85 protein-coding genes, 1 tRNA gene and 1 pseudogene are annotated in these 95418 nt (G+C 65.6%); 33 read left to right on the top strand and 54 right to left on the bottom strand.

Going from position 1 to position 95418, the window contains the following annotated elements:
- The first annotated feature begins 311 nt into the window (after positions 1–311).
- On the top strand, positions 312–1688 hold the full coding sequence (locus tag AC1DJ5_RS09650; protein ID WP_441454827.1) for a transposase: 1377 nt from the start codon (positions 312–314) through the stop codon (positions 1686–1688).
- A gap of 122 nt (positions 1689–1810) precedes the next feature.
- Here the strand turns inward: AC1DJ5_RS09650 and AC1DJ5_RS09645 are convergent, their stop codons facing one another.
- Positions 1811–2485: an ArsR/SmtB family transcription factor gene (locus AC1DJ5_RS09645; protein ID WP_441454826.1), complete on the bottom strand. Its 675-nt coding sequence runs from the start codon at positions 2483–2485 to the stop codon at positions 1811–1813.
- Positions 2486–2613: 128 nt separating this feature from the next.
- Here AC1DJ5_RS09645 and AC1DJ5_RS09640 point away from each other — a divergent pair, with 128 nt between their 5' ends.
- From AC1DJ5_RS09640 to AC1DJ5_RS09630, 3 genes are all read left to right on the top strand, one after another.
- Positions 2614–2943: an NIPSNAP family protein gene (locus tag AC1DJ5_RS09640; RefSeq protein WP_441454825.1), complete on the top strand. Its 330-nt coding sequence runs from the start codon at positions 2614–2616 to the stop codon at positions 2941–2943.
- Positions 2940–3320, top strand: coding sequence for an antibiotic biosynthesis monooxygenase family protein (locus AC1DJ5_RS09635; protein ID WP_441454824.1), 381 nt, complete (start codon positions 2940–2942; stop codon positions 3318–3320). Before AC1DJ5_RS09640 ends, AC1DJ5_RS09635 begins: the two co-directional genes overlap by 4 nt.
- 115 nt (positions 3321–3435) lie before the next feature.
- Entirely contained in the window at positions 3436–3870 is a 435-nt protein-coding gene (locus AC1DJ5_RS09630; RefSeq protein ID WP_477020439.1) for a hypothetical protein, read from the top strand.
- A 98-nt stretch (positions 3871–3968) separates the two neighbouring features.
- On the opposite strand, the gene AC1DJ5_RS09625 is transcribed toward AC1DJ5_RS09630, so the two are convergent.
- Together AC1DJ5_RS09625 and AC1DJ5_RS09620 are read right to left on the bottom strand one after the other, a co-directional pair.
- Complete coding sequence (locus AC1DJ5_RS09625) at positions 3969–4391, bottom strand: hypothetical protein (protein WP_441454822.1); 423 nt, start codon at positions 4389–4391, stop codon at positions 3969–3971.
- Positions 4392–4422: 31 nt separating this feature from the next.
- Complete coding sequence (locus tag AC1DJ5_RS09620; RefSeq protein WP_441454821.1) at positions 4423–6015, bottom strand: Fic family protein; 1593 nt, start codon at positions 6013–6015, stop codon at positions 4423–4425.
- Between the two features lie 543 nt (positions 6016–6558).
- On the opposite strand from AC1DJ5_RS09620, the gene AC1DJ5_RS09615 reads away from it, so the two are divergent.
- The 4 genes from AC1DJ5_RS09615 (at position 6559) to AC1DJ5_RS09600 (ending at position 11095) form a co-directional block, all read left to right on the top strand.
- Complete coding sequence (locus tag AC1DJ5_RS09615) at positions 6559–9120, top strand: M1 family metallopeptidase (RefSeq protein ID WP_441454820.1); 2562 nt, start codon at positions 6559–6561, stop codon at positions 9118–9120.
- A 352-nt stretch (positions 9121–9472) separates the two neighbouring features.
- A complete protein-coding gene (locus AC1DJ5_RS09610; RefSeq protein WP_441454819.1) occupies positions 9473–10456 on the top strand; it encodes a proline iminopeptidase-family hydrolase in 984 nt (327 codons plus the stop codon).
- Between the two features lie 172 nt (positions 10457–10628).
- Positions 10629–10892: a hypothetical protein gene (locus AC1DJ5_RS09605; RefSeq protein WP_477020438.1), complete on the top strand. Its 264-nt coding sequence runs from the start codon at positions 10629–10631 to the stop codon at positions 10890–10892.
- A complete protein-coding gene (locus AC1DJ5_RS09600) occupies positions 10889–11095 on the top strand; it encodes a hypothetical protein (RefSeq protein WP_441454817.1) in 207 nt (68 codons plus the stop codon). Before AC1DJ5_RS09605 ends, AC1DJ5_RS09600 begins: the two co-directional genes overlap by 4 nt.
- 117 nt (positions 11096–11212) lie before the next feature.
- On the opposite strand, the gene AC1DJ5_RS09595 is transcribed toward AC1DJ5_RS09600, so the two are convergent.
- Together AC1DJ5_RS09595 and AC1DJ5_RS09590 are read right to left on the bottom strand one after the other, a co-directional pair.
- The gene (locus AC1DJ5_RS09595; RefSeq protein ID WP_477020437.1) at positions 11213–12745 is read right to left on the bottom strand and encodes a nitrilase-related carbon-nitrogen hydrolase; all 1533 of its coding nucleotides are present in this window, start codon (positions 12743–12745) and stop codon (positions 11213–11215) included.
- Positions 12746–12910: 165 nt separating this feature from the next.
- Positions 12911–13474, bottom strand: coding sequence for an SOS response-associated peptidase family protein (locus AC1DJ5_RS09590; protein ID WP_441454815.1), 564 nt, complete (start codon positions 13472–13474; stop codon positions 12911–12913).
- A 443-nt stretch (positions 13475–13917) separates the two neighbouring features.
- Here AC1DJ5_RS09590 and AC1DJ5_RS09585 point away from each other — a divergent pair, with 443 nt between their 5' ends.
- The 5 genes from AC1DJ5_RS09585 to AC1DJ5_RS09565 all read left to right on the top strand — a co-directional run bounded on the left by AC1DJ5_RS09585 (position 13918) and on the right by AC1DJ5_RS09565 (position 18744).
- On the top strand, positions 13918–14352 hold the full coding sequence (locus tag AC1DJ5_RS09585) for an excalibur calcium-binding domain-containing protein (RefSeq protein ID WP_441454814.1): 435 nt from the start codon (positions 13918–13920) through the stop codon (positions 14350–14352).
- A 548-nt stretch (positions 14353–14900) separates the two neighbouring features.
- Positions 14901–15116: a DUF4287 domain-containing protein gene (locus tag AC1DJ5_RS09580; RefSeq protein ID WP_441454813.1), complete on the top strand. Its 216-nt coding sequence runs from the start codon at positions 14901–14903 to the stop codon at positions 15114–15116.
- Between the two features lie 670 nt (positions 15117–15786).
- Complete coding sequence (locus AC1DJ5_RS09575) at positions 15787–16680, top strand: SDR family oxidoreductase (protein ID WP_441454812.1); 894 nt, start codon at positions 15787–15789, stop codon at positions 16678–16680.
- Positions 16681–16827: 147 nt separating this feature from the next.
- Positions 16828–17067: a hypothetical protein gene (locus AC1DJ5_RS09570; RefSeq protein ID WP_441454811.1), complete on the top strand. Its 240-nt coding sequence runs from the start codon at positions 16828–16830 to the stop codon at positions 17065–17067.
- A gap of 78 nt (positions 17068–17145) precedes the next feature.
- Positions 17146–18744: a hemerythrin domain-containing protein gene (locus AC1DJ5_RS09565; RefSeq protein ID WP_441454810.1), complete on the top strand. Its 1599-nt coding sequence runs from the start codon at positions 17146–17148 to the stop codon at positions 18742–18744.
- Between the two features lie 75 nt (positions 18745–18819).
- On the opposite strand, the gene AC1DJ5_RS09560 is transcribed toward AC1DJ5_RS09565, so the two are convergent.
- Positions 18820–20739 (bottom strand): hybrid sensor histidine kinase/response regulator, encoded by a 1920-nt coding sequence (locus tag AC1DJ5_RS09560; RefSeq protein ID WP_441454809.1) that lies wholly within the window; start codon positions 20737–20739, stop codon positions 18820–18822.
- A 490-nt stretch (positions 20740–21229) separates the two neighbouring features.
- Positions 21230–21886 (bottom strand): DUF6766 family protein, encoded by a 657-nt coding sequence (locus AC1DJ5_RS09555; RefSeq protein WP_441454808.1) that lies wholly within the window; start codon positions 21884–21886, stop codon positions 21230–21232.
- Positions 21887–22205: 319 nt separating this feature from the next.
- Between AC1DJ5_RS09555 and AC1DJ5_RS09550 the strand changes: the two genes are divergently transcribed.
- Both AC1DJ5_RS09550 and AC1DJ5_RS09545 read left to right on the top strand, forming a co-directional pair.
- Positions 22206–22787, top strand: a complete 582-nt coding sequence (locus AC1DJ5_RS09550) for a DUF4142 domain-containing protein (RefSeq protein WP_441454807.1) — start codon at positions 22206–22208, stop codon at positions 22785–22787.
- An 8-nt stretch (positions 22788–22795) separates the two neighbouring features.
- Complete coding sequence (locus AC1DJ5_RS09545) at positions 22796–23254, top strand: hypothetical protein (protein ID WP_441454806.1); 459 nt, start codon at positions 22796–22798, stop codon at positions 23252–23254.
- A gap of 347 nt (positions 23255–23601) precedes the next feature.
- On the opposite strand, the gene AC1DJ5_RS09540 is transcribed toward AC1DJ5_RS09545, so the two are convergent.
- From AC1DJ5_RS09540 to AC1DJ5_RS09510, 7 genes are all read right to left on the bottom strand, one after another.
- Positions 23602–23865 carry a DksA/TraR family C4-type zinc finger protein gene (locus AC1DJ5_RS09540; protein ID WP_441454805.1) on the bottom strand — a complete coding sequence of 88 codons (264 nt, stop codon included), beginning with the start codon at positions 23863–23865 and terminating at the stop codon, positions 23602–23604.
- Between the two features lie 226 nt (positions 23866–24091).
- A complete protein-coding gene (locus AC1DJ5_RS09535) occupies positions 24092–25072 on the bottom strand; it encodes an ATP-dependent DNA ligase (RefSeq protein ID WP_441454804.1) in 981 nt (326 codons plus the stop codon).
- Complete coding sequence (locus AC1DJ5_RS09530; protein ID WP_441454803.1) at positions 25069–25632, bottom strand: DNA-3-methyladenine glycosylase; 564 nt, start codon at positions 25630–25632, stop codon at positions 25069–25071. Before AC1DJ5_RS09530 ends, AC1DJ5_RS09535 begins: the two co-directional genes overlap by 4 nt.
- Positions 25633–25816: 184 nt before the next feature.
- On the bottom strand, positions 25817–26461 hold the full coding sequence (locus tag AC1DJ5_RS09525) for a hypothetical protein (protein WP_441454802.1): 645 nt from the start codon (positions 26459–26461) through the stop codon (positions 25817–25819).
- Between the two features lie 38 nt (positions 26462–26499).
- On the bottom strand, positions 26500–26838 hold the full coding sequence (locus AC1DJ5_RS09520; protein ID WP_441454801.1) for a hypothetical protein: 339 nt from the start codon (positions 26836–26838) through the stop codon (positions 26500–26502).
- Positions 26839–26989: 151 nt separating this feature from the next.
- Positions 26990–27289 (bottom strand): HAD family hydrolase, encoded by a 300-nt coding sequence (locus AC1DJ5_RS09515; protein WP_441454800.1) that lies wholly within the window; start codon positions 27287–27289, stop codon positions 26990–26992.
- Positions 27290–27392: 103 nt separating this feature from the next.
- Positions 27393–28715, bottom strand: a complete 1323-nt coding sequence (locus tag AC1DJ5_RS09510; protein WP_441454799.1) for a tyrosine-type recombinase/integrase — start codon at positions 28713–28715, stop codon at positions 27393–27395.
- An 89-nt stretch (positions 28716–28804) separates the two neighbouring features.
- Between AC1DJ5_RS09510 and AC1DJ5_RS09505 the strand changes: the two genes are divergently transcribed.
- The 3 genes from AC1DJ5_RS09505 (at position 28805) to AC1DJ5_RS09495 (ending at position 29998) form a co-directional block, all read left to right on the top strand.
- A tRNA-Ser gene (locus AC1DJ5_RS09505) sits at positions 28805–28940 on the top strand.
- 89 nt (positions 28941–29029) lie between these two features.
- The gene (locus AC1DJ5_RS09500) at positions 29030–29365 is read left to right on the top strand and encodes a hypothetical protein (RefSeq protein WP_441454798.1); all 336 of its coding nucleotides are present in this window, start codon (positions 29030–29032) and stop codon (positions 29363–29365) included.
- 72 nt (positions 29366–29437) lie between these two features.
- On the top strand, positions 29438–29998 hold the full coding sequence (locus AC1DJ5_RS09495) for a hypothetical protein (RefSeq protein ID WP_441454797.1): 561 nt from the start codon (positions 29438–29440) through the stop codon (positions 29996–29998).
- 6 nt (positions 29999–30004) lie between these two features.
- On the opposite strand, the gene tgt is transcribed toward AC1DJ5_RS09495, so the two are convergent.
- From tgt to queA, 3 genes are all read right to left on the bottom strand, one after another.
- Entirely contained in the window at positions 30005–31120 is a 1116-nt protein-coding gene (gene tgt, locus AC1DJ5_RS09490; RefSeq protein ID WP_477020443.1) for a tRNA guanosine(34) transglycosylase Tgt, read from the bottom strand.
- 148 nt (positions 31121–31268) lie between these two features.
- On the bottom strand, positions 31269–31736 hold the full coding sequence (locus AC1DJ5_RS09485; protein ID WP_441454796.1) for a nucleotidyltransferase domain-containing protein: 468 nt from the start codon (positions 31734–31736) through the stop codon (positions 31269–31271).
- Positions 31733–32839, bottom strand: a complete 1107-nt coding sequence (gene queA / locus AC1DJ5_RS09480; protein WP_477020436.1) for a tRNA preQ1(34) S-adenosylmethionine ribosyltransferase-isomerase QueA — start codon at positions 32837–32839, stop codon at positions 31733–31735. Before queA ends, AC1DJ5_RS09485 begins: the two co-directional genes overlap by 4 nt.
- Before the next feature lie 117 nt (positions 32840–32956).
- On the opposite strand from queA, the gene AC1DJ5_RS09475 reads away from it, so the two are divergent.
- Positions 32957–33415: a MaoC family dehydratase gene (locus AC1DJ5_RS09475; protein ID WP_441454794.1), complete on the top strand. Its 459-nt coding sequence runs from the start codon at positions 32957–32959 to the stop codon at positions 33413–33415.
- On the opposite strand, the gene AC1DJ5_RS09470 is transcribed toward AC1DJ5_RS09475, so the two are convergent.
- Positions 33412–34233 (bottom strand): hypothetical protein, encoded by an 822-nt coding sequence (locus AC1DJ5_RS09470; protein ID WP_477020435.1) that lies wholly within the window; start codon positions 34231–34233, stop codon positions 33412–33414. The genes AC1DJ5_RS09475 and AC1DJ5_RS09470 overlap by 4 nt on opposite strands.
- A gap of 205 nt (positions 34234–34438) precedes the next feature.
- On the opposite strand from AC1DJ5_RS09470, the gene AC1DJ5_RS09465 reads away from it, so the two are divergent.
- Both AC1DJ5_RS09465 and AC1DJ5_RS09460 read left to right on the top strand, forming a co-directional pair.
- Positions 34439–36112 carry a lysine--tRNA ligase gene (locus AC1DJ5_RS09465; protein ID WP_477020434.1) on the top strand — a complete coding sequence of 558 codons (1674 nt, stop codon included), beginning with the start codon at positions 34439–34441 and terminating at the stop codon, positions 36110–36112.
- A gap of 193 nt (positions 36113–36305) precedes the next feature.
- Positions 36306–36779 (top strand): SH3 domain-containing protein, encoded by a 474-nt coding sequence (locus AC1DJ5_RS09460; protein WP_441454791.1) that lies wholly within the window; start codon positions 36306–36308, stop codon positions 36777–36779.
- Between the two features lie 163 nt (positions 36780–36942).
- Here the strand turns inward: AC1DJ5_RS09460 and AC1DJ5_RS09455 are convergent, their stop codons facing one another.
- From AC1DJ5_RS09455 to AC1DJ5_RS09430, 6 genes are all read right to left on the bottom strand, one after another.
- Entirely contained in the window at positions 36943–37578 is a 636-nt protein-coding gene (locus tag AC1DJ5_RS09455; protein WP_477020433.1) for a S24 family peptidase, read from the bottom strand.
- A 58-nt stretch (positions 37579–37636) separates the two neighbouring features.
- On the bottom strand, positions 37637–38071 hold the full coding sequence (locus AC1DJ5_RS09450) for a hypothetical protein (protein ID WP_477020432.1): 435 nt from the start codon (positions 38069–38071) through the stop codon (positions 37637–37639).
- Positions 38072–38162: 91 nt separating this feature from the next.
- A complete protein-coding gene (locus tag AC1DJ5_RS09445) occupies positions 38163–38510 on the bottom strand; it encodes a hypothetical protein (RefSeq protein ID WP_477020431.1) in 348 nt (115 codons plus the stop codon).
- A 117-nt stretch (positions 38511–38627) separates the two neighbouring features.
- On the bottom strand, positions 38628–39035 hold the full coding sequence (locus AC1DJ5_RS09440; RefSeq protein WP_477020430.1) for a PaaI family thioesterase: 408 nt from the start codon (positions 39033–39035) through the stop codon (positions 38628–38630).
- Complete coding sequence (locus AC1DJ5_RS09435; RefSeq protein ID WP_477020429.1) at positions 39032–39514, bottom strand: PaaI family thioesterase; 483 nt, start codon at positions 39512–39514, stop codon at positions 39032–39034. Before AC1DJ5_RS09435 ends, AC1DJ5_RS09440 begins: the two co-directional genes overlap by 4 nt.
- Positions 39515–39676: 162 nt before the next feature.
- Complete coding sequence (locus tag AC1DJ5_RS09430; protein WP_477020428.1) at positions 39677–41284, bottom strand: response regulator; 1608 nt, start codon at positions 41282–41284, stop codon at positions 39677–39679.
- A gap of 207 nt (positions 41285–41491) precedes the next feature.
- Between AC1DJ5_RS09430 and queC the strand changes: the two genes are divergently transcribed.
- From queC to AC1DJ5_RS09415, 3 genes are all read left to right on the top strand, one after another.
- Entirely contained in the window at positions 41492–42211 is a 720-nt protein-coding gene (gene queC / locus AC1DJ5_RS09425; protein WP_441454784.1) for a 7-cyano-7-deazaguanine synthase QueC, read from the top strand.
- Positions 42208–42843 carry a 7-carboxy-7-deazaguanine synthase gene (gene queE / locus AC1DJ5_RS09420; RefSeq protein ID WP_477020427.1) on the top strand — a complete coding sequence of 212 codons (636 nt, stop codon included), beginning with the start codon at positions 42208–42210 and terminating at the stop codon, positions 42841–42843. The genes queC and queE overlap by 4 nt, the downstream gene beginning before the upstream one ends.
- 487 nt (positions 42844–43330) lie before the next feature.
- Entirely contained in the window at positions 43331–44596 is a 1266-nt protein-coding gene (locus tag AC1DJ5_RS09415) for a hypothetical protein (RefSeq protein WP_477020426.1), read from the top strand.
- A 362-nt stretch (positions 44597–44958) separates the two neighbouring features.
- On the opposite strand, the gene AC1DJ5_RS09410 is transcribed toward AC1DJ5_RS09415, so the two are convergent.
- The 16 genes from AC1DJ5_RS09410 to AC1DJ5_RS09335 form a co-directional block, all read right to left on the bottom strand.
- Positions 44959–46227: a beta-ketoacyl-[acyl-carrier-protein] synthase family protein gene (locus tag AC1DJ5_RS09410; protein ID WP_477020425.1), complete on the bottom strand. Its 1269-nt coding sequence runs from the start codon at positions 46225–46227 to the stop codon at positions 44959–44961.
- Positions 46228–46231: 4 nt separating this feature from the next.
- Positions 46232–46483, bottom strand: a complete 252-nt coding sequence (locus AC1DJ5_RS09405) for an acyl carrier protein (RefSeq protein ID WP_441454781.1) — start codon at positions 46481–46483, stop codon at positions 46232–46234.
- An 85-nt stretch (positions 46484–46568) separates the two neighbouring features.
- Positions 46569–47243: an ABC transporter ATP-binding protein gene (locus AC1DJ5_RS09400; protein ID WP_477020424.1), complete on the bottom strand. Its 675-nt coding sequence runs from the start codon at positions 47241–47243 to the stop codon at positions 46569–46571.
- 2 nt (positions 47244–47245) lie between these two features.
- The gene (locus AC1DJ5_RS09395) at positions 47246–48577 is read right to left on the bottom strand and encodes a TolC family protein (RefSeq protein ID WP_477020423.1); all 1332 of its coding nucleotides are present in this window, start codon (positions 48575–48577) and stop codon (positions 47246–47248) included.
- The gene (locus AC1DJ5_RS09390; protein ID WP_477020422.1) at positions 48574–49329 is read right to left on the bottom strand and encodes an efflux RND transporter periplasmic adaptor subunit; all 756 of its coding nucleotides are present in this window, start codon (positions 49327–49329) and stop codon (positions 48574–48576) included. The genes AC1DJ5_RS09395 and AC1DJ5_RS09390 overlap by 4 nt, the downstream gene beginning before the upstream one ends.
- A 131-nt stretch (positions 49330–49460) precedes the next feature.
- Complete coding sequence (locus AC1DJ5_RS09385) at positions 49461–50567, bottom strand: ABC transporter permease (protein ID WP_477020421.1); 1107 nt, start codon at positions 50565–50567, stop codon at positions 49461–49463.
- 29 nt (positions 50568–50596) lie between these two features.
- Positions 50597–51010, bottom strand: coding sequence for a DMT family transporter (locus AC1DJ5_RS09380; RefSeq protein ID WP_441454776.1), 414 nt, complete (start codon positions 51008–51010; stop codon positions 50597–50599).
- On the bottom strand, positions 51007–52104 hold the full coding sequence (locus tag AC1DJ5_RS09375; protein WP_477020420.1) for a peptidogalycan biosysnthesis protein: 1098 nt from the start codon (positions 52102–52104) through the stop codon (positions 51007–51009). The genes AC1DJ5_RS09380 and AC1DJ5_RS09375 overlap by 4 nt, the downstream gene beginning before the upstream one ends.
- 7 nt (positions 52105–52111) lie before the next feature.
- Complete coding sequence (locus tag AC1DJ5_RS09370; RefSeq protein WP_477020419.1) at positions 52112–53857, bottom strand: alpha/beta fold hydrolase; 1746 nt, start codon at positions 53855–53857, stop codon at positions 52112–52114.
- Between the two features lie 14 nt (positions 53858–53871).
- Positions 53872–54246 (bottom strand): DMT family transporter, encoded by a 375-nt coding sequence (locus AC1DJ5_RS09365; RefSeq protein ID WP_441454773.1) that lies wholly within the window; start codon positions 54244–54246, stop codon positions 53872–53874.
- Complete coding sequence (locus AC1DJ5_RS09360) at positions 54243–55175, bottom strand: arginase family protein (protein WP_477020418.1); 933 nt, start codon at positions 55173–55175, stop codon at positions 54243–54245. The genes AC1DJ5_RS09365 and AC1DJ5_RS09360 overlap by 4 nt, the downstream gene beginning before the upstream one ends.
- Before the next feature lie 2 nt (positions 55176–55177).
- Positions 55178–56560, bottom strand: a complete 1383-nt coding sequence (locus AC1DJ5_RS09355) for an aspartate aminotransferase family protein (RefSeq protein ID WP_477020417.1) — start codon at positions 56558–56560, stop codon at positions 55178–55180.
- A 14-nt stretch (positions 56561–56574) separates the two neighbouring features.
- Positions 56575–57228 (bottom strand): MtnX-like HAD-IB family phosphatase, encoded by a 654-nt coding sequence (locus tag AC1DJ5_RS09350; protein WP_441454770.1) that lies wholly within the window; start codon positions 57226–57228, stop codon positions 56575–56577.
- 450 nt (positions 57229–57678) lie between these two features.
- Entirely contained in the window at positions 57679–58731 is a 1053-nt protein-coding gene (locus AC1DJ5_RS09345; protein ID WP_441454769.1) for a sensor histidine kinase, read from the bottom strand.
- A gap of 155 nt (positions 58732–58886) precedes the next feature.
- Positions 58887–60224, bottom strand: coding sequence for a sigma-54-dependent transcriptional regulator (locus AC1DJ5_RS09340; protein ID WP_441454768.1), 1338 nt, complete (start codon positions 60222–60224; stop codon positions 58887–58889).
- Positions 60224–62002: a sensor histidine kinase gene (locus AC1DJ5_RS09335; RefSeq protein ID WP_441454767.1), complete on the bottom strand. Its 1779-nt coding sequence runs from the start codon at positions 62000–62002 to the stop codon at positions 60224–60226. The genes AC1DJ5_RS09340 and AC1DJ5_RS09335 overlap by 1 nt, the downstream gene beginning before the upstream one ends.
- 287 nt (positions 62003–62289) lie before the next feature.
- On the opposite strand from AC1DJ5_RS09335, the gene AC1DJ5_RS09330 reads away from it, so the two are divergent.
- The 3 genes from AC1DJ5_RS09330 to AC1DJ5_RS09320 are packed head-to-tail and all read left to right on the top strand — an operon-like array spanning position 62290 to position 68126.
- Positions 62290–63645, top strand: coding sequence for a dicarboxylate/amino acid:cation symporter (locus AC1DJ5_RS09330; RefSeq protein ID WP_441454766.1), 1356 nt, complete (start codon positions 62290–62292; stop codon positions 63643–63645).
- Between the two features lie 54 nt (positions 63646–63699).
- Complete coding sequence (locus tag AC1DJ5_RS09325) at positions 63700–66774, top strand: TonB-dependent receptor plug domain-containing protein (RefSeq protein WP_477020416.1); 3075 nt, start codon at positions 63700–63702, stop codon at positions 66772–66774.
- Positions 66775–66788: 14 nt separating this feature from the next.
- The gene (locus AC1DJ5_RS09320; RefSeq protein ID WP_477020415.1) at positions 66789–68126 is read left to right on the top strand and encodes a hypothetical protein; all 1338 of its coding nucleotides are present in this window, start codon (positions 66789–66791) and stop codon (positions 68124–68126) included.
- Between the two features lie 66 nt (positions 68127–68192).
- Here AC1DJ5_RS09320 and AC1DJ5_RS09315 read toward each other — a convergent pair.
- The 8 genes and pseudogenes from AC1DJ5_RS09315 to AC1DJ5_RS09280 all read right to left on the bottom strand — a co-directional run.
- A pseudogene (locus AC1DJ5_RS09315) lies at positions 68193–68381 on the bottom strand (aldehyde dehydrogenase family protein); the annotation flags it as partial.
- Positions 68382–68873: 492 nt separating this feature from the next.
- Positions 68874–69275 (bottom strand): hypothetical protein, encoded by a 402-nt coding sequence (locus AC1DJ5_RS09310; protein ID WP_441454763.1) that lies wholly within the window; start codon positions 69273–69275, stop codon positions 68874–68876.
- Between the two features lie 329 nt (positions 69276–69604).
- Entirely contained in the window at positions 69605–70375 is a 771-nt protein-coding gene (locus tag AC1DJ5_RS09305) for a PIG-L deacetylase family protein (RefSeq protein ID WP_441456347.1), read from the bottom strand.
- Positions 70375–71514: a glycosyltransferase gene (locus AC1DJ5_RS09300; RefSeq protein WP_477020414.1), complete on the bottom strand. Its 1140-nt coding sequence runs from the start codon at positions 71512–71514 to the stop codon at positions 70375–70377. Before AC1DJ5_RS09300 ends, AC1DJ5_RS09305 begins: the two co-directional genes overlap by 1 nt.
- Positions 71515–71701: 187 nt before the next feature.
- Positions 71702–72715, bottom strand: coding sequence for a lysylphosphatidylglycerol synthase domain-containing protein (locus tag AC1DJ5_RS09295; protein ID WP_477020413.1), 1014 nt, complete (start codon positions 72713–72715; stop codon positions 71702–71704).
- A gap of 351 nt (positions 72716–73066) precedes the next feature.
- Positions 73067–76876, bottom strand: a complete 3810-nt coding sequence (locus AC1DJ5_RS09290) for a LamG-like jellyroll fold domain-containing protein (protein WP_477020412.1) — start codon at positions 76874–76876, stop codon at positions 73067–73069.
- A gap of 127 nt (positions 76877–77003) precedes the next feature.
- Positions 77004–78665, bottom strand: a complete 1662-nt coding sequence (locus AC1DJ5_RS09285) for an ATP-binding protein (RefSeq protein WP_477020411.1) — start codon at positions 78663–78665, stop codon at positions 77004–77006.
- A 173-nt stretch (positions 78666–78838) separates the two neighbouring features.
- Positions 78839–79681, bottom strand: a complete 843-nt coding sequence (locus AC1DJ5_RS09280) for a BLUF domain-containing protein (RefSeq protein ID WP_477020410.1) — start codon at positions 79679–79681, stop codon at positions 78839–78841.
- A 261-nt stretch (positions 79682–79942) separates the two neighbouring features.
- Between AC1DJ5_RS09280 and AC1DJ5_RS09275 the strand changes: the two genes are divergently transcribed.
- Together AC1DJ5_RS09275 and AC1DJ5_RS09270 are read left to right on the top strand one after the other, a co-directional pair.
- A complete protein-coding gene (locus tag AC1DJ5_RS09275) occupies positions 79943–81022 on the top strand; it encodes a protein-glutamate methylesterase/protein-glutamine glutaminase (RefSeq protein WP_477020409.1) in 1080 nt (359 codons plus the stop codon).
- On the top strand, positions 81019–81858 hold the full coding sequence (locus AC1DJ5_RS09270) for a CheR family methyltransferase (RefSeq protein WP_477020408.1): 840 nt from the start codon (positions 81019–81021) through the stop codon (positions 81856–81858). The genes AC1DJ5_RS09275 and AC1DJ5_RS09270 overlap by 4 nt, the downstream gene beginning before the upstream one ends.
- Before the next feature lie 24 nt (positions 81859–81882).
- On the opposite strand, the gene AC1DJ5_RS09265 is transcribed toward AC1DJ5_RS09270, so the two are convergent.
- From AC1DJ5_RS09265 to AC1DJ5_RS09255, 3 genes are all read right to left on the bottom strand, one after another.
- Complete coding sequence (locus AC1DJ5_RS09265) at positions 81883–83478, bottom strand: methyl-accepting chemotaxis protein (RefSeq protein WP_477020407.1); 1596 nt, start codon at positions 83476–83478, stop codon at positions 81883–81885.
- Positions 83479–83545: 67 nt separating this feature from the next.
- Positions 83546–84031, bottom strand: a complete 486-nt coding sequence (locus AC1DJ5_RS09260; protein WP_477020406.1) for a chemotaxis protein CheW — start codon at positions 84029–84031, stop codon at positions 83546–83548.
- On the bottom strand, positions 84028–86871 hold the full coding sequence (locus tag AC1DJ5_RS09255) for a chemotaxis protein CheW (RefSeq protein WP_477020405.1): 2844 nt from the start codon (positions 86869–86871) through the stop codon (positions 84028–84030). The genes AC1DJ5_RS09260 and AC1DJ5_RS09255 overlap by 4 nt, the downstream gene beginning before the upstream one ends.
- A gap of 342 nt (positions 86872–87213) precedes the next feature.
- On the opposite strand from AC1DJ5_RS09255, the gene AC1DJ5_RS09250 reads away from it, so the two are divergent.
- The 3 genes from AC1DJ5_RS09250 (at position 87214) to AC1DJ5_RS09240 (ending at position 89117) form a co-directional block, all read left to right on the top strand.
- Positions 87214–87600: a response regulator gene (locus tag AC1DJ5_RS09250; protein WP_441456336.1), complete on the top strand. Its 387-nt coding sequence runs from the start codon at positions 87214–87216 to the stop codon at positions 87598–87600.
- 2 nt (positions 87601–87602) lie between these two features.
- The gene (locus AC1DJ5_RS09245) at positions 87603–87983 is read left to right on the top strand and encodes a hypothetical protein (RefSeq protein WP_477020404.1); all 381 of its coding nucleotides are present in this window, start codon (positions 87603–87605) and stop codon (positions 87981–87983) included.
- 465 nt (positions 87984–88448) lie between these two features.
- Entirely contained in the window at positions 88449–89117 is a 669-nt protein-coding gene (locus AC1DJ5_RS09240) for a hypothetical protein (RefSeq protein WP_477020403.1), read from the top strand.
- A gap of 36 nt (positions 89118–89153) precedes the next feature.
- Here AC1DJ5_RS09240 and AC1DJ5_RS09235 read toward each other — a convergent pair whose 3' ends face one another.
- Positions 89154–90374: a tyrosine-type recombinase/integrase gene (locus tag AC1DJ5_RS09235; protein WP_477020402.1), complete on the bottom strand. Its 1221-nt coding sequence runs from the start codon at positions 90372–90374 to the stop codon at positions 89154–89156.
- A 235-nt stretch (positions 90375–90609) separates the two neighbouring features.
- Positions 90610–93018 carry a DUF5906 domain-containing protein gene (locus AC1DJ5_RS09230; protein ID WP_477020401.1) on the bottom strand — a complete coding sequence of 803 codons (2409 nt, stop codon included), beginning with the start codon at positions 93016–93018 and terminating at the stop codon, positions 90610–90612.
- Between the two features lie 489 nt (positions 93019–93507).
- Between AC1DJ5_RS09230 and AC1DJ5_RS09225 the strand changes: the two genes are divergently transcribed.
- Positions 93508–94053, top strand: a complete 546-nt coding sequence (locus AC1DJ5_RS09225; RefSeq protein WP_477020400.1) for a recombinase family protein — start codon at positions 93508–93510, stop codon at positions 94051–94053.
- Positions 94054–94502: 449 nt separating this feature from the next.
- Here AC1DJ5_RS09225 and AC1DJ5_RS09220 read toward each other — a convergent pair whose 3' ends face one another.
- Positions 94503–94949 (bottom strand): hypothetical protein, encoded by a 447-nt coding sequence (locus tag AC1DJ5_RS09220; protein ID WP_477020399.1) that lies wholly within the window; start codon positions 94947–94949, stop codon positions 94503–94505.
- Positions 94950–95418 lie beyond the last annotated feature (469 nt).

Genomic DNA, 95418 nt, shown 5'->3' with positions numbered 1-95418 from the left:
GGACGTGTCTGGAAGCCCAGCCAAGGGTGCGTATGCGTCGATGCCGCCAAAATGATCGCACGAAGCCGTCAGGGTGCCGACGAGAGCGAGCAAGACATATGATCTTCTCATGGCTTGGACTCTATCAGTCAGACGGCAGCTTCCCACCCTTAGCTGACGTCGAAGGCGACCGCTTTCCTGCCTGGCGGCCAACGTCCGCTTTCGGCGCCGAAGCCCAGGGCCGAAATCGACCGATACTGTTGAAAAAGTCGCCAATTGCCAAGGTCGTCCCAGGCTGATTCACTCTGGTCGTTGAGGCTGGAGGCAGCGCGATGATGGGCGAGCGGAGGGTCGATCAGGCGGCCCTGTTCTACACTTTCTCGCTGGAAGACCACGTCCCGGCGAGCCACCTGCTGAGGTCGATCGACCGGTTTGTGCAGTTGGAGGGTCTGCGAGCGCATCTGGCTCCGTTCTACAGCGCCATGGGGCGTCCTTCGATTGACCCCGAACTGCTGATCCGGATGCTGCTGGTCGGTTATTGCTTCGGCATCCGGTCGGAGCGCCGGCTGTGCGAGGAGGTCCATCTGAACCTGGCCTATCGCTGGTTCTGCCGGCTGGGTCTGGAAGGCGCCGTGCCGGACCACTCGACCTTCTCCAAGAACCGTCACGGCCGCTTCAGGGAGAGCGACCTGCTGCGCCAGTTGTTCGACACGGTCCTGCGCCGGTGTATGTCGGAAGGCCTGGTCGGCGGCGAAGGCTTCGCCGTGGACGCCAGCCTGATCAAGGCCGAGGCGAACCGGGAGCGCAGCGTGCCTGGCGATCCTGGTCTGCCGCCCGAGGCATCGAGCCGAGCCATCGACGAGTACCTAGCGGTCCTGGATGATGCGGCGTTTGGTGCGGCCACGCCGGTGACGCCCAAGTTCATCTCGCCGGCAGATCCGGCCGCGCGCTGGACCGCCGCCAACAAGGGACCGGCCTTCTTCGCCTATGCCACCAACTACCTGATCGACCTGAAGCACGCCGTCATCGTTGATGTCGAGGCGTCCACCGCCGTGCGGCCGGCCGAGCTGACCGCGGCCCGCACCATGATCGAGCGGGTTCAGGATAGGCATGATCTCCACCCCGATCGCCTTGCCGCCGACACCGCCTATGGCTCGGCCGAGATGCTGGAATGGCTGGTCAACGACCAAGGGATCGCACCCCACATCCCGATCATCGACAAGTCTGCCCGGACGGACGGGACCTTCTCCCGAGCCAACTTCACCTATGATCCCGCCGCCGACCTTTATCGCTGTCCGGGCGGCAAGGAACTGAAGCAATATCGGCGAGCCTTCCGCGCCGATCACCCCGATACCCCGCCGGATGACACCTATCGGTATCGCGCCTCCGAGATCGATTGCGACGCCTGCGCGCTGAAGCCCAATTGCTGCCCCAACGGGCCGGCTCGGAAGGTAACCCGTTCCATCCACGAAAACGCCCGGGACGTCGCCCGCGACATCGCCAAAACCGACGCCTACGTCACCTCTCGACGCGAGCGGAAAAAGGTCGAGATGCTGTTCGCCCACCTCAAGCGCATCCTCAGGCTCGACCGACTGCGCCTTCGCGGTCCCTGCGGCGCCCGAGACGAGTTCCTCCTCGCCGCCACCGCCCAGAACCTGCGCAAAATGGCCCGCCTGATCCCCTTACAGACCGCACCGGCGCCCGCCTGAAGGCCTGAAGCGTCGCGAACCGCGTCACAGCCTGACCACGCCGCTCTTCAAACCTATCAGCCGGGCGACTTTTTCAACGGTATCGACCCAGTGCGGACCTTCAGGGGACGATAGTGGTTGGCTCAGAGACCGTAAGCGGCGTTGAATGATCTCGCTCCCGTATCACTAAACGTCACCACGCGCCCTTGCCCGCGTCGTGCCCAGCGTTGATCAAGGGCATGGCTGAGCATCGCCGCGCCCAGCGCGCCCCCTAGGTGATGGCGACGCTCGCTCCAGTCCAAGCAGGTTCGGCACAGCGGGCGCCTACCGCGTTCGAGGGCGAGAACGTCTATGCCGATTGCGGTCAAACCATCGCGGCCGGTCGCGGTCAGCACAGGTGGGTCCGCATGTTCGAGCCATCCTGTTTTGATGAGGGTCTGGAGCAGCAATACGCCCTGTTGCCCGGCCAAGTGGTCGTAACATACGCGCGCGGTTCGCATAGCCGCGTCTCTCGGTCCGGTTCGGACGCGAACGGCCCCAGTTCTCTGGGCCAGCCCCATCAACGCTTCCAACACATGCGCCACATCGTGGTCAGCGAGCCGATAGTATCGGTGCCGACTTTGCTTCTCCACGACCAGAAGCTTGGCGATGCGGAGTTTGGATAGATGGCCACTGGCTGTCGGCAGAGCGACCCCCGCCGCTTCAGCGAGTTCCGTCACCGTCAGAGCGCGCCCGTCCATCAGGGCCGTCAGCATGTTCGCGCGTGCAGGATCCCCAACAAGCGCCGCCACTTGGGCGATGAGAGGTCCATCCTTCATATTCGCCACCTCGCAGGGATTGAGCGTTCAAAATAGCATGCCCGCAACGAGCATGCTTCGGTCGCGACCAAAGCGTTGGCCCTGCATCTCAAGATAGGTTCATGGGGAGCGTACGGAGGCGCTAACCCATGATCACCTGCTTCATTCGTTATGAAATCAACCCGTTCAAAATCGACGCCTTCGAGACCTATGCGCGCAATTGGGGCCAAGCGATTCCACGCTGTGGAGCTGATCTTGTGGGCTATTTCGGGCCGCACGAGGGCTCGTCCACCACGGCCTACGGTGTGTACAATATCGAGAGCCTTGCCGCCTACGAGGCTTACCGCGCGCGGTTGCGCGATGACCCCCTGGGTCAGGAGAACTACGCCTTCGCAAAGCAGGAACGGTTTATCCAAAAGGAAGACCGCTTGTTCCTGCGCCTGGCCTCAGGGCCGCATGCACCACTGGTTGCACCATGATCGCGGTCATTTTTGAGGTCTGGCCTGCGGAAGGCCGGATGCAGCAATATCTCGACCTGGCTACGGCCTTACGGGATGAACTCGAAACCATTGATGGCTTCATTTCCGTAGAACGGTTTCGCAGCCTCAATGAGCCCGACAAGCTGCTTTCGTTGTCCTTCTTTCGGGACGAGACGGCTGTCAGGACGTGGCGTGAGCGTCCTCGCCACCGCGCAGCTCAAGCCAATGGACGTGCTGGGGTGTTCCGTGATTACCGACTGCGGATCGCCAGCGTCTTGCGCGACTATGGCATCCATGACCGCATGGAAGCGCCTGCTGATAGTCAAGCCGCTCATCAGCGGCTGACGCCAAAACGTCCGCTAGCCACCCCCAGCTGAAGTTGTGGGCGTCCGCTTTCGCGCCGTCTGGCCTAGGTCCGGTTTTGGGCCAGATGCCTATGTCGCAGATCGAACCGTTGCGGTCTCTTGAGCTCACTGCCACCCTGACATGATCATGCTGATCAAGGTCCAAACCAGAAAGTCTCTATTTTTCGTAGTGCTCACCGCAGCTTGCATGGTGGTCGGCCTATCACTCGCCATAGTGTTCCCACGCGAGAACGCCAGAGTACTCATGACCTTGACGCTGCTGATTTCTGCGCCGCTAACGTTGGCTGCTAGAAAAGCCCAACGTGAAGCTACTGTCGATTTTTCTTCCGTGCCCGCAGAGGAACGGAAGGCCTTCCTCGTCCAAAATTCGCTTTGGCTACTCACCTTTCTAGCTGGTCTTGGAGCAGTAGGGTGGTGCGCCGTTGTTGGCCCGCCGTTTGGTTCGCGTGCGGCCTTCGGCTTTGCTGCATTGGTGGTTGGCGCCGTGGGTTGGGGCATGATGTGGAAAACGTCGATTGAACACGGTGCGAGACTTATCGCGACGCGCAGCGATGTCCGCTAGCCACCCCTAACGGAATTTAGGAGCGTCCGCTTGCTGGCCCGTGGAGGGAGCCGTGGACGCCGCCAAAACACAAACTTGGCGCGCGCTGTCCACGTCGATCAGATTGTTTCTGCCTGTTGGGCAGGGTCCGGATCAGGCTCATCGAGGTCGCGCCCGGCTAGTCGACGGCGGACCGTCTTCATCAGATCGGTGTTCAGGCGCGGTCTATCCCAGGCGCCGGTAGCTGTCCGTACGCCCGCCAGTTCTTCAGGGAAGCTCAGATAGGTGAAAACCCGATCAACGACCTCGATCATCAGGGCCTTCATCTCGTCGTCGGAGATACGGCTGACATCCGTCCAGGGAATTTCTCCATAGGGCGTCATGACCGTCACGTCGGTGTAGTCTCCGGCTGCCGAGCGCGGGAAGGTCCCGGCGTGCAGGGTCTCAAGGCCTGTGTTGCGGACGCAGGTTTCCACGATCGCCAGCGCGAGACGCTCCGTGTCGCGCCGCTCCTTCGCAGTCGTTTCATCGGTCAACAGCATGCCTTTCCTGTCAGATCTCATGTGATCCGCCTCATGTCCCCGAGCGGAAGGCTGGAGGACGTCCCTCCGTTCGTCCGGTCGGTCGGTCGGCGGCGGGCGCATCCCGCCCCACCATATCCCCCAGGAATTCGGCGAACGGGACGATGTTCTGGTTGGCGCTCGCTTCTTCCAAAGCGGCCATATAGCGGTCGCGTTCCTGGACAGGGATCACCGTCCATGGATATCCGCCGGCCGCCAGCATCAGATTCATCAGAAAGCGGCCGGTGCGGCCGTTTCCATCGATATAGGGATGGACATAGACGAAGATGAAATGGCCCAGGACCACGCGGACTGCCGGGTCAGGTTCGGCCGCCAGCAGTTCGAAAAGGACCGGCATGACGTCCCGGACTGCGTCGGCGTTCATCGGCGTATGGCGGGATCGGCGGATGAAGACCGGATCGCTGCGGTAGCCTGCGAGACTGGCGGCGCCGACAAGACCGGCAGTGACGCTGGGGGTGAAAAGCTCCCGATACCAGGTTCCGTGATCGTGATCGGCGACGTCGCCTGGATTGTCGCCCTTGAGCACCCGCTCCAGGCTCGTCTTGACGGCCTGGAAGGCCTGCCAGTAGCCCCGGGCGGCCAAGGCGTCCCTATGCACCCGGTCCGCCGCATCGATGTCGGGGTTCCACTCGCCTGAACGGACGCGCTGGATCAGGGCGGCGCTGACCCGGTAGCCTTCGATCGACAGCGAATGATAGGCGTCGGTCTCGTAGAGATCGTCCACATGGTCGAGATAGGCTGCGATCCGAGCTGTATCGACCGGGCCGGGCGAGATCGGGAAGGCCGCCGGAATGTCGCGACGCATCGTCTCCCACATCATCCTGATGCGCTGGACGTGGGGGGAGGTTTCGCGGCGAGGTCCGACGGGCTCCAGTCGGGCTTCGAACGGATCATGCTCGCGAACGTCGTAGCCGGCGGCCTTCATGGCCGAGAGGATGTCGTCGGCCTCGCGGGTGCGGCCGATGTTGCGAAACGCCCCCGCGAGCCGGCCGGCCACAGCCGATCTTCCCCCCTCAAGCAGACGTTCCAGCACGCCGGAGGCGTCGCGCTGCATGGACAGGACGGTCCGGAGTTCGGTGGGGCTGTTTACGAAGGCCGAAGGGGCGGCCGCCACCAGGGCCGCCTCGGCGCGATAGACGCGCAGACCGTTCAGCACGTCCTGATCACGGCCCTCGGCAGGTGCGACCCGCAGGTCGTAGATCGAGGTGTCATGCAGGAAACTGGTGGGATGTCCGCGGCCCTGGGGGCTGCGCACCAGGAGTTGCCGCGGCACCGTCCACTGGCCGGCGTGCAGCAGGAGGGACTGTTCGGGCGATAACGACCAGGCCTCGCCGAACCGTTCCGTCAGATAGTCCCGCACGAAATCCCAGTAGGAGGCGTACCAGGCGGTGCTTTCTCCGACGCTCGCGTCGGGCCGGGTTGCGATATACCAGCCCTTGATGACCGGCTGCAGGAAGCCGCTGCGGACGAGCAGGGCGCGGTCTTTTTCCCTTAGAGCGTCCGAACGGATGGCCTGGCGACCGGCTTTCTGAAACCCGTGGAGCGCCTCAAGGGCATTGGCCAGCTTTTCCTGAGGGGTGGCCATGGCGTTTGGAGAATCCTGTCGGAGAGCGATTTGTACCGATAAATCGTGCGGAGATAATTTCGCTTTTAATGACGTATCATATTTCGCTTATTCAACGAGTAAAAATTCGCTTTTAATGCGCGCGATATTTCGCGTTTAGCCGGAGTTGGCATTTCTGCCGTAGGCCGCGGGCCCCTCTGCCCATCACGGGACATTGGGGGCGAGCCTGCAAGGAGACGTCGTCGGCGTGTATCCAACTGTGCCTGCGGGCGCATGTCGAATAACCCCGTTCCGTCCGTTGGGGCAGTATGTCGCCATCGGCTACCTGCCTGATATGCAGGATGGAGGAGGGAGGGCGACAGACGATAAACGACATGCGAGCCGTCGGTGCTGACCTCTTAACCAATTTGACATACCGCCGATACCGGCGCGATGTGTCCGACTTGCGGGGGGAATGCGATGATCCGGCGTGGTTGGCTTCCATTTACGTGCGCCGCGGCCCTGGCCATGGGTTCGGCTGGCGCGGCGTCAGCCGCTCCTGCGCCGGCAGGGGCGATGGAGATCGTGGGCGCTCGCGAACGGGAGGTTCTTCCTGCGAACGCCCGCCCCGAACGCTACGCCATCGAACTGTCGCCGAACCTCGACACCCTGACCTTTACCGCAAAGGCCCGGCTTGCGTTCCAGGTGCTTCAGGCGACCGACAGGATCACGGTCAACGCCGTCGACCTGACCTTCATCAAGGCCGGCCTGGTCGATGGCGGGGCCGTCGCCCGGATCGAAACGGACCCCGCGCTGGAGCGCGTCAGCTTCGTGTTCGATCGCCCGCTGGCGCCGGGAGATCATGTCATTGAGGTAGCCTACGGCGGCAAGATCAACGAAAGCGCCACTGGCCTGTTCGTCAGCCGCTACCAGATGGACGGCGTGGCCAAGACCATGCTCATGAGCCAGTTCGAAGCCGGCTATGCGCGGCAGTTCGCTCCGATCTGGGACGAACCAGGTCTGAAGGCGGTCTTCGAACTGGCCCTGGTCGTGCCGGACGATCTGGACGCCGTGTCCAATATGCCCGTGGCGTCCGTGGCCCCGGGCGACGCGGGAATGAAGCGCGTGACGTTCCAGCCCAGTCCGAAGATGTCGTCCTATCTGATGTTCGTCGGGGTCGGCGAGATGGATCGCATTACGACGACCGTCGCGGGGGTCGAGATCGGGTCGGTGACCCGACGCGGCGTCGGCGAACAGGGGCGATACGCGCTGGGCGCGCTGGGCCAGATCCTGCCCTTCTACAACGATTATTTCGGCACGGCCTTTCCGCTGCCGAAGCTGGATCAGATCGCCGCCCCCGGTGCGGGCACATTTGGCGCAATGGAGAACTGGGGCGCCATCCTCTATTTTGAACGCGTCATGCTCGTCGATCCCGCGCTGACCACCGAGGCCGACAAGCAGTATGTCTATGTCGTCGTCGCCCACGAGGTCTCGCACCAGTGGTTCGGCAATCTGGTGACCATGGACTGGTGGGACGACCTCTGGCTGAACGAGGGCTTTGCCTCCTGGATGAAGAACAAGGCGACCGACGCCTTCAATCCGGACTGGAACATCTGGCTGCAGACCCAGTCGACGGTTGATCAGGCCATGGCGCTCGACTCCCTGACCGGCACCCATCCCATCGTCCAGCGCCTGTCGACGATCCGCGAGGTCGACAGCGCCTTTGACCAGATCACCTACCAGAAGGGCCAGGCCGTCATCCGGATGCTGGAGGCCTATCTAGGTGAAGCGGCCTTCCGGGACGGCATCCGCGCCTATATGGCCGAAAGCGCCTATGGCAACACCGTCACCGAAGACCTGTGGCGTTCACTGGAGGCCCATTCCGACACGCCTGTGACCGCCGTCGCCCGCGACTTCACCACCCAGGCGGGCGTCCCGTTGATCACGGTGGGCTCGATCCGCTGCGACGCGGGTACATCGGTGGTCGCCCTGACCCAGTCCCGGTTCGGGGCTGATGAATCCTCCAGAGCGCCCCAGACCTGGCGCGTGCCCGTCATGATCCAGACCGTCGGTTCCGACGTTGTCGCCCGGGCGGTGATCGAGAACGGCCATGCCGAGGTGCGGGTCCCGGGATGCGGCCCCGTGAAGGTCAACGCCGGAAGCACCGGCTACTTCCGCACGGCCTATCCCGCCGAGGCGATGGCGAGGCTTGAGGCGGCGTTCGGCGAACTTTCCGGGCTCGACCAGATCGGCTTGCTCAATGACGCCTGGGCCCTGGGCGCGGCCGGCTATTCACCCGCCTCGAACTATCTGGCGCTGGCGGCGTCGCTGGAAAACACCGCCGACCCCATGATCTGGAACGAGACGGCCGGCACCTTGGCCACCTTGGCCGACCTCTATGACGGTCAAGCCGGAGAGGCCGCGTTCGACGCCTTTGCACGCGACCGACTGTCGCCCTTGCTGGCTCAGATTAGCTGGGAGGTTCAGCCGGGCGAGCCGGCCAATGCGGCCATATTGCGCGAACGCCTCATTGGCGTCTTGTCCATGCTCGACGATCCTGCGGTCATCGCCGAGGCAAGACGCCGCTACGCGGCGGCCGACGCCGACCCGTCCGCTCTCCCTGCGGGCTTGCGAAACGTGGTGATCCGCGTGGTCGGAGCCCATGCTGACGCCGCGACATTCGATGATCTGTTGCAGCGGTCGCAAACGGCCGCCAGTCCGTTGGAGCGGAGCCTCTATCAGACCGCCCTGACCAGGGCCCTGGATCCGGCGCTGGGCCAGCGCGCCATCGATCTGGCCTTCAACAGCCAGACTCCCGCTCAGGACGCTTTTCTGATGGTGGCGAACCTCATTTGGCGCCACTCCGACCTGCTCTGGGACAAGACCATGGCCGACGCGACCAGGTTCCAGGAAATCACGCCGGAAGGCTTCCAGGTCGCGCTGCTGTCCAACATGGCCGCCGAGTCGCGCCGGCCGGGCCAGATCGATCTATTGCGGGCCTATGTAACCGCCAACTATCCCGGCGCGCCGCTCGGCGAGGTTGAACAGGCCGCTTCCAAGGCGGCGTTAGATCATCGGATCCAACACGATCAACTGCCGGAAGTGACGTCCTGGCTGAACAGCGACAAGAGCGTCGGTCGGCCCTAAGCGACAGCGGCCGGCCTAGCGTCATTTCACCCTCGGCTGAGGCGGCGCCGACCAGCCAGGATTCCAGGGGCGCATGGGCCTCCAGTCCCCCAGCCCGACCTTCTAAACGTCCGCTTCCGGCCGTTGAGGTCGATGTCTGCTTTACGGCGCCAGGCAGGGGGCCGTACTGGACCGAGGCCGTGTAAAAATGGCCTTGGCGGGGGCAGGTCGTAGGTCGCAGTGAGGCGCTGAGTTTGATCATCCGCGCTGATTGAGCCAACCTTGCTAAGGTGCAGGGGGCTCACTGATGGACGACGTAAAGACGCGGCGTGTCCTCAGGCGAACCGTCGCACCGACTTCGGGGAGACACGACATGACGCACCTGAGCCGTCGCACGCTCCTGGGGTTCGCGGGAGCGTTGGCTGTGGCGCCGCCGACTTTAGCGCGATCAGCGGCCTATCCCGACCCCGAGCGGGAGTTGATGGTGCCGGTCCGTGGCGGTCAGATATTCGTCAGAACAAACGGACCTTTAGACGGTCCCCATCCGCCACTGGTGGTCGCTCACGGCGGGCCGGGCGGCACTCATGGTTCCTACCTCGAACTCCTGCCGCTCATCAACGAGCGAGGACTGATCCTGTACGATCAGCTTGATAGTGGCCGGTCGGACCGGCCGAACGATCCGGCGAACTGGACCGTCGATCGCTTTGTCGACGAACTTGAACCGATCAGGGAGGCGCTGGGCGTGCCCCGCTGGCACGTGATGGGTCACAGCTGGGGCGGTACGGTCGCGCTGGAGTATGGCGCGCGCCAGCCCCCCGCGTTGGCGGGGTTGTGCCTCGCCAGCCCGTTGATCTCTACGCGAAGCTGGCTGGGCGACACGAACGCCCTGCGTCGGACCCTCCCGGCTGACATTCAGACCGAGCTCGCAGCCTGCGAAACACCAGCGCCGCCGCCGGTTGATCGCTGTAGCGCGGCTGAGACGGAGTTCCTCAGGCGCTTCGGACAACGCCGCCCCGCGCCGGAGGCCTTGACCGCCTATCAAGGTCGCCCCGGAAATCGCGGCTCCAATCAAGATCTTTCCCGGGCCATGTGGGGATCCACAGAGTTCACCGCCACCGGCTCCCTGAAGGCCTACGACGGCGAACCGCTGCTGGCGAGGCTGGACGGGCCGCGCACCTTGTTCCTCGTAGGCCAGTACGACGAGGCCCGGCCTGCCACCGCCGCCCTGTTCGCCGAGCGCGTACCCGAGGCGGAGTTCGCTGTCGTTCCCGGGGCTGCCCACAGTCTGCATGTCGACCGCCCTGACGAGACCGTCGCGGTCCTACGCGCCTGGCTCCGTCGCCAAGACCTGCTGTAACGAAGCTTGAGCCATGCACGCTCCGGTCTCATCGCGAGCGCACAGCCTGGGGGTTTGCCCGTCGCAGGAGCGCGGCCGATCAACAGCCGGCTTTGGTCGCCTGGCGGCCCAGGACGACTGGATGACGTTCCGGACCACGCGTGGCCAGCCATGGGGCAAGCCTTGGGGAGTGATGATGACTGAGCTGGAGTTCTACCGTCTGGCAGCCCAGCCCGCGATTTTCGCCCTGGCGATGCTGTCGTTCCTGAAGGCGCCGTGGAGGGTTCGGCTTCTCGCCGCCGCCGGCGGCGCCGTGGCTGGCTTGGCTATCGGTTTGATCGGCATGTGGGCCGAGCGATCCGGCACGCCCTGGTGGCTGGGCTGGGCCGTGGCGGCGCCATTGGCGGCCCTGGCTGGTTGGCGCTGGATAAAGCGCCGAAAGGTCGGCGCGGGATGAAGCGGCTCAACCGCCTCTCTGATCAAGGAATCCATGCGCAGATCGTGGTCGGCCTGGCTCTAGCAGCAGGCGGCGTTCTCGTCGGCACGGGAGGCCGGACGCCCGCGCTGTTCCCTGCCGTGATGATCGTGGCGGGCGTGGTCGTGGGGATGTCCGGGGTGTTCGCGCTGATACGGCCGTCGGGCGCAGCGAATGATCGGTGACGTCTGGAGGAGGGGGGAGGCGCTTGGACAGGACAAGACCTCAGTCCTGGGTCACCGGCGGCGTGGTCCTGGTTGCTGCTGCATTCTACGGGGCCATCGGAAAGCGGCCGGCATGGCTCACGGGGGTGACGGCAGCTGCTGGCGCGCCATTGGCGGTCGCATCGTGCTGATGCAGCGGCCCAGGGGCCACAAAAGCAGTCCAATCGTCACCATGAAGCAAAGCCAGCCGAAGAGATCGCCGATCACCCGGTAGGGCGTCATGACAGGAGCCAGGGCGATCTGGCTGTGCAGGGTCGTAATCCCGTCGCGGACGTCCCGTTCTGCAAGGACGCGCCCTTGAGGGTCGTAGACGCCAACCTTTCCGTTTCGGGCGCTCCTCGCCACGGCGTAACCGTTCTCGATGCCGCGGAAGGCGGTCATGTGCGCGCCCATGTCCCCGTCGTTGCCGAAATCCCAAGCCGGCACCACCACGAGGCCTGCTCCGGCATAGGCAGCGCCGATGGACGGGATGTGCATGTCCTTGCAGATGGCCACGCCGACCTCACCGCCGGCGAGAGGCCAGCGCAGGGGTGTCTTGCCCGGCTGGTCCCGATCCTCTCTCCCCGGCACGAGCCTTTGCTTGTCGTACCAGCCGGTACGGCCGTCCGGCCAGGCGACCAGCGCCCGATTGCGATAGACCGGGCCGTTCTTGACCTCGATGCCGACGATGATCGTCGCCCCGCTGGTCACGGATGCATGCGAGACCTGAGCGGCGGCCCGTGCGGCCTGGTCGGCGTCGAGCAGGGCGATTTTCTCCGGAATGACCACCACGCCGCCGGGCGTCGCGGCGCCGGGAATGGCGGGACCGTAGAGCGCCCAGACGAGGTCCCACCGGTGCGGGATGCCTTCGAACCGGTTGCTGGCCACGATCCCGATCGGGACGGATGGGCCGAGAGGCGCAGCGCCCAACCGGGCCGCTGAAAAGAGGGCCGCCGCAAACAGAACGAGACCGGCCGCCAGGCCAGCGCGCAGGGCTTCCGCCCTGGCGGGCCGGTAGGCGAGGATCAGGCCGGCCATCGACCCCGGAAGCAAGATGAGAAAGACGACGGCTGGCACGCCGCCGATTGCGCCGCCCTGGGCCAGGGCCGGCATCCCCATCTGACTGTAGGCGAGACTGCCTGCGGCGCCATGGGGAGAGACGATCAGCGTCACCATCTCCATCGCCGCGACCGCAGTGGGCAAGACCATGCCTGCGAGAAACACCGGCAACCGCCGCGTGGCGGATATCGTCAGCCGGGTCGCCAGCATCCAGGCGCCGATGCGCAGGCCCGCGATCGCGGCGGCGCCGACCCAGCCGGTCTGCTCGACATAGTAGGAAAGCACGCTGGTGACGGCGATCGCCCCGGCGAGGGCTCCGACGATCCGGCTGGCGCGCGCGGACTGCGCCGCAGCGATCAGCAGGGGGATTGGCGCAAGCCACGGCGCCCACCACAACGGATGCAGGGCATAACCGGCCGCCAGGAGGCCGCCGACGACGCTGGCTAGACCCAATCCCGCGAGCCAGCTGATCGGGCCGGTAAAGCTCAGCGGCATTCCCGACTTCAACTCCAGGGCGCCGCTGCCTGACGGAGGCGGCGAGGGCGTCGGGCAGTTCTCAACAGGCTGCTTCAAGGCTCGTCCCTGATGCGTTCCCATTCCTCCGGCGTCAGCGCGGCGCTCATGACCGCGTCGACCTCCGGCAGGTAGGACATCCACATCGGTCTCCCCTCGGAGGAGGCGTCCGCCGGACGTCATGGAGACGGCAAAGGGCGCGGGCGGCGCGGTCGCGGCGCGGTTTCACGGGTATGCCCTTTCGACGTTGAGCGCGCCCGACGGCGAAGGCGTGAGGATCAGCTCTTCCGGCGCCGTCAGGTCGAGCCAGTGGACGCCGGCGCCGGGCGGCAAGACGACGATCTGCCGGTCGTGGAAGGGCGCAATGTCCGGACCCGGGGCCGTCGTCAGCATGGCGAAGGCGCCTTCCCTGACGATGCCGGCGATCCAGAACCACGGCTGGTCCGCCATGGTGAAAAGCCATTTGGTCTTCTTGCCCTGTACCCGGGGCTCCGTGAACTCGTAGAAGCCGTCGGCCGGGATCAGGCAGCGGGTCGAGCTCGAGAAGGAGCGGCCGTCAGATCGAAAGTTGAAAACCGGCTTTCCGGCAGGACCCTTCCAGGCCCAGGGCGTCATGGCCAGTTGCGGCGAGCCGTCGGCCAGGGTGACGACAGGGGCGCTGTCGCCGATATGGTAGTCGGCGGGCGCGAGGTTCGGAAAGCCGCCGGAGAAGGCCAGTGACCGGCCGGCGTCGCGAAACGGCGCCGCGAGCTGTTTGGCGGGGACGTGCAGGCGGTAGTTGTTGCACATGGGCGGAACCTGACACGCCGTTCTCCCCTTGTGGAGTCGTAACGGGCGAGTAGCGGCGGCCCGACGACAAGCGCTCTGGATCCCTTCCTTGACTATGGCCTCTCGCCCTTGGCGGCGGGGGGCTTTTTTTGATCGGGTATCCGCGCGCTGTCGGCTCCTTGTCGCGGTGCTCGTTCATCTCACACCAGGTCGGCCAAGTTCAGACCCATCTCCTGCCGTCCCATGATGGGAGGGGGAGGGGGGGAGGGATGCCGCATGACTCGACTTCCGCAACTACGGCGGGCTTACTCCTTGGTTCACCTGGGGAGGGCAAATGAAGCTCAAAGCACTCGGCCTTTTCGCCGCCGCCGCCGCCATGACGCTGGCGTCCGCGAGCTACGCCGGCTCGCACCGCTCGTCGGGCTCCCGTCCCCACTACAGCGGCAGCCGTCACTCGTCGTCGCATGGCGGGTCCTATCGGGGCGGACGGGGCTCGTCGCACCGTGGCGGGCACTACGCAAACCGATCAGGGGCTCGCCAGTACGGCGCCCATAGCGGCCGTCGACACTAGCATGAAGCTCGCCCTCATCGCGGCGTCGGCCGCAGTCCTGGCTCTGCCGGTTGCGGTTTCGGCCCATAGCGGCGGCGTCAACGCCGATGGCTGCCACAATAACCGGAAGACGGGCGACTATCACTGTCATGGGGGCGGACGGCGAAGCTCCGCTCCGGCACGGCCTCAGGGCCTGATCGGAAGTGCGCCCTCAAAGCGAGGCGGCGGCGCGTATGCGAACTGCGCCGAAGCCCGGGCGGCGGGGGCCGCTCCGATCAGGCGCGGCCAGCCCGGCTATGGCGCTCACCTCGACCGCGACGGAGATGGCGTCGGGTGTGAGCGGGGCTGACCAGGTCTGCAGCCCCGATAAGGCGACGCCATGGACGAGGGCGACGATCGTCATTTCCGCGCAGGCCAGCTCATATGCAAACGCTTCGGAGTGATGATGCGGTTGAACGCTATGCCCCATGGTCGACACAGGACCCCAGGCGATCCTCGAAACACTGGCCTCACGCCACTCAGCGCTGGGGGAGCGGATCAGGCAGACAATCCGCGTATGCGAGACCCAGAGGGAAGTGCTGCGGTTGCGCGATGACAACCGATCGGCGCGCGCTCAGATGGCCGCAACGTGGAGCATCCACCTTCAATTTACCTAGTCCAGCGAATGCTTGTGTTCTGGTCCTGAACCACAAGCCGGGGGCGTTGCGTCTGGCGACGACAAAGGTGCGGATACAGTGATCGAGCGGATGCTCAACCTGATCAGGCGAGCGAAAGGGGCTCATGATGCTGGTCATGGCAACTACCGCAACGTCGGCGAGACGAACCTCGCGTGCATTTCCTGCACGATGTCTGTGACCTAAGCTGCACCAATTCACCCCTGAACCTCAGGAGTTCCCCGTGGCCGATAATCTAGTGGTGGGACCTGCGTCCTACTTTCCGTCCATCGAGAAGAAGTATGGACGTCCGATCTCTGATTGGCAGGAAATTGTCCGCAACGCCTATCCTGCCAAGCACATGGAACTGGTGGCGATGCTGAAGAATGATCATGATCTGGGGCACGGACACGCCAATGCCATCGTCGCCTATACCTTGGCCGAGGACGGCCTGAGATGACTACGTGACCCCTCGCGCCCCACACCGAGGTTCACATTATCGAGACTAAGAAGCAGGCTCGGCAAATCTGGAATCCATGTGCAGATGGCGGGCCCGCCTTTCCAAGGCGGATCGCGCCCGTGGCCGGCGCCTCTCGTCTAAGCCCCGCCAAGGCCGTTCATGCGTGAAGTGCGGCTCTTTCGGCTCCTCCATCAGAAGGACCCGCTCCGAGGCGGAATGGCCTGCTTTGTTTTGGGGGCCGGTTTATCCCTCGGGGACATCCTAGCGGCCCGCCAGGCAGCTGTTGAAGCGACGAAAGCCCGCTCCGGGCAAAACCGGAACGGGCCTCGAAGGCGGAGCCTTTTTGCTCGACGCGACGATCAGTCCCGGACCAAGCCTAAGCCGGTGTCTGATCCCAGATTGAGGAGCGGTGGCGGCGCGGAAAGGTTGCCCTCTGGAGCGGACCCCTGCGCCGGCCAGCCAACTCCTTAATCCTCTTTCGCTGAAGACCCGGCAGAGACCCCGGGCTTGTGCATACCTCGACGGCAGGTCCCTTGGGATGGAGCGGCAGAGACGAAGGACCCACCCGAGAGGAACGGCAGCTCAAGAGGCTCGCGCCAACTCGAGCGCGGAACGCGCCGCCTTCCAAACGACTTAGCGCAGGGTCCGTTCAATGTTCAGAGATTTGGCCATGCCCGACCGCTTGAAGATGCAGGATCCGCGTCATCAGTATCCGCAGCCGCCATTTCCCGGCCAGCCGCAGCCCGCCCCTGGCCTGGCATCCCAGATGGAGCCCAAGCCCGATCACGGCGAGGATAGCTACCAGGGCTCAGGACGGTTGAAGGGGCGAAAGGCCCTGATCACCGGCGGGGATTCCGGCATCGGTCGCGCCACGGCCATCGCCTATGCCCGCGAAGGCGCCGATGTGGCTATTGGCTACATGCCCTCGGAAGAAGTCGACGCGAAGGATGTCATCGCTCTGCTCGAGAAGGCAGGGGTGAAAGCCCTGGCCCTGCCCGGCGACATCTGCGACGAAGGTTGGAACGCGACGATGGTGAACCGAGTGCTCGACGCTTTCGGCGGGCTGGACATCCTGGTCGTGAACGCTGGGCATCAGCAGTTCCGCGAGGACATATCCCATGTTTCGACGGATGATTTCGACGCGACGCTCAAGAGCAACCTCTACGCTCTGCACTGGCTTTGTCAGGCGGCCGCGCCTCATCTGCCGCCTGGCGGAGCCGTCATCACCACCGCATCGATCCAGGCCTATGAGCCGTCTGACATCCTTCTGGACTACGCCACGACCAAGGCCGGAATCGTCGCTTACACCAAGGCGCTGGCCAAGCAGATGATTGAGAAGGGCGTGCGCGTGAACGCCGTCGCCCCCGGCCCGTTCTGGACCGCGCTGCAGCCCAGCGGCGGCCAGCCCCAGGAAAAGGTCGAGAAATTCGGCGCCCACAGCGCCTTCGGCCGCCCTGGCCAGCCGGTCGAGATCGCCCCGGTCTATGTTCTGCTGGCGTCACAGGAAGCAAGCTTCGTCACCGGCGAGGTCTGGGGCGTCACCGGCGGGGCCGGAATCGGCTGATTGATAAACGCGAGGGGCACATCGTTCCGGTCCAGGTCGAGTCCGACAGTTGAACGAAGGATCGTCCATCCAGCCGACGCCAAGCCTGGTGCCTTGCGGAACCAAAGATGCTGACCCGACCTGAATCCCCTTCGTCAGGAGGCGCTCATGTCGACGATGAAGAAGCTGATCCGGGCGCAGGCTGGCTTTAAGCTGGAGCGGATCGAGCACCTGGGGGCCAGACAGCGAAGAGAAGTCTGGTTTAAATTGTCGAGTGGTCGAGCCGCGCCTGGACGCATCATTGCTGATGAAGCCGAGGCGCAGTTGGCCTTTTCCCGTGAAGTGGCCGCCTTGCTGGAGGACCCCTTCACAATGGGGCGGATCAGACAGGGCGCGCTGGACCATTGAGAACGAATCCTTCGCCAGCCGGGCACAGGGACGCCCGCAGCGATAGGCCCGGGGCCGCGGCAGCCAGAGCCAATGAATATGGCGACGCTGGCGTCGTGCAGTGTCGTTGTGCCGTATCTCAACCGCGACGCTGAAACTCTCAGGCCACGAGCCGATTATCCCTCTGTCTCAATCGAACAGCAGGTGACGATCATGCAGAACGCGGACGAGCACGCTGGATTAGGCGTGACTCAGACATCATCGACGGAGCTCACGGCGGCTGCGGGAAAGCAACTCCAGGCGGGGGGAAGGGAAGACGAGGCTCCGGGTGGAGCCACGTCATCCGTTGGCAAGCCAGCCAGTCCGTCCAAGGCGGGAGGAAAAACCTTGAGCAAGGGGAGGGGGAACGGCGCAGATTCCACCGACGCCATTGCGTTGCTCAAATCTGATCACCGCCGGGTGGAAGGTCTCTTTGCGGAATACGAAACGGCCTCCCCTCCGCGCAAGCAAGAACTGGTCAGCCAGATTTGCAGGGATCTGATTACTCATACCATTCTGGAAGAAGAGATCTTCTACCCCGCTTGCCGCAGGGCGGCCGCCTCCGACGACGAGCCCCTGGACGAAGCCCAGGTGGAGCATGACAGCGCCAAGCTTCTGATCATAGAGCTTCTTGACGGGCGGCCGGATGACGGTTTTCGCGATGCCCAGGTCAAGGTGTTGTCGGAGCAGATCAAACACCATGTCGCCGAGGAGGAGGCCGCCGGAACCGGCATCTTCGCCAAGGCGCAGGCAGCCGGCGTCGACACCGCCGAGCTGGGTCGACGTATCCAGAAGAGACGGCGTCGGCTTGATGAGCAGGGCGGACCTCTTCGTCCAACCCGGCCCGTGTCGTTCCAGCAACTTCAAAATACAGATTCATCAGGCGAGGAGTTTGACATGGCTAGACATCAAGGTCCCGAGCGCGACGAACGCGGCCGTTTCATCGGCGATGACGACGATCGCGGTTCGCGAGGCGGCTATTCTTCAGCCGGATCTCGCGGGGGCGGCTCGAGAGAGGACGACGATCGTCGCGAAGGCCGCGGGCGGAGCGGTTGGTTTGGCGACCCCGAGGGCCATTCCATGGCGGCGCGAAGCCGCGGCGAGAGCCGCAGCTACGAGGATGACCGGCGTGATTACATGGGGTCTGACGACCGGCGTCGCGACGACGAGGGCCGCTACATGAGCCGTGACGATGACTACCGGGCTTCGGGAAGGCAGGAGGTCGGTGGTGACGGGCGCCGCGGATGGTACGGAGATTCTCGCGGCCACGCTGAGGCCGCTCGCCGCGGCTGGGATGAAAGGGGCAGGTCATCGCGGGACGACGACGTCGGCCGCTCCTCCCGGGAGATGTCTGATCGTGAGAGGGATGATCACGGCCGATTCATGAGCCATGACGATGATCGCTCATACCGCAGTCGCGAACGAGATGATGACATGAATCGCTCCCGTTCCGGAGACGACGGCGACGGACGGGGTTGGTATGGCGATTCCCGGGGTCATGCAGAAGCTGCGCGACGCGGTTGGGAAAGCCGCGGGAGGAACGAACATTACGATGACAATCGTTCCTCGGGTCCCTCTGATCAGGGCCATGGGGGATGGTTCGGGGACTCCCGTGGGCATGCGGAAGCGTCCCGGCGTGGCTGGGAACACCGCCGTTAACTGAGAAGGCGCAAGGACGACTGCGGCGACCCGCGTGCGGGTCGCCGTTCTTTGCCGAGGCGCTGCGTCCCAGGTCTAGGCCATGGTCGCCGCAACCGCCTTGGCGAGCTGAGCCTGGGAAAAGGGCTTGGAAAGCCGGGGCAGGCTGACTCTGAGAGCGCTGCTGTCCGGGTCGAGATCCGCATAACCCGTGGCTAGAAGGACCGGCAGGTCCGGTCGTCGCTGCCGCACGGCGGCTGCGAGTTCGGACCCCGTCATACCGGGCATCATTTCGTCGGTTACGATCAGGTCGATGTCGGGACGATTCCCAAGCGCGCGCAGCGCCTCCGCCCCGGACCTGGCTGCAATAACGGCGTGCCCGAGATCATCGAGCATCGCGGTCGTGTTGACGAGCACCAGATCATCATCGTCCACCACGAGAATGGTCGTCCTTCCCGTGGAGACGGTCGCGGACTCAGGGGAACGAACGACATGGCCCCGGCGCTGCTGCTCGCTGTCGGCGACGGGCAGCCAGAGATGCACGGTCGTTCCCCGATCCAGCTTGCTTTCAAGGACGACGGCGCCGCCCGCCTGAGCCGCGAGACCATGGACCATCGACAGACCCAGTCCGGTCCCCTTGCCGACGCCCTTGGTGGTGAAAAATGGCTCAGTGGCCCGGGCGAGCGTCTCGGGGGCCATGCCCGCGCCGTTGTCCGCCACGCTCAGCACCACGTAATCCCCGGCGGCGAGGCCGGAAGTCGCGCGGGCGGCATGCTCGCGCCGGGCCGAGACGGTCACTTTTCCCCCGCCCGGCATGGCATCCCTGGCGTTCACCGCTAGATTCAGAATCGCGGCCTCCAGTTGGCAGGGGTCGGTCAGGACGGGCGGAAGATCGGGCGGCAATGATAGGCCCACCTCGATCGGACCGCCGATGGTGCGCTGGAGAAACTCCAGCATTCCCCCGACAAGGTCGGGCAGGTCGACGGTTTCGATCTTGAGCTCCTGCTTGCGCGCAAAGGCCAGCATGCGCTCCGTGAGGGCGGTTCCCCGCTCAGCAGCCTTGATGGCGTTCTCGAGAAGCGGGGTGACGCGCGGATCGTCGGAGATTCGTTTGCGAACCAGTTCCAGGCTGCCGAGAATCGCCGCGAGGAGATTATTGAAGTCATGAGCGACGCCGCCGGTAAGTTGGCCCACCGCCTCGATCTTCTGTGACTGAAACAGGGCTTCGCGCGTGGCCGCGAGCTCCCGTTCCTGTTCCAATCGGGCCGTGATGTCGCGCGTGACCTTGGCGAAACCAATGACGTCGTTCTGCTCGTTCCGTATGGCGTCGATCACGACATGGGCCCAGAACCGGTCGCCCCCATTTCGGACCCGCCATCCTTCGGTCTCGAAACGACCTTCGGAGGCCGCGATTTCCAGGTTTCGTCGTGGCGCGCCTCCAGCCTGATCCTCGGGCGTGTAGAAACGCGAAAAATGATCGCCGATGATCTCCTCGGGCCGATACCCCTTGATCCGTTCGGCGCCGGCGTTCCAGCTCATGATTTCGCCTTGCCGGCCCAGCATGTAGATCGCGTAATCGGTGACGCCCTGGACGAGCATCCGGAGTTGCTCCTGGGTCTTGCGGAGGGCCTCCTGCGCCTGCATCCGTTCCGTTAGATCGCGGGTGATCTTGGCGAAGCCAAGGAGCTCTCCTTCGGGGCTTCGCACAGGGTCGATGACGACATGGGCCCACAGACGTGTGCCGTCCTTGCGAATCCGCCAACCCTCGGCCTCGAAGCGTCCCTCTTCGACGGCGCGGGCCAGGGCCTTCCGGGGCAGGTCTCTCGCGCGGTCTTCTCCTGTGTAGAATCGCGCAAAGTTCTCGCCGATGATTTCGTCTGCCTCATAACCCTTGAATCGCCGCGCTCCGGGGTTCCAGCTGGTGATGCGCCCATCCGTATCCAGCATGTAGATCGCATAGTCGGTGATGGATTCGATGAGGAGACGATATCGATCGTCCGTCGGGCTCTTGGCCATCTGCGGTCTCGATTTCAACTGACTTCCCCCCGCGGCCACGCGTCCAGCAACGTACGCCGTAGGACGTCGGTTCCGCGATGTCGAAGTCCAATAGCGTAGGAGCAATCCCTCCAGCCTTGGTCTCCCCGCGCCCCCGACTGCTGCCGCAAGCGCAATGCGACAGATTTTCCCGCGGCGCATCGATGTGCAGCCAGCACGTCCTCTAGGACCGTAGGAGGAACCATATCCAGGTCCCAGCGCTAACTCGGTGCACCCTCTCCGTCCAAAGGTGCACACGGCCCGGATTGCCAGCCCGTAGCGGCGGCGTCCGGGTCGTTCCTCCTTAAAGAAGCCCCTCAAAGCGGAACGCTTAGCTTGCCGTCGGGCATGACCGTTCGCCTTTGCGACCGCCCCACCTCTTCGTAGCCCGCCACGGCCCGCCGTTACGCCTGTACGTGCCGCGGCTGTGGGCCGCCCGAAGGTCACACAATGTCCCGGGTAGGCGAGGGGACTACTCACCTGTCTGGCGGTGAGGCGCATCGACAGGCTTGGATTCCGGCGATTCCCGCTGCCGCAGGTAGATGGACAAGACCACCAGCACTGCGGTGGAAAGGAATTCGCTCTGCCAGTTCTGGAAGGATTCGAACCAGAGCTGGGGATCGCCCAGATAGGCGACGACGCCTTGTGGGATTTCGCCATGCAGAACCGCTTCTTCTGCGGCGACCCGGGCGCTCTGGGTCCAGTGGATGACGAAGGACATGACGAACAGGAGAGCGAGCGTCAGGCCCAGCGACCGCGAATAGACGGCACGCGAGAAGGCCCCCCAGCGTAGGGCGGAAGGCGCGGAGGCGTCGCGGGCCTTACGCTCCAGATTGTCGTCGCGCGGCGGCGCATCCGGATTCCGGGACTCGGAGGATCCGCGCTGGATGAGAAGGGCGGTGAGGACGACATAGGCGGCCATCTGGAGGAATTCACTCTCCCAGTTCTCAAAGACGCTCGAGAGGAACTGCGGACTGACCACGTAGGCGGTGAGCGTGGATGCATCTTGACCATGACTGAGCGCATCCGAAATACCGACGCGCCACCCCGCCAGGGCATGACCCAGTATGCTGGCTGCGAAGAGCAGCATGAGAACGATGGTCAGCCCGTTGTCGCGCAATATCTGCATGGTCTTCTCCGCATTTTGTTGTGGGGCAACGTCGCGGTCGCGGTATCGCTCCCGAACCGTCAGGCTCCCAGAAGCCGATGCGGGGGCTGGCCAAGACTTTTGAAGCGAACCCAGGCGCGCCCGTCGGAATTCGACGCCTTTGGGCGGCCGGCCGAGCCGCCCCGGGAAGTCGTGCGCCGGGCTTGATGGCGGGGTTCGAACGCATCGAGGCGACTTGAAGCGTTTTGGAGCCGCCAGGAATTTGGCGGGAAAGGGCCGCAAAAGGGAAACCCCATTGCCGCCCGCGCGCTTCTGTAATCACACAAACGGGAGAACCGAGATGAAGCGTGACGCCCTCTTCGCCGCTGCTGCGGCTGCGTTCCTTGCCGCCTGCAGCCCTCAAGGAGGAAACAAGGCCGTAGACAAAACCCAGGACGCGATATCGGCGCCGGTCGGCCAGACCTCTGCAGCCACCCTGGGAAGCAACCTCGTGAGCGCCTATGTGCCGGCGGCCGCCATGGGAGACATGTATGAAATCCAGGCGGCGAATATTGCGCTCGAGCGCGGCGCTCGCGCCGATGTCAAAGCGCTCGCGCAGATGATCAAGACCGATCACACCGCCGCCAGTAACGCCTTGAAGGCGGCAGCGCCGACGGCCGCGCCGGGCGTCGCCCTCCCTACGGAGCTCGACCAGCGCCGCAAGGGGCTTCTGGACAATCTCCAGTCCGCCGCCGCAGCCGATTTCGACAGGGTCTATATCGATCAGCAGGTGGCCGCTCACCAGGAGGCCCTGACCCTGCATCGCGGCTTCTCGGACAACACCGACGCCCCGGTGCTCGCCGAGCATGCGCGTAGCGTCCTTCCTAAGATCGAGGCCCATTTGCAAAAGGCGCAGGAGATCCAGAAGGCTATATCCGCCTAGGTCAAAGCATGGCCCTGAGGCTGAAGATCTTTGAATGGTCGGACGGCTTTCACCGCTTCACCGTGGCGGCCTCCTCGCGGCCCAAGGCCCTGGCGGCGTGGGGCATCCAGCAGGATATCTTCGCCTCGGGTCTGGCTCGAGAGGCGCCGGACAGCGAGGACGCTGAGGCAGCACGCGCCGCTCCAGGCCAGGTCATGGAGCGCGGTCTGGTCGTCGACGTCGGGCAGGCTGAACCTCGCCCCGAAAAGAAGAATATCCCGGCCGGACCGACCGCCGCTCAGAGGCGCCGGGTCGAAATCCTGGAAGGCCAGTTGCAGGACCTCAAGCGGTCGCATGCCGAAGCCATGGGCGACCTGGAGCGCGACATGAAGGCCCTTGAGGGGCGGCAAGATGAAGAGCAGCAGCGTTTCGGCGACGCACAGGCCCGGCTTGTCCGCGATCTGGAAGCGGCTCGAGAGAAGCTCTGACCGCAATGATCGGGCTTTACGCCCGATCCATCACGGAGGTGAAGCCGAGGGAGTTGGCGTCGACAGGCTTTCTGGATGACGATGCCCGTGAGGGCGCCACATCCATCCATGCGGTGATGATCGATCGGCCGCGTTCGGAACTCTACGCCTTGGAGTTTCGGAACCTGCCCTTGTTCATGGTCGATGGCCGTTGCCTTGCCGAGGAAGGCAGGCGCTGGATGATCGCCGCGCCAGGCGGCGTCCACATCGATCTGGAGACCTCGCCTGCAGCGGCGCATCCATGGAGCCGCCCTCATTCGTTCTGCGCCGTCAGCGCCGCCGTGCGAACTTTGCGATCAGTGCGAGCCTTAACGGAGTTGGCTGTCTTTGCTGCCCCGGCGGTTGATGCCGCCTATGACTATCCGGCCATCGCGACCGGATTGACACGGAACACACGTCCTAACGCCTGGCATAGCCAGGCGCCGGGCTTCGGTAATGGCCTCACCGCATTCGACGCACTCCGCCGATCCAGGACCTGTCGGGATTCGAGCGCGAGCCGTGAGTACCCCGTCGACGACCGTGTCATGAATTTGGTCCAGAACGGCGCCGTCTCGGGTCCATCCGCCAGCCATGCTTCCTCCAACGAAAAGGACAATATGGTTATAGGGGCGTTGATCCAAGCGGCGCCGCAGATGCGCTCGAGTTCGTAGCTTTCGCACTCCATCTCGGGCTGCCGCCCCGGTCGTCGCCAATGGCGTCGTTGTTCCTTTCCCGGCCACCGCAAGCAAATCGCCGGACGCGATCTCCCGGGAAGACGTTGGGGGATGCTGCGCGAGCGGCGGCGAAGTGTTTTTGCGCTCACGACTTCAGTTGCTCCATCCGACACTGCTCCGCCGCCTTGTCAGGTCTGAAGCGCAGCAATCCTGTCCCATGACGGAAGCGCTCGTCCGTTACATAGTCGAACGACACCTCCACGACCATTTCGGGCCGCAGCGGTTCCCATTCGGCGGACTGGCCTTCGGACCAGCGGCTCGGCCCCCCTGGCGTCCGTCCGGTGAAGCCTGTTCCCCCTCTGAGCGCCTCTAGTCGATGGGTCAGTTCCGCCCTGTCGACGCCGGCGAAACCTGAGGTGAACCCGACATGGTTAAGGCGACCCGCGTCGTCGTAAAGTCCAAGAAGCAGGGAACCTGCGACGCGGCCGCTCCTGGCGTAGCGGAAGCCGCCGACGACGCAGTCGGCCGACCGTAGCCGCTTGATCTTCACCATCGCCCGCTCGCCCTCGGCGTAGGGGCCGTCCAGCCTTTTGGCGACGACGCCTTCCAGCAGGGCGCCATCGAGCCAGGCCTGAGCCTGGATCGGATCGGCCGTTCCCGGACTGAGCGTCAGCCCGACGTCGCCGTGGATCTCGGTGAACGCCTCCAGCCGCGCATGACGGTAGCTCAGCGGCTCTTTTCGAAGGTCAGCGCCGTCGGTATCGACCAGCATGTCGAAGACGGCTAAGGCGGCCGGTGTTTCGACAGCGAGGCGGCGAACACGCGACGCTGCAGGATGCAAACGCGCCTGCAGAACTTCAAAGGACCAGTCGTCGCCGGCCTGCGCCAGCAGTTCGCCGTCGAGTCCGAACCGGGCCTCGGGCACGGCTCTGAGACGCTCCACAACCTCGGGGAAGAACCGGTTCAGCGACTTGCCGGATTTTGCCAGCAGTTCCACCCGATCGTCCGCCTTGAAGGCCAGGCACCGGAAACCGTCCCATTTGGGTTCGTACCACCAGCCTGGCCCCTTCGGCAGCGCCCTTGCCGGCTGAGCTTCCATGGGCCTGGCTGCCATTATTTCGCTCATGCGGTCTCACCCTCCATGGCGCGGAAAAAGCGGGATCCGGCTTCGGCGAACCGCCAGGGCGTAGCAAGGCCGACGCTGATTCCGATCCGCCTGCCCCGGGTGATCGCAGGGGCGGAGGGCGCCATGGACATCGCCATCGGCGTCTCGAGGACGGACGCGCCGTTCAGACCGCTGTCGATCGCAAGAGCCTGACAGAGTTTCCCGGGGCCGGAGCAGAGATCGCGGGCGGTCGCAACACCGCGGCGCGCGCGCATGGTTTCAATGCCCACAGTCGGTTCGAGAGCGCGAACCAGGACAGCGCTGCCCGCATTCGACGCATCGCAGACGATGTTGAAGCACCAGTGCAGGCCGTAAACCCGATAAACGTAGGCCCGGCCGGGCGGTCCGAACATTGGCGCGTTGCGCGCGGTCGGCCCTCGAAAGCTGTGGGAAGCCGGGTCACCCGCGTCATAAGCTTCCGTCTCGACGATGCGGCCGCCCACACCATCGACCATTATGGTCGCGCCGATCAGTTCGCGGGCGACGGTTTCTGCGGGACGATCAAAAAACTCGGGAGCCATGCCTCTTCCAACGACTGGCCGTGACGCAGGCGCTTGAGGCTCGCCTGGGCTAGAAGAGGAAAGGCGACAATCGGATCTTTCGAGCGACATGGCTACATCGGCGAAAGTGGTTGATCGGCGCAGGCGGAAACCAGGGCGAGCAGAATAAAGCCCCCGCCGGCTTGGCGAGGGCTCCTGGCAAGGTTCAGCGATATCGCGAGCGTTCTTCGTTGATCTGGTCGATGGAGTAGGGATCGGATCGAGGATCAAAGGTTGTCCAGCCGCTCTGGCGATAGGCCTCGCCTCGCGTAGCCGCATCGAACCCCCGGCGGCCCTGGAGAATGGTTTCGACCCGGGCGCGATCAGCATCGGTCGTTTTGACGCTCACCAGGGTGCCGCCACGGCGAACCCCTTCTGCGTATACATTGGCTTCCTCGTCATTATGTCCAGCCTCTTTGAGTGCGCCGAGCAGGCCACCCGTGGCGCCGCCCGCTGCACCGCCAACGACCGCGCCCAGGGCTGCTGACGCCAGCCAGCCCGCGGCAACGACAGGGCCAAGGCCAGGAATAGCCAGCATGCCCAGCCCAGCCAGGATGCCCGCTCCCGCGCCGATTGCGCCGCCAGTCGCCGCGCCCTTGCCGGCTCCGTGGGCGACATCGTTCTCCCCGGCGCCGTTCCGATCGCCCAAGGCGCCATCCGCCCCGTCGATGCGGTCATGGCCGGAATGCCAGTTGTCGGCGTTGTTTGACACGATGCTTATGGAGGAGTGGTCAAACCCCGCCGCCTCGAGTTCAGCCACGGCGTCAAGCGCCTCGGCATGATGATCAAAAAGTCGCGTGACAGTAGCCATGAAGAGCTCCTTCAAAAGAGTGGGGAAAGGCCTGGGGGTCAGCCAGCGACGACTTCGCCCTTGTAATCGACCGACACCTTGGTCTTAGCGCCGTTCTTGGTGGCCGTTGCGCTCCAGATGCCCTGGGTGTCCTGGCTCAGGGGACCAATCGCGGTGTAGCCTTTCTTCTCGATCGCCGATCGCGCCTGGGCTTCAGTGAAGGAGTTCGCTCCGGGAGTCAGAGGTTCTGTGCCGCCGGTGTCGACCGCAGGATTTCGCGGGCTTTCGGATGGGGCCACTGCCGGACCTTCGACGCGGCCTTCATCGGCCTTTTTGTGGTCGCTGCATGCCGTCAGAAGCAAAGCTGTCGTGACGAGAGCCGGGAGCAGTAGTTTCATGGACAGATCCTCTCCGATTTGCGTCAAAAGAAGGCTGGCGCGGCTCAAACGGTTCCCAGGAAATTTCTTGATGTCAGTGGAACCTGCCGTCGGGCGGGGGCGTGAATGCAATGACTTTCGGGGTCATGGCTGAGAGGTCCAAGCAGAGCGGCTAAACTACAATCTGGGATTGCCTGCCGGGACGGACGGTGCCGCCTTGGCGAACCCGTCGTCTTCGTTGCTGTCGGTCATGACGGTCGTTCGCTTTGACCGCGTCGCTTGCGTTGCCCATGGCGATGGAGAAGCCGCTTTTTTGAATATCATGTCGTCGTTGGGCGACCTGCTCGGGCGTGATATCCACCCGCTTGGCCAGCGTGAGGAAGACAGCGCCCTTGTTTGCTTCGGGCCCGACCCCCGACCAGCCGGACCAGATCCGCGCGCGCGGCGGTATCACGCCGAACAAGGCCGCCACGCCGGGCCAGGTCTCGAAAGTGGTTTCGAGGATCAGGGTGTAAGGCTCGTTGCGAAGACCGATCTGCGCCTGCGGGTCGACAGGCGCTCGCTCGGGTGAAGGGCTAAGCAGCCTCTGCGCACGCTGTCAGGATAGAGGCGAGCAGGCGGTCCCATGCGATAAGCGCTGAACGCTTCTCCGCCATGAAGTCGTAAAGGGCGTAGGTCGAAAGTGTGACCGCAGCAGCGCCGCCTTTCTCGCTCGTGTGATTGAGAATTCGTCCGATGACGAAAGGTGAAATCCGAAGACGTTCACTCGCCATATTACTCGCCGCCGTACGTCTCAGGTCGTGCGGGGTAAGCGTTGGCAACGAGAGGGCGCTTCGTACATCCCGCAGGGCGCGACTCAACGCAGCTGGAGTCAGCGATTTGCTGCGGTCCCACCGTGCGGGAAAGACGAACGGCGTGGGTTCGTTGACGAGCGCCATCGCCTCCCGAATGAGGGCCAAGGCGCACGGTGACAGCGGCACATGCGTAGCTCGGCCGTTCTTGGTTCGCGAGGCCGGTATCGTCCAGACAGCTTGTTCGAGGTCGACCTCCGCTCGCGTCATATTTGCGACCTCATGGCGGCGCTGCAAGGTGAGGAGCAGCAGCTTGATCGCAATGCCGACGGGGCGGCTGACGTAAACGCGCTGGTTCTTGCGTCGTGCGCTCTTCGCGCACGTCAGGACCGTTGGGTCGTCCAAGCCTCGCCAAATCGCGCCGATCTCTTCGTCGCGCAGTACGCGGTCACGGGGCGACTCGTCTCCCAACGGCGGAACCTTGGCGACGGGATTCACTGTGACCGCCTCGGCCTCCAGAATCGCATAATTGAACATCTGACGGATCTGTGCGCGGACGCGATTAGAGCTCGTGTCCTGGCCCTTCGCGATCAGTCTCCGCAGGAGCGTCTTAATGGCCGCCGGGGTCACGTCCTCAAGTCGAAGCGCCCCAAGAGTCGGTTCGATATGCTTCGTCCAAAGCCATTGCTCGCCGGCGATCGTGGACTCCCGCTTGCGTTTTCCGCGTGGCTTCCATTCTCCGCGTTCAGTGGCTGCGAAATAGGCGACGCTGAGATCCTGGAATGTCTTGATGGTCTGCGAGCGGCGCTCGACCTTCTTTCGACGCTTCTCACCAGAGGGATCGGCGCCATCCGAGGCCTGGAGGCGGGCTTGGGCGCATCGCTTTCGAGCGTCGGCCAGTGAAACAGCGGGATAGATGCCGAGGCCGAGGCGGCGCTGGTCGCCGTCTTCGGTCCGGTAGCGGAGCGTCCAGGACTTCCGCCCGGTTTCGCTAACTCGCAGCATGAGGCCCGCGCCGAGTGGGTTCTCGTCGAAGATGTCGAGCCGCATCCCCGACGGGGCGGCGATGGACGCAACGTATTTGTCTGTCAGGCGGACCTTGGGCATGAGGCAAGTATGCCAGATTTGTCTGTGCCCCAAAGCATTTTGGGGCACATATGGGGCACAAAAAGCAGAGACTACATGGAAAGCGTTGGACGGTACTGAGCGGGAAAATCAAATATAAACAGGTATTTATCAAATTACCTGAAAAGCCCTGAAACCCAATGAAATCAATACTTCGTCTGACTTTTAATCAGAGGGTCCTCGGTTCGAGCCCGAGGGGGCGTACCATCTCCCCTTTTTTCTGAACTCCCAGGCCCGGCGACGGAACGACCGTTCGTCGCCCTTGGTTTTGGTCAGAAGTGCAAGGGAGATCGGCCATGCCGCATCAGAACACCACCTCTTCCAACGCCACGTCCCAGAACGCAGTGAACGATCCGTCTGCGCCGAACGATCAGGCGCGCGAGCAGAACCGAGCCGTTCACCCCGAACCCAAGTCCTACACCGCGCACGACGTGGCCGATTCGACCCTGGCGGCCCCGGCGGCGGGCGAGGTGGCGGAATATGCTGACGAGGGCGACGCCACCGGCGCCGAGGGTCAGCAGCAAGGTCGCAATCACAACACCCGCCCTATCCGCACCGAGGCGCACGGTGGTCAGGGCAAGAAAACGCGCAAGGCCAACCAGGACCGCTTCAACGCCCGCCCCATCCGCTGACGCCTTATCCGTCGACGCCCCATCCGCTCAAGGGCGACTTCACCCCCGGCGTCCGCCATGATCTAAGGCGGCATGCGCATTGTTCTGCTTGTTTCCGCTGTGATGGCGACGACCTTGTCTGGCTGCAACGCCGGCCGTTCCGCTGTGGGCGGCGCGCGCGAGGTCGGGGCCGGCTTCGGCGAGGCCGCCACTGCGCCGCTGGAGGACTTCAACCTGCGTCGGGAATACATTCCGACGGTGCTGCTGCAGGCGGAATCCAATCCCTATGATCTGCGCAACCTGAACCAGTGCACGACCATCGGCGCCGAGATCGCGCGGTTGGACGAGGCGCTGGGTCCGGACGCCGACCGGCCGCCGTCGCAGGACGGAAGCTTCCTCAGCGAACGCGCCGCCGACGCGGCGGCGCGCGCCACACTGGAGGCCATCCGCAACACGACGACGGACTTCATCCCCGGTCGCAACTGGATCAGGAAACTGTCGGGCGCCGACCAGCACAGCAAGCACGTCCAGTCCGCCATCCAGGCGGGGCGGATGCGCCGCGCCTTCCTGAAGGGCATAGGGATGCAGCGGAACTGCGCCCCGCCCGCCGCCCCCGACTGGTTCCGGCCGAGGCCTGCGGTGCAGCCGAGCTAAGCGTCGTCAGCGTTTGACGTGGCGGGCGTGGAAGTCGCGCCGGAACTGTTCGAAGCGGCCTTCGCTGATCGCTTCCCGCATCGCCGCCGTCAGGGCCTGGAAGAAGGCGATGTTGTGCCAGCTGAGCAGCACCTTGCCGAGAATCTCGTCGGCGCGGATCAGGTGGTGCAGGTAGGCCTTCGAATAGTCGTTGGACGCGGGGCAGGGCACGCCCATGTCCAGCGGGTCCTGATCCTCGGCGAAGCGGGCGTTCTTCAGGTTGATCGGCCCGTCCCAGGTCCAGGCCTGACCGTGGCGACCAGCGCGGGTCGGCAGGACGCAGTCGAACATGTCAACGCCGCGATAGACCGCCTCGACCAGATCAATGGGCTTGCCGACGCCCATCAGATAGCGGGGGCGGTCCTTGGGCAGGAACTCGGGCGCATAGTCCAGCACCTCGCACATGGCTTCATGGCCTTCGCCGACAGCCAGACCGCCCAGGGCGTAGCCGTCGAAGCCGATCTCTTGCAGCCGTTCCGAGGATTCCCGGCGCAGGTTTTCATAGGTCGAGCCCTGCTGGATGCCGAACAGGGCCTGTGTGTCGCGCGTGCCGAAGGCGTTCTTGGAGCGCTGCGCCCAGCGGGCTGACAGCTCCATGCCCTGACGGGCGCGCTTTTCCTCGGCGGGCCAGGCGACGCATTCGTCCAACTGCATGACAATGTCGGAGCCGAGCCGGTCGGCCTGAATCTGGATCGAACGTTCCGGCGTCAGGACGTGCTTGGAGCCGTCAATATGGCTGGAGAAGGTCACGGCCTCCTCGGTCAGCTTGGAGATGCCCGACAGGCTCATGACCTGGAAGCCGCCCGAGTCGGTCAGGATCGGCTTGTCCCAGCGCATGAAATTGTGGAGCCCGCCCAGACGCTCCATCCGCTCCGGTCCGGGACGCAGCATGAGGTGATAGGTGTTGCCCAGCAGGATGTCGGCGCCGGTCTGCTTGACCTGATCCACCGTCATCGCCTTGACCGTGGCGGCGGTGCCGACGGGCATGAAGGCGGGGGTGCGGATGTCGCCGCGCGGGGTCTTCAGCACCCCGGTGCGGGCGCGGCCTTCGGTGGCGGAAATTTCAAACGGGAAGGGCAACAGGGACTCCGCTCATCCCGGCGGACGCCGGGATCCAGTGAGAGCCGCAGACTGGCGGCGTGAATTCGAGATTGCTCAACCACGGAACGGTCCGCCCTGTCACCCAAAGAACTGGATCCCGGCGTCCGCCGGGATGAGCGGGGGAAGAAAGTTAGCGCAGGCTTTCCAGCATTTCGGCGCGCTGCAGGTCCTTGGGCCGGCCGAACAGGCGGCAGGTCTCGATCTGCTCGGTGATCGACGGGGTGAAGACGGTGAAGTCCTCCAGCACGATCGGCACGCGGGTCGAGAAGGTCACGGGCACCCAGTCGCCGCCCGCCCGCACGTCCAGGCCCGCCATGACGTCCAGCGGCACCGGCGTGGTCAGGATCTGGCCGAACACCTGCGAACGGAACACGCCCTCGCCGGGGTCTTCGACCACCTGGCCGTGCAGGGCCTCGATCAGGCGGCGGGCGTCGCGCGGGCTGGCCATGATGTCAATGTCGGGCGCGCGCCAGTCCTGAAGCCCCGCCAGCACCATGGCCGCCCCGCCGAAAATCCACCACGGGTCCTGAAGCTCGCTCGCCGCCGAGGCGAGGATGTCGAGAGAGGCGGCGAGATCATCGGGCAGGTCGTCGGTCATGCGTCGCTCCGGAACAGCAGGCTCCCGTCGCCATAGGAATAGAAGCGATAGCCGCTGTCGATGGCGTGGGCGTAGGCGGCGCGCATGGTCTTGATGCCGGCGAAGGCCGAGACCAGCATGAACAGGGTCGAGCGCGGCAGGTGGAAATTGGTCATGAGCACGTCGCAGGCGCGGAAGCGGTAGCCGGGCGTGATGAAGATGGCGGTGTCGCCGTGGAAGGGCTGGACCACGCCGTCCTCGGTCGTGGCGCTTTCCAGAAGGCGCAAGCTGGTGGTGCCGACGCAGACGATGCGGCCGCCGGCGGCGCGGACGGCGTTCAGGGCTGCGGCGGTCTCGGCCGAGACCTCGCCCCACTCGCTGTGCATCTTGTGATCGGCGGTGTCGTCCGCCTTGACGGGCAGGAAGGTGCCGGCGCCGACGTGCAGGGTCACGGCGTGGGTGCTGACGCCGCGCGCGCGGATGGCGTCCAGCAGGGTGGGGGTGAAGTGCAGGCCCGCCGTGGGCGCGGCGACCGAGCCGTCATAGGTCGCGAAGACTGTCTGATAGTCCTTCAGATCGCGGTCGTCCTCGGGCCGCTTGGCCGCGATATAGGGGGGCAGGGGCATGACCCCGACGTCGCGGATGGCGTCGTCCAGCGCGGGGCCGGCCAGATCGAAACGCAGGGTGATCAGGCCGTCTTCGTTCTTGGCCTCGACCGTGGCGTCCAGCCGACCCAGTTCGCAGGCGGCGTCGCTGTTGCGCCCGAAATGGATCCGGTCGCCCGGCTTGATGCGCTTGCCCGGCTTCATGAAGGCGGACCAGACGTCGGGGGCGTCGCGGTGGTGCAGGGTGGCCTCGACCTCGACGGTCAGGGTCTCGCCTTCCGGCCCCCCGATCACGGGGTTGGGGCGCTGGCGCACGCCCGAGAGGCGCGCCGGGATCACCCGCGTGTCGTTGAACACCAGGGCGTCGCCGGGCTGCAGGAAGTCCGGCAGGTCGTGGACGATCCGGTCGTTCAGCGCGCCGTCCTTGACCACCAGCAGGCGCGCGGAATCGCGCGGCTCGGCAGGGCGCAGCGCGATGCAGTCATCGGGCAGGTCGAAGTCGAAATCTGAGGTCAGCATGAGGTGGGGCAAAGGCCATGACCGCGCCGCCGGGTCAAGGCGGGCGGCGAGACAGGGCGGTTGGTGCGGTCGCGCGAACCGACTATCTGAAGGCCGAATTCGCATGAGGAAGACGACATGGCCGATCGCTATCTGGACGACCTGACGGTCGGCGAGAGCTGGGAGGGCGAGCCCTTCACTATCACCGAGGCCGAGGTGATCGCCTTCGCCGAGCAGTTCGACCCCCAGCCCATGCACATTGATCCCGCCGCTGCCGCCGAGGGCCGGTTCGGTGGTCTGATCGCCAGCGGCTGGCACGTCGCCGCGCGGGTCATGCGAGAATACGTGGACGCCGCCTATTTCGGCGCGACGCCCATGCTGGGCCTCGGCATCGACGACCTGCGCTGGCTGCGCCCGGTGCGGCCCGGCGACACGCTGAAGGCGCGTCGCGAGATCCTCGAAATCCGCCCGTCCAAGAGCCAGCCCGACCGCGGCGTGGTCCGCACCAAGACCTGGGTCACCAATCAGGACGGCGAACTGGCCATGAGTTTCGAGAACCAGATGCAATTGCCGAGGCACGCATCCGCGCGGCTCTAGGCCCCTCCGATCAGGCGTGGACGCCCCAACTGTTGAACCAGAGGGCTCCACATCGTGGCGATATGGCTGCTGCCATAGACCACGAGGAGGCGACGATGTGTCTCCAGCCGCGACCGGATCAGGTCGAACAGATGCTGATCCCTGATTTTCATGTGCAGCTTCAACTCGCGCTGGACCGGCCCTGCGTAGTCGGGATCATTGCTCGCCAGCCAGTTCAGATCGGCGTTCAGGTCGAGGCCGGAGCGGTCGCGATACCAGGCGCGAAAGGCGAGGGCGCTGGTGTCGGGCGCTGGCGTCAGGTCGCGCGCGTTCCCTTTGGCCCAGCGCTCAAAGGCGGGATCGAAGCGGGGGTCGTTCGGTCCGCTGATGCCACCCTCCCTCACGCTCTGGGCGAGCGGGCCGAAGAGGAAGGCGTAGAAGGCGTCCTCGGGATCGCTGCCTGCCGCCAGCAGGGCGGAGAATATGTCCTGATCGGACGGCTCGCCGCCCCAAAAAGGGATGTCGCGGTTCATCGCCAACTGCGCCGTGTAGACGGCTTCGCCTGCCGCGAACGGGTTCGAAGGCGCCTTCAGGCGGCGAGCCTGGTCCACGATCGGACGCGGCCGTTCGCCCAGCGCCGTCTCGATGCCTTCGATGATGGCAGCGCGGGGCTGGACTGCATCGAAGGCGGTTCGCACCAGAGCGAAGGTCGGATGGTCGCCGTCGATGGAATGTCTCGCCGCCACAAAGCCCAGCGTCTGGTCGCCGCGCTCGAACACGGCCAGGAAGGGCGGCTGGCGAGGCAGGCGGGCCTGCAGCGCCAGACTGAACTCGGACACGCCTTCGGATGACAATGGGGCGGACGTGCATCCGGCGGCCGAAAGACCGCCGAGGAGCGCCAATCTACGGTTCAGCTTGACCATGGCGCATGGATGAACACAGCGGGCGGGCCGCGCCTACTTAAATGCCTGTCATGCTCGCTGCGCGGCTCTGATCCGCCCGCTGCTGTTGACCCCGCGCGTTCAAGGCTTCAAAGCCCGATGCATGCTTCAGAACCTTGAAACCCTGTCCCGTGAGGCCCGTTCGTGGCCGTTTGAGCAAGCGCGCAACCTGCTGGCCCACGTGCTCAAAAAACGGCTGTCGGATGCGGAGCGCGATGCGGCGAAACTGCTCATCGACGCGGGCAAGGCGGACGAGGCTCTGGCGACCTTCGAGGCGTTGAACGCGCCGGTGATCCTGGAGACGGGTTACGGCCCGTCGGGCCTGCCGCACATGGGCACGTTCGGCGAAGTCGCGCGCACGACCATGGTGCGCAACGCTTTTCGCGCCCTGACCGGCGACCACTGGCGCACGCGCCTGATCGCCTTCTCGGACGACATGGACGGCCTGCGCAAGGTGCCGGAGGGCATCCCCAACGCCGAGATGCTGCGCGAAGACCTGAACCTGCCGCTGACCAAGGTGCGCGATCCGTTCGGCACGCACGACAGCTTCGGCGCGCACAACAACGCCCGCCTGCGCGCCTTCCTCGACAGCTTCGGTTTCGACTACGAGTTCATGTCCTCGACCGAGACCTATCGGTCGGGCCGGTTCGACGCGACCCTGCTGACGCTGCTGGAGCGCTTCGACAAGGTCATGGGCATCATGCTGCCGACCCTGGGCGAGGAGCGCCGCGCCACCTATTCGCCCTTCCTGCCGATCAGCCCGATCACCGGCCATGTGCTGCAGGTGCCGACGCTGGAACGCGATGTCGAGCGCGGCACCATCACCTTCGACGACCCGGCGGGCGGTCGCACCGAGGTCCCCGTCACCGGCGGCCATATGAAGCTGCAGTGGAAGCCCGACTGGGCCATGCGCTGGACCGCCCTGGGCGTCGATTACGAAATGTCGGGCAAGGATCTGATCGAGTCGGTGCGCGAGTCGTCCAAGGTCTGCCGCGCCCTGGGCGGCGTGCCCCCGGAAGGCTTCAACTACGAGCTGTTCCTCGACGTCGAGGGCAAGAAGATCTCCAAGTCCAAGGGCAACGGCCTGACGATGGACGAGTGGCTGCGCTATGGCACGCCCGAGAGCCTGTCCTGGTATATGTTCCAGTCGCCGAAGTCGGCCAAGAGCCTGCATTTCAACGTCATTCCGCGCGCGACGGACGACTATCTGTCCTTCATCGAGCAGTACAAGACGCAGGAACCGGCCAAGCAGATCGACAACGCCGTCTGGCACATCCACTCAGGGACCCCGCCCGAGAGCGCCTCGCCGGTGTCCTTCGCCCTGCTGCTGAACCTGGTCGGCGTGGCCAACGCCTCGACCAAGGATCAGCTCTGGGCCTATTTCGCCAAGTACCTGCCCGAAGCCACGCCCGAGAACGAGCCGGTGCTGGACCGCCTGATGGGCTATGCGCTGAACTACTACGAGGACTTCGTGAAGCCCTCGAAGACCTATCGTCTGCCCGACGACAAGGAGAAGGCGGCGTTGCTCGATCTGGCGGAACGTCTGAAGGCCCTGCCGGTCGACACGACCGACGGCGAGGCCATCCAGGGCGAGGTCTATGCCGTGGGCAAGGCGCACGAGTTCGAGCCGCTGCGGGCCTGGTTCGGGGCTCTGTACGAGGTGCTGTTGGGCGCCTCGCAGGGGCCGCGGTTCGGGTCGTTCGCGGCCATCTATGGTTTGCCGCAGACCATCGCCCTGATCGAAGCCGGGGCGAACGGCGAATTGGCTGAGGGCTGAATGATCTGGGGTCGTCGCGGGAAACCGCGGCGGCTCTTTTTCTTCTCGGCCTCAAGTAGCGCGAAGCGCGATAGGCCCAGCATCATGAGCGGCCTTAACCATTATGAACCGAGAATAACGGCGAGGCTCCGGGAGCCTTCACCTTGAGCTAGGCATTCTTTCCCTCACGACCCTCGATGACAGGAGAGAGAGTATGTCGAAATTCTTCAAGGCGGGCCTCGCCGCCACCGCAATGTTCGCCGCCCTCGGTTCGGCCGCCGTGCCGATGACCGCCAGCGCGCAAGCCAACGGCATCACCAACTGCGACGCCCCGGGCGGTCGCCAGCAAGCGGGCGCGGCGATCGGCGCCGTGCTGGGCGGCCTGGCCGGCAGCCAGGTGTCCAAGCATGAGCGCGCCCTTGGCGCCGTGGTCGGCGCCGGCGCCGGCGCCGCCGCCGGTTCCTACGTCGGCTGCAACCAGCAACGTGCGCGTGCGGCCAATCAGGCGGCCGCCAACTCGTACCGCGCGAGCTCGAACCTGCGCATCCGCACGGGGCCGGGCACCAACTATCGCCAGACCGGCAGGCTGTCGGCCGGCCAGCCCTTCACGGCCATAGGCTCGCAAGGCGAGTGGGTGCAGATCGCCGGCGGCGGCTGGGTGAACGCCCACCACGTTACGCGGAACTAAGGGCCTGACAGGTTTAACAAGGAGGGCCGTCCCATCGGGGGCGGCTCTTTCTTTTTGCGCTATCGGCCTTCGGCCTGCTTGAGCGCGGCTTTGTGCGCCACCGGCCTCTGGCCCGTTTTAGCGCGGCTTTGTGCGCTACCAGCCCTTGGCCTGTTTGAGCGCGTTACTGGCTGACCCACAGGATGCGACCCATCCAGAGGATGTCGCGCCGGGGCAGGGCGCGCGGCGGATAGGCGGGATTGATCGAGGCTAGGGTGACCTCACGCGCATTCATGGCCGCGATCTCCTTGGCCAGGGTCTCGCCGTCGGTGGTGCGCACCGCGACCCGGTCGCCGCGCCGCACGTCGGACGCCTCCAGGTCCACGATCACGCGATCGCCGGGCCGATAGAGCGGGGCCATGGAATCGCCGTCGATCGTCAGGCTGAACAGGCTGTCCTTGCGGGTCGGCAGGTCGGTCTGGTCCCACCCGTCGGCCAGCGGCAGGCCAGCGTCGTCGAAGAAGCCGTCGGCGCCCGCCTTGGCCAGGCCCAGCAGGGGAATGGACCGATCCTCAGGCGGCGCGTCGTCGGCCAGGGCGGCGAAGGCGCCGAGGGAAACACCGGTCGCCTCCAGAACCCGGGTCAGGCTCTCCGTCGAGGGCCAGCGCGGCCGCGGCGGCTCGCCGGGTCCAAGGCGTTTCGACGGGTTGAAACTGGTCGCGTCCAGACCGGCGCGCCGCGCCAGGCCGGAAGGCGAGGTGCCCTCGCGATGCGCCAGGGCGTCGATCGCTTTCCAGAGTTTGGCGTGGGACAGAGGCACTGACGGCGTTCCGAGACGGTGACGCCGCAGCCTATCGTGAGATGATAGGAATATCCACCTATTCGGCTTCGGCGCCGATGGCGCGCCGTTCCTGCCAGGCCCAGAAGGTGCCGACGGCGATGGCCAGCATGATGCCGTAGCCGGTCATGTTGACGACCGTGTAGAAGGCCGAGATCGGCGTCCGTAGATCCGCCATGATCATGACGTGGCTGGTCACGACCAGAAGTTGCAGCGCGCAAGCCCAAACCGGCCAGGATCGGGGCGCCTTCCAGACCATGGCGCCGAAGATGATCAGCATCACGACGTCGATCGCGAACATTGCCCATTGGACGCCGAACAGGCCGGCGTTGCTCTGGACCATTAGCGAGGCGAACCAGCCAAAGAGAAACGTGCCCGCGCCGATCTTCTCAGGCTCGCCACCCTTGATGAGGGCGAACAGCCCGACCGCCACCACAAAGGCAGCTCCGACCAAAGCCGGCCACGTCCCAAACATGAATCGCCCCCATCGTCGCAATGACAATGGGGGCGAACATAACGCAAATCTGTCAGGAACCGGAGAGCCGATCCCCTATATTACGGGAATTTCACGCGACGCGCAGATGCGAGTCCTTGCGAGTCATCGGACGGTCGTCCCATTCCTCGGGCTTGTTGACCGGGCCGACCGAATAGACGCCATAGCCGAGGCGGCGGTGGTCCTTCTGGAGCTCGGCGTGGCAGGCGACAACGGCGTCGCGCGCGGTGCTGAGGGCCATGATGGCCTCGACGGCCTTGGCCTGCGAACCAGCGCCGGAAACCGGCGAGATCGACAGGGCGGCGCGGGCGCCGATCATCGACTGGACCAAGGTGGTGGCGTGGGTGATGGCGTCATCCACGGCTTTTTCGGTGGCGTAGAGATCGCCGGCGACGCTGGCGATGACTTCAGTGCGGTCCATGACTTTACCCCTCAATAAAGGACAACGGTCATTTCTTAACGCGCATTAAGGGAATTTGGCAACGATTTGTTTACCAATGGTTACGATTCAACTTTTAGTTAACAGTAATTAACCATTTTAGGTTGCATCGTCGCCCTCGTCGAGCAGGAAGTGAGCCGTCAGGGCGGCGATGGGATGGTCGCGACTTTCCTGCCAGGCCTCCGCCACCACATGGGCGACGCGGCGACCGGCCTTGTTGATCCGGGCGCGGGCATAGACGTCGCTGGGCTTGCCCGAGCGCAGATAGGCCACGGTGACGTTGATCGGGCGCGGCAGGCGCAGCCGTGGGTAGGTCAGCGACACCTGGGCGACGGCGGTCATTTCCAGCAAGGCCGCGGTCGAGCCGCCATGCAGCGCCGGCAGCATGGGGTTGCCGATCAGCTTGTCCTGGAAGGGCATGACCACGGTCAGCTCGTCGCCGTTGACCTGAGTCCTGAGGTCCAGAAAACGGGCGTAAGGCAGGCTGTCGAGCAGGGGAGCGATCATGCGGCGTCTCCGGCGGCGCGGGCCGCGCGCAGGTTGGCGCCGGCGCGATGATCGCCCTCGGCGCTGATGACATAGGCGGACTGGGCGGCCGCCACCGGATCGGCGGGATCGTCCTCGAACGCCCAGGCGCGAACGAAGCCGAGGGTGCGCGTCAGGCGATAGCAACGGGCTTCGGCCAGCAGGTCGCGGCCGGGAATGGCGGCGCGCATATAGTCGACCCGAAGATCCAGGGTGGCGATCGGCTGATAGGTCTTCAGCGCCACCCAGACCGCCAGACCGCCGACATGGTCGAGCAGGGTGGTGACCAGGCCGCCCGCCAGGACGCCGGTTTCGGGATCTCCGACCAGATCGTCGCGGTAAGGGACGCGGATTCGCACGCGATCGCCGTCCAGGCCCTCATAGCCGAAGCCGAGCGCGTGGGTGTGGGCGGCCCCCGAGGCCAACTGGGGCAGGAGGGTCGTCAGAAACGTGTCGGTCATCAGGGCGTCCTGTCTTGGCCGGCGCCCGAACGGGCGGCCTGATCAGCTCGACCTTCGTGAACCCGCGCGCGCAGCCTTGTCCAGCCGTGCTCGGCCGGGGGCGTTCAGTTCAGCAGCGGAAGCGGATGGAGTCGCCCGGACGCCCGGCCCGGGCGGGACGCGTCAGGCGACGCCGCGTTCGCGCGCGATGTCGGTCGCGGCCGGATCGGACGCCAGCGCCGCGTTCATCGCCATTCGCAGGCGTTCCGGCTTGATCGGCTTTTCGACGACCGCCGCCATGCCCGCCGCCAGATAGTGTCTGGCGTCCTCGGGATCGGCGTTGGCGGTCAGGGCGATGATGGCGATGTTGCGCGCGTCGCCGCTGAGGGCGCGGATGGCCTGGGTCGCCTGGACTCCGTCCAGGCGCGGCATCTTGATGTCCATCAGGATCAGATCGAACGGACGCGCCTGCACGGCTTCCAGCGCCTCCTGGCCGTCCTCGACGGTTTCCGAGGTGCAGCCGAACATTTCGCACAGGGCCTGGGCGACGACGCGGTTGGTGGCGTTGTCGTCGGCGATCAGGATGTGGGGGCGGGCCTGCAGGTCCAGTTCGCCCAGGGTGGAGACGTTCGACGGCTCTTCCTGCTGGATGACGGCGCGCAGCGCCGACAGGTCGAAGGCGAATGTGGCGCCGCGACCGGCGTTGTTCTCGGCCCAGATGCGGCCGTCCATCTGTTCGACGATATGGCGGCAGATCGACAGGCTGAGACCGGCGCCGTCCGGGCCGGCGGCGTGGTCGAAAATCTGATTGATGCGGGCCGGGTCCACGCCGGGGCCGTCGTCGCGCACGCGGGCCTCCAGGCGGACCTGATCGCCGACGACGTGCGCCTTCAGACTGGCTTCCACCATGCCGTTGCGCGCGAATTTCAGCGCATGGCCGATCAGGTTGTTGAACACCTGGCTCAGACGCCGGCCGTCCAGCACGCTGGCCAGTTCGGTGTCGCCCTCATAGCCGACCATCAGGGTGACGCCGTCCTGGGCGGCGCGTGGCGCCCACAGGGCCTGAACCTCGTCCATCACGGCGCGCAGCGGCGTCGGCGCGAGCGTCAGCTCAAGCTCGCCGGCCTCGGCGCGGGCCAGATCCAGGGCGTCCTGCAGGGTGTCCAGCAGGGTCTCGGAGGAATCGATGATGGTCTGGACGTGGGCCAGGGCGGCGTCGTTCAGCGGTTGGCGACGCAGCAGTTCGGCCACCGCCAGGACACCGTTCATCGGTGTGCGCAGTTCGCGGCTCATCAGCCCCACGAACTGGCTCTTGGCGCGAGCGGTCGCCGCGGCCTGAATCTCGGCGTCGCCAAGCGCGCGCACCTGATCCGACAGGTCGCGGTTCTGCTGGCGCTGGATGGCGTTGACGGCGCGCAGCAGGGACACGGCCGTGCCGACGCCGCGATAGGCGCCATTGCGGGTGACGATGAAGCCGCGCATCAGCGCGCCGGGGCCGCTCTTCAGAATGATGTCGGAAAAGGCGTCGATACGGACGCCGGCCTCGACCACAGCGGGCTCGTTGTCCATGATGTGGATGACTTCGCGGGCGCCGTACAGGCTCTGGCCCAGCGGTCCGGCCAGCTTCATCAGGAAGTCGCTGCGTTCGATCAGGCCCAGAGGGCGGTCGCCGTCGACAACGGGGATGACAAGGGTGTCCGGCTCCCGTTCGAAACGAACGAAGACCTCGCCCGCCATGGTGGTGGCGGTCACCGGCTCTACGCGCTCGGTCAGCACTTCGATCGTCGGCATACGGCCGGCACTCCACTATGGAGTTTTACATTTGATGAGAATCCTTTGCGGAAGGGTTAAGGACGAATCGAATTTGCTCACCTTGACGAAAAGGTCGGAGGCGACGCCTTTTGCGGCGGCGGGCTGACTGGCGTATAGGAAGCGTCGATCCATTTTTTCCGGTCCTTCTTTGGATGCGCGCGGCCGCCGGCCGACCGCAGGTTCGTCATGAGCGTTACGTCACAAAACTCTGAAAAGTCGGCCCTTGTCCTGTTCTCTGGCGGGCAGGACAGCGCCACCTGCCTGGCCTGGGCGCTGGAGCGGTATGAGCGGGTCGAGACCGTCGGCTTCGACTATGGCCAGCGCCATGCGGTCGAGATGCAGGCGCGCCAGACGGTGCGCGCCGAGATGGCGACCGTCCTGCCGCAATGGGCCGACCGACTGGGGCCGGACCATGTCGTTGATCTGACCGGCTTCGGGGCCATCGGCGAGACGGCCATGACCACGGATCGCGCCATCGAGGCCGACGCGCGTGGCCTGCCCAATACCTTCGTGCCGGGGCGCAACCTGATCTTCCTGGTCGCGGCGGCGGCGCTGGCGGACCGGCGGGGGCTCCAGGTTCTGGTCGGCGGCATGTGCGAGACCGACTTCTCGGGCTATCCCGACTGCCGCAACGACACGATCCAGGCCATGGCCCACGCCCTGACCCTGGGTCTGGCCAAGCCGTCGCCGGTCGAGACGCCGCTGATGTTCCTGACCAAGGCCGACACCTGGGCCCTGGCCGAGCGGATCGGCGGGGCGGCGCTGGTGGAGATGATCGTCGAGGCCAGCCACACCTGCTACCTGGGCGACCGGACGCATCGGCACGACTGGGGTTATGGCTGCGGGACCTGCCCGGCGTGCGAACTGCGCGCGGCGGGTTACGGCGAATGGGCGGCGCGCGCGTGACCTATTCCGCCAAGGAAGTCTTTCTGACGGTGCAGGGCGAGGGCGGTCAGGCCGGACGGCCCGCCGTCTTCCTGCGCTTTGCCGGGTGCAACCTGTGGAGCGGGCTGGAGCGGGACCGCGCGACCGCCGTCTGCAGCTTCTGCGACACGGATTTCGTCGGCGTGAACGGCGACGGGGGCGGCAAGTTCAAGACCGCCGACCTGATGGCCGACCATGTCGCCGGGATGTGGCGGGGCCGCGAAGGCGATCCCAAGCTGGTGGTCTGCACCGGCGGCGAGCCGCTGATGCAACTGGACGCGCCGCTGATCGAGGCCCTGCACGCGCGCGGGTTTGAGGTCGCCATCGAGTCCAACGGCACCCTGGCCGCGCCCGAAGGCATCGACTGGATCTGCATCAGCCCCAAGGCCGACGCCCCGGTGGTCCAGACCTCGGGCCAGGAGCTGAAGCTGGTCTATCCGCAGCCCCTGGCCATGCCTGAGCGCTTCGAGAGCCTCGACTTCGAACGTTTCTGGCTCCAGCCCATGGACGGCCCCGATCAGGCCGCGAACACCGCCGCCGCCATCGAATATTGCCTGACCCACCCCCAATGGCGGCTCAGCGTCCAGACGCACAAATACATTGGCGTGCGATAGGGCGGCGCGCGCGCAAGACGGAGGCGGATGTTGCTGACCGCGCCGCGCGCCGTCGCACAAGAGCCGGCGGCCGGGAGGCCGGGTCGTTTTTCATTACGTTACGAAACAAGAGCCGCCCGCCGCATCTCATAATAGGAGGGCGCGCGAAAAAGTATTCGGAAGCGTTTTTCGATCACAGCCATCGGCATTAGAGGTTCCGCGCGCTGATGCGACAACGTGAAGCGGGTCGATCGTCATTTAGTTTTGGCGCGCCTGCCTTTGAAGCCGGATGCCGCACGCATTGCGGAGGACGAAAAGCCCGCGTCTTTCTCTGCTCACTACCTCGAAACTGTCGGTGGGATGCCCGTCGCGCTGAGTCAGCTACGCGCTAGCTACGGGTAATTACCAATTCCACGCTCCGACTGCCCATCCTAGTGGTCATGGTGCCGTCGTCAAAAAGGATATTTGTCGCCATGGATCCCGCCACAAATAATTTTCCGAAGGCGTCATGACCGCCGTCCCCACGGGAAATGTATCGGACCTGCTTTCACACCATGACGCCGTACGTCAGGGTGTGAAGGAGGGGCGTTGCCACACCGTAAGCCTGGCCCCAGTGCGCGAGGCTTTGGGGGCTCGGTGGTCCAGGCACGAAGGCTTGGTGGAGGATTTTGTTTTGCGCTCGTTCCGGCGAGGAGCGCTGGACGACGATCTGATCCTCAGGGTCAACGACGTCGACTTTGTTCTGATACAGCCCAGCCGTTCTCCGATGAGCGCCCTGAACCGGGTGGCGTTGCTCACCCGCCTGACCTTGGGTCACTTCCTGGGTCAGGTGCAGCCTGACCATATCCGGATCTCGATTATTGAACAGGCGGAGCCGGGCCAGATTGAAGCGCGGCGTGTGACGCCGGCTCAATTGGAAGAAGCTGCTCGATTGACAGTTTCGCTAGCGGATCCCGATGAAGACTCGCCGCCATGGGAGGCTTTCGGCACGAGACAAAAGCCGCGCAAAGTCGTCATCTTCAAGCGGCCCGAGGGCGGTGAGTTAGAGGCGCTTTATTACTGCGAGCCGATATGGAACACCGCCCACGATGCCGTAGCCGTCTTCCACCTTCGCGCCCAAACCTTCCATACGCTCCCCACTCAGCGCGCCGTGGTGTCTCCCGATGATCTCACCTCGCGCGCTCATGGCCTGATCGCTCATCGGCGCCTTCGACATGCGAGTGAAATCCTATCTCAATCGTCCCATCAGAATGTCGCCTTATCGGTCCCTTTATCCCTGGACGCCTTCGCCCATTCGTCCAGCCGCATCGCGATCATGCGCAAATTAAGGAAGATTGCGGACAATGAAGAAATCGGACGCCGTCTTTTCGTCGAACTGACTGATCTGTCTCCTAATGTTTCGGTCACCCGTGTTGCGGAGGCGGTCGCCCAGATCAGGGGGTTTGTACGCCGGACCACCGTTCGGCTGCCCCGCCATTGCGCGGACTATTCGCAATGGGAACATACAGGCGCGGATGGACTAAGCGTGTCGCTCGACGGATGGGCGACCGAACGCGGCGCACGACGGCGCTTGGTCAGCCTCAGGGAACACGCACGACGAGCCGGAGCGTTCGCTGCAGCGGACGGCATTCGGGAGCCTTCTATGGCGGCTCTTGCTCACGCAAGTGGTTTGAAGGAGCTGTCCGGCGACCTGATCACACATGCGTTCGGCGATGGTTTCGAGGTTCGCCCCCTCGCTCTAGAGGGTGTGCTCACGCCACGGTTTGCGGCATGAGCGTCGTTTGCGTGACTTGGGACGGCTTCACCGCCGACTTACAGGTCGTTGGCGAAGGCGACGTGCAAAATCTTTTCGCCGCGATGTCCGCCTCCCACTTCTTTGAGGTCTATCAAACTGTGGGTCAGCCTAAAGTCAGTTGAGGGTCGAATTCGGTCTAGGGCCTCAGCGCCGAAACCAGACATTGGCTTCTTGGCCAAGGAGCGGACTTTGCTTTCGTCCGCTAGGGATGGTTAGCGGGCCTCCCTGTGTAAGGTTGTTGAATGATGGTTTCGTTCTTCAGTCTCACGCCAATTATCGCGGCTTTGGGCTCCAGCTCGGCACCGCTTTATACCGGCTGCCGAGACGACGGCTATGGACCATCAGTTCGCGCGGGCTTCTCGGGCCGCGGTCGGACCAGCGAAGACGAGCGACACATTCAGTCCTCCAAATGCGAAGGCGTTCTGCAGCAGAAGACTGCCCTCGTTCAGCGGACGCGCCACACCGATGACGAGATCGAGGTCACAGGCCTCGTCGCGCGCCGTGAAGTTCAGGATCGGCGGGGCGAGACGCTCATTGAGCGCCGTCACCCCCAGAACCGCCTGTAGGGCCGCCGAGCCGCCGATCACGTGGCCATGGGCGCTCTTGGTGGCGATTACCGGCAAGTGACGGGCCCGCTCGCCGAAGACCGCCAGCAGCGCCTGGGTCTCAGCCGGGTCATTGAGCGGCGTGCCGGTGCCATGGGCCGAGATCAGCACGTCGCCCGTCTCCAGGATGCCGGCTTGGCCACAGGCTTTGCGGATGGCGCGCGCCTGGCCTTCCGGCGAGGGCTGGGTGATGTGGAAGGCGTCCGACGACATGCCGACCCCGACCAGTTCGGCCAGGATCGGGGCGCCGCGCGCCAGGGCATGGTCAAGATCCTCAAGGACAAGCACCGCGCCGCCCTCGCCGATGACCATGCCGTCGCGGTCGGCGCTGAACGGCCGACAGGTGGTCGGCGACGTGGCACGGATCGCCTCCCAGCACCGCAGGCTGCCTCCGGTCGAGATCGCCTCGCTGCCGCCGACAATCGCCACGTCCGCCAGGTCGGCGAGGATCAGGGCCGCGCCCTGGGCGATGGCGTGAGCCGATGAGGCGCAGGCGCTGGAGACGGCGAACACCGGCCCGTGCACGCCGAACGCCATCGCCGCGGCGCTGACGGCGGCGCTCTGCATGACCCGCGATATGGTCGCCGGATGCACGCGTGTCGATTTCTGACCGAAGAACCGCTCGTAGGCGGCCTCCATGGTTTCCAGGCCGCCGAGACCGTGGCCGAACACGATCGCGGTCCGCTCCTCCAGCACCGGGGCCCCGCGCAACCCGGCCTGGTCGAGCGCCTCCAGCGCCGCGGTCAGGGACATACGGGCGAAGGGGTCGAGGGACGTGATGATCGGGCGGCCCAGCCGCTCATCGACATCGGCGTCGTAGCCGTCGGCGACCCGCGCGGCGGGCATTTCGACGGCGGATGGGGCGCTGTCGGGAACCGACACGGTCTGGATACGGATGCCGCCCCGTCCGGCAACAGCGGAGGCCCAGTTCTCGGGTAGCGATTTCCCGAGCGCCGACACCGCGCCCATGCCGCTGACGGCGATCCGTCTTGCGCCGAGCGACATCGGATCAGGCCGCCGCGGCGAGGCGACTCTTGAACAGGTCCAGCATGTCGCCGAGCGTCTTGCACCCGCCGATTTCCTCGCCCTCGAGTTGAACCCCGTAGCGATCCTCGATCTCGAACAGGATGGAGACGACATCAAGGGAATCGATGCCGAGGTCTTCAAGCGGCAGATCCCGCTTGAGCGTGGCTCGGTCTTTCAGAGCCTCCTTGGCGATGATGTCGAAGAACTCGCTGTCTGTGGGCAGGGCTTGAGGCATGATGGCCGCCATCGAAAAGTTGTCGTCGGGAGACGCGTCGGCGTCTGAGCGACGCTGTCACCGGTCCAACGCTCCACACCTCGTTTCAGATGCAAAAAAGTACGCCGTCCTCCATGCGCGCCACCCGGCTTGCATGCGCCATGAGCCGGGGGTCATGGGAAACACAGACAATGGCGGCGCCGTCCTCCTGCGCTGCGGCGCTCAGCATCCGCGCGATCTGGCGGCCGTTTTCGGAATCGAGGGCGGAGGTCGGCTCGTCAGCGAAGATCACCTGCGGGGCCTTGGCCAGCGCGCGCGCGATGGCGACCCGTTGGCATTCACCCCCGGACAGTTCGGCCGGGCGATTGGCGAAGCGGCTGGCCAGGCCCACGCGTTCGAGGGCGTGGCGGGCCCGTTCATAGGCCTCGGCCCGACTCGCGCCCTGTCGTTCGAGCAGGATGCTCACCTGCTCGACGGCGGTAAGGGCCGGCAGCAGATGGAACCCCTGGAAGACGAAGCCGAAGTGGGCGAGGCGGAAATGATCGAATTGGTCGCGAGTGAGCCCGGCCAGATCCTGGCCCAGGACCTCGACGCGCCCCGCGGTCGGCCGCAACAGACCTGAGATGATCGCCAGCAGGGTCGATTTCCCAGAGCCCGATGGTCCCGAGATCACCAGGAACTCGCCTCTGGCCACCGACAGGTCCGTGGGCGTCAGGGCGACGATGCGCGTGACGCCCTGATCGTAGGTCTTCTGGATGCCCGACGCCGCCAGGACCTCCATCCTCAGCCGCCCGTGACCAAGGCCAACTGCAGTTGGGCGATCAGCACCCGAGCCGCCGCCTGGTCGTGATCTTCCATCGCCGCGGCCTGACGATCCTCCAGCAGGGCGAGACCGAGGCCGTCGAGGGTTCCGGCCGTATGGCGAATCCGCCCGCGCCGGACCGCGTCCTGGGCGTCGGCAAGGCCGCCCCGCGCCTGGTCCAGCACCGTCCTGGCGGCGGTCGCATCGACTACGGCCTGGCGCACTTCGGCCCAGCCCTGAACCACGACCTTTCGATAGGCGAGGTCGGCGGCGTCGGCCTCGGCGGTCGCGGCGTCGATCCGGGCGCGCCCGGCCTGTCCGTCAACCAGAGCCTGGGACAAGGTCGCGGCCAGCGCCCAGGCCAGCGACCGAGCATCCAGCAGGTTCACGATGGCGGCGTCGGGAGCGCCCAGCGCGGCGCTGATCATGAACTGAGGTTGGGCAGAGGCGACAGCCTGGGCCCGGCGGGCGTCGGCGGCGGAAAGGCGGGCGAACGCGGCCATGACGTCGGGACGGCGATCGACGACGGCCGAGGAGATGCTCTGGGGAAGCGCCTCGGACGGCGTCGGCAGGCCGCTCCCGCCAGGCGGCGTCCAGGGCTGGGTTTCAGCCAACAGCGCGCCCAGACGGATCTTCTGGCGCTCGACCTCGCTCGTCGCTTCCTGGAGCCGGACCTGGGCATCGACCAGATTGCGACGGTAGGTGGCGACATCCTCGCCGCCGGCGGCGCCTGCCCCCGCGCGCAGGCTGACCAGATCGTAGGCGCGCTGGCTGAGATCGCGGCGTTGACGGGCGGTCTCCGTCGCCGCCTCGGCCCCGCGAAGGGCGACATAGATCCGCGCCGTCTCCTCGCCGACCAACAGCCGAGCCCGCGTCAGGTCGAAGGTCGCGGCCTGGGCGTCTTCCGCGGCGGCGTCGCGGCCCTTGGCCAGTTGGCCCCACAGGTCGATCTCGTAGCTGGCCTCCAGGGACGGAACCGCTCCGGAAGCCGACGACGAGAAGGTGCGCCCGCCAACGGCGGCGTTCGCGCCGATGCCGACCTGCAACGACCCGGCGGCCTTGGCGGCGATCACGTCCGCATGCGCGCGGGCCAACCGCGCCAGAGCGGTCTTTTCATCCAGCGAAGCGGCGTCGACGCGACGCAGCAGATCTCGAAGGACCGGATCGTTCAGGTCCTCGCGCCAGACGGGTTCGCCCGACGGCTTCATGCGTTCCAGCACCGACGTGCGGGGCGCCCGGTCCGCCGCCGTGATGTGCGCGCAGCCGGCGACGGCGAAGGCCAGGACGAGCGGAATGATGGCGTGGGATCTCATGGCGAGAAGCGCACCAGAACCCGCTGCCCGAGCCGCAGGTCGGCGGCGTCGTCCAGTTCGAGCGTCACGGACACCACGCGCGTGTCGGCCTGGGCGCTGGGGTCCTCCAGCGACGGTCCGCCGAAGATGTCGGCGACCCGGATCACGCGGGCGCGATAGTCGCGGCCCTGTTGGAACTCCTTCGTGACCACGGCCGACATCCCGGGCCGGACCCGGTCGGAGAAACTCTCGTCCAGTTCGGCGCGAACGACGCGCGGACCGTTGGGTTCGATGATGAACAGCGGCGTCGAGGCCGCCGCCCAGGCCCCGGAGGCGACAGCGCGGCGCACGACCTTGCCGGCCAGCGGCGCACGGACGATGCGCGCCGTCACCTCGTAGCTGTCGAGCCGCTGCTGCGCCTGGGCCGCCAGGGCCGCCTGCCGCGCCTGGTCATACTCGCCTCGCGCTACCCGAGCGGCGTTGGCGGCCTGGTCGGCGTCCTGACGCGTGGCGGCGTCGGCGGCGGCCAGGCCGGCCAGCCGCGCGGCCTCGCGTTCCATGCCAGCCAGCTTGGCGGCGGCCACCTCTACCTGGGCGCGCTTCTCACCTAGCGCGGCCGTGGTGGCGGCGGCGCTCAATCGCGCCTGAGCGTTGTCCATTTCGGCAAGCGGCTGGGCTAGCGCCACGGTGTCGCCCTCCTGGACGAGGACCTGCCGCACCAGCCCGTCACGCTGGGCCACGACGGTGATCAGTCCGCCTCTGGCCTCGATCACGCCCTTTGCCACAGCCGCGGGCGGCGACGTTTGACCCTTGGCGCTCTCAGGGGGCGACGCGGGGGGGCTGCAGCCGGGCTGGAGCATGATGACCCCCAGCAAGGGCCAGAGGCGAAGGAAGGCGGCTGGGGTCATAGGAGCAATGTGGCTGGATCGGCCTGGCCCACGCGGCGCAGGGCGAAGAGGCCTGACCCCAAGGCGACCAAGATCACCAGGGCGGCGGCGATGATCATCATCGGAGCGGACAGGAGGATCGGAACGGCGTTGGCGCGAGCGACCGCGATCATGATCATGGTGAGCAGCGCGGCGACGACCAGGCCGCCACATCCCACCCAGGCGCTCTGCGCCAGGACGATGCGCCGCAGCGCCGACATGGAAAAACCAAGGGCGCGCAACGCGGCATACTCCTTGATCGAGCCGGCCACAGCCGCGCTCAGGGTCTGGCTGGTGATCACGACCGCGACGAGCAGGGCGACCAGACTGCCGAAGATGAAGGCGACGCCAGCCCCTGACTCCGTCAGCCAGTAGCGGGTGGTGCGGCGCGCGAAATTGTCGCTCGTTACGGCTTCGAAGCCCCGACCGGCTCCGGCGACATTGAGCGCGCGAGCGACGTTCGGACCGGCCCTGGGGTTGTCGAGCTTGGCGAGGAAGTAGGCGACCTGGTTGTCGGGGCCGGCGGACGGATCGAGCGTTCGCGTGGTGGACAGCGAGGCGATGACGTTGACGCCGCCCAGGCCGCGCAGCCCCTTGGTGCTGCCGACGATGCGGACCCGATGGCCGTTGATCTCGCCGACGTCGCCGACCCTGGCGGCGAACTTCCGCAGGTCGCCCTGATCCACCAGGACGGCGTCGGGTTCCGCGAGGCGCGCGCGCAGGTCCGGCGACAGGACATCGGAGAGCGCCATGGCGTTCGGCTGTGTGTCGACGCCGACGATGTAGACATTGACCTCGCCCTTGCGCTGGGTCCGCCATGCGCCGGACCCCCAGAGGAAGGGTTCGACCCTGCGCACATTGGGGTTCATCCAGATGAACGGCTCGGCCTGACCCGCGATTGGCCGGCCGAGATCGAGGCTCTGCACGCCCGGGAAGCCAACCCACAGGTCCGCCGCCGACCGCGTGACATAGACGCTGGAGAGCGAGAAGATGCCCAGGATCAACGCCGCCTGGAGCAATACCAGAAGCCCCGAGAAGGCCACCGCCACGACAGCCGGCGCGAACCTTGGCCAGTCGTAGATCAAGGTCTTCAGCGCCAGTGAGTTTAATCGGATCACGGCCGGGCCTCGCCGCTGCCGATCAGCCAGACCCCGCCCAGGATCGCCATGCCGCCGCCGACCTGCAGGAGGCTGATAGGCTCGTTGAACAGGGTCCAACTGGCGATGATGACCAGCACGTAGCTGAAGGCCGACAACGGAAAGGCGGCGCTGAGCTTCATTTCCGACAGCACCACCATCCAGGCGACGAAGCTGGCGATTTCCAGGCCCAGCAGCAGGCGCGCCCAGGGCAGGGCGGCGGCCTGCACCAGCCAGGCCTGGCCGAAAGGGATGTGCTTGAGGGCCCTGGCGGTCTGTTCGGCGGCGATCTGGTAGCCAAGGGCCAGTAGCGGCAGGGCGCACCACAGGGCCCATATGGCCCCCCGACGCCGCCAACTCGGTCGATCCGCCTCGCGGCTCCATACGCTCATGAGGCCCGCGCCTCGGCGAGATCGGTGGAGAATAGCGGCGCGACCAGTTGCAGGGCGCCGTTCAGCATCGGGTTGCGATGCCTGAAATACATGGATGTCGGCGTCAGCCGGCTGCCCAGCCTGAGCTTGTTCTCGTAGGCCGCCTGTCCGCTCTGATACCGGACGAGGCCGCGTTCCAGGCACAGCCGGACATTGGTGAACCAACTGAGGAAATAGAGGCTGAAGGCCCGCCCTCTGGCCGCGTCCATGCAGAAGAACTTGTCGAGCAGGGTCGCGCCGTCCTGAAGCAGCAGGTTGGCGGCCAGCAATTCGTCTCCCGCGTAGTAGAGCACATAGAAGGCGCGCGTCGGCATCTGCCTGATCACCCCCACGAAGTAGGCCGGGGTGAGGGCCTCGAACTGCATCTCGGCCCGGGCGCGGGTCTGACGGTACAGGTCCATCACCCGGTCCAGCACGCCGTCGAGGCTGGCGCGAACCTCCACCCGCACATGATCGAGGGCGCGCAGCTTGCGGCGCATGTCCTTGCGGGTCCCGGGCGAGAGGCGGCCGAGGTAGGTCTCCAGATCGGGGAAGTCGATATCCAGGTGGGCGACCGGCAACCCGGGGATCGAGCGGTAGCCGACGGACCCGGCGACGCCGTCCCAGAACGGGCGGTCAGGCTCGGGAACATCCTTGACGCCCAGCAGGCCGCAGCCTTCCTCACGGGCTTCCGTCTCAAAGGCGCCGAGCAGCCTGCGCAACATCAGCGCGCGTTCGGCAGCCGACAGCTGGGGGGCGTAGCCGACCGACAGCGTCTCGGTGCAGGGCGATCCGAGGCAGGCGAGATTAAGGGTCAGCGCATGGGGCAGGACCCGCCGGACGCCGTCAGCCAACCGCCGGCCAGCGCCGGTCAGCGTCGTCTCCAGGGCATACGAGGTCAGGAAGCCCGGCGCGACCGCCAGAAGCCGCATCCCGTCTTCCACGAGGACATAGCGCCAGCGAAACCCTTCCAGGCCAGAGGCTTCGACGGCCGCCAGATAGTCGTAGGGCTCCAGCGCGTTCGGAAAGAGCGCATCCCAGCGCGCGGCGCCGATATCCGCGATCGAGGCGACCACCCTGGCGTCAGGCATTGGCGGCCTCCAGGATCGGCTGTTCGGCGACGATCGCGCTCTCGAAGAACGTGGCCGTCATGTCGGCGACCAGCTTCCGTTCCTGATCTATGTGGATCATGTGATAGCTGTCTCCGAGCAGGCGCACCTCGACCAGGCCGCCCAACGCATCGCGCAGACGCCAGGCATTGCGGGGATGGCTCATGTCATCTTCGCGCGCATGCAGGATGAGGGTGGGCGCGCCCACCCGCCGGCCAATGGTCTCGACATGACGTCCCAGCCGATAGAGCTGGTAGAGGGCGCCGAGCGGCATCCGGTCGAGCGCGCCTTCGATGAAGGCGTCCGGCGAGCGCATGGCCCATTCGCGTAACCGCTCGTCCTTGAGGCCGAAGGGCGGCGGCTCGGCGAAGCTGATGTGGCGTATGCCGGGCAGGTTCGCGACCAGTTGGATGATCGGCGCGGCGGCCATGAGCCTCGGCATGTTCCAGCCGTCGTACTCGAAGGTCATCGAGTAGACGGCGACGCCCGCAATCTCGGGATGGTCGGCCGCGAGCCGCAGGCCCAGCGCGCCGCCCGCGCAGATTCCGGCCACGAAGACCTGATCGACTTCGCCGGCCAGTTCGAGATAGGCGGTCCGGGCTGTCTCCAGCCAATCGCGCCAGTCCGTCTTCAGCAGCGTCGCCTGGTCGGCGCCGTGGCCCGCAAGCTGCGGCGCGGAGATCGCGAAGCCTCGCTGGTTAAGCCGCCGGGCGAGCATCTTCATCTCGGCGGGGGCGCCGCTCATGCCGTGGATCAGCAGGACGCCTTTCTCACCCGTTCCCGAGAGCTTGAAGCCGCGATCCTTCACGGGCGCGCTGGTTGCAACTCGATTTGGCTCGCGGTTGTTCTGCGCCAGGAAGCCCAGCGCGTGCGGGGGGGCGATGACGTGGACGCCGGCCGCCTGTTGCTGGGCGGCGATCGCGCGATGCAGCGCGGGCAGCCGGGTCCAGTGAACCGCGGGGCGATAGTGATGCTCGGCGTGGTGGCCGTTGTTGAACCAGGTCAGATTGTAGAGCCGCGCATAGGTCGAAACGCCCCAGGCCAACGGCGTATCCGGATCGCCCCTGAAGTGCTCGTAGTAGCCGTTGAGCTGCGAGAGGCACTCGCCGAGATAGTAGAACGGGATGAGGAACAGCACGGCCTTCCAGCTGATCAAGGCCATGGCGACGACGAACAGGGCGAAACTCGCGATCTCCAGCCGTCCCCAGTCGGCGTCGAATGGGCGGCGCTTTTTCAGGGCCTGGTAGATCGGCTCGCCCCCATCTCGGAAGAAGCCGAGGAAGACATAGCTCCAGACGTTTTCGGGCTGTCCATTGCGGCCGTGACGGTAGATCGACAGCCAGTCCCGGGTGGTCCCATCGGGACCCGGCCGGTCGCTGTTGCCTTCGTGGTGGCGTAGGTGAACCCAGGTGTAGAAGACCTGAGAGAAGCCGATGGCCACAGACTCCAGCAACGAGAAGGCGTAGTTTAGCGGCTTCCAGCGGAAGTAGGGCGTGTGCAGGAAGTTGTGCGAGACGCTGTTGATGTTCCAGCTGATCGCCAGCGCGTAGAGCCCTCCGCACCCCAGGTTTCCCCACCAGGGGCGCTGGTCGAAGCCGGCGACGATCCAGACGACGAAGGCCAGATGGGCGATCGCCGCCGCGACAGGAACCGCATCCCAGTTGGTCAAGGCGAAGAGCCCCTTGGTCTTGCGGGGCAATCGGAAGTCCGGCGTGACCATGGCTGAGGCTCCTTTCACCCGAGGCCCGACAGGCCGACACAGATAACGCCCAAGGCGACCAATCCGGCGCCGGCCATCTGTTTGCGGGTCAGGGGCTCATGCAGGATCATGGCGCCGGCCAGGGGCACGGCGGCGTAGGTCAGGGTCATGATCGGGTAGGCGATGGTCAGCGGCGCCTTCTCCAGCACCAGCACCCACGCGACCACCTCCACCGCCCAGAACACCAGCCCCAGCCACAACAGCGGATGCAGCGATAGGCCGATGACATAGCGCGGCGCCTGCTCGGCGCCGTTGGCGGCCCCCTTGAAGCTGAGTTCGCGGCCGACCTCGGTCACGATGCAGAAGCCGAGCAGGGCCAGAACCAGGGGCGTGAGCGGGTGCTCGATCATCGACCCATTTCCGCGAACAGGTCGAGGAGTTCGAGGTTGACCGGTTCGTTGAGGGCCTGGACCGCGGGAGGCGGCGCCCGCCAGGGCTGGTCCATCAGCGCCTCGCCCCGCTTGAGCAGGCTCGCCAGCGCGCCGCCGCCAAAGACCGGCTTGGACCAGTCGCCGACCACGTCCGCGCCGATGATGCGATGATGCTCCGCCAAACCCCGGAGCATCTGGCGAAGGAAGGCGACGCTGGTGCAACCCTGATCCCAGTTCGTGGCGGCTTCGTCGGCGCGCAGCACGTCCTTGTCGATCGTGATGTAGATGGCCTCGGTCGCGATGCGACCGGCCATGAAGCGGGTGAAGTCCTCTTCGCCCATCGACAGGATGCTCGGCCATTCGCGACCGCAGAGCTTCAGGGTCTCCGCGCCGCGCGGGGCCACGTAGGGATAGAGTTCCAGGCGATCCTCAACGAGCAGGTCAAGGTCGGCTTCGGCGGCGCGAGGGCGGTCGATGTCGCTGCTGCAGACGCCGATCGTCACCACCTTGGCCACGCCCGGCATGCGGGCGGCGCGGCCCACCCAGGAACCGCAGTGCAGGCCGGGCCCGAACTTCACCCAGTCCGGGTGGTTGTCGAAATGCACCAGCGTGACCAGGCCGTCGTCGGCGGTCTCGACGGCGCGGGCCAGCAGGATAGGCGTGACATGATGAAAATCGCCGGAGCCGGCGAAAACGGCCACGGGACCAAGGCTCGTCGGCAGGTCGCGGCTCAGGCGTTGGCGCAGGCGGTCCAGCGGCTCTGGCCGGCTCCACAGGCGCAGGGCTGGGCCCAAATCCCGATAGTCGAGGTCTGATCCCCGCTGGTCCAGAACCTCGCGCCGCAGGGCCTGCTGGGGCCTGAGCGCCTCGTCCAGATGCAACAGCGCGCCCGCGCATCGCCCTCTCACGGCTAGACGCAGCGGCGCAGCAGCGCGTCGAGCAGTTTCAGGGCGAGATCGATCTCCTCGCGGCTGATTTCCAGCGACGGCGCCAGGGTGATGACGTTCTTGTAGTAGCCGCCGATATCCAGGATCAGGCCGTAGCGCTTTCCATCGACCTCCAGATCGCCTCTCATGCCCTCTTCGGCCATGCGGTCGAGCAGGGCTTTGCTCGGCGTGAAGCCATCCGCCTCGCAGATCTCGGCCCGCAGCGCCAGGCCCAGGCCATCGACGTCGCCGATCTGGGGCCAGCGGCGTTGCAGCGCCTGGAGCCCCTCCAGGAAGTAGGCGCCTTTCTCGGCGACCGTGGTCTCATAGTCGCCCTCGGCCATCATCCGCATGGCCTCCAGGCCCACGGCGGTTCCCATCGGATTGGCGTTGAAGGTCGAATGGGTGGAGCCGGGCGGAAAGATCTCCGGGCTGATCAGCGCTTCGCGCGCCCACAGCCCCGACAGCGGATTGAGCCCGTTGGTCAGGGCCTTGCCGAACACCAGCACATCCGGTTGGACGCCGAAGTGCTCGATGGACCACAGTTTTCCGGTCCGATAGAAGCCCATCTGGACCTCGTCGACCACCAGCAGAATGCCGTAGCGGTCGAGGACCTTCTTCAGCTCGACGAAGAAGTTGCGCGGGGGTACGACATAACCGCCGGTGCCCTGGATCGGCTCGACATAGAAGGCTGCGAACTCCGCCTGGCCGGTCTTGGTGTCGAGCACGCCGTTGTATTCGGTCTCGAACAGACGCGCGAATTTCTTTACGCATTCAAGGCCATACTCTTCCTTGCTCATCCCCTTGGGGCCCCGGAAGTGGTACGGAAACTCGATGAACTGCGCCCGATCGCCGAAATGCCCGAAGCGGCGGCGATAGCGGTAGGACGAGGTGATCGCCGACGCGCCCAGGGTGCGGCCGTGATAGCCGCCCTCGAACGCGAACATCAGGCTCCTGCCGCCGCAGGCGTTGCGCACCAGCTTCAGGGAGTCGTCGATCGCCTGGGCGCCGCCGACATTGAAATGGACGCGGCCCTTGGTCCCGAACCGGGCCTCGGCGCCCTGGGCGATCATCGCCGCCAGTTCGATCTTCTCGCGGTGCAGGTACTGCGAGGCGACCTGCGGCAGCCGGTCGAGCTGTCGGTGAGCGGCGGCGTTCAGGCGCGGGTTGCGATAACCGAAGTTGACCGCCGAGTACCACATCTGCAGGTCCAGATACGCGCCCCCCTCGGCGTCGTACATGAAGGAGCCTTCGCAGGACTCGAAGAACTTCGGCTCGGGCAGATAGTGGACGGTGTCTCCCCAGGAGCAGTATTCCGCCTCAAGGCGACGCAACTCGATCTCGTCGGCAGGCATGGCGTCGTACATGCAAAGCTCCTGGATCAAGCGTCGGCCCTAACGCGGGGCTGGGCCAGCAGGCCGCTCAGTGTGGCGGTCACGTCGTGGAACGTGTCGAAGGCGATAAAGGTCCAACCGCGTTCGGTCGCGTATTCCGCGAGTTGGCCCTTTGCGAACAGGATGTCGGCGCGGGTCGAGACGCAGTAGTCCGAGCGGCCATCGCCGATGAAAACCAACCGGGTCTTCGCCGATGGCGCGGACGCGGCGACGGCGGCGCATTTGCAGACGCCTGATCCCGCCGCGCATCCCTCACGTCGCCAGGGTTGCTTCAGCTTGCGGCCTGTCAGGCCGTTGGCGACTAGCGGCAGGTGATCGAAGCCGTGGCGGGCCAGGATCCGGTGGATGAAGTAGTCGACCCCGTCGCTGACGACGCCAACGGGCAGGGCGTTGGCCGCGCAGAAGGCGATGAAGGCGGGAAAGCCGGGATCGAGGTCAACCTGATCCAGAACGGCGTCGAGAACGCCGTCGTCGGCGGGGAGCAACGCGATCTGCTGTCGCATGCATTCGGCCGCCGTGATGTCTCCGGCCACCCAGCGCGCTTCGAGCGTCCGCCACTCAGGGTCGGCCAGAGCCTCGAGCATCTGGTCGGTCGTGTCGGTCGTGGTGATGGTGCCGTCGAAGTCGCATATGATCCGCATGCATCCATCCCTGGCTGGAGGCGGCCGGAAAGCGCCTCGGCCCGGCGTCCCAGCGGAAAGATCGCCGCGCCTTGATCGGCCACGGTCGCTTCCGGAGACGCCTTTTGGTTTGGTCAACCGGGGCTATGGTTAAGGGGGGAGGGAGCGCATCCGTTCCAAACAGATGGAGCCAAGGTCCTTCTCGAAGACAGTATTCTGACCTGCGCGACCTTCGAGGTCGTCCGGCCAAGAATCGGCCCCATCGACTTCAGGCGGCCTAATGATCCTGGCCGAGGCGGCCCTGCAGCCCTTCAATCCAGGCATCCAGCGTCCCGAGCAAGCTGTGAAAGCCGAGGACCAGCGCCGCTCATCCGGCTGAGTAGTCATGACCAGTTCTGGCGCATTGGTGACCTGCGCCGAGGGTATCGATCTGAGGGGCGGAGCAGTCGGTAGGGGGCTGGCAAACAGCGCCTAGATGGCTCGCAACAGCGCCGGTTCGCTTTCAGTTTTACGATGCCGGACAGAGACGCTCGTGCCGGGCGCGAGGTCCTTCACGGTGATCGACGCCCCGAGTTGATTGGCCAAGGCCTTCACGATGGCCGTTCCCAAACCCGGGTCCGACGCGCCCGGGCTCTTCGGCATGCCGACGCCGTCATCCGAAATCGTCAGATCCCAGCCCTCGGCTCGCGACTGATAGTCAACGCTCACGAGACCCTTCCGCCCCTTGGGAAAAGCGTGCTTCAAGGCGTTGATCACCAGCTCGGTGACGATGAGGCCGATGCTGACCGAGACCTCGGCGTCCACGGCGCTGCCGTCGCCGCTCACCTCGATCCGCAACTGCTCATGGTCGGCGATCATGGACGCGCCGATGCTGCGACACAGCTGTGTCAGATAGGGTTTGAGGGCCACATCCCCCGCCTGGGTCAGGGAAAGCTGACGCTGGACCTCGGCCACGGACAATACGCGATTGTGAGCCTCCGTCAGATGAGCGCGGCTCTCGACCGAGTCTACTTTTCGGGCGGACTGAAGCAGGACGCTGGCGATGATCTGGAGGCTGTTGGCGACACGGTGCTGAACCTCCTGGAGCAGGATCTCTTTCTGCCTGACCAGATCGTCCATCTTCCTTTGGGCCGCGTTGGATGCGGTGACGTCCACGATGGTCAGCAACAGCCGCACCGGCATGGCGTCGGAGAACGGCAGCCGCTCGGCGTTGAGGCGCAGGCTACGCGGGGCGGCGCCCTCAACGGGCATCTCCAGCTGATAGTCGGCGACTTCAGCGTTGCCCGAGCCCACGGCGCCCAATAGCGAGCGCAGCCGAGGGAGATTCCATTCGCCGCCGCCAAGGGAGAAGATCGAGCGCCCTCGAACGGCGTCGTTGTGAAGTCCGAACTCCTGAAGGAACGACTCGCTGGCCGCGACGACGTTGAACTGTTCGTCCATGAGAAGCAGCGGCGCGCGGGACACCGAAATGACCGCCAGGGCCAAGGCGGCGCCGACTTCTGTATCGTGAAATGCGGGAGCCATAGGCTTCCCTTTCCGATCCCGTCGCGACGTCCAGATTGGAAATCAAGCCTCGGGTGTTTAGACGCGCCGAGACGTCCCTGGAACACCGTAGCATGAGCGGGCGCAAACCCGTCATTGAAGATGGTGATGTTCTTCGACCATCATTTCTACGGTCTCTAGCGACGGAAATCCGCCGGCTTGAGACCATGACGCTTGAGCTTGTCGTAGAGGGTTTTTCGGGGGATCTTCAGTTGGCGCAGCGCTTCCGCGACATCGCCGTCCAGGGCTTCAAGGGTGTCGTGAAGGATGCGGCCCTCGAAGTGGGCCACGCGCTCGGCAAGCCCGCTGCCGGGATCGCCGACCATTTCGTCATGACTTTCGAGGCCGAGGGCGAAGCGTTGGGCGAAGTGGGACAGTTCGCGGATATTGCCCGGCCAGGCGGATTCCAGCAGGCGTGACCGGACAGCGTCGGTGATCGGCGGGACCAGACCGTCGGCCCGGATCTGGGCGCGGGCAAGCAGGTTGGCGAAGAGCAGGGGGATGTCCTCGCGACGTTCTCTCAATGGCGGCATGCGCAGGCGCACGGCGTTAAGGCGGTAATAGAGGTCCTCGCGCACGCGTCCATGAGCGACAGCTTCGCCCAGGTCGCCGGTCGATGAGGCCAGGACACGCAGATCCACGACACGCGGCGCGTCGGAGCCGATGGGGTGGATTTCGCGCTCTTCGAGGACGCGCAGCATCTTGACCTGAACCGACAGGGGCATGTTGTCGACGGCGTCCAGAAAGAGCGAGCCGTTGTGCGCCCGCTCGACGTGGCCGACGCGGCGGCGCATGGCCCCGGCGAAGGCCCCCAGTTCATGGCCGAACAACTCGCTCTCGATCAGCCCCTCGGGCAGGGCGCCGCAGTTCACCGCGACGAAGGGCTGGGGGCGGCGTCGACCGCCATAGTGCAGGGCGCGCGCGACGGCTTCCTTGCCCACGCCCGTCTCGCCCTCGATCAGGACGTCCATGCGGGCGTCGGCGATCTGGGCGATGGTGGCGCGCAAGCGCCGGATTGCGCGGCTCTCGCCCAGCAGCGGCAGCTCCAACCCGGCCTCGGACGACAGGGCCGTCAGGCGTCGGTTGTCGAGGACCAGCGACCGCTTCTCCAGCGCCCGGTTCAGGCTTTCGTGCAGGCGCTCGAAAGCGAAGGGCTTGGCCACGAAGTCGTAGGCGCCGGCGGTCATCGCGGCGACGGCTTCGGCGATGTCGCCATGACCCGTGATCAGGATGACGGGCAGGGCGGGATCCAGCGCCTGAAGCCGGGTCAGCAGTTGTCGTCCGTCCATGCCGGGCATCCGCAGGTCGGTCACGACGACGCCCGGAAAATCAGCATCGATTTCGGCCATGGCGGCCTCTGCGGATCGGAAGGCGTGAACGGTCAGGTTCTCGAGTTCCAGCCGTTCGATCAGAGCGGTGCGGAAGTCATCGTCGTCTTCGACCAGAGCGACGGCGTCGAGGCGCGGAAAGTCCATCAGGCGCTCCTCAGGGCGACGACGAAAGCGGCGCCGCTTTCGCTCGGGCGCAGATCCAGCTCGCCGTTGAAAGCGGCGACGATGTCGCGACTGATGACGAGGCCGAGGCCCAGGCCGGTCGCCTTGCTGGTGACGAAGGGCGTGAAGAGCTGTTCGCGGATCGCTTCGGACACGCCGGGGCCGTTGTCGGCGATGGTCAGCTCCACCTTGCCGCCCCGACGCAGGATGGACAGGGTGATAGCGGCGTTCGGCGTGCCTTCCAGCGCTTCCACTGCATTCTGGATCAGGTTGACGATGACCTGCTCCAGCCTGAAGCGGTCCGCCATGACGACAGTGTCTTCGCCCTTGTTGCGGATCAGACGGACGCCGGCCTGACGCACCCGCCCGCCCAATAGTAGAAGAGCGCCGTCGATCGCTTCGGTCAGGGAGACGACCGTCAGGCCGGGCTCGCTCTTGCGGGAGAAGGCGTGCAGTTCCCGGGTGATGGCGCCGATGCGCGCGGTCAGGTCGCCGATGCGACCCAAGGCGCGGGCGGCCTTGGGACCTTGATCTCGTTCCAGGTAGGCGGCGGCGGATTCGGCCTGGGTACGGATGGCGGCGACGGGCTGGTTGATCTCATGCGCCACGCCGGCGGCGATCTGGCCCAGCGCCGCCAGCTTGCCGGCTTGCACCAGTTCGTCCCGCAGGGCTTCGCGGCTGGCCTCGGCGCGCATCCGTTCCTCGATCTGGCGGTTCAGGGCCTCGTTGGCCTCGCTGAGGTCGCGGGTGCGCTCGGCGATCCGTCGTTCCAGATCGTGGCGGGCGGCTTCGGCCGCCCGCTGGCGCGCGGCGGCCTGCTGGCGACGACGCAGCAGAACGGCCACGACGCCGAAGAAGAGGGTGATGATCAGGGCAGCCAGGGCGCGGGCGTTGGCGACCGCCGCATTGATGGCCCCGCGGGTGGACGTCAGCAGGTGCAAGGTCCAGCCGGGCGTCGCGGTCTTGGACGAGGCGTGCATCCAGTGGCCGGGGGTTCCATCTATCGTCGCATTGATCAGCTGAGGCCGGCCGGTCTGCGGGGTTTGAAAGGCTAACGGCGTCAGGGCGCCGTGGCCCAGCGTCTGGTCGGCTAGGGTCAGCTTGCGGCTGTCGGCGTCCAGCGGGCGCAGGGTGCGGAAACGCCAGGCCGGAACACTGGTGATCAGGATCACGCCGCCGGGGTCCGTGACATAGGCGGGCTCTCCCGACGCGCGCCATTCAGCCTCAAGAGCGTCGAACTCGACCTTGACCACCACTACGCCCAGGCCGCGTCCGCTTCGATCCGAGACCCGCCGCGCCAGGAACATGCCGGGCTTTCCGCTGACGGTGCCCAGGGCGAAGAACTCGGCGGCCCCGTCGCGCATGGCCTTGATGAAGTAGGGACGGAAACCGTAGTCGGCGCCCACGAAGCTGACCGGCTGGCGCCAGTTGCTGGCCGCGCGGGTTATGCCGTCGGCGTCGATGACATAGATGGCGGACGCCCGCGTCTGATCCGCGAGGGCTTCCAGCCGGTCATTCAGGTCTGCTGTGTCTGATCCGGTGTGAGCCATCAGAAGGCGCGCGACGTCGGCGTCGGTCGCCATGGCCGGCGGAAGAGACCGGTACTTCTCAAGCTCGCTGCGCAGGACGGCGGCGTGAAGCGCGGCGGCGCTTTCAGACTGGCGCGCCAGCGCGGCCTGCGCGCTGCGGCGCGCTGTCTCGCCCGCTCCGTAGGCGCCAAGCGAACCCAGCAGCAGCCAGGTCAGACACAGGACTAGCAAGGCTCGGCGGCTGTTGAGCTGTGGCGTTGGAATGGAAGAGAGCGCCGGATCGGTCATCTCTCATGTGTGCGACATTTCGCACAAATGCACCACAAAGATGGGTGGTTTTCGGCACATTTGACCTGGCATCGGTCGACGAATTTAACATAATATATTTAAAATCAAATAGTTGCCTCCTTTCTTGAGTCGGGTTGGAGGGCGAGGATCTGTCGATCAAACTGGGCTTCAAGCGTGACGCAGATCGCGCGGAGGAAGTCGCGAGCCGCGCTCGCTGTCAGGAGCATCACTTGATCCCCATCGCGTCCGCGCCGACGACGGCTGTCCGTCGCCCCTTCTATCGGCATCTGTATTTTCAGGTCCTGATCGCCATCGCGCTTGGCGGCGCCATCGGCCATTTCTGGCCTGACTTCGGCAAGGACCTGAAACCGCTGGGCGACGGCTTCATCAAACTGGTGAAGATGGTCATCGCCCCGGTGATCTTCCTGACCATCGTCACGGGCATCGCCGGGATGCGCGACATCGGCCGGGTCGGTCGGGTGGCCGCCAAGGCGTTCGGCTATTTCCTGGTCTTCTCGACGCTGGCCCTGATCGTAGGCCTGATCGTCGCCAATGTGGTGCAGCCGGGCCGCGGCCTGAACATCGATCCCGCCACCCTGGATGCGGGGGCGGTGTCGCAGTACGCCCAGGCCGCGCATGAGACCACTATCGTCGGCTTCCTGACTGGCATCATTCCGGACACGGTCGTCAGCGCCTTCTCGACCGGCAACATCCTGCAGGTCCTGTTCGTCTCGATCCTGTTCGGCATCGCCCTGGCCCTGATCGGCGATCTGGGCAAGCCGGTGCTGACCTTCCTGGAATCGGTCAGCGCGGCCTTCTTCAAGCTGGTCGCCATTCTGATGAAGGCCGCGCCCATCGGCGCCTTCGGGGCCTTCGCCTTCACCATCGGCGCCTATGGCATCGCCTCGGTCGCCAACCTGTTCGCCCTGATCGCCACCTTCTATCTGACGGCGATCATCTTCGTCGTCGGCGTGCTGGGCCTGGTGGCGATCGCCAACGGCTTCAATATCCTGAAGCTGATCCGCTACCTGAAGGACGAACTGCTGCTGGTGCTGGGCACCTCCAGCTCCGAAGCGGCCCTGCCGAGCCTGATCGCCAAGATGGAGCGGGCGGGCGCGTCGAAGTCGGTCGTCGGTCTGGTCGTGCCGACCGGCTATTCGTTCAATCTGGACGGCACCAACATTTATATGACGATGGCGGCCCTGTTCATCGCCCAGGCGCTGAATATCGACCTCAGCCTGCAGGACCAGATCCTGCTGCTGCTGGTGGCCATGCTGTCGTCCAAGGGCGCGGCCGGGATCACGGGCGCAGGCTTCATCACCCTGGCGGCGACGCTGTCGGTGGTGCCCACCGTGCCTGTCGCCGGCATGGCCCTGATCCTCGGCATCGACCGCTTCATGAGCGAATGCCGGGCCCTGACCAACTTCATCGGCAATGCGGTGGCGACCATCGTCGTCGCCCGCTGGGAGGGCGAACTGGATCGCGACGCCTTGAAGGCCGCGTTGAACGGCGACCCGTCGCCCCTGGCCGCGGCGCCCGATCCGGCCGCAGGGCCCGGCGACGACACGGCCGTCGTCGAAGACTGACCGCAGAAACTCAAGAAACGGAACGCCGGAAACGGCGACAAGGGAGTAAACATAATGATCAAGCTGAAGCAGGCGCTGTTCGCCAGCGCCGCCACGACCGTGGTGCTCGGCCTGGCCGGGACGGCCTGGGCTCAGGAGGCGTCTACGCCTTCGCGCGCTCCGTCGAATGAAGACGCCACCACGGTCGACGAGATCGTTGTTGTCGGCTCGCAGATCCGCGGCGCCAGCACCACCGCCGCTCTGCCGGTCGTCGTCATGGACGCCGAGGAGATCGCAGCGACCGGCGCCTCCAGCGGCGACGAACTGCTGCGCACCATCCCGCAGATGGGCGACGTGCTGTTCGACAGCGCCAACAACCCCCAGACCTCGAACTCGGCGCGCGGCGACGTGAACTCGGTCAACCTGCGCTCGCTGGGCGTCGGCAACACCCTGGTGCTGCTGAACGGTCGCCGCATGGTTCAACACCCCACCAGTCAGGGTACGTCGGACACGGGCACGGTGCCGGTCCTGAGCTACAACTCCAACGCCATCCCCGTGTCGGGTCTCCAGCGTCTGGAGGTCCTGCTGGACGGCGCAGCCGCCATCTACGGCGCCGACGCCGTGGCGGGCGTGGTCAATACGGTGCTCAAGAACGACTTTGACGGGCTGAAGCTCGAGGCCCGCTACGGCGGCGCCGAAAGCACCGGCCTGCGCGAGTTCGAGACCAACCTCTTCGCCGGCAAGAATTTCGACCGGGGCAATGTCTCGCTGTTCCTGAACTACACCGACCGCACCATGCTCATGGCGGCGGATCAGGACTTCACCCGTTCCGACGACCTGCGCGCCTTCTTCTCGGGCTTCGCAGGCTACGAGACCTCGGCTGTGCCGGATGGTCGTTCGTCGCATTCGCCCTGGGCGCAGCTGAGCATTCCCGCCACTACCGCAGCCCTGCGTCCGACGTCGAACGGGGTGATCCTGACGACGGCGGCGGGGGCCTTCCACGTCCAGCCGCAAAGCTTCGGCTGCGGCGCCGGCGTGACCGTGCCCTCGGGCCTGTGCCTCACCAACGGCACGGTCGCCTACACCGGCGTCAACCGCGAGATGCGCTTCGACACTCGGCACGGCACCTCGGTGCGTCCGTCGGTCGAGCGCGCCAACCTGTTCCTGACGGGGCATTACGATCTGCCGTCCGGCATCACGGCTTTCGGTGAAGTCGGCTACTACGCCGCCCAGAGCCGGGCGATTCAGCCGGCCGTCGTGAACCTGAACAAGCTCTGGATCCCCGCCTCCAACTACTACAACCCCTTTGGCCCGATCACGTTCGCGGATGGGAGCGTCAACCCGAACCGCCTGCCCAACCTGACCAATGTTCCGGCGGCTGGCCTGCCGGTCTATCTGGGCAACTACCGCTTCGTGGACACGGGCTACCAGGAGGTGAAGGTCAACAACTACCAGGCCCGCCTGTTGGGCGGCCTGCGCGGCGAATGGCGCGGCTTCGACTGGGAGACGGCCCTGGTCTATTCCGAGGCCGAGGCCGAGGACATCTCGCCCAACATCAACATGACCAAGCTGCAGCAGCAGATGGCCCTGTCGACGCCTGACGCCTACAATCCCTTCAGCGGCGGCTGCGTGGACACCCCCAGCTGGGGCGACTGCACGCCGTCGTCCAAGGCGGCGACCGACGCCATCTTGTTCGACATGAAACGGGTGTCGCGCACGACCCTGAGCATGGCCGATTTCAAGCTGTCGCGCGGCGATCTGTTCAACCTGCCAGGCGGCCCTGTCGGCATCGCCCTGGGCGCGGAAATCCGCCGCGAGACGCAGCGCGACGACCGTGACGCCAACCTGGACGGCACCTTCACCTTCACCGACATGGTGTCGGGCGAGAAGAACCTGTCGAACGTCTCGGCGGTCAGCCCGAACCCGGACACCAAGGGCTCGCGCGACGTGGCGGGGGCCTTCATCGAGTTCGCCCTGCCGCTGGTCTCGCCCGAGATGAACATCCCGCTGGTTCACAGCCTGGATATGCAGCTTGCGGGTCGCTACGAGCACTATTCGGACTTCGGCGACGTGGCCAAGCCCAAGGTCGCCATCGCCTGGGACATCGTCGATGGCCTGCGGGTGCGCGCCTCCTATTCCCAGGGCTTCCGCGCGCCGAACCTGGAGCAGGTGAACGCCTCCCAGTATGCGCGTCTGGCCAGCGCCCCGGACTTCATCCGCTGCGAGGCCGACATCCGTCGCGGCACGATCAAGAACATGAGCCAGTGCGCCCGCACGGCCAGCGTCTCCCTGCTGATCGCCGGCAACCCGGACCTCAAGCCGGAAGAGAGCACCAACCAGTCCTACGGCCTGGTGTTCCAGCCGCGCTTCGTCCCGGCGGAGTGGGGCGACTTCACCTTCACCGTCGACCGCTGGAAGATCGAGCAGACCGACATCGTCGGCCTGCTGGGCGCCCAGTCGGCGCTGGCTGTCGAATACATGAACCGCGTGCAGGGCGGGACCAATCCTCTGGTCGTTCGCGCTGCAGCGAACGCCGACGATGAGGCCCTGTTCGACGGCACGGGCCTGACGCCGGTCGGCCAGGCGCTGTCGGTCAGCGATCAGTTCATCAACCTGCTGCCGCAAACGGTCGAGGGGCTGGACCTGAGCTTCAACTGGCGCAAGCGCCGCACCGCCCTGGGGTCGTTCAACTTCCGCCTGAACGCGACCAAGATGCTCCAGTTCTCGCGCGCGCCCGGCGACATCGTCGACAGCCTATATGAGGCTCGCAAACAGGGGACCATCGATCCGCTGACGCCGCTGCCCGACTCGACCCAGCTGATCGCCCAGAACGGCCGCCCGGAGTGGAAGGTCTCGGCCAACCTCACCTGGAACAAGGGACCCTGGCGCGCCGGTCTGTCGACTCAATATGTCAGTGAGATCGAACAGAGCAGCCTGCTCAGCAGCACGGGCGCGCCCTGGATCGTCGGCTCGCAGATGGTCGCCAACGCCTATGGCCAGTACGACTTCGACGCGGTCGACACCACGCTCCGCGTTGGCGTGCGCGACCTGACCGACGAGGGGCCTTCGCTGGCTGACGGCGGCTATCGCGGCACGGTGCATCAGCCCTACGGCCGCTACTGGTACGTCAACGTCTCCAAGACGTTCTGACGCAAGAGACGGGGATGGCGATGACGATGCGACGCGGATTGAAATGGCCGGCCTTGCTCGGGGCGGCGTGCGTATTCGCTCCGGCTTCGGCGCTGGCCCAGACCGCGCCCGCGCCGTCGTCGCCGTCCCCTGCCCAGGCCGTCTGTCCCGACACCCTTCCACAGCGGGCGCACTGCTGGTCGGGACGGGCGGCCAAGGGCGGCTACTACTGGATCGCCGTGCCAGAGAACTGGAACGGCGCGCTGATCGTCCACGCCCACGGCGGTCCGCGCACCGGCGAGCCCAAGCAGGACGATCCGCTGGAGGACCTCAACCGGTTCTCGATGACGGTGAAGGAGGGCTTCGCCTGGGCCGGCTCGACCTATCGGCGCGGCGGCTACGGCGCGCGCATGGCGGCCGAGGACACCGACGACCTGCGCCAGATTTTCTGGGACGCCTTCGGGCGGCCGCGCCGCACGATCCTGCATGGCCAGTCCTGGGGCGGCAACGTCGCCGCCAAGGCCGCCGAGCTCTACGCCCGCGACGCCGAGGGCCAGGTGGTCTGGGACGGCGTCGTCCTGACCAATGGGGTCCTGGCCGGCGGGACCGAGGCCTACAGGTTCCGCGCCGATCTGCGCGCCGTCTATCAGTACTATTGCCAGAACCATCCGAAGCCCGACGAGGCCCAGTATCCGATCTGGCAGGGCCTGCCCGAGGGCGTTCGCATGAACCGCGCCCAGTTGGCCGAGCGGGTCAAGACCTGCACCGGCGTCGGTCTGCCCGAGGCCGAGCGTTCGCCCGAACAGAAGCAGCGGCTGGCCGATATTCTCAACGTGGTCGGCGTTCAGGAGGACCAACTGGTCGCCCATCTCGCCTGGGGCACCTTCCTGTTTCAGGATCTGGTGCAGCGTCGGCTGGACGGGCTGAACCCCTTCTCCAATGTCGACACCGTCTATGCCGGTTCGCACGACGACGCGGCCCTGAACGCCGGGGTGCAGCGGTTCGCCGCCGACCCAATGGCCGTGGCGCGTCTGGCCTACGACGCCGACCTGTCGGGCCTGATCGTGGCGCCGACCGTGACCATCCACGGCAAGTACGACCCCACCGCCTTCGTCTGGCATGAGGCGGTCTATCGCGAGCGCGTCGCCGCCGCTGGGCGCTCTGAACTGCTGGTCCAGACCTTCACCGACGAGGCTGAGCACAGCGCCCTGAGCGCGCCGGAATACGTGGCCGTCTTTGAAGCCCTGATGGTGTGGCTGGACCAGGGCGTTAAACCGGACGCCCGCTCTGTGGCGGCGCTCTGCGAAACCGCGCGATCCCGTTACAAGACGGCCTGTCTGTTCGACGAGGACTTTGCTCCGATCAGACCCTGATGACGTCAGGTGTGCGGCCCTGAGGCCACGGCGGCAGGACCAGGGAGGGCGAGCCTGGTCTGGCTCCTAACCCGCCGAGTAGCTGGTCTTGATCTGGGTGTAGAACTCCACCGCGGCGAAGCCTTGTTCGCGGGGGCCGTAGGAGGACTTCTTCGAGCCGCCGAAGGGCACGTGGTAATCCACCCCGGCGGTGGCCAGGTTGACCATGGTCATGCCGGCGCGGGCGTTCCTCTGGAAGTCGCGGGGGTGCTTCAGTTTGGCGACATGGTCTAGCGGCCCGCCGACCCGATGCGAACCTTCAAGACGGCATTTCTTGCAGTGAGATTGGCGGCAAAGGCCTCGGGTGTCAGCTAACCCATCGACGAAAGGGTCGGCGCGTGTTGTCGTCCTCCGTCACTAAGCTCATCGATCTCCATCGTCCTTCCAGGCACATCATCTGGGCTCATTCGAGCTGGCGCGGGGTCTCACTCTCCTGACGCAGGCTCTCGACGGCGACCGCCCGCTTCAGGAGACAATTGCTCCGCGCAGGCCTCCAGGACGGATGTTACGGCCATGTCTGCAGTTGGCGCGACGGTAATGTCCGCAATGGGGGGGCGAGCTCAACTGATCGTTGCCCGCTGTCCGCTATAATGACCAAGGCGGTGAGGCTGGCGGCGACCAGGAACGCCACGCGCAGATTGCCGAACCATCGCGGTTCGGGCGCGGCCCATAGAGGGCTTCCGTTGTCGTGTTGCATCGGGGATGGTGTCATCGCTCGCGATTAGGAACGATGGTATCGCCGTGCGTCCTGATCCGCCGCCCAATACGGCAGGCGTAGCGGCCATCTCGGATCTCCAACTCAACAGCAGAGCCATTCGGGATATCGTGAATTGTTGTCGCGTCACCTTGCTCTACAACAAGGTGTCCGGGGCTGCCGAAATTGCAATGCCCGGCCTCTGTCTGGTGGAAACGGCAACTAAGCGTTCCTCTCTCGGTGCGCAGCATCCATGCGCCAACAAGCAGCCTATTCGGAAATCTCTCTGTATGAGCTGGCGCCGAGATGGCGACCGGGCACGGAACCTGTCCGGCCGCTTCGGCAGGGACGTAGGTCCAGGGCAGGTCGGGCACGACCGTCGCTTGGGCGGCCAAGGCCATGACGATCGTCAGCATTGAATTTCCTCATGCGTCGTGCGTCGGCGCGCGAGACGCCGCGCACAGTCATAACGTCTAATATCCCCAACGTCCGCAATGGGTCGGTCGTGAGCAACTCCCGCCTAGCGTCCTGCTGCAGACATTGGTGGCCGAACGCCTGGAAGCCGAAGTCAGCCAGGGAAGCCCCCTTCCTCGATAGAGACAACGTCAACGCCGCGAGGGTGTGCTCGTTCGGGGGCGTCGACCGTGAACTGGGCGCAAAGCTGGCGCGGACCGATGGCAAGGACTGACCCTTTCATCTTCGCCCGACGATGTGCCGTTTGTCGCGGCGCGCAAATTGACGGGTGTCATGCGCTGGCGTCTCCAGCCAGAGACAGGAAGGTTGCGACCTGCTCCGACACCATCGCATAGGATGGCCGCCCCCGGCGCTCATAAAGCAGGGGGCCGGCATGGGGGCGCTGTCTGACGCGGTCCTGCGACAGGCGTTGGACCGAGAAACCGCGCTGCGCGTAGCTGAGAAAAACGGCGGGCCAGAGCGTGGACCAGACCCCCGCCTGGGACGGATAGAAGCGGACGGCGGCGGCGAAGGCCAGCCAGTCCCTGCGCCCTATTGAAACGGGAAGCAGGGGGCCGTTTTCCGGCAACGGACGCGCGCCATGGAACAGCGGGCCAGGCAGGTCGGCGCCGTTGTACAGGCTGAACTGCACGACCGGGCAGGGAGAGGCGGAACCTCGGGCCAGATGCGCGGACAGCGCCACGCCCAGCACGGCGCACATGTCGTGGTCGATGTGGCCGCCCTCCCAGGCCGGGGTGATGATCCCGTCAATTGACGATGGCGGCAGGGCGGAGAGCAGGGCGGCGAAGACGTGTTCCAGCCCATGCAGCAGTTGGCCGTCGAAGGCCCGGGCGCCGCCGTCGCCGAGAATGATCCTTTGCGTGATCCCCAGAGCGTCGAGGCATCGCGTCGTTTCGTGAAGACGCTTCGTGCGCTCGTCAGGCGTTCGGGGAACGGCGTTGAAGGCCAACAGCAGCGGCTCGCCCTTGTCTCGCGCCTGGACCAGCAGAGGGATCGCGCAATACTCGTCGTCATAGTGGGCCAGCAGGACCAGGGTCGTCATCAGTGCGTCGTCCCGCCTGGGGAAAGGCCGCCTGGGGAATGGCCGCCCGGCGCGATGAAGTTTCGGTCGCCGGTCAGGTCCGCATAGATGCGGGTCAGGCGCTCAAAGGTGCGGGGCCAGCCGTGGCGGCGAACCGCCCGCGTCCTGGCCGCATCCCCCAGCGCCGAGGGATCGCGAGCGAACAGATGGGCGATGGCTTCGGCGAGGGCGGCGGCGTCGGCGCCGTGGGCCGGGGCGCCGACGGCATCGTCGATGATCTCGCCCACGCCGCCTTGATCGGGGCCCACGACCGGCAGTCCGCAGGCCATGGCTTCCAGTACAATCAGGCCCAGGGTCTCGTTCGGGTTCGCGTGGATGAAGGCGTCGCAACCGGCCAGCAGACGGGCCAGGCGTCGAGGCTCGGGCTCGAACGGCAGGGCGATCACGCGGTCTGAATGGGGCAGGCCTTCGCCAGCGCCGATCAGCAGCAGACGATAGGGCGCGCCCAGTTGTTCGACGGTCTGGACCAGGACCTCGACCCGCTTCTCGGGGGCCTTGCGGCCAGCGAAGACCAGCAGGCGTTCGTTGGGCGCTACACCGATCATTCGCCGCAAGGCGTCGCGGCTTGCGGCGGACGGAGAAAAGACGGCGACATCGACGCCCAGGGGCACGGCCTGAACCTTGTCCAATCCAGCCTCGCGCAGCATCTCGGCCATATAGCGGCTAGGGGCCAGGACGGCGTCGAACTGGGCGCATCGGTCGATCCACAGGCGGCGCGCCACCCGCGACGCCCAGGGACCGAAATACATCTGGGCCAGCACGGCCGGATTGCTGTGGCAGAAGCCTATGACCGGCACGCCGCGCGCGTGTCCGACACGTAAGGCCGCGAGACCGGGGGCGTAGGGGTCGCCGGCCTCGATCAGTGTGGGGCGGCATTCCTCGATCCGCGCAGCCCAGTCGGAAGAACTGAGCGGACAGCGGTAGCCGTTGCCCAGCGGCAGGGCGAGCGAGCGAATCCAGGCGACCTCTGGGTCCTGATCGTGACGGCTCTGGGCGGGCAGGACCAGCCTGTGGACCACCTGCGGACGATGGACCGCCAGCCAGGCGCGCTTGGCCAGGAGGTAGCGTTTGACGCCGCCGCTGGCGGGCGTGAACAGCATGGTCGTATCGACCAGACACGGTGCGGCCCACTCCTGCGAGACTGCGGACCCTCCCGTCTCGATTGGCGATCCCCATGTGGATGGGACGCGTTCGGAAATGCCCTTCAGGCCATCCATCATTTCGTCCTGGCGGCCAGTGGAAACGGGCCAGGGTGGACGGAATACGTGGTCGTCGCCTTGACGATGGTCAAGGGGGCGCATCGTCGGCGGCGAGGGCGCCGGGCGTGGTCTTCTGACGCTGGATCATGCCCCAGACCGCCAGACCGAGGGCGACGAGCAGAGGCAGCAGATAGAAGATCAGGCGAAAGCCGATCATGCCTCCGGCCAAGGCCTGAGGATCGGTGTCAGGCAGAACCAGCAACAGAGACGCTTCGAACACGCCCAGGCCGCCTGGCGACGCCGACGCGAGTCCGATCAGGCAGGCGATGGCGTAGGCCAGGACGAAGGTCTGGAAGGGCGGGGCGGCGGCGCCGATCAGCATCCACAGGATGGCGGCGGCCAGGATATTGTCGACGACGCCGATCACCACCTGGCCCAGGGCCAGGGGGCCGTCCGGCAGACGCAACTGCATGGTCAGAGGGGCCAGCGGCCAGCGCGCGCAGGCGATCACATAGAGCGTCGGCACGCTCAGAAGCACGATGGCGAGGGCGCGGCCGGTCGGCACGCCGAGACCCGCCGCGCGAAGCTGGGGGCCGTCCGCGACGGCCAGGCCCAGTCCCACCATGGCCGCCAGCCCCAGAGCAAACGACAAGGCGCCGAACAGGGTCGTGGTCGCTGAAGGCAATAGCCGCAGCCCGGCGCGTCGATAGGCCCACGATCGCGCGAAGGTGGCGACCACGACATTGGCCCCCAGGCTGTGCGTGATGCCGTTGACGATGGTGGAGCCGATCAGCGCGGTGCGCAGCCGAACCGACACGCCGCTCCAGTGCAGCCCCAGCCATTCCAGCACCCCCAGCAAGGCGAAGCTGGCGACGCACAGCGCCACGGCCGCCGCCACCCGACCCGGCCCCCAACTCGCCGCCTGGTGCAGCAGGTCGCGTCCGCTGAGATCCCGGTACTGGGTCCACAGCACCGCCACCGCCGCGACCATCAGCGCGACGCCGATCAGCGGGCGGCCCACGGCGAAGATACGCCGAACCGCGCTTCGGCCGGTGGCGAGAGCGGAGGAAGGTGTCAGATGCAGATGCAGAGGCAGGGCCATCGTAACTGCGGCGTCATGGCTTCTGGGCCGACGCCGCCAGCGCCTTCAGGACCGCATTATTTCGTCGCGCCATGAATATGCTCCCAATCTCTTCGCTGGACGAGGTTAGGCGCTACGCGGGAGGTCGATTTGACCGTCGTCATATTGGGTCGGTTCGGCGAGTGGAGAGGTGGCCGCTGCCGCGCATCGTCCTCTGGCGCCTGACCGATGCCCAGGTCGCGCGATCCAGGGTCGGACCCGGCCCGCGCGTCCGGCGAAGGGACTGAACGCGCCGCCTCCTCGGGGGGCGGCGCGCCAGCCGTACTTGTGTCGATCCTCCCTTCGGCTGGAGGTCATCACGACCGTCCGAGCTCAGTCGTTCGGCCAGGGCGTCCGGTTGTTCGCCGTGCTGACCTCGACTGGCGCGCCATCGAGGATCAGCCGGACGTTGGTCCCTGAAGGAAGGTCGCGTGGCAGGCGCAGACTGACCGTCTCGGTCCTGGGTTGCAGATCGTCGGGCGAGGCCAGGGGGCCGAATCGGGCGGTGGCCAGGACGGCGCCGTCCGGACCTTCGAGCACCACTCGTCCGCCGGGCGAGGGGACGGCGCCGAGGCCATGCACCGTGACCGACAGCCGTCCGCCGCGCCGCGCCAGATCGGCGGCGCCGATGCCGACGTCCGGTCGGGTCGACATCGGAGGACCGGCTTGGGCCAGGGCGAATTCGATCACGCTGGGGCCTGGCGGCAGGGTGACGGGAACGGCCTCTCCCGGCCCGAAGACAACCGTCTCGGTCCGGCCCGCATCGGGCCTGTCGTCGCCGTTCGCATCGGCGCCCTGCGTCATGCGCCATTGGCCGGGCGTGACCTCGGCCCCGCTGATAGCGGCCTTGATCGGCGTCGAGGCCATGTTCCAGACTACGATGCGGAAGCCGTCACGGGCGGGCTCACGCACCATAATGCCGACCTTCAGCGCGTCCTCGGGAACGTCAAAGCGCCAGCTGATCCGGTGGCCCGGCACAATGCGCCCGCGAACGAGGGCGACGCCGCCGAGGCGCGCGCGCTGGAGTTGGTCGGACGGCAACTCCACCCGATCGGTCCACCAGTGGTCTTCGGTCTGCATCTTCATGCGGATTGAAGCGAACTGGATGTCGTCGGCGTAGAGCCGTTCGAGGAAGGTGCGATCTCCGGTTTCGGCGGCGGCGATGGCCAAGGCGTCGGACGAAGCGTCCGGCCTGGCGGCCGCCATGACATAGTCCTGGTTCAGTTCGGGCCGCCCCAGATCGCGGGCCGCATCGCTATTGACGCCTGACCATCCCGCAGATCCGGGCGCCCCCATCGGCGCAAGATATTTCGCGTCGCCGGTCCAGCGGAAGGCCGACCACAACAGCATGGTCGTCGGGCCGGGGCCCGAACCGCGCTGGGCGTCGGTCGTCCAGTTGATGTCTGCGGGCCAGGCGATTGTTCCGTCCGGGCCGGGCTTGCCGTGGGCCAGATAGCCATCGGCCAATTCGAGCAGCAGGGCTCTCAGCTTCGGCGAGCCATTGTAGTCGACCAGGGCCATGCCGGGGTGCAGGACGAGATGGGACTGGGGCTTGGACCAGTCCCACGGCCTGTCTCGGGCAAAGTGCGAGCCGCTATAGTAGCTGGAGATGATGTGACGGTGGCCTGCGGGGTTCACCTCGGTCAATTCGCCATAGCGGCGGGCCGTCGCCATCAGTCGCTCCAGCGTTCGGGGGTCGCCGCGATTGAGCAGCGCGGCCTGGCTGATGGCGTTGATGCCCTCCTCGTAGGTGTGAAGCTCGTCGGTCTGGATCGTGCCCAGCCCATTGGTCCACATGCCGTTGCGGTAGCTGGCCTCGATCAGGGCCTGGAGCGAGGCGTTCAGCTTGTCGGTGTCGACGCCCATCAGGGCCGGGCCGACCCACTGATTGGTCAGGTCGGTGTCGTCGGAAATTCCACCGCCGAATTCGCCCTCCACCTGGCGGTTGTCGATCCACCAGTTGATGAACTGGCGCACCAGCTTCAGGTCCTCGACCTGACGAAAGGCCCATAGAGGCGCGCCGGGCGGCGGCGTCAGCTGGGTGAAGGCGGGCAGGGGCTGGGATGCGTTCCACTCGCTCCAATAGGCTCGACCCTCGACGTTCTCCGGATCGACGCGCAGCAGGTCCTTGAGGTCGAGATAGAACTGGTTGAACAGGCCAAGGTCTCGCGTGATCTGACGTTCCTCGACCAGGAAGCCGTAGCTGTCCTTGATCTGGGCCAGCCGGTCGGCGACGTGCTCGGGCCGGGCGGCGTCGCGAGACTTGAAGATCATCCGCACCCCCATGCCGCCCAGATCCGCGGCGTGGAAATTCGGGCTCGAGGCGGCGATGGTGAAGTAGAGGCTGTCATCGTCGTCCAGGATGCGGTCGCGGGTGTCGAGGAAGACGGTGCGCGCTTCACCCGGTTTGACCGCCACATTGACGTCCAGCAGGTCGCGCAGCGCCCACAGCGGATCCTTGACCCGGATATTCAGCGAGATCAGCCCGTCCGCCCCCGGCGTGGAGGTCAGAGCCGGGATGTCGAGCACGATGCCGTCCAGACCGCCGGCTTCCTGGAAGCTCAGGGTCGGCACGTTGCGGATCAGCGGCCCGCCCGGTCGCCCGCGCCGGAAGTCGATGGGAATCACGACGTGGGCCAGCGGCCGGTCGCCGGTCAGGACGGTGGTGCGCGGCGCCGTCGGCGCGCTGGAGGGCAGGGCGGCGACCGTGTCGCGCTCCTCCGCCGTATGGCGGCCGGCGATGAAGGCGGACAACTTGTCGGTCGCGACGTAGTTGGGCTCGACCCCGGCGCGCACGACATAGGCGTAATCGCCGACGCTGTCGGGCAGGGCGCCGGGCGTGACGTTGTAGACGCCGATTTCCTGGATCGGGGCCTCCTGGTCCGTGTTGATGAAGCGCACCGCGCCGCCGTCGTGGGGCTTGACCCGGGTCGTGGTGCGTTCGGCTCCGCGCGGACGGTCAGCCAGGGTCTGGGGCGGAGACTCGTCGATGACACGACTGGCGTCGATGCGGGCTGTTACGGCGGACAAGCGGCCATAGGCGGCCCCCTGAATCTCGACCTGGTTCCAGGGCTCGTCGGGCAGGAACCATGTCGCCGTCTTGCCGCCCATCGAATAGACGTTCCAGTCGGGCAAGGTGAAGTAGTCGTTCCGTCCCGGCAGGCGCGAGCGATTGTAAACGCCCGGCCAGGTGGTTTCACGGATGCCGTCATTGCCCTTCCACATGCGCTGGGCGATGTCGCGCTGCTCGGTGAACTCGACGCGGCGGATGCGGGTGACCGGATCAGCCAGATAGGGGGCCGAACCCTGGTCGAAGCCGAAGCGACGATTCCAGGCGGCGCGCCAATCCGCCGTCGGCGTCAGAGCCGGCGTCGGCGAGGCGGCTGCGGCGGGCGATGCAATTGCGGCGGCCTCGTCGTCCGACAGGGCGTGGTCGTAGATTCTCAGGTCGTCATAGTCCGAGCCGCGCGTGAAACTGTAGCGGCTGTGAACCTGGATCGGCGCGACGATGCGCGACGCGACCCCGAACTGGTCCAGGGCGGCGTCCAGAACGGCCGAAGTCCGGGTTGCGGCGACACGTTTGCCATCGACATGCAGGACCACGCCTTCGGCCTCGTCCCAACTGAAGGCGATGTGCATCCAGGCGTCCGGGGCCGGCGTCTGGGGCAACTCATACGACACCCGGACGCGGGCGAGGTTGGTGTCCGTGACGAAGGCGTCGAAGCCGTGACCGTTCCAGTCGATTCGCAGGAAGGCCATGTCCCAGCTGGAGTGGTTGGCGTAACCGACGCGGAACAGAACAAAGGGCGTGGGGCCGACAGCGTAGCGTGAGCGCCAATCGAAGGCGACGGCGCCGCGGGCCGCGAAGATGTTGCCCGGTGCCCGCCAGGCCAGCTGCTGATCGTCGCTGCCCTCGATATAGCCGCCACGGGCGCCGCCCATGGGCTTCAGCGCGATCTTGTCAGCGAAGGTCGGCTCGGACTGACCGACCGCATAGTCGGCGGACAGCGAGGAATTGGCGGTGACGTGAAACAGCAGGCCGTCCGGTCGGGGAGCGGTGATCTGGGCGCTGGCTAGCGAAGCGGAGGCCAGGGCTGCGCCCGTAGCGAGAACGGCGACGACCGCCCGTTGAACGATAGACATCGAAACACTCCCCGGTCGCCGATCTGCGTCGGCCCGGTCAGACCCTAACCCGTCCTTGACACCGGTGTCGTCGTCAAATTCGCAGAGCCGAGACGGGCAGCACCCGAGCGCCTGCGCACGCCCCGGATTAGCCGGCGGTCCCCGAATTGATCGCCCCTGAGATCGCCGAGAACAGTTTGTCGACCTCGATGGGCTTGGCGATCAGGCCGTCCATCCCGGCCTGCCTGTACTCGACCAATTGATGATCCATGGCATTGGCGGTGAGGGCGAGGATGGGGGTGCGTGATTGGCCGCTGTCCAGTTCGCACCGTCGGATGATCGAGGTCGCGGTTGGACCGTCCATTTCGGGCATCTGCACATCCATGAGGATGAGATCCCAGGGACCGTTCTCCCAGGCCGCCACGGCTGCTCGCCCATTGGGAACGATCACCGGAACGATGCCCGCTTGGCGAAGCAGGGTGTCGATGACCAACTGGTTGGCACGGTTATCTTCCGCCACGAGGAGACGTAGCGGGTTCGCGCGTGTGGAGCTGTCGGTGGAACACTGGATGTCCGGTAGGCGCGGGACCTGGCCTACGTGTTCAAGAGGCAGTCGAACGGTGAAGGATGTCCCTTCGCCAGCCACGCTGGCGGCGGAGATGTCTCCCCCCATCAGTTGGACCAGGTCCTGGCAGATGGCCAGTCCCAGCCCGGTGCCGCCATAGCCCCGGGTAATGGAGAGGTCCCCCTGTTCGAACTTGTTGAACAACCGCAGACGAGCCTCGGGAGGAATGCCGATGCCGGTGTCGCTCACTGTGATGATCAGCAGTTCGCCCTGTCGATCGGCGGCGACATCGATTCGACCGTGTTCGGTGAATTTGATGGCGTTCGAGGCCAGGTTGTTGAGGACCTGTCGCAGGCGCAACGGATCGCCCAGATAGGCGCCCTCGGCTCGCTTGGCGATGCGCAGTTCGAACCGCAGCCCTTTTTGCACGGCGAGCGCTGAAAAGGTGTCGTGCGCTCCGCTGAGCAGTTCACCGAGATCGAACTCCAGCGTCTCCATCTGGAGCTTGCCCGCTTCGATCTTGGAAAGGTCGAGCATGTCGTTGAGGATTCCCAGCAGGCTTTCTCCCGACTTGCGGATAATCTCCAGTCGCTCGGCTTGTTTGGAGGGGAGGAGATCGCGGGCCATGGCCTGGGCCATGCCGAGCACGCCGTTAAGCGGCGTGCGGACTTCGTGGCTCATGGCGGCCAGAAAGGCGGACTTTGCGGCGTTGGCGGCGGTGGCGTCGCTGACGGCCTGGTTCAGCGCGGCCTCGGCCGTCACGCTTTCCGAGATGTCCCGGACGATGGCGGTGTAGATCATGCCGGTGCGCGTCGTCAGCTTGGACAGGCCCACTTCGATCGGCACCAACCGGCCGTCCTTGGTCAGGCCGGTGACGTCCTGGCGGCTGCTCATGCGACGGCTGAGAATGGCGCCGGCGGCGAAGCCCTGGGCGCGCTGCCGGTGCGCCTCGCGCCGTTCGTGTGGAATGAGGAAGTCGATTGGTTGTCCCAGGGCCTCGGGCGCCGTGTAGCCGAAGATGACCTCGGCGCCCTTGCTGAACAGCAGGATTCGCAGATCCTGGTCCGCGACGACAATCCCCTCAGACGAGATGTTCAGGATGCTGCTGAGGATGTCCTCCAGCGTCTCTGGTAGTCCGGCCTGAACCGCCAGGGTCTTCTTGAGCGCGCTCCGGGCATGGCGCCAGCGCGAGCGGGCGTCATGGGCGCCGGGTTGTCCAGGGCGATGGGGGTTCTTCATGATCATGGCTTCCCCGGCGGCACGCTGTGCGGACGCTTCGGCGCGTTCGCTCTGTCAACGGTCCCTACATACGGGAATTCTGCGATTTTTAGATCTGCGTTCTCTCGAATTCTGAAATAAAATTCAGCAAAATCATTATATTACATGCGTGGCGGCGCCCTTGTGTCTTCGGTGGCGTTTCAGTGCGCCTGGGGCGCAATCTCGCGCGGCGGCGCGTGTCGGCCGCTGCCGCACGTCGAGTCCAGGCAGACGGATGCGAGCGTGCAGGCGCCGGGCGCCCCGCGCATGTTGCGCGGGGGCGAGTGCTGCAGATCGCGAGCTGCGCAGAGCAGTTCCGAGGCGGCGCTCGGCGTCAACCTGTCCGGGTGGAAATCAGCCTGAAACGCCGGGTCCGCCGGGTGCCTCGGATCCGAGGGGAGCAGACCGCAGCAGAAACTGAAGTCAGGAAACCGGCGCCGGTTGGTGGGGCGATCTTCAAGCAGATGAAGGTCTCCGTGCTGGGGGTAGCAGGAGATGGCGCGATAGGCCTGATGCACGACGTCCCTGTCGCCTTCCAGCGCCTGCAAGAGATGTCCTTCTCGCGCGAAGATGATGCCGGTGATGCCGAGGCCGGCATGCAGGGTTTGGGCCTCTGCATTGATATAGGCCAAGGTCGGTCGCAGGCTTTCGCCCGCGTTTCGGGCGATGCGGCTGTGATAAATGAGGCGATGCAGGCGGGGCGGGGCCTCGCGGTCCGGCGCGCGGGGGCGGGGCTGATCGTCTCCGCGTTGTCGTGCGCGGTGGAGGACGCCGATTGTGCCCGTGTCGTCGCCATCGAATTGGACGCCGATGGTGTCGAAGGCGTCCTGAATAGCGCGCAGGGTGCGGGCGTTCGCCTCTACGGGGCCGCGAATGCGCTCAAGCCTCTTGATGGTTTCGAGGCTGAGGCCGGAAAGCCGGGCCAACTCGGTTTGCTCGATGCGGGAAAGCGCTCGCGCCGCTCGAATCTGCTCGCCGGTAAGTGATAGAATATTGAAAGTCATTTGCTTGTGAAAAGCAATCGGATTGCACCTAGGGTGTAAGTGCATGCATTTGTGGGGGCAATTTTCTATTTATGTATAGGCATTGCAGGCAAATGATCTTAACCGACGCTGAGTTCTCCCATAGGCATTAACTAGATATTGTCACGATTTACGCCGTAACTTCGAGCATCAATCGGTTATCGCAGAATATGATCAATTTTGATCTGGCGATATTGAATCGATTTTCCAGCGTTGCAGTGGCGCTGTTGGGGGACGAAGGCAATGGAGAACGCCTCACAGGCGATCAAAGTCATGATCGTCGACGATTCAGCGGTCGTGCGCGGGATCGTCCGGCGTCTGCTGGACGCCGATCCCCAGCTTGAGGTGGCGGCGGTCGCGTCCAACGGTGAAATGGCCCTCAAGGCGCTGCGCCAGCACAGGGTGGACGTAGTGCTTCTCGACATCGAGATGCCGGTCATGGGCGGGCTGGACGCGCTGCGGCGGATCGTCGTCGAACATCCCTCGGTCAAGGTGATCATGGTTTCGACGCTGACGCGCCGGAACGCCGAGATCAGCCTGGAGGCCCTGAGGATGGGCGCGGCCGACTATGTCGCCAAGCCCGAGGCCGGCATCGCCGCCGCGACCGAGTTCGGCCGCGACCTGATCGCCAAGGTGAAGGCCTTGGCGGCGTCGCGCGGGTCCCGGCCTGTGGTCGCGCCGCTGTCGCCCCATCGGCCGGCCGCGAACCTCGGGATGCGGCATGGTCGCGCGCAGCGTCCCATGGTGCGGGCGCTGGGCATCGGCGCCTCGACCGGCGGGCCGCCCGCGCTGTTGAAGATGTTCCGGGCCCTGCAGGGGGCGGGGGCGCGGCAACCCATTCTGGTGACCCAGCATATGCCGGCGACCTTCACCGCCCTGCTGGCCGAACAGATCGAGCGGGCGGCGGGGCGTCCCTGCGCCGAGGGAAGGGACGGCGAGCCGGTCCAGCCGGGCCGCATCTATGTCGCGCCGGGCGGCTGGCACATGACGGTCGAGAACGGCCCGACCTCGCCGGTCATCCGGCTGGATCAGGGCGCGCCGGAGCATTTCTGCCGACCCGCCGTGGACCCCATGCTGCGCAGCCTGGCCGCCGTCTATCGCGACGGGGCGGTGGCGGCGATCCTGACGGGCATGGGAGCGGACGGGGCTCTGGGCTGCGAGGCGGTCGCGCGCGCCGGGGGGCGCTTCATCACGCAGGATCGGGCCACCAGCGCGGTCTGGGGGATGCCGGCGGCGGCGGCGGCGACGGGGCTGGCGGAGGCCGTGCTGCCCCTGGACGATATCGGGCCGTGGCTTCGGCGCGCGACGGAGAACGCGGCGTGACCGGGCCGGACTTCGAGCATTTCTGCCGCCTGATGAAGGACCGCTCGGGCCTCGTCCTGACCTCCCACAAGGGCTATCTGGTCGAGAGCCGGTTGAGCCAGGTGGCGCGCGCCGAAGGTCTGGCGGGCGTGCCGCAACTGCTGGAACGCCTGCGCCTCGGCGGGCCGTCGGTGGAGGCGTTGCTGCTCCGCTGCGTCGAGGCGATGGCGACCCACGAGTCCTTCTTCTTTCGCGACAGCACGCCGTTCAACCTTCTGGCCGGGCGGGTGTTGCCGCAACTGGCCGAGGCGCGGGCCGCGACGCGGGTCCTGCGGATCTGGAGCGCCGCCTGCTCCAGCGGCCAGGAACCCTATTCCATCGCCATCCTGCTGAAGGAGATGGGCGCTCGCCTCGCCGGCTGGCGGCTGGAGATCGTGGCCACCGACATGTCGCGGCCGATCCTGAAAAAGGCGGAGGAGGGCTTCTACAGCGACTTCGAGGTGCGCCGGGGCCTGACCGACGCCCGGCGCGACCGCTGGTTCGTCCGCGACGGTCACGGCTGGCGCGTCAGCCCGGAACTGCGGTCGCTGGTCAGCTTTCGGCCGCACAACCTGTTGAACGACAGCCTGCCGGGCGGGTTCGACGTGATCTTCTGCCGCAATGTGCTGATCTATTTCGACGTCGACCAGAAGCGGGCGGTCCTTCAGCGAATGGCGCGGACCCTGGCTGAGGACGGCGGCCTGTTTCTGGGCAGCGCCGAGACCGTGCTGGGCGTCACCGACGCCTTCGAACTGACGCCGGGGGCGGCCGGCCTGTTCCGGCGAGCCGTTCCGGGGCGCAGCGCCCGCACCGCCTGACGGGTGCGGGCGCCGCCCGAACTCCTAGCCGCGCATGAAGGATTCGATCTCGGCCCGCAGCGTGTCGAGCTCGCGCGCCTTTTCCGTCAGGCCCGCCGTCGCCGACAGCATGTCGGTCGCGGCCTGGGCGTTGTCCGACGCGGCGGCGGTCACAGCGACGATGTTGGCCGAGACCTCGCGCGTGCCCATGGCCGCTTCCTGAACATTGCGGGTGATCTCCTGCGTCGCGGCGCCCTGTTCCTCGACCGCGCTGGCGATGGCGGAGGAGGCTTCGCTGGCGCGTTCGATCGTGCGGCGGATGCTTTCGATGGCGCTGACGGCGGCGTGGCTGGCCTTCTGGATCGAGTTGACCTGATCGGCGATCTGCTTGGTCGCGCGCGCCGTCTGATCGGCCAGGTTCTTCACTTCCGAGGCGACGACGGCGAAGCCCTTGCCGGCCTCGCCCGCGCGGGCGGACTCGATGGTGGCGTTCAGGGCCAGCAGCTTGGTCTGGGCGGCGATTTCCTGAATCAGGCCGACGACCTCGCCGACCCGTTCGGCCGAGTCGGCCAGGCCGCGCATGGTCTCGTCGGTGGACAGGGCTTCTTCGACCGCCAGACGCGAGATGCTGCTGGATTGTTCGACCTGGCGGGTGATCTCCTGGATCGAGGCGGACAACTCTTCGGCGGCGGCCGCCACGGTCTGGACGTTGGACGAGGCCTCGTCGGAGGCGACGGCGACGGCCGAGGCCTGGCTATTGGTCTCCTCGGCGCTGACGGCCATGCCCTGGGCCATGTTGCTGAGGGCGACGGCGGCCCCGGCCACGTCCTGGCTGAAGTCGTTGACGCGGTCGATGAACCGGGCCTGTTCCGTGACGACGGCCCAGGTCAGCATCATGCCCGTCATCCGTCCCTCGGTGTTCTTCACCGCGGCGATGTTGAGGTCCAGCTTCTGATCACCCAGCTGGATCAGGGCGCGATGCGGCAGGCTGCGGGGATCGGCCAGCATCCGGCGCTGATGTTCTGGGTGCTTGTGGAAGATGTCGATGGACTGGCCGAGCATCTGATCGACCGGGATCGGCAGCAGGTGCTGAAGCGGACGCAGGGTCTCGATCGAGCGACGATTCACATAGGTCAGACGCAGTTCTTCCGGCTCGCACAGCATGACGTTCAGCGGCATGTCGTCCAGCATCTGCAGTAGGCGCTGGTTGTCGCGCTCGGCCTTGACCCGTTCGGTCTGCAGCGACCAGGTGGTCATGGCGGCGACATAGCGCCCCTGATCGTCCAGCACGGCGCTGACCAGCAGGTCCAGGAACTCGCCGCCGATCTCGATGGTCGCGCGATGGGGCAGGTTGCGCGGATCGGCCAGCATCCGGCGCTGATGGGCCGGGGCCTTGTGGAAGACGTCGATCGAGGCGCCGACCAGCTCGTCGGCCCGGATCGGCAGGACGTGTTCGATCGAGCGCAGCGTCGTCAGCGTGGCCTTGTTGGCGTAGGTGATCTCGAAATTGATCAGGTCGCAGATCATGACGTTGACCGGGGCGTCGTCCAGCAACTGCCGGAAGTCGGGCACCCAGTCGGCGGACGCCTTGGCGCTCTGGTCGATGGTGCGGGCGCTGCGCGCTGTGGCTCCGCTGGTCATGATCGGTCTCCGTGAATGACGAGGTCCGCCGTGGGGCGGGTTGAAACGGGAAGAGGCGAGGCGACGGTCAGCCGGGGGCTTCGCCGAGAGACGGCGACGGCGGGGTCAGCGTCAGGACGGCCTCGGTCCGCAGCACCAGCATGAGGTCGTCCTCCAGCCGGTAGAGGCCGTCGCACAGGTCGCGCCAGGCGGGCGATAGGGTCGGCGGCGTCGGCTCGTGCGCCGAGGGCGGCAGCCAGAGGACATCGCCGACGTCATCGACCATCAGGGCGTAGAGCTCGCCCGAGGCCTGTTCGACGATGACCGAGACGCTGCTCGCGCTCTGATCCTCGGCCTGCGGCGGCAGGCCGAGGCGGCGGCGCATGTCGATGGCGGTGACGATGCGGCCGCGCAGGTTCAGCGAACCGGCGATCTCTGGCGGCGCCAGGGGCACGCGGTTGATCGCGGTCTCGGCGATCACGTCCTGCACTTCCAGGACCGGCACGCCAAAGGTCTGACCGCCGATCTGGACCGAGACCAGCCCGGCCTCTGTCGTAGAGTTTAGCGCGCTCACGCCGCCGCGCTTTCGGGCGTCAGGGCGCTGGAGACGGCGTCCAGCAACCGAGTGGCGTCCAGCGCCGGGCCGCCGCCGTTCAGCAGGGTCAAACTCAACAGGGGGGTGGCGTGCCACCGCTCTGCCCCGGCCAGGATGCGGGCGAACTCTCGCGCGCGGCTGGGCTGGAGATCGGCCAGGATCAGGTCGAAGACCTCGCTGGCGTCGTGGTGGGCCAGCGCCCCCTCGGCATCCGGAGCCACGGTTACGGCGTAACCGGCGCGCGCCAGCAGCGGTCCCAGCAGAAGCTGAGTGAAGGCGCTGGGGTCGATGATCAGCAGGCGTTTCAGCCCGGCGAGCGGGGCGGCGGCCGGTCCGGCCTCGGTCGCCGGGGCCGCATCGAAGGCCCGGCGCCAGTAGGCGTCGACGTCGATCAGGTCGGCGGCCTGATCGAGGACGATCAGGCTGCCCAGCGTCAGCCCGCCCGTGCTGTTGATCTCGGGCCGGGCGGCGGTTTCGACGATGTCGACGATCTCTCCGATCAGCATGCCCAGAGCCTGATCGCCGCGTGCGAAGACCAGCAGGGGGCGTCGACCGGGGCCGGTCCAGTCGGGCGCGCGGCCGTCGGCGCCCAGGATCGGCATCAGGCGACCGCGATACTGAAGCACGGCGCGGCCTTCCACCTGTTCGATCTGTCCTGCCTCGATCTCTTCGATGCGGGACACGGTGGTCAGCGGCGCGGCGCGCAGGGTCGCGTCGGCGGCGCGGAACAGGAGCATGGCTTCCTCTTTCGGCGGCGGGGCGGCGTTCGCGCCTCGCGCGGCGTCGGCGCCAAGCCCGGACAACTGCCCGGAAATCTGATCGACCCCGGCGGTGCGCGCGGTGCCCTTGGGGTCGAGGATCAGGATGACCGCCCCGTCGCCGAGGATGGTCGCCCCCGAATAGAGGTTGAGGTGGCGCAGCACCCCCGCCACCGGCTTGACCACGATCTCCTCGATATCGAAGACCCGGTCGACGATGACGCCGAAGGTGCAGGCGCCGAAATGGGTGACGACGATGCAGGTCTCGCTGGCCGCCTGGGGCGGGCCGTCCTCGCCTAGCTTCAGCAGCCGTTGCAGCGAAACCAGAGGCAGAAGCCGCTCGCGCAGCCGCAGAACGGGGGCGCCCTCGATCTGCTCGATACAGCGGCCCGAGGCGCCGCTGGCGCTGACCAGTTCGATGATCGACGACTGGGGCAGGGCGAACCGCTCGCCGCCCGCCTCGACGATCAGGGCCGAGACGATGGTCAGGGTCAGGGGGATGCGAACGGTGAAACAGGCGCCCTGACCCTCGGTGGACCTCAGTTCGATCACCCCCCCGATCTGTTCGATGTTGGAGCGCACGACATCCATACCGACGCCCCGGCCCGAGACGCTGGTGACCTGCGAGGCGGTCGAAAACCCGGCGCGGAAGATCAGTTGCATCGCCTCGGCGTCGCTCATCTGCTCGGCTTCGGCGGGGGACAGCAGGTCCAGGGCGACCGCCTTGGCCCGCAGGCGCGAAACGGACAGGCCGCGCCCGTCGTCGGACACCTCGATGACGATGGCCCCGCCTTCGTGACGCGCCGACAGGGTGATGCGGCCCGCCTCGGCCTTGCCGGCGGCGCGCCGCTGGTCCGTCGACTCCAGCCCGTGATCGGCGGCGTTGCGGATCATGTGGGTCAGCGGGTCGCGGATCAGCTCCATCACCTGCCGGTCCAGTTCGGTCTCCTGACCCGACATATGCAGTTCGATGCGCTTGCCGAGTTCGTTCTCAAGGTCGCGCACCAGACGCGGCAGCTTGGCCCAGGCGCCGCCGATCGGCTGCATCCGCGAGACCATGACCTTTTCTTGAATCTCGCTGGTCACCTGGTTCAGCCGGTGGAGCGGCGCCTTGAACGGGCTTTCCGGCTCCAGCCGCAGGGTCTGGATCATCTGGTTGCGGATCAGCACCAGTTCGCTGACCGAGCGCATCAGCTGTTCCAGCACCTCGACGTTGATGCGGATAGTGGCGGCCGATTTGCCGACCCCGGCGGAGGGAGGGGCGTCGTCGGCCGACGGCGGCGTCAGCGGCGCGGCGGCGGGCGTGTCGATGACGATCCGGGCGCGGACGCGCAGTTCGGCCACGTCCTCGGGCGCCGCGCCCAGGGCCTCCAGCGCGATGGCGACGACGGCGAACAGGGCGTCCTGCATTTCGCCTTCCAGGCGAATGTCGGCGATGTCCTCCAGCGCCCGCGTCAGGGCGGTGGTGTCGCCGCCGCGCGCTGCGCCTATCAGGCCTTGCAGAAGGGCGGCCTGCAGCAGGATGGGGTCGGCGTCGCCGAGCAGAGGCTCAAGCGCGGGCAACCGCATCAGCGACGGCGTGGCGGCTTCGGCGGCGGCGTCGAGCGTGGCGTCGCCGCCGAGGCGCTCGATCAGGGGGCTGGTCGTCGAGGCGGGGGCGGGGGCGACGGCCGCCGCAGGCCCGGCGGCGACGCAGGCCGCTTCGAGACGGGCGATGAGCGAGGCGTCCTGACCCGCAGGCTCTTCGCCGGTCGCGTCCAGGCTGTCGATCAGGCCGCGGATCACGTCGACGGCTTCCAGAATGGTGGTGACGGCGGCGGCGCTCACCGACAGGGAGCCGTCGCGGAAGCCGCCCAGCACTTCTTCCGCCGCATGGGCGATGCGTTGCAGCCGCGCCAAGCCGATAAAGCCGCACGCCCCCTTGATGGTGTGCATCAGTCGGAAGACGCTCGCCAGCGGCTCGGGGTCGTGAGGATTGCGCTCGAAGCGCACGAGTTCGCTGTCCAGCGCCTCGAGGCCCTCGCGCGTTTCCGCGATGAAGTCGCCCAGAACCTCGTCCACAGCCTCTCCCTGAAAATTGCGGCGGCAGGTCCAAAGGGAGGCCGGCGCCAAACGAATGAATGCGTGGAATGGCGCTGTTATCTATAGATTCGAATAACTCGCTACAGGAAAAGTCAGAGAGTGCGAAATTATTCAAAGCAATGAGCGATTACGATAATGTATTTTATGCACCATATAGTTCATTTAGTTCTTCTTTGCGTGCATTCCATTGCGCCTGTGGTGCATATTTCTCCCGCTTTTTTTGATGAATCCGGGTTTTTGATCTGAATCAATGTCCAGAATTTGTTTATGATATCGCAGTTTTACTGCCGCTATCGATCACTGTGTGTGATTGGGGGGATCATGACTGTCGACAAAGCGATGAAAATTCTGGTCGTGGATGACTACAAAACCATGGTGCGGATCGTGAGGGGGCTGTTGAATCAGCTCGGTTTTCAAAACGTCGATGAGGCGACCGACGGTCCCACGGCGCTGTCGATGATCGGTACGGGCGGCTACGGCCTGGTCCTGTCGGACTGGAACATGGCGCCGATGACGGGCTTCGAATTGCTGAAGGCGGTTCGCGCGGATCCGAAGACCAGGTCATTGCCGTTCGTCCTGGTGACCGCCGAGGCCAAGGTCGAGAACGTCATCGCGGCGCGTCAGGCGGGCGTGAACAGCTACATCATCAAGCCCTTCACCCACGCCGTGCTGAAGCAGAAGCTGACGGCCGTTCTGGGCGAGTTCTGAAGATGGCCGAGGCAGACGCGTTCGACGAAATCGTCGCCGCGATCCGGCAGGATCTGGCCACCGCGACGGAAGGGCTGATGGCGGCCTCGGAGGCGGGATTGCGCGATGTCGTCCTGGTTCGCAATGGCGATGGCGAAGCCTTGTCGCGGATCGAGGGCGGACTCCTCAGCGTGCTGGAAGCCTGCTCGTTGGAGGATATTATCGGCCAGCGGCTGACCCAGTTGCAGTCCGTTTCAGCAAGGCAGCCCGTGGCGGGAGCCGTCGGTGAAGCCGGGGGGCTCCAGAATGGTCCCGCTCGGCCGGGGCAGGGCTTGGATCAAACGCGGGCGGATGCCTGGTTCAGCATGGAAGACGATGAAACGGGCCGGTCTCCCATGGAGTGATCGGCGGGATCGGTCCCACGCAGCCAGGCCTTGCATTGGACTTGGCTGACGCGGGGCGGCGAAGGGCGGCGGGCCTAGCTCGCGGAATAACCGGTCTTGATCTGGGTGTAGAACTCCACCGCGGCGAAGCCCTGTTCGCATTCGCGAGGCATGGATCTACCGGCCAGGCACGGCACGCGGCTGCACGCTCCCGCCATGCAGATCCCTGCAGCACGTTTCTGGGGAGGTTCGGGGAGCAGGTGGTTCCTCAATCACCCAAGTGATTGAAAGAAATGGTGGACGCGACAGGGATTGAACCTGTGACCCCCTCGGTGTGAACGAGAGGCTTGCTGGAGCATCGCCTGATATTACGAGGCTTTTCGGTTCGTCTAGGCGAGCGTGTTCACGTTGTATTCGACTGTTTCTGGGGGATAACAGGGGGGCGCCCAGCTATATCGGCGCGCGCAAGCTTGAACGGGGGACCAAGTGGGCTTCAAAACGCATACGCCGGATAGCGATGGCGATGATCCAAAGGTTGATTTCGAATTCGCCGTCAACCCGCAACATATGCGGCCAGGCGTCCCGATGGACGTTCCCATTTTGGCTCCGGCTCAGTTGATGATGATCGGATCGGTCGCTGTGTTCTGGGGCAATCTGGAGTTGGCTTTGGAAAGCCTGCTTAGTTCAGCGCTTCAGGCTGAGCCTGCGCCACCTGAACCCGGGTGGGAGAGAAAATCGTTTGGCGACAAGATGAAGCTCCTGACCAAACGTCTTCGCCGGATACTTGGGGAGGGCTCTGACGGGTTCTCGTATTTGAAGTGGACGATTGACGGTGCCACTCAGTTCCACCCGTTGAGAAACCTTCTTCTTCACGGCAGTTACACGGGGGAAGTTTCGGCCGATGGAACGCCCGTGAGCATCACAGTGCGAGGTTACTGGTCCCAAAAGCGGCAGGTCATTCTGCCGCTAGAGAACGATATGCTATCTCGCATATATCATGAGATCGGGCATCTAACCGGCGGTCTGAGAGCTGCTTTTGATCCTGTCAGCACACATCCGCTCGCGCCTGCGGAACGGGAGCGGTTGTTGCGCATCGTAATGGACTACCCGCCCCAGATCGTACCGTTCATTGATCTAAGGCCCCCGGCCCAGTAAAGGCGCGGGTGGCTTGGTGCTCCCAATTCGGTCCCATTACCGAAGTGCCCGTCGCGCTTTGGCCTGATGGCTCGGCCGGTGGTGCCCGTAACAGTCTTCCAGGGTCTTGATCGTCATGCCGGTGAATCCTGCCGCTTCCCATGGCGGCACGTCGGCCTCCATGAGCCAAGTGGCGCAGGTGTGGCGCATCCAGTGCGGCGTGACGTCCGGCGGCAACCCGGCGTCGCGAACGATGCCTTCGAACCCTGTCCGAATGCGACCGGCCAAGGGGCGGCCGCCATGGTGTAGAACAGTGGTAAGCGGACGTCGCTCGGCTGGGGCGGTGTCGCGCTCTCTAACCGTGGCTGCATTCTCGTCCATTTGTTTCCATCGCTTCATATGCAGGAGCAAGCGGGGAGGGACCTTCACCATGGGGCGGCGCTTCGTCTTGTGGTCACGCTCGGCCTTCCCGCGCCGATAGATGACGCCAGCGTCCAGATCGACCCATGCCTGCGTCGCGGCCTCTTCCCAGAGCAGCTTAGGCAGGACGCCGGGGCGCGTGCCCGTGTAAAGGCCAATCAGGACAAAACGGCGCAGGTGGGCGCGGTTCTTCCGGCTAGATCCCTGAAGGCGCCGCCATTTCTGGGTGACTGGGTCCAGTCGCCACCCCATTGCTGCCATGAGTAGGCGGGCCGCCTGTTCACGTGTCAGGGCATCACGCGTGCTCTCGGCCTTCTGTGGCAGCACGACTTTGGGGCGGCGGGTCAGCGGGTGTTCCTCGGCCCAGTAGCCGATTGCGGCAGATAGGTCCTCTAGTTCGCGTCGCGCGCCCTGATCGGTGACGCGCGGCGCGGTCTTGGGGTCCTTATAGCTGCGTATGGGCTGAAGAATGCGCCATGCGACATAGGCCTCACAGGTGGATCGTTTGACGTCGGCGAGCGTCATGTCGCCCCAGAACTCGTGCAGGGCGGCGATCCGGCCCTGACACGACACGGGGTCGGCGACGCGGGGCGCTTTCTCCATGGCGTACAGGGCCAGAATTTCCGTCACGAGAATGTCGGCCGGGTCGCTGGCGCGTCGGTCAGAGCCGATGGCGTCTGGCGTCCATTTCGCGGCGAGGTAGTCGGCGAGGGCTTGTTCAGCGTCCGCAAGGCGGCCTGTAGCGCAGCCCGTGCTGACCTCTTTCTGTCCGTCACGGATGACCCAGACGTCGTCGGACCGCCGGTCGGCGCGGCCTTTCCTGAGATAGAGCCTAGGGCCTTTTGATCGACGTGCCATGGGTCTGCGCGCGGTTCAAACAGCCCTTTGAGCCGGGCCGGGGTTACGTAGAGTCTACCCGCAACCTGCGCCGTTAATAGACGCCCCTTGCGGATTTCGGTTCGCAGAGACGAGACGGTGAGCGGTCCCTGTGGATAAAAGACCGCCACCGCCTCGGCCAGTGTCATGGGGTCGTCGTCGCCCCAATCGTCTGGCCGAGGCCTCGCTGCGACCCGCGCCAACGGGTCGCGCGCGGTCATTGGAACATCGTGTCCGGGTTGGCGGCCGCTTGGTTGTCGGCTGCACGTTCGGCCCAGAAGGCTGTTCGAATGGATGCGCTGTCGTTGTCAGCGTCGTCCTTAGTCCAGCTCAACATCTGATGCTCACGGGCTTCCTTCAGATAAGGTGCCTGGATGCCGGGCGGCTCGGCTCCCAAAGACATGCGGCCGATTGCATGAACACCGAGCCGCTTCAGTGCGCCTGAGACACGCCGAGGGCTGAGCCGCTGGCGTTCGCCGAGGCGCGGTTCAATATAGGCGACGGCTTCGTCCAGTGTGAAAAAGCCGTGGGCGAACGGACCTTCCTTGTTCGCCACTGCATCTTCAATGGTCTCGTCGAAGAGCGAGCGGCTGGCCATCCGCATGGCCGACTTCGCCTCTGAGTCGGGAGCCCGGCCCTTGGCGTTGAACCCTGATAGGTCGCGCTTCAGGAGCCAACCCGCCGCAGCGGCCGCGCCCCCGCCCTCATACCATGCCGCCAACTCCGCATAATAGGACGTGGGGCGAGGATCACCGTCGTTCCACGTGACGAAATATCGCCTATCGTTTGGGCCAATGGCCAAGGCGTTCTCCATGTTGGTGAAGAAGACCGCCGCCACAAGGTTGGGAATTTCGTACTGCGGCACGAACTTGATGTTGACCCGCAACGTATAGGGCGGCGCGGCGATGATAGGCTTCAGGCGGTTCATCAGCGCTTTGCGCTCATGCATTTGCATTTCTTCGACAAGCAGCAGGCGGGTGCCGAGGAGGAAGTCGGTGTAGCCGCTGGCGATATCGTCGGGGCCGATCTCGCGCACGTTGTCCGCACCCAGCGCCGCGCGCACCGGCTGCATCATCAAGTCCTTGCCGATGCCCTCCTTGCCCGAGCCGACGACCAAAGCCCAGTTGGGCTTCTCGCCGGGGTTCTGGATCACCCAGGCGAACCAGTTGAGGACAATCGCACGTTCGCGTTCGCCAGGAATGACGAACTCTACGTGGTCCAGCCAAGGCTGAACGTCCTTGTCCGTGACGTCGAGGGGTATTCGGGTGGATGAAGGCTTCCACAGGTTGACGCATCGCCCTGTCAGGCCGGGCAGATTTTCATCGACGAACTTCGGCCCCGCTGGGCGATAGGTAAGGCCGTGCGCCATCTGAAGACGTGTTACGCTGGACGTGAGAACCGCCCATGCGCAGCTTTTTGTGTCGGTTGGGGGCCCAATATGGCGGTTCAGGACGTTGAACGGCTCACGAGCCAACAACTCGCCCGATTCCAGATCAGCAACGCGGGCGAGGCGCTGCACCCAAACGTAACGGTTGAACATGGCCGTGAGCGGCATGGTGTCGGCCGCCTCAGCTAGTTCTTCGGCCGTGGGCGTGGGCTCCACCGCGTCGAACTCATCTGCAGCGTCGCAGAACGTTCCGTCGCCATGCTCGATCGCATAGCGCCGTAGGAAGGGCCATGCGGCGCGGGGCTCACGGAAGGACGCCCATTTGGCCGTAAAGTCCTTCAGGGTGTTGCCTGGATAGGTCAACGACCAAGCGGCCGAGGCCAGAAAGGCTTCTGCTTCGCGATCAGGCCCCGCCGCCGTCTTTACGGCTGAGATGATTGTGATCCACGTGTCGTAGACGACCGTGTTTTCAATGGCGTTCAGCGCGGCTTTGAGTGCGTCCATAGAAGGAGCGAGCTGGGACAGATCGCCAGACCAATGGTTAGGTGTCGCAGCGGAACTGCTGACGACCTGATAGCCGTGAAGCTCCAGCAGGCCTTCAAGGTCGGTGAAGAACTGATCAACCTGTTCGGCGGTGATGGCCGTCAGGCCAGTCACGCCAATCGTCGCCGGGGATCGATCATCCAGCCAGCAGTATGGCTTTCCGGCTTTGGGGTGCATGCCTTCGACGACGTACTGCTGGCCGTTTGCGAGGAATTCGACGGCTTGATGAGGCTTGGAGGGCGCGGTCGCGCCGCCCTGGTCGTTAACGTCGTCGCCCCCATGGACGAATGCGACGCGGCGCTTCTTCATGCCCTCCGCTGCGTACACCAGCAGGCAGCGCGCGCCATTTCCATATCGCGTCGGCGCGTCGCCAAGTGTACCAAGCGCAAGCTTGCGGATGGCTTCTGACAGTTCTGCATCATCGACGTCGATATCAACGGCTGGGTGTTTACGACCCTGCATGCCGAGGCTGGCCCCCCAGCCCGCCCAGATCGACAGGTCTTCCGGCGTGCCGACGTGCTGCGGCCATCCTTGAAGGCCTTTCCAGCCGTCGCGGGTCTTATGGCCGGGGATCTTGCCCCGCCCTGCCGTAACGCCATCTGAGCTGTTGGGGTGGATGGGGGCGTTTGGCGGAATAATCGACAGGGCTTCAGATGCTAGGCCTGCGTCAGCATAGGCCTTGTAGCGGGTCGTCATTGGCGTTTCTCACGCTGAGACCTCAATCGCGACAGCCATGGCGCTCCAGGCGCAGCTCTGGCGTGGGGATTTTGAGGTCAGGTCAAAAGGGGCAGGTTCTGACGCGTCGTTCAACGCATCCCCTCTGACCCCTGCGACCTGGCCTAACGCATTCCCGCTGACGCGAGCCCCGAGGACGAACGGGGTAGCTGATTACGTCCCTGCAGTTCCCGAGGGAGGAAGCTGCAATGCGTGCATACCGCTGGTGAGTCGCCGGAAGCGGCAAGACCCATCAGCGGAAATGCGCCAAATTTTGTGAGAGGGCGGGATAGGGCAAGGCGCGAGAGGCGTCTGACCCCTCCCCCAGGGGTAGGGGCGGGCGGGGGGCCAGGTCGCACAATGGGCGCACTGACAGCGACTGTCTCGAAAAGGATCGTTTAAGGGACGGGTTGGCGACTCTAGTAAAAACAATGGCTTGATAATCTCAAAAACCTGTCTCTAAATACTCGCATGGATATCGGCTATGCACGCGTCTCCACGGGAGACCAGAACCTCGACCTACAGGAGCGGGCCCTGCGCGATGCGGGCGTCGCCGAGATATTCACTGATCGCGTGTCAGGCGTGGCGGCGACGCGCCCCGGTCTGGACAAGGCATTGGCTGCGCTCGGCCAAGGCGACGTGCTGGTCGTGTGGCGGTTGGACCGGCTGGGGCGCTCGCTCCCGCATCTGATCTCGGTCGTGACCGGGCTGGGCGAACGCGGCGTGGGCTTCCGCTCCATCTCTGACGCTATCGACACAACGACGGCGCAGGGCAGGCTGGTTTTCCACATGATGGGGGCCCTGGCCGAGTTCGAACGGGCGCTGATCAGCGAGCGGACGCAGGCCGGACTTCGGGCCGCGAAGGCGCGCGGCGAGCGTCTGGGCCGGAGGCCAGCGTTGACGCCAGCCCAGGTCGTTCACGCTCGCCAGCTTATTGAAGCGGGGGCGCGGACCGCTGACGTGGCGCGCACCCTCAACGTAGGTCGTGCAACGCTCTATCGGGCATTGGGGGCGTAGCCAGTCCGACTATCTCAGATCTCAGATCACAGATCGGTTTTGAAAGGTTCTGAAGAGAGGCGACAATATAGGGGAGGGCTGAAAGGGTCTTTAGAACGGTTCTGAGATGTGAGAGCTGCGACGGTCCTGGGGGCGCATTCAGCGCAGACCGTGCACGGATTGAAGCCTAAGCCATATCGATAATCGATATTTAGAGCTGCATCCTGCGCGGCGAGGCGCTGATTGCGTATGACGACATCTACATCTTGTCGCGATAGCGCTTTGTGACACGGAAGATGTGAGCCGCTTCCGGCGGAGGCCGGGCTGTCGCAAGAAGGCTTTGGCGTTCGAAGCCAAAATGAGCGCAGCTACGTTAGCTACCCTTGGCGGTGCGTTAGAGCGTTGCCTCGGGGGATCTGAAGCCTGCCGCGAGATCCTGACGCGTTTCAGCGAGGCTGCGCAGCGAGGGCTTATGCAGAACGCTTAGCTTTCGAGCCAAGGAGTTGAGATCGAGCGGCTAGATATTCATGCTCGGTCACGAGCCCCTCATCCCGTAAGTTTGCCCATTTTCGAAGTTCATCAGCGACCGACAAATTGCCCTTTGTGACTTGTGGGGATGGATCGCGGAGCTGATCGACGAATTCTAAGCCTCGTTCTGTTAGGCTGTTGGCCAATGCTCTGGCGCGTTTAGACGCGCTCAATCGGTCAACTAGGCTGATGGCCATCAAAAATAGCAATGCTGCTGCAAACAACATCGCGAAACCGATGCTAATCATCGCTGCCGAACCGACAGTCATACCGGTGAAGCCCATCAGGTTGAGGATTAGCGCAACGATGAAAATTACCATCGCCAAAGCCAGGCCCCCAGTGAGTAGCCCCTGTGCGCGGATGATCGCGTCTGTGTTGCGCGACGACATGTTCCCGGCCCCCTAAGCCTGACAAGCAATCAATGTGTGTAGGTCAACGATCGGAAAGATGCATAGAAAAATGATGCTGCTTTGGGGTCATTGGCGACGATGACGGCCGCGCCTCAGACGAAGGCCCGCAATCCGCCTAGGAGGAGCAAGGCTACGCTGAACACCGCCAGCCAACGGGTTGAAGTAATCAGGTGGGGATGCCAGGGCGGTCGCTTCCGAAGCTTCGTCCACGTGTCCAAACACCACGCGAGACCGCACCCGCCGAAAAGAATGTCCACGCAAGCTGGCCAGATCATGAAGCGCTCTCTCGTGATTGGCGGCGGCATGGTTGATCTGGGCTCTGTGGCCGATTGCCCTTGCTATCGCGCTGGCGTGGGCCGGAGCGGTGTTTGGCGGGACGTGGGGCGGGCTCGCGGGTCTGTCGATTGCCTGTCTGGTCGCGTTCGTTGACGCTTGGCGGAGCGACCGT

The organism is Brevundimonas sp. 01N35 (assembly GCF_056399785.1).
Note: the sequence above shows the minus strand (reverse complement) of the source record. Positions and strands in the feature narration are given on the sequence as shown.

What these genes read in the sequence shown, in the direction of transcription:
- AC1DJ5_RS09650 (WP_441454827.1), top strand. Translation starts at nt 312, where the DNA reads ATGATGGGCGAGCGGAGGGTCGATCAGGCGGCCCTGTTCTACACTTTC.
- AC1DJ5_RS09645 (WP_441454826.1), bottom strand. Translation starts at nt 2,485, where the DNA reads ATGAAGGATGGACCTCTCATCGCCCAAGTGGCGGCGCTTGTTGGGGAT.
- AC1DJ5_RS09640 (WP_441454825.1), top strand. Translation starts at nt 2,614, where the DNA reads ATGATCACCTGCTTCATTCGTTATGAAATCAACCCGTTCAAAATCGAC.
- AC1DJ5_RS09635 (WP_441454824.1), top strand. Translation starts at nt 2,940, where the DNA reads ATGATCGCGGTCATTTTTGAGGTCTGGCCTGCGGAAGGCCGGATGCAG.
- AC1DJ5_RS09630 (WP_477020439.1), top strand. Translation starts at nt 3,436, where the DNA reads ATGCTGATCAAGGTCCAAACCAGAAAGTCTCTATTTTTCGTAGTGCTC.
- AC1DJ5_RS09625 (WP_441454822.1), bottom strand. Translation starts at nt 4,391, where the DNA reads ATGCTGTTGACCGATGAAACGACTGCGAAGGAGCGGCGCGACACGGAG.
- AC1DJ5_RS09620 (WP_441454821.1), bottom strand. Translation starts at nt 6,015, where the DNA reads ATGGCCACCCCTCAGGAAAAGCTGGCCAATGCCCTTGAGGCGCTCCAC.
- AC1DJ5_RS09610 (WP_441454819.1), top strand. Translation starts at nt 9,473, where the DNA reads ATGACGCACCTGAGCCGTCGCACGCTCCTGGGGTTCGCGGGAGCGTTG.
- AC1DJ5_RS09605 (WP_477020438.1), top strand. Translation starts at nt 10,629, where the DNA reads ATGATGACTGAGCTGGAGTTCTACCGTCTGGCAGCCCAGCCCGCGATT.
- AC1DJ5_RS09600 (WP_441454817.1), top strand. Translation starts at nt 10,889, where the DNA reads ATGAAGCGGCTCAACCGCCTCTCTGATCAAGGAATCCATGCGCAGATC.
- AC1DJ5_RS09590 (WP_441454815.1), bottom strand. Translation starts at nt 13,474, where the DNA reads ATGTGCAACAACTACCGCCTGCACGTCCCCGCCAAACAGCTCGCGGCG.
- AC1DJ5_RS09585 (WP_441454814.1), top strand. Translation starts at nt 13,918, where the DNA reads ATGGCGGGTCCTATCGGGGCGGACGGGGCTCGTCGCACCGTGGCGGGC.
- AC1DJ5_RS09575 (WP_441454812.1), top strand. Translation starts at nt 15,787, where the DNA reads ATGCCCGACCGCTTGAAGATGCAGGATCCGCGTCATCAGTATCCGCAG.
- AC1DJ5_RS09570 (WP_441454811.1), top strand. Translation starts at nt 16,828, where the DNA reads ATGTCGACGATGAAGAAGCTGATCCGGGCGCAGGCTGGCTTTAAGCTG.
- AC1DJ5_RS09565 (WP_441454810.1), top strand. Translation starts at nt 17,146, where the DNA reads ATGGCGACGCTGGCGTCGTGCAGTGTCGTTGTGCCGTATCTCAACCGC.
- AC1DJ5_RS09560 (WP_441454809.1), bottom strand. Translation starts at nt 20,739, where the DNA reads ATGGCCAAGAGCCCGACGGACGATCGATATCGTCTCCTCATCGAATCC.
- AC1DJ5_RS09555 (WP_441454808.1), bottom strand. Translation starts at nt 21,886, where the DNA reads ATGCAGATATTGCGCGACAACGGGCTGACCATCGTTCTCATGCTGCTC.
- AC1DJ5_RS09550 (WP_441454807.1), top strand. Translation starts at nt 22,206, where the DNA reads ATGAAGCGTGACGCCCTCTTCGCCGCTGCTGCGGCTGCGTTCCTTGCC.
- AC1DJ5_RS09545 (WP_441454806.1), top strand. Translation starts at nt 22,796, where the DNA reads ATGGCCCTGAGGCTGAAGATCTTTGAATGGTCGGACGGCTTTCACCGC.
- AC1DJ5_RS09540 (WP_441454805.1), bottom strand. Translation starts at nt 23,865, where the DNA reads ATGGCTGGCGGATGGACCCGAGACGGCGCCGTTCTGGACCAAATTCAT.
- AC1DJ5_RS09535 (WP_441454804.1), bottom strand. Translation starts at nt 25,072, where the DNA reads ATGAGCGAAATAATGGCAGCCAGGCCCATGGAAGCTCAGCCGGCAAGG.
- AC1DJ5_RS09530 (WP_441454803.1), bottom strand. Translation starts at nt 25,632, where the DNA reads ATGGCTCCCGAGTTTTTTGATCGTCCCGCAGAAACCGTCGCCCGCGAA.
- AC1DJ5_RS09525 (WP_441454802.1), bottom strand. Translation starts at nt 26,461, where the DNA reads ATGGCTACTGTCACGCGACTTTTTGATCATCATGCCGAGGCGCTTGAC.
- AC1DJ5_RS09520 (WP_441454801.1), bottom strand. Translation starts at nt 26,838, where the DNA reads ATGAAACTACTGCTCCCGGCTCTCGTCACGACAGCTTTGCTTCTGACG.
- AC1DJ5_RS09510 (WP_441454799.1), bottom strand. Translation starts at nt 28,715, where the DNA reads ATGCCCAAGGTCCGCCTGACAGACAAATACGTTGCGTCCATCGCCGCC.
- AC1DJ5_RS09500 (WP_441454798.1), top strand. Translation starts at nt 29,030, where the DNA reads ATGCCGCATCAGAACACCACCTCTTCCAACGCCACGTCCCAGAACGCA.
- AC1DJ5_RS09495 (WP_441454797.1), top strand. Translation starts at nt 29,438, where the DNA reads ATGCGCATTGTTCTGCTTGTTTCCGCTGTGATGGCGACGACCTTGTCT.
- AC1DJ5_RS09485 (WP_441454796.1), bottom strand. Translation starts at nt 31,736, where the DNA reads ATGACCGACGACCTGCCCGATGATCTCGCCGCCTCTCTCGACATCCTC.
- queA (WP_477020436.1), bottom strand. Translation starts at nt 32,839, where the DNA reads ATGCTGACCTCAGATTTCGACTTCGACCTGCCCGATGACTGCATCGCG.
- AC1DJ5_RS09475 (WP_441454794.1), top strand. Translation starts at nt 32,957, where the DNA reads ATGGCCGATCGCTATCTGGACGACCTGACGGTCGGCGAGAGCTGGGAG.
- AC1DJ5_RS09465 (WP_477020434.1), top strand. Translation starts at nt 34,439, where the DNA reads ATGCTTCAGAACCTTGAAACCCTGTCCCGTGAGGCCCGTTCGTGGCCG.
- AC1DJ5_RS09460 (WP_441454791.1), top strand. Translation starts at nt 36,306, where the DNA reads ATGTCGAAATTCTTCAAGGCGGGCCTCGCCGCCACCGCAATGTTCGCC.
- AC1DJ5_RS09450 (WP_477020432.1), bottom strand. Translation starts at nt 38,071, where the DNA reads ATGTTTGGGACGTGGCCGGCTTTGGTCGGAGCTGCCTTTGTGGTGGCG.
- AC1DJ5_RS09445 (WP_477020431.1), bottom strand. Translation starts at nt 38,510, where the DNA reads ATGGACCGCACTGAAGTCATCGCCAGCGTCGCCGGCGATCTCTACGCC.
- AC1DJ5_RS09440 (WP_477020430.1), bottom strand. Translation starts at nt 39,035, where the DNA reads ATGATCGCTCCCCTGCTCGACAGCCTGCCTTACGCCCGTTTTCTGGAC.
- AC1DJ5_RS09435 (WP_477020429.1), bottom strand. Translation starts at nt 39,514, where the DNA reads ATGACCGACACGTTTCTGACGACCCTCCTGCCCCAGTTGGCCTCGGGG.
- AC1DJ5_RS09430 (WP_477020428.1), bottom strand. Translation starts at nt 41,284, where the DNA reads ATGCCGACGATCGAAGTGCTGACCGAGCGCGTAGAGCCGGTGACCGCC.
- queC (WP_441454784.1), top strand. Translation starts at nt 41,492, where the DNA reads ATGAGCGTTACGTCACAAAACTCTGAAAAGTCGGCCCTTGTCCTGTTC.
- AC1DJ5_RS09415 (WP_477020426.1), top strand. Translation starts at nt 43,331, where the DNA reads ATGACCGCCGTCCCCACGGGAAATGTATCGGACCTGCTTTCACACCAT.
- AC1DJ5_RS09410 (WP_477020425.1), bottom strand. Translation starts at nt 46,227, where the DNA reads ATGTCGCTCGGCGCAAGACGGATCGCCGTCAGCGGCATGGGCGCGGTG.
- AC1DJ5_RS09405 (WP_441454781.1), bottom strand. Translation starts at nt 46,483, where the DNA reads ATGCCTCAAGCCCTGCCCACAGACAGCGAGTTCTTCGACATCATCGCC.
- AC1DJ5_RS09400 (WP_477020424.1), bottom strand. Translation starts at nt 47,243, where the DNA reads ATGGAGGTCCTGGCGGCGTCGGGCATCCAGAAGACCTACGATCAGGGC.
- AC1DJ5_RS09395 (WP_477020423.1), bottom strand. Translation starts at nt 48,577, where the DNA reads ATGAGATCCCACGCCATCATTCCGCTCGTCCTGGCCTTCGCCGTCGCC.
- AC1DJ5_RS09380 (WP_441454776.1), bottom strand. Translation starts at nt 51,010, where the DNA reads ATGAGCGTATGGAGCCGCGAGGCGGATCGACCGAGTTGGCGGCGTCGG.
- AC1DJ5_RS09370 (WP_477020419.1), bottom strand. Translation starts at nt 53,857, where the DNA reads ATGGTCACGCCGGACTTCCGATTGCCCCGCAAGACCAAGGGGCTCTTC.
- AC1DJ5_RS09365 (WP_441454773.1), bottom strand. Translation starts at nt 54,246, where the DNA reads ATGATCGAGCACCCGCTCACGCCCCTGGTTCTGGCCCTGCTCGGCTTC.
- AC1DJ5_RS09355 (WP_477020417.1), bottom strand. Translation starts at nt 56,560, where the DNA reads ATGTACGACGCCATGCCTGCCGACGAGATCGAGTTGCGTCGCCTTGAG.
- AC1DJ5_RS09350 (WP_441454770.1), bottom strand. Translation starts at nt 57,228, where the DNA reads ATGCGGATCATATGCGACTTCGACGGCACCATCACCACGACCGACACG.
- AC1DJ5_RS09345 (WP_441454769.1), bottom strand. Translation starts at nt 58,731, where the DNA reads ATGGCTCCCGCATTTCACGATACAGAAGTCGGCGCCGCCTTGGCCCTG.
- AC1DJ5_RS09340 (WP_441454768.1), bottom strand. Translation starts at nt 60,224, where the DNA reads ATGGACTTTCCGCGCCTCGACGCCGTCGCTCTGGTCGAAGACGACGAT.
- AC1DJ5_RS09325 (WP_477020416.1), top strand. Translation starts at nt 63,700, where the DNA reads ATGATCAAGCTGAAGCAGGCGCTGTTCGCCAGCGCCGCCACGACCGTG.
- AC1DJ5_RS09320 (WP_477020415.1), top strand. Translation starts at nt 66,789, where the DNA reads ATGGCGATGACGATGCGACGCGGATTGAAATGGCCGGCCTTGCTCGGG.
- AC1DJ5_RS09310 (WP_441454763.1), bottom strand. Translation starts at nt 69,275, where the DNA reads ATGCTGACGATCGTCATGGCCTTGGCCGCCCAAGCGACGGTCGTGCCC.
- AC1DJ5_RS09305 (WP_441456347.1), bottom strand. Translation starts at nt 70,375, where the DNA reads ATGACGACCCTGGTCCTGCTGGCCCACTATGACGACGAGTATTGCGCG.
- AC1DJ5_RS09300 (WP_477020414.1), bottom strand. Translation starts at nt 71,514, where the DNA reads ATGCTGTTCACGCCCGCCAGCGGCGGCGTCAAACGCTACCTCCTGGCC.
- AC1DJ5_RS09295 (WP_477020413.1), bottom strand. Translation starts at nt 72,715, where the DNA reads ATGGCCCTGCCTCTGCATCTGCATCTGACACCTTCCTCCGCTCTCGCC.
- AC1DJ5_RS09290 (WP_477020412.1), bottom strand. Translation starts at nt 76,876, where the DNA reads ATGTCTATCGTTCAACGGGCGGTCGTCGCCGTTCTCGCTACGGGCGCA.
- AC1DJ5_RS09285 (WP_477020411.1), bottom strand. Translation starts at nt 78,665, where the DNA reads ATGATCATGAAGAACCCCCATCGCCCTGGACAACCCGGCGCCCATGAC.
- AC1DJ5_RS09280 (WP_477020410.1), bottom strand. Translation starts at nt 79,681, where the DNA reads ATGACTTTCAATATTCTATCACTTACCGGCGAGCAGATTCGAGCGGCG.
- AC1DJ5_RS09275 (WP_477020409.1), top strand. Translation starts at nt 79,943, where the DNA reads ATGGAGAACGCCTCACAGGCGATCAAAGTCATGATCGTCGACGATTCA.
- AC1DJ5_RS09265 (WP_477020407.1), bottom strand. Translation starts at nt 83,478, where the DNA reads ATGACCAGCGGAGCCACAGCGCGCAGCGCCCGCACCATCGACCAGAGC.
- AC1DJ5_RS09250 (WP_441456336.1), top strand. Translation starts at nt 87,214, where the DNA reads ATGACTGTCGACAAAGCGATGAAAATTCTGGTCGTGGATGACTACAAA.
- AC1DJ5_RS09245 (WP_477020404.1), top strand. Translation starts at nt 87,603, where the DNA reads ATGGCCGAGGCAGACGCGTTCGACGAAATCGTCGCCGCGATCCGGCAG.
- AC1DJ5_RS09235 (WP_477020402.1), bottom strand. Translation starts at nt 90,374, where the DNA reads ATGGCACGTCGATCAAAAGGCCCTAGGCTCTATCTCAGGAAAGGCCGC.
- AC1DJ5_RS09230 (WP_477020401.1), bottom strand. Translation starts at nt 93,018, where the DNA reads ATGACGACCCGCTACAAGGCCTATGCTGACGCAGGCCTAGCATCTGAA.
- AC1DJ5_RS09225 (WP_477020400.1), top strand. Translation starts at nt 93,508, where the DNA reads ATGGATATCGGCTATGCACGCGTCTCCACGGGAGACCAGAACCTCGAC.
- AC1DJ5_RS09220 (WP_477020399.1), bottom strand. Translation starts at nt 94,949, where the DNA reads ATGTCGTCGCGCAACACAGACGCGATCATCCGCGCACAGGGGCTACTC.